We start from the raw sequence: 115,343 nt of genomic DNA, 5'->3' as shown, positions 1-115,343 counted from the left end.
GTAATCTTTTTCATGCGATACTCCCCCATTTTTGTGCTGGCATCAAGTGTCGCATAACCCGTTCAAGCACCTCATCCGTTTTATTGTTCATCTCTGCCATCTGATCCATTACCTTTTTAGCTGTTTTCTCCATCTCATATCCATTCCTTTCGCTGTTCAGTTCAACGCAAATTGGATTTGCTTGACTACATGGTCCAGTATACGAAATAATAGTGACAACTAATGGCACTAATTATTTAGATCCCTTAAAATATATACAGGAGCTATAGCCACCTATGAACAAAGCACAACGTCTTATCCAACTCATCATGTTGGTAAATGAACGTAAAACCTTTACCATTCAGGAGCTGGCCGATGAATGCGGCGTATCCCGTCGGACGATGATCCGCGATCTTATGGGGTTAAGCGAGCTCGGTGTCCCCTTATATTCGCAACCCGGACCCGGTGGAGGTTACCGGGTGCTGCGTGACAAGGTGCTTCCGCCCATACTATTCACAGAGCACGAAGCAACAGCATTATTTCTTGCAGGTCAATCCTTGATGAACTATCGACAGCTCCCTTTTGATAATGAGGTAAACAGCGCTTTGCACAAGTTCTATCATTACCTTCCGAAAGAGCTGAAACAGAAGATTGATTATATGCAGCAAAAAATTGTATTTTGGGTTCCTCCACATCAATTGGAGCTGCCACACCTGAAAGGATTACTGGATGCCGCATTGGAGCCGCATCCGGTTCAAATTATTTATGAAGCGTCCCAACGCAAAGAAAGAATCATTCATCCCATTGGACTTTATACGATGAACGGGTTGTGGTATTGTCAAGCATACTGTGAACTGGCACAGGACCATCGGGTGTTTAGGGTAGACAGGGTTCAAGAGCTGGTTGATCTCCCGCAAAAGGATGATGTTGAGACTACTAAATTAACGGAGAATGAGAATATACGACCGTGGATTATGAGGATGGATGAGACAGATACGCTTAAGCTTGAAGTCCATCTGACTGCTGAAGGCGTAAGACGTTGCCAATCGGAATTATGGTTATCTTCTTCTATTCAAACTTTCGAGGATGGTTCAGGGCTTATAAGGCGCTCCATCAGTCCTTCTTATCAGTCATGGGCCGTTCACTTCTTCTTGGGGCTTGGTGCCGAAGCCAACGTTTGCCAGCCTGCCGGGTTAAGAAGCCTTATTCAGGAGAAGCTCCAACAAATGCTCAAATTCTATCAGAACTGACGATGAAACTTGCCTATAAAGACCGTTTTATGGCCGCAGCGACGGACCTGGACTTATTTGCTAAAGCCTGGGTCCGATGCTACCAGATGTTATCGTTTATCCTAAACGTCTTTCCTCACAGAACGCCCCGTTCAGGCCGCTCCCCTTGAAAAGCGCTTTTCATATCGTACCCCGTCGGGTTCTGGAAAACCCTTAAACCAAACTCCGGCGCAACCGCCAATATATGATCGAAAATATCGGATTGCACGCCTTCATAGACAGCCCAGGCGGTATCATTGGTAAACGCATAAATTTCAATCGGAAGTCCCGTCTCCTCCGGCTGGAGCTGGCGAACCATGCAGGTCATGCCTTTATGGATTTTGGGATGCTGCTCCAGATAACGCTGAATGTAGGCACGAAACACGCCGATATTCGTCAGCGCCCGCCCGTTTACCCGATTGGTGCGATCTATCTGGTTTTCATTATTGTATTGTTCGATTTCCGCCTCTTTTTGCTGAATATAATCCTTAAGATATTGAATTTGCTTGAATTTCAGAATCATATCCGGCGTACAGATGGAGATGCTGCTTGTATCCATAAAAACGGAGCGTTTAATGCGACGCCCGCCGGACGCCTGCATGCCTCTCCAGTTTTTGAAGGAATCCGAAATAAGCGCATACGTGGGGACGGTTGTAATCGTTTTGTCCCAGTTCTGCACCTTGACGGTGTTTAGGGAAATATCAATAATGTCCCCGTCTGCTCCATACTTCGGCATTTCGATCCAATCGCCGACGCGCACCATATCGTTGGAGGTTAATTGAACGCCCGCCACGAGACCCAAGATGGAATCTTTAAAAATGAGCATAATAACCGCCGACAAGGCGCCAATGCCGCTTAGCAGAATAACCGGACTTTGCCCGATCAAATTAGCGATGAGCAAAATTCCGCCAACAATATAAATGAAAATTTTGACGACCTGAATGTAGCCTCGAATCGGCCGCGCCTTGGAAATTTCAAATGTCACGTAAATATCATTGATCGCATTCAAAAAGGCATTGATAACCAGCAATACCACAACAATCATATACAGCGTAACGCCTTTTACAATAAGCGTCTGATAGTCTGGAAACAGATACGAAGTATAAGAAATGATGAGAGCCGGCACGATATGCGAAAGCTTGTGGAACACCTTGCGGTCCAGCAGGTAGTTATCCCATTGGTAACGATTGCGGTGAACCAGATGGGTAATGACCTTTAACACCACTTTTTTGGTGATAAAGTTGGCGAGTACGCACAAAAGCAAAATGCCTATAAAAAGAATAATATCCGCCAAATGCCCCGCCCATTTTGAATCCGCTCCTAAATCCTCAATCCATTGTTGAATAAAATCCATAATTCCCTCCATGCTGTTCCTGGACGTGTCTGAAATTCCGCAGTTGCGAGTTTTAAGACATGCCTTATCATCTGATTTATTCCCTGCGCTCTTCCCGCACAGGCTTTACATGCTCCGGTATTCCCTTCTCGCCAAGAGGCACATAGCTCACATCAAAGCTGCCGCTATACCCAAAAATAGGGCCAAACACAGGATTGCGGACCGTAACGTCAATCCGGAATTTACCGGTATCTTCGTCATAGGCTTCAACGACATCCGCATAACCTGACAGAAGCATCGGAAACGCAAATGCAATGGGCCCTTCATAGAAGTATTGCGCTCCGGAGCGTAGCTTCATAGCCCCGGACGGGGTCGGCTCCATCTGTATGTCAACGGCCAAATGCTGATGAGTGCCTAAATAATCAATAATTTTGCCCTTCTGCTCGCTGTAGATCATAGTAGCGTCAAACCGCCTTGTTTTATTCGGAAAATGATAGGTTCGCACCCAAGTGACCGTTTCCCTCCCGAATGAATCCTTGTAGGCGTAATTTTCAATGGTAAACGGAATCTGCCCGCCCCGCTGCGGAAATAAAATGTTGCGCCATGTCCCGATATACAGGAAAGGCAGCGTATACCACTTGCTATACCAAACCTTCTCCATCACCCCCGTGCCGATTGAAGCGATGCCGTCCTTGCTGCTAAAGCCAAATCTCCTCTGGATTTTCGGATGCAGCTTGGCAAAATCCTTTCCCAATGCGCGCGTATAAATGGATTGCAAGGCGATCACCTCAGTTCTTTGGTTTTCGGATACAATGTTTAGCGCTTGGCGTCGGCTCCCGCTCCAATACATAAAGAGCCGATAAAGCCATCATGGCGAGATTAAGCGTAACGGGGTTAAACGGCGCAACATAAATGGCGGGGGAGGCCAGCCCGCTTAACAGCAGCCCTGCCAGCAAGGCAAGGTTGAGATAATGGAGCTTGCGGCCTCTGCAGCAAAGGAGCCACAATCCAAAAACGATTTCGGCAATGCCCATACCGGTCAGCATAGCCCTCTCGTAACCGGCTAAAAATGAAAATTGCGAAATCAGCTCCATTTCCCCGGAATCGGGAACCAGCAGCTTGGGGACCAGGCCTTGATACATCCAGAGCAGGGCGAGAACAACCCGGATCAAAAGCATACGGATAAAACGATAGAGAGAGGAGGCCGGATGAATGCCCTTCTCCAGCCACAGCTTCAAGGCGTCAAAGCTCCAGGCAGTCGCCCAGCCCATCAACGGACGAAACACCAGCCGGTCAAGCAGCCTACCCGCCCCGCCAAATCGCGTGTGATAATCGTATTGGGTCAGAAAAACAACGCCTTCCCCGTCAGGCACATATCTCCAGAAGCCGCTCCCCTCACGTATTAAAGAAAGACGCTGGTCCGTGCCGAATTTGAGGGTAGAGGTTCGGATGCCGTCCCGCTCGCGCGTACCATAAGACTCTCCTTCGCCCGCGATGCTGATGCCAAAACCAATAACGGTCCGGTATAGAAACCTTTGCCGGTCCTCTTCCTTTTCCTTTGGCAAATACGAAATTTCGGAAAAACGAAGATCCCATTGCTGATGCAAATGGGGCGATTGCGTATATTCCCACAATGTTTCTATTGGAGCTTCGATCCTGGTCTCCACATATACTTTTTCACCCATGCATGTCCCCCCCTGCATGTCCTCCCTCTCGCAAAAGAGGATTCGTTTGATCGTTATCCAACTCTTTTATTAACCTTTATTTTTTATAGACTATACACGATGACCTTGCCTATCGCAATTTTTTCAACATAATCTTATAAAAATCTCATCCTACCTCTCGCGGCTGGCATGGTAAGATGAATAATAGCTTATCCTACCAAAAGTATAGCCTATGCGGAGGTGCATATTATGAAAGCGCTTTTTATTGGTGGAACAGGGATTATCAGCTCAGCTATTACGAAACAACTCGCGGAGCAAGGCTGCGAGCTATATCTCCTTAACAGAGGAAGCCGAAATGCTGCTTTGCCCCAAGGCGTTCATGTTATTCAAGCAGATATTAACGACGAGGACCAAGTTGCTTCGCTGCTGGAAGGACATCAGTTTGACGTTGTAGCGGATTTCATCGCTTTTCGCCCGGAACAGCTGGAACGGGACTTCCGCCTTTTTCAGGGAAGGACCAAGCAGTTTTTGTTCATCAGCTCCGCTTCCGCCTATCAAACGCCGTTGTCCGACTATCGCATAACAGAAGGCACGCCTCTGTCCAATCCTTATTGGGAGTACTCCCGCAATAAAATAGCCTGCGAGCAATATTTGATCGACCGTTACCGCGAGGACGGTTTCCCGATTACGATTGTTCGCCCAAGCCACACCTATGACGAGCGCTCCATTCCGCTAGGCGTGCATGGCAACAAGGGATCATGGCAGGTGGCCAAACGAATGCTGGAGGGCAAACCCGTCATTATACATGGAGACGGCACCTCCTTGTGGACCATGACGCATAATAGTGATTTTGCAAAAGGCTTTATTGGACTGATGGGCAATATTCATGCTATCGGTGAATCCGTCCATATTACGTCGGACGAAACCGTCACCTGGAATCAAATCTATGAAATCATCGCCGATGCGCTCGGCGTCAAGCTCAATGCCGTACATGTCTCTTCCCACTTTCTTGCTGCAGCGGGCCCTTATGACTTCCGGGGAGGATTGCTGGGCGACAAAGCCAACTCCGTCGTGTTCGACAACAGCAAGCTAAAGCGGCTGGTACCGCAATTTGTCGCTACAACTCGCCTAGATCAAGGCATTAAGGAAACGGTCCGGCATATATTGGCCAATCCCGCTCTCCAGACCGAGGACCCGGAATTTGATCTGTGGTGCGATCGGATTGTCGAGACAATGGACAACGCCGCAAAGTCACTAACCTGAAACGTTTAACCCTAAGAGCTTTATCCCGAAGCGTTTAACACGTAGTTTTTAACCCTAAAAGTGTAAGCCCGAAGCATTTAACACGTAGCGCTTAACCTTAAAAGTTTTAACTCGAAACGCTTAACACGCAGCATTTAACATGAAGCATCCAATCCTTTAAGTGCTTTGGCTTAAAGCTCTTTTATCCAAGCTCCAAAAAAAGATCTTATTACGTTGTACAGTAAAAGGGATGGAGGGAACATTTTACGTTTCCACTCCACCCCCTTTACGTTTCCGCCCCAACTCTTTTGTTATGTTCTTAGGGATTTGTACGATATTTCACTCAAAATTTCGCTGCGTCCACGATAATGAATACATATTGTACGAAGAATCATACAAATATTAAGCCCCATTGCTTGGCAGCCGCCATTTTGTATGACGAATCGTACAAATGACCGAAATAACACTCGAAAACTCTTCCTTTTATACGAAGCATCGTACAAAAGACGCTTTCGAACATACCTCACTCTTATTTAAAGGCGGGCATTACGCTATCGCTGTAGTTCTCTTCAAAAAAGGTCTTTACCTCTTCGCTTGTCATCAGCTCAGCCAATCTTTGAATTGCAGCAGAGTCTTTGTTGTCCTCGCGCGCAACCAGCGTAATGGCGAAAGGCGATTCCTCGCCCTCTACGATTAGAGCGTCCTTAGGAGTCAAATTCAACGGTTTAGCGTAAGCGGGGTACATGGCAACCAAGTCCAAGTCGTCAATAACGCGGGCAAGCATCAGCAAATCGACCTCCTGAAATTTAAACCCTCGGGCATTGTCTACGATATCCTCCATTGTGCCGTTGTAACCAACGCCATCCGCAAGCTTGATCAAGCCGGCCTTGTCCAGCAGAGCCAGCGTACGTCCCGTGTTCGCCGGATCATTGGCAATTCCGATGCTCGCTCCGTCAGGAAGCTCTTCAATACTGGCGTAACGCTTGGAGTAAGCTCCGTAAATGGCATGGTAAATTTCCCGCACTGGCGCCAGCGTAGCATCGTTATTTTCATTAAAGCTTTTCATGTAAGGCGTATGTTGGAAGAAGTTAGCGTCCACTTCTTTATTTTTCAGCGCTGTATTGGGCTGTGTATTGTCGGAGAGCACCACGATTTCCATATGGATTCCCTCTTCCTCCAGCTTGGGCTTTACCAGCTCCAAAACCTCTGTCATTGGAGGAATAAGCGAAGCTACCTTGATATGCGTTTCCTCTTGTTTAGGCGCATCCGTTACTGCTCCGCCTTGCGCCCCTTCTTGCTTGCCGTTTCCTTGACCGCAGCCAGCCGCTATAAGCAATATGGCAAGCAGCAAAACGCTCGTCCTCAGGTATTGACTCATTGATTGCTTCATTGATGGCTTCAGCGATTTGTTCAGTGAGCTCTGCTGTATTTTTTTCATTGTTTCATTCACAGCTGGTTGCATTGAAGTTTTCATTACGTTGATTGCCCCCGTATCCATTTATTTATCTTTTCTGATTTTACCGATCACATATTACCTCTTGTCGATTAAGCGAGATATCCAATTTCCCGTAAGCTGAATGCTTTGCACCAAAATAATCATAATCACAATCGTTACAACCATAATGACGGTTTCATACCGCTGATAGCCGTAGCGGATCGCAAAATCCCCGATTCCGCCTCCGCCCACAATCCCCATAACCGTCGAATAGGAAATAAAGCTGATAATAGAGGTCGTCATTCCCACCACAAGTCCGGAACGGGCTTCAACAAGCAAAAATTTGTAAATGAGTTGAAGCTTGGTCGCCCCCATCGAAACGGCCGATTCGATTATCCCCCTTGGAATATCGAGCAAAGCTTGCTCCACCAGACGGGAGTAATAGACTACAGCAACAAAGGCAAGCGGAACCGACGCTGCCAGCGTTCCCAGCGACGTGCCGACAATCCAGCGGGTAACCGGGATCATAAACACAACAAACAACAGAAACGGAAACGATCGAATGACATTGACAAGACCGTTCAACAGCGCAAAAAACCAGCGATTCTGGAATCGTTGTCCTGGGCGGCACAAATAAAGCAGCGTGCCCAGCGGCAAACCCAACAGCAGCGCCGCCAGCGTAGCAATTCCGACCATAACAAAGGTTTCTCCGATGGCTTCCCACATTTGAACGTGATATTTCTCGACGGCCGCGACTACATCAGCCAGCATGCCGCGCAATGGCTCAAGCAAAAGGCTCATCTCCTTTGTTTCGGACGAAGGCCCCGCTAAAAAGCTCCGCCGCTTGCGCCAGCCCTGCGGAATCAACCTCCAGCGTGCGAAGAAGCTTTCCGTTCTCCATCATGGATACCCGGTGGCAAATGGATCTGATTACCTCCAGCTCATGGGTAACGATAATAATCGTTAATCCAAATGTCTGGTTGATGGTCCGAAGCACCTCCAGCACTTCGTTAGTTGTGTGCGGGTCAAGCGCGGAGGTTGGTTCGTCGCAGAGCAGCACCTTCGGCCGATTCGCCAAAGCTCTTGCGATGGCTACGCGCTGCTTCTGCCCGCCGCTTAATTGCGCGGGGTATTGCTCCGCCTTATCCAGCAGCCCCACCATGCCAAGGCATTCCAGCACACGGTTGCTGCGCTCACGCTTGTCCAGCTTTGCCAGCTCAAGCGGAATAGCGATATTTTTGGCAACCGTTTTATTGCCTAGCAGGTGAAAATGCTGGAAGATCATGCCGATGCTTCGGCGAGCCTCCCTCAGTTCAGGCTCCTTCATTTGCATCAGATCAACGCCATCCAGCAGAACTGCGCCTTCGTCCGGGTCCTCCAGTCGATTCATCAGCCGCAGCAGCGTCGATTTGCCTGCGCCGCTAGCGCCAATAATGCCGTGTATATCTCCCTGCCTGATGTTCAGCGATAAAGGATGTACGGCTTGCACCCGCTGCCTGGAAGGACCATACCCCTTGCTAACCCCATGCAACGTTAAAATGGAGCACCCCTCCCTTTCATGTAGCATTTGCATCCTAGAGACAAGTCGCATTTGCATTCTACAAATAGCTTTTACATCCTATAGGATCATATCATGGAAAAGGAATATTCGTTAGTCCGCCAATCGGTACCCCGCCCCGCGAACCGTTACAATATATTGCGGATTCGAGGCGCTGTCGCGCAGCTTTTTGCGCAAGCTTTTGATGTGGACGTCAACCAGATTGCTGCCCCCGTAATACTGGACTCCCCATACGGTATCCAGCAGCGTTTCGCGGGAAAATACGGAGCCGTCCGAAGCCAGGAAGGTTAGCAGCAAATCGTATTCCGTTTTGGTCAGATCAATTCGTGTTCCGCTTTGCAAAACGGTCATTTTACGGGAATCCAGCACAATATCCTTAAAGGTATAAACCCCCTCCGAGGATGCACCCGAAGCGGCTCGGCCCTCCAGCATACCGTTAATAAGACGCAGCGCCTCCCTGGCATCGGAAGGCCACGCCAGCAGCTCAACGCCGGCGGGCGCGTTGCCGCTTCTATCCTGATAAGCCTGTTCATCCAGCAGAACCAGCACCGGAATGTCGGCTTGAACGGCAAAATCAAGCAGCTCGCTGCCGCCCTCCAGCGTATGCCCGACCGAAGGCAGCGGAAGAGGAAGCGCGTCATAAACGAGAAGCTCCGGCTGAAGCGCGCCTAACATTTCTTTTTTGAACTCATGCAGCGAAAAGACATCAAAGCACTGGCCCGACAGCGTGACCAGCAGCGACCGCACCCGCTCCGGGAGAGGACTAATCAGCATAACCCGCTTGGTCAGCGTACATAGAACCCCTTCCGTAAAGTCCGTTACTGTACCTTCTTCGCGCATTCGCTGCACACTCCTTCCAATACGACCCCGGCATGACTGACGCTATATCCCGTCCGAGCGGCTACCTCGGCAATCCACTCCTCGGGAAGCTCCAGGAAAACCTCGTCAACAGCGCCGCATTTCGTGCATACAATATGATAATGCTCATCGGTGGTGGAATCGTAGCGGCTAACCGCCTCCCCCAGCTTAAGCTCTCTGATTAACCCCGCATCGCTCAAGTAGCGCAACGAATTATACACCGTGCCATAGGCAAAGTGAAACCCCCGCTCCCTCAGACGCTCGATAATATCGGCCGCTGAAGGATGGTCGCTGCTCTCCGTCACAATGTCGTACACCGCCTTGCGCTGTACCGTCAAATTGATTTTGCTCATTGGCTTTCGCCTTCTTCCTGTATATCATGACTTTAGACTAAGTATAAATTTAAATAAAGGTAACGTCAATATCGTCATTACTGCATCTATTATGTTGCGATAATGAGTGTTAACGCAGAGCTTGCCCGTGCTTTTACGAAAAGTTATCTGAATATTTACAATATTAAAATAATGATGTATAATGAAGCTATCCAATAAGAGAGGGGATAGTCCATTGAAGCATGTTAGCGATGCATGTCCCACTACACAAGGAAAGGAGTCCTGACGAGGGCTATCGGGCATGCGGGAATCCGGCGGAAAGACGAAATGTTCTGCAGTGGGGATACTTATCGGAAGGATGGATTAAGAATCACAAAGAAGATGAGGAATGGAGCGTTTAAATAAATTGAATAGTCGTTTGCCAGAAAAATAAGGGATTCCGGTTATCATGGTGGATAAGCGGAATCCCTTTTGCATGTTCATTTAGGGTGAGCGCACAGCCTTTTATAAGATCGGGCTGAGCAGGCGGGAGATGGACTCCCTGAAGCGATTGAACAGCGGCCTGCCGTCATACGCTTCTGCAGTGAGCAGGCGGGAGTCATCAATGTCGCGCTGGAAAATATCCATCAGCTTCACCGCCGTGGCGGAATCATAAATAAAAGCATTCATTTCAAAATTCAGCTTGAAGCTGCGAATATCCAGATTCGCGGTGCCAACCGAAGCCACCTTGCTGTCAACAACAAGCGTTTTGGCATGCAGAAAGCCTTTTTCATATAAATAAACCTTGATGCCGCTGGCCAGCAGCTCGCCCAAATAAGATTGCGTCGCCCAATACACAAAAAAGTGATCCGGCTTGCTAGGCAGCATAATGCTGACCTCAACGCCAGACAACGCAGCCACCTTAAGTGCGGAGAGCAAGCTGTCATCCGGCACAAAATAAGGCGTCTGCAGGCACACGCTGCTCCGGGCTCCGTAGATCATTTTGATGTAGGCGTTTTTGATTTCCTGATACTCCGTATCGGGACCGCTTGCCACAAGCTGCATGCCGATATGTCCGGGTACGCAGCGAGGGTCGGGAAAATAAATTTCGCTTAGCTCTATCTTGCCGGAGGCGGCAAGATTCCAATCCAGCAAAAACTGCGCCTGCATCTGAAGCACCGCGCTGCCCTGAACCTTGAGATGGGTATCCCGCCATTGTCCAAAATGCTCGCTCAGCCCCAAATATTCGTCCCCGATGTTGAAGCCGCCGATATACCCCGTTTTGCCGTCAATAATGGCCAGCTTACGGTGATTGCGATAATTGATTTTCAAGTTCAGATACGGAATACGCGACGGGAAAAACGCCGCCTCCCTGCCGCCTGCTGCCCGCAGCTCCTTAAAGAAACGTCCTGGCAGGCGCGAGCTTCCGATATGGTCGTAAAGGAAACGCACCTCCACTCCGTCAGCCGCTTTGGCTGTCAGCGCGCGCATTAACCGCCGTCCCAATTCATCGTCCCTTACAATGTAATAGACCAGATGAATATGATGCTCCGCGGCCTCTATATCGGCAATAAGCGCGTCGAATTTTTGCTTGCCGTCCGTATAGATATCTACTATATTGTTTGTGGTGTAAAGCGCCAGCCCCGTGGTCAGATTCAGGTAGATCATATCCTGATATTCCGCAAGCTCGCTATCCAGCGCCACAAGCCGCTTCTCCTTTAGCTCCTGCCGCTGGGTTTCCAGCGCATGCTGAATGACGCGCTCATTATCCCCAAGCAGCTTGCTAAGCTGCCGCTTGCGCACCTTCTGCCCCAGAATAAGATACATAATGAAGCCCAGCACGGGGATAAAATAGAGCACCATCAGCCAGGCCCAGGTTGCCGAGGCGTTGCGCCGCTCCAGAAAAATGACCGCTGTCGCCAAAAAGATATTGAGTACAATGATGACCCATGATAAATTCTGGAGCACATCCATTCTGTTTAGTTAACCCCCATTATGGTTTTTACTCACTGCCGTCGCATCAAAATATTCCTCCAGCGTCAAGCCGTCGCTGTACAGCTTGCCAGCCAGCTCCTTGCCGACATAGCGCAAATGCCAAGGCTCGTACTGATAGCCCGTTATATCCTGCTTGCCCTTCGGATATCGAATGACAAACCCGTATTCAGCGGCATTTTCAGCAAGCCACTTCGCCTCTTCGGTATCCCCGAAGCAATCCGCGGCCGCGCATTTGCCGTCGCTCCCGGAAACGTCGATCGCAAGGCCCGTTTCATGCTCGCTTGTGCCTGGAAGGGCGCTATAGGTTCGAGCCTTCTCATATCCGTCCCGTTTGACATATCGTTCAAACAGCTTGATTTGTGTTCCGTGCGACCGGTAACCCGAAACGCCGGCCAAATAGATTTTGTCCTGCTCAGCAGCCTCAAACATCACTTCAAGCGCTTCGGCCGCTTCCTTTCTTAACATGCGCTTCTCCAGCTTTTCGGAGAAGGTAAACCGGACATCGGGATAAACCAGATCATTGGGAGAATAATCCTCCGGCAGCTTGTTTGCGGGATTGACCAGTACCGTAAGACTGGCCGGCTCCGCCACAACCGGTATATCCTCGGGCTTGATGCCGCTATTTGAGCTATTCTGCGAGCCGTTATTTGCCGTTGGAGACGGCTCGGGAGTAGAAGTCGGCTGCTCGCTTGGAGCTTCCTGCTCGTCGTCGGTCGGATCAGGCGCAGCATCCGTTGCCGACGGAGCCGGAGATGGGCTTGCGGCAGGAGAGTTGACGGAATCGCCGCCGTTTGGGACTCCGTTATTTTGTCCGGTTTGGCTGCCGGCACCCGATTGTTTAAACCATGCGGAGCTGTCCGCCAAGTAATAAACCCCGATTAATAAAGCGATTATAAATGCTACGGAGATTAGTGGCTTTAATTTCCTCATTTCAGATCCTCCTGCCCGTTTAGGGCCTTTTTGCCTTTTGACAATTACCTGTAAAAAGGAGCATAATGATAAGACATTTGAAATAGATATAGAAGCACTTTACAAAAGATTAAAAACAAGCAGAACGGCTTGCTCCCCGAGAAAGCCTGTTTCTGCGTTGAAAGGCAGGGTCAGTCGTGTCTATCGCAACAATAAAAACATGGTTTAGCACTCGTCCGATTTTGTTTTTCTCTATCGTTATGCTTCTCAAAAGCTATCTGGCATGGATGGTTATTTTTGAAGGCGGCGCTTCCTGGACGACTTTATTGAAGGAAGTTCCATTTGTGCTGATTGTGTATTGCCTCATTGAATTTTTCGCTACCAAACGCAAAATGCTATATTATTTGATCGCCAACCTCGCCATGACTTCTATTCTATTTGCAGTCATCATGTATTACAAGTATTATGGCGTAATTGTTACCTATTTCGCCTTGGCTCAGGTTAATCAGGTTACGGCGGTCAAAAATAGCGTATTTTCATTAATGGATCCTTATTTCCTGTTTATTTACACAGACGTTGTCATTATGATGGCATTGATGATGCGCCGCAAAAAAGGCGCCGAATGGAAGCAGGCCTTTGCCAAACGAGAAAACAAGCGGCTTGTGCTGTCTGTGTTGTCCGTTTCGCTAATTATTTGCCTGTTCAACATTTTGCCTAACCGGGCCAGCATGAATGAAATTGTAAAAGCAGAGCAAATGGGCATTTTGAACTATGAGGCCTACACAATCCTTGCCAAAAAAGAAATCAACTATGCAGCGCCCGATGAAATCAGCCAAAAAGGCGTAATGGAGCTGAAAAGCGTTCAGGAGCCGGCCAATCCCTTTCTTTTTGGCACAGCCAAGGGGAAAAACCTTATCATTCTGCAAATGGAATCCATGCAAAACTTCCTGGTCAATTTATCCATCGACGGTCAGGAAATCATGCCTAACCTGAACAAGCTGGTCAAGGAAAACAGCTATTTTAAACATTTCTATCAGCAAGTCGGCCAGGGCAACACATCAGATGCGGAGTTTGTCGTTAATACATCGCTGTATATACCGCCCCGCGGCGCAGCGACTCAAATGTACGCCGATAAAGAGCTGCCGAGCTTGCCCAAGCTGCTGAAGGCGAGCGGCTACGATACCTCCACTTTCCATACAAATGTGGTGGAGTTCTGGAATCGCGGCGAGCTTTACAAGGCTATCGGCTTTGATCGTTATTATGACGCTGAATTTTTCGGCACGGAGGATACTGTCTTTTTTGGGGCATCCGATGAGATGCTTTACAAAAAAACAGCCGCGGAGTTGGATCGCATGAACAATAATGGCAAGCCGTTTTATGCTCAAGTGATCTCTATGACCGCCCATCATCCTTACTCCATACCGGATGACAAACGTTTGATCCAGTTGCCGGAGCGCTTCAACAATACGCTTGTGGGCGACTACATTGTATCGCAAAATTATGCGGACCATGCGCTTGGGGAATTCATTCAGGACCTGAAGGATCGCGGAATCTGGGATGACAGCCTTATTGTTTTGTATGGCGATCACCTGGGTTTACCAATCTATTCGCTGGATCGAAATGAGAAATCGCTGATGGAGGAAATTTACGGCAGGGAATATACCTACACGGATATGATAAATATTCCGCTGGTTGTTATCAATCCCGGCAGCAGCTCCGAACCAGCCATCTATGACCAATTGGGCGGCCAGGTTGATGTTTTGCCTACTGTAGCCAATCTGCTTGGACTTCCGCTTGACGGACAAATGCATTTTGGACAGGATTTGCTTAATCAAACCTACAATTTACTGCCTCAGCGTTATTATTTGCCTTCCGGCTCCTTTTTAAGCAGCCAGGAGTTGTTCCTGTCAGGAAGCGGCTTTGAAGACGGCAAGCATTTGCCGCTGGCTGGAGACGGAAATACTGAGCAGGTGGCAACGGAGGACGAATACGAACGAGCTCTTGAATTGTTAAGACTGTCCGACAGCTTCGTTAATTCCTTGCCAAGCTGGAAGCAGCCTGCCGAATAACGCTAACCGGTCTTTTATGAAAATATGTTTTTAAAAAACCCCGCGCCTTTCCGGCACGGGGATTTTTTTGACTTATTATGATACAGGGCAAGCTTGATGTTCACGGTAAGCTTTTAACGGCATTCAGCACTTCCTGTACATGTCCCTCTACTTTGACCTGACGCCATTCCTGCAGCAAAACGCCATCTTCGCCAATCAGGAAGGTGGATCGGCTCACGCCCATAAACGTATTGCCTCCCCAGCTTTGCTCCTTCCAGACATCAAACAGCTCGCTTACGGCATGGTCGGTATCTGACAAAAGCAGGAATGGCAAACGATGCGCTTCAATAAATTGCTCGTGTGAAGCCAGATCGTCGGGACTGATGCCTACAACCTCCGCATTGTAATGAGCAAACTCGCCCGTATAATCGCGGAAATCGCATGATTCAGCAGTGCAGCCCGGAGTCATATCCTTGGGGTAAAAATAGATGACCAGTTTTTTGCCCCGGTAATCCTCAAGCGACACGGTTGCGCCACCCGACGCCTGCAGTGAAAATGGGGGAACCTGCTTTCCTACAGAAACCACATGTTTCGTCATAATAAAGTTCCTCCTTTATTGTAGCAATCCTAAAGGCTCTGCTATTCCTGCAACGGAAGTTTTTCGTAGAACAATATCTCGTTTAGGACCAGCGATTTTGCCGCCTGTCGATTCTGGCTGGAGCCATAAGCACCATAAGCAAGCATCATTTTGGTTAATGTGGCCTCTATGGACATATTTTCGACCCAAATGCCCCCCGCCTCCGTAAGCTTGTGCGATGAGGCATAAAGCGTATCGCCGGCATCCTTGATTGGACATAAGTATACATCAATTTGCTGCTCCCGGCATCTCCGAATAAAGGCGGGCAGCGAATAGGGCCCTTCCTCCAACGCGCAGGCCGTGCCGGAATGATGCAAATCATGCAAAATAGCCGCAGGCTTGTACCCATTTTCAGCCCACTGATAGAGGTCGTATCTTAAGCCCGGATATGGCTTTATGTACATAACAGCGTCCTCCAGCTTCAAACGGTTGCCGTCCTCAAGCAGCTTATGAAGGCTGGAAGGGGTATGCAGATTGCCTGTTGCCTGTTTCAATACTTTTGAATCCACGCGGCTTCGTAAAAGTTCAGGAGCAGGATTCCGCCAGTGATTATTCCATTTGAACTTACGGTCGCCGACTTCTCCATAAACCAGATCATAAGGCGCTCTGAATTGATCGGTAAACGATTCGTTTTGCCCTATGCGGGTCCCGAGAAAAACCTGAACCTCGCTGCGGTTATTTTCGTAAACGGCAAACACGCCGGGGATATCGGCATCCGCAATAAAATCAATTGCCCCGGACAGATTTCGCAAGCCGTTGCTGCGTTTGTCGCCAATGGGGTAATTTCCCGCCGTAAAGACGATTGGAATACCCGTATCGGAGAACAAGTAGCTGAATAACGCCGCCGTATAAGCAAATGTGTCGGAGCCATGCGTTATAATGACGCCGCTGTACGGCTTCAAATCCGTTTGTCTGATAGCGGACGCAAGGGTCAGCCAGTCGGCTGGCGTTATGTTTTCGCTGAGCAGATTAAGGGGCTGAAGAGTTTCCAGGGAAACATCATCCCTTGCGCCTCCCGACTCGCTGTATGCCTGCAGCAAATAATAAGAGCCCGTTCCCTCTACATTAATGGAGTTGCCTTCAGCCTTGCTGCCGATTGTACCGCCCGTAAATACAACTAATACAGATTTCATGCCATGCAGCTTCCTTTCCTTATATACCCGCTTCTTTGTTATCTGCATAAAGGGACTGTCCGAAAAGGTTGTTACGGAGAATAATGATTCAGCAAACCGGTACCTACAGGAAAAGGGTGTCTTGGAAGCTCAAACATTTTTGTCCGCTTTATTTTGATCCTATTCTTTAGTGGATATAAAGCGGGCAAAAAAACTCGCCCTCAAGACACCCTTTCCCCTCCGGTACTCTCTGCTAAATCATTATTACTTCCGCTTGACTTTTCGGACAGCCCCTAATTGTTACATGCCTATTCCGCTTTGGTCTTCATTTCGTTTCATAAACGGCCACCAGTTGGCTTCCCCGAAGGTACGCACCATAACCGGGATAAACAACGGCAGGATGACCAGTGCATACAGGAACAAGCCGCACAGAACAAGCGTAGCAATTTGCAGCAGCGACATGACGCCGGAAGGCAGCATCGCCGCAAAGGTTCCGCCCAGGATGACGGCTGCGGACATAATAACTCCGCCCATGCTCTTCATTGCTTCCAGTATAGCCTGCTTTGGACCGAGATGACGATATTCTTTGAAGCGGTCCATCAGGAAGATACTATAGTCAACGCCAAGCGCCACTAGCATTACGAAGCCAAAAAACGGTACGGCCCAGCTAATGCCCGATAGTCCCATTATACGGACAAACACCACTTCCGTCATCGCCACCGATGTATAGAAGGTAACAACCAGCGATAATACGATGTAAGCCGGAATAATCAGCGATCGGAACAACACAATCAGAATGATCGTTATGCCGATTAACATCAGAATAACCGTGCGCGAGTAGTCTCCTTGAGATATGGTATCCAGATCATGGTTCATACTGGTGACCCCGCCGATTGCCACCTCTCCGCCGTTATACGGCGTTCCTTGCAGCGCACGGGCAACCGCCGCTTCAAGCCCGTCTATTTCCTTCATTGTTTCCTGCGCATATGGATTGCTTTCAAAAATAACATCAAATTGCGCCGTTTCACGGTCAACTGACATATAAACATCCAGCGCTTTTTGGAAATCCTCATTTTCTATTGCTTCCTGCGGAATGTACCAGCCGGTCATCTCTTTGGATGGCGCCGCAGACAAGCCCTGCAAATATTCTCCTGCCGAATTCAGCCCGCTGCTCACCTGAGACAGCCCGTCAACGCTCTCATCCAAGCCGCTGGTCAGCTGACCCAGCTGATCTCCAAGACTCGCAAAACCGCTCGTCAGCTGCTCTTGACCGCTCGCAAGCTCATTCAAGCCTTGCTCGACCGCAGGCAGCTGGCCTACGATTTTCCCTTGACCGTCAGCAGCCTGCTGAATGCCAGTTTGCAGCTTGGCAATTCCTTTAGCCAATTCATCCAGGCCGGCGGCAAGCGCCGCAGTACCACCGGATGCCTGCTCCAGGCCCGCATTGGCTTGAGTAAGTCCCGCTGAAGCGCCGGACAAGCCGGCATTCAGCTTCTCAAGCTCTCCACCCAGCGCTGACGCTCCCTGCTGCAAGCCGCCCAGCATTGTTAACGCTTGTTGGTAGGAAGGATCCTCCTTCAGCTCGGGATAGCTTTCCTGCATGCCCGTAAACATTGCAGTAATGCCGGTCAAACCTTCTGCCAGCTTGGCATGCTCCGCTGCAATAGCAGCATAACCACCCGACAAGCCGGCTATTCCGGTACCCAGCTCTTTATAGCCCGCAAGGAGCTCGTTGCTGGCCGCCGCCAGCTGCTCGGCGCTGGCTTGGGCCTGCTGGAGTCCCGCCGTAAGCTCTTTTGCTCCCATTGATCCGTCATTCAGACCTTTCTGGATAGCCTTCAACCCAGTCGATAGCTGCCCAATGCCGTTTTTCAGCTGATTGGTGCCGGCAGTCAGCTTTTCTCCGCCTTGCACGGCTTCCTCCAGCTTGGGAGCGTTGCCGGCAAGCGAGGAGCTTGCTTCGGACAAGCCGTCCTTAATTTTATTAAGGCCCTCTCCGCCTTGGCCTAAGCCATCATCCAGCGTCGTTACTTGATCCGATACCAGGAAATCGGTCAGCACCTCGCCGGTTGGGCGGGTTGCGCTGCGCACGGATTGTACGCCCTCCACCTTGGCCAGCTCACGGCTGATATTTTCTACAGCGGCAAGTCCCTCCGAGGTATCCATCGGAACAGGCGATTTCACAATAACGTTTGTAGGCAGTGACTGCCCGGGCCCAAATTCATCCGAAATCATGTTAAAGCCTTTAACGGAATTGTAGCGGTCGCCGATTTCATCCAACGAGTTAAAGGATACGCTACCTTTGTAGGCTGTCAGAAAAGGCACAATAATAACCGCTAGCAAGACCAGCGCCCACAATGGCCGCTTAAGCGAGAAGCTGCCCACCGAGCCCCACAGCTTGCTTTGCTTATGCTCAAGCTTGCCCTTCGACGGCCAGAACATGGCGTTTCCAAGCAGCGACAGCATAGCCGGCACCAATGTAAAAATAGCAAGCAGCATAATAACAATGCCTACCGCAACCGCAACTGCGGAGCGATAGAGAACAAATGTGGAAAAGCCGATAGACGCAAAACCAACCAGCACCGCCAGGCCGGAAAACAGAACGGTGCGACCGGCCGTACGGTAAGTCTGGACAATGGCTTCCGCCTTATCCCCCCGATGCGCCAGCTCTTCCTTGTAGCGGCTAATAAGCAGGATGCAATAATCGGTGCCTATTCCGAACAATACGGCAACCATAAAAATTTGGGTGAAGTTAGACAATGGGAAGTCAAAATATTCAACAAGATAAGACACGATGGATTGTGAAACCAGATAGCTGAAGCCTACCGCCAATAAAGGCACAAAGGGCGCAGCCGCGGAACGGAACACAATAAACAAAATAAGAAGAATAAAAATAACAGTGATGTATTCCGTTTTCTTGAGGCCTTCCTGTGCGCTTTGGATGACATCTTCGCCAATGAGCCAGCCGCCCGTCAGATAATGATCAGACGACACGGCGGACAATTCTTCGTACAGACCGTCTCTCACTTCCGCGGCCTCGCGGTCGCCAAGATCAACATACAGCAGCGCCAGCACGGTTTTCCCGCTCTTCGCAACCATCTGCTTTTCCAGCTCGGGAACATCGAAATGGGTCATAACTGAAGCGATGCCCAGTGATTTCCCGCCATCCTTCAAACGGTTAAGCCCGTCACGGATTTCTTGCAAATCCGTTTCGTTCAGTCCGCTGTCCTTATGGAAAACGGCGACTGTCGTTAACCCTTTGGAGCCGGATTCCCCGTCTCCGATTTCTTTGGCCAAATCATTGGCTACCGATGAGGAATATCCCTCCGGCACTGTAATTTGTCCTTTCTCTCTGACCAGGTCAGCCATGTTCGGAGCCGTCAGCATCAAACCTGCTGCAGCAGCGATCCATAAAACGATAACCAGCCACCTAAGCTTCAATATTACTTTCATTCCAAGTCCCTCTCCTCTTCTTTTCTCTATGCCTATTAAAAAGACTTACTCAATACTTTTTGTTAATTCCTCTGCAAGCTTTTCATAGGTTTCGATAAATACAGTGGCTTCTTCCATCTCAAAATGATTAATAATGCCCAGCAAAATCTGTTGAACCTGCTCCTCCATGATTTGGCACATACGGCCGCCCTCTTCCGTCAGCTCCAGATTAATGACACGCCGATCGGAGCGTTCCGGCAAACGCTGAATAAGCCCTTTGTCGGACAGCTTGGACACGATGGCCGTAATGGAGCTTTTGGCTACACAAAATGTTTCAGCCAGCTCCGTAGAGGTACAGCTCCCCGTATGCCGCAAATAACGGAGCATCTTGAACTGATCTACCGTCAGCTCTTGCGGCATCAAGTCCCTCAGCATACTGCTCATTCTTCGCTCAACTACAAAATTTGCCAATTCATACCGCTGGAGCCATTCCAGCAACACTTCCCGCCTGACATCCATTACTGTGATCCTCCGGCATTTATTCTATTATGAAACTGTTCGATAGTAGAACTATATCAGATAAAAAGCACTATGACAACATCATAAATGTATTGCACAAAGGAGGATTTTCGCGCTTTCCTGTCGAATATCATGTCGAATAATAGGAAAAAAGATCGATTGTCATTTGCGCAACCTACATCTTCTGATAAAGCACAGGGAGGATCATTTGTGAGCAACCCGCTTCAGCATCGTCGTCACACATGGACAACTGCAGGCGCATTTGGAGCCTGCATTATGCTCGCAATAACAGCCGAATGGAATGAGTTTCATTTTGTTTTTGGCGTATCCTTTTCTCTAGTCAGCTTATTTGCCTATTTGGCGCTAACCCTCTTTGGCTTCTGGAGGGGCCTTGCGGCTGCTGTTATCCCTCTCTTCGTCGGCGTATTGTTTCTGCAGCATCCCTACACTCATTTTATTGGCATTCTGGAGATTGCCGTCGTCGGATTATTGCTGCGGCGCTATAAAGCAAGATTGTTTGGCTCCGCTGTTATCTTCTGGTTATTGATCGGCATACCATTATCATATCTGATTGCGGCGCATTCATTTGCAGGAAGCGGCGCCGATCCCAGACTGTTTGTTTTGATTGCAGCCATAAACGGCTTGTTCAATGCATTGTTTGCGGAAATCCTTCAGCAATACCTTCCGCTGCGTAAATGGCTCAGGCTGGGCCATCTATCTCGGCCTCCCGTCTCCATCAGCCGTGTGCTGATGCATCTGACGCTAGGTATCGTGTTTGGTTCTTTTTTGCTTAATATGGCCATTAATAATATGAGCTCCGTTCGGGAAATAAGTCTTTATGCAAACGAAATTTCCAAGCAGGCTATTTCGACGGTCGCCAGAGAATGGAATAACGGGCAAAATTCACTGAGGATGCCTGTGGACAAAACCGATATTGAGCAGCTCCAAGACATTATTGATCGTTTTTCTTTTGATTTTTATACGATAAACGTACTTGACCACAACGATATTATTTTAGCTTCTAACGCCGATAGCTTAATCGGCACATCTCTCCACAATTCCGGATACAGGGTTTGCAAGGATTTATTTGGCTCATTGTCCCTCATCGCTCCTAATGGCAACGAGCAGCCCTTCTATCTGCATGCCATGCAGCCGGAAAAATTCAGATATACCGCCTCGCTCCCCGATGAATCGGGAAGCTTTGTTGTTGAAGTTCCCGTCAGCAACTACGTCAATTACCTTTTCAACAAATATATCGTCAATTTTCTTTATTTAATCGCCTTTGGTTTATTGGCGGCTGGCATCTCCTTGCTTACAAACCGCTATTTTGTAAGAAGCCTGCAGCATCTTGCCGTTTCCTCCACCAATATGACCGTCAAGCTGAGACAGCATACGGAATGGAAAATGCCGCAAAGCAACATTATCGAAATTCACTCCCTGATGTCTAACTTTAGACATATGGCAAGCAGCCTCCTCCACTTGTTTAACGAATCGCAGCGCAGTCATACCCAATTGCAAGCTCAAGCTCAGCTGCTCAAGCAATCGGAAGAACAGCTCCAACTGCTGGCCTTCTACGACAATTTGACGGGGCTGCCCAACCGTCTCAAGCTGACGCGGCGCATGCAGGAGCTTATTGCACTGCAGAAGGAGCAGGATGTGCAGCAGTCAATCGCTATAATGGCTATAGATATCAACCGTTTTAAACTGGTCAACGATACTTTGGGACATTCAAAAGGAGACGAGCTGCTGAAGCTGATTGCTGACAGACTCCGGCTCCTGGAAAATACCGGCTGCGAGCTGTTCCGGCTTGGCAGCGACGAATTTGTTTTTACGGCTCCCTCCATAAATAAGGAACAATTGCAGACAAGGGCGCATGCTATCTGTGATATGCTGATTGAGCCTTTTGTATTGGAAGGCTGCATGCCGATCTATTTGACGGCAAGCGTCGGAATTAGCGTTTATCCGGAGGACAGCAATGATGTGGAAAGCATTATCCAAAACGCGGATATCGCCATGTATCATGCAAAGCAAGATGGCGACGGGCTTTTCCAGTTTTACGTGCCTCAGCTCGCCACCGATCTGGAAGAAAAAATGCGTTTGGAAAACGGCCTGCACAAAGCGCTGCGCGACGTACAATTCTCCTTGCACTATCAGCCTAAGATGAGTGCAGAAACAGGGGAGCTGTGCGGGATTGAAGCATTGATTCGCTGGCAGCATCCCGAGCTTGGCATGATTCCGCCCGACAAATTTATCCCGCTTGCGGAGAAATCCGGTTTTATTCTGGAAATCGACCGTTGGGTTTTTCATGAGGCCTGCCGCCAGAATAAAGCCTGGCAGGATGCCGGATTGAAGAAAATACCGGTCTCCGTCAACATATCGGCCCGCCATTTTTATCAAGGAAGCTTGAAGGAAATGATCCTGGCAGGCCTGAACGAAACAGGAATTGAGCCGCAATATATCAGCATCGAAATTACAGAAGGCGTCTTTATGCAAAATATTGACCGGGTCATCGAAACCATCCTGTTCCTTCGTTCTCTGGGTATTCAAATATCCATTGATGATTTTGGCACTGGTTATTCATCCTTGAACAAGCTGCAGCTGCTTCCTATTTCCGATGTCAAGCTGGATCGCTCCTTCATTCAGGGCATATCCAGAGATGAAAAAAAGTCGTCTATCGTTAAAGCCATTATCGAGCTGGTACATAGCATGAATATGAAGGTGGTTGCGGAGGGGGTGGAAACGGCGGATGAATCCCGTTACTGTAAGGATCTCCGCTGCGACGAGCTGCAGGGGTATCTGTTCAGCCGTCCGCTTCCTGCCGGGCAATTCGAGGATATGCTTCGCTCCCAATCAAGTGAACATGTAAGTTGACCAAAAAAAGTAACGTCAGAATGAAGCACGAGGGGTGCTGGAGAAAGCAAAAGCCGCTATATAGGACCGGGGTATTGTCATGATCGACAACATCCGGCCCCTGTGGCGGCTTTGTTTTTATGCCAATGCAATTGTACTGATGGTTTTTTACGTCAATGCTTCTCAGCTATGCTATTCGCCTTGCTTTCAGGATCAAGCGGTTTGCGGCGCACCTTGCTGCAGCTGGTACATGGCGAAATACTTGCCGCGATGCTCCATCAGCTCTTCATGGTTGCCGCGTTCTACTATGACGCCGCGATCCAATACCAGAATCTGATCTGCTTGGCGTATCGTAGACAGCCTGTGCGCAATAACAAACGTCGTTCTGCCCTTTTTCAACACATCCAGCGCCGCTTGAATGATGGACTCCGTTTCGGTATCGATGCTGGCCGTCGCTTCGTCCAGTATAAGAATTGCCGGATCAAAGGCCAGCGCCCGTGCAAACGAGATCAGTTGGCGTTGGCCAGCGGATAATGTGCTGCCTTTTTCGATGACCGGGGCATCAATGCCGCCGGGCAGCGCATTAAACATGTCATAGGCGCCTACATCGCGCAAAGCCTTCTCCACCTTTTCCCTGCTGATGGAGGGATCGTCCAGGCTGACATTGGATGCAATTGTACCCGTAAACAGGAAGGGGTCCTGAAGCACAATCCCCATATGCTGCCGCAGCATTTGCTTTGGAATATCCTTAACATCGGTGCCATCCACCGTGATGCGCCCTTTGTTCGTATCATAAAAGCGGAACAGCAGATTAAGAATCGAGCTTTTGCCTGAGCCCGTATGGCCTACGAGAGCTACCGTTTCGCCTTGGCGAGCATGGAAGGATACATTTTTCAGCACATATTCATCGCCCTTGTACGCAAAGGTAATGCCTTCAAACTGCACATCGCCTTTGTAACGCTCCATGCGACCTTGGGCAACGTCCACGCCTTCTTCATCCATCAGCTTGAAAACCCGTTCCGCAGATACGCGCGCCGTTTCCAGGTTGGACAATTGATTCACAATGCCCACAATGGGAGCAAACATCCGGTTCATATAGTCGATATACGCATAAAGCACGCCAACTGAAATCATAGTGCCAAGCGAACCGCCCCAGAACAGCCAGATGACCACCAGAAACAACACGTTGCGGACAACGTTAACGAGGTTATGGGAGGTAATGGAATTCAAATTAAGCAGCTTGTTTTGATATTTAAAATAATAATCGTTCAGCTCGTCAAACTCTTTTTTCGTTTCCTTCTGACGGCGGAAGGCTTGAATAATGGCCATCCCCTGAATCGATTCGTTGATCATCGCATTGATTTCACTCAGCTTCGTGCGAATAATCCGGTTATATTTTGCAGCGAATTTCCGGTAAACCTTAATCCAGACGATCAGAATGGGCACAATCGGCAAGCTGATTAAAGCCAGACGATAATCCAGCAGGAATAACGCGCCAAATATACCCGCCATATAAATCGTTCCAGTAAAAAAGTTTGCCAATACGCCAACATAAAGCTCGCGGATCGCTTCCGTGTCGTTGGTAATACGGGAAACGACCTGCCCAGCAGCCAAATTGTCATAATACTGTACGGGCAATCGCTGCGTATGCGCAAACACATCGCCGCGCATTTTGCGAACAATGCGGTTGGCGGAGGTTTGCAGCAGCAGCCGTTGACCATAAGCAAAGATAGCTACCAGAATCAAAAGGCCAAAATACATAGCGGCCAGCTTTAGCAAACCTGGAAGCTCCGGCCGATAGAAGGCGTACAGCTGGCTCTTCGACAGCTTTTTAACCTCATACGTCGCCGCTTCTCCGGTCTGGCTGTTGGAAATCGTCATTTGCTCGCCCGTTACTTCGCGCTTGCCCTCTGCGAAGCGTAACGAGCCATCCAGAAAATAATAGCTCCGGCCGACCTGCAGAACCCGAACCTCGCCGGACTTGTCATAGGTTTCTCCTTCGGCGAACCGATCCTCCCGTTTATACCACTTATCATTGTAATGAACGGCGAAAGGCTGCTCGCCCTTTACCTCGTACCATGCCTTTTCAATACCCAAAATATTCTGGTCGATCATCCGTTTGGCAATCAGCGGCCCCGTCAGCTCCGCGCCAACCGCCAGCACCAGCAGCAGCATCGCCAGCAAAATTTGCTTTTTATACAGCATGGCGTATTGAAACAATCGTTTTCCTGTTGATCCCATTGTTCTCACGCCCTCTCTATTCGTTTTCAATGGCCGCTTCCAGCTGCTGGCGGTCATACTGCTCGCGATACCAGCCTCCCGATGCGATCAAGCTTTCATGCGTGCCCTCCTGAACGATTCGTCCATCCTCCAGCACAATAATCCAGTCGGCATGCTGCACGGCGGAAAGCCTGTGTGTTGTAATCAACGTCGTTTTGCCGGCGCGTTCCGTCCGGATGCCGTCAATAATTTCAGCCTCCGTCTTGGCATCTACAGCCGACAAGGCATCATCCAGCATCAAAATTTCCGGATTGGCAATCAATGCCCGGGCAATGCTGACCCGCTGCTTCTGTCCGCCGGACAGCGCCACCCCTTTTTCGCCAACCATAGTATCCAGCCCGTCGGGCAAAAAGGCGATATCCTTCGCGAAGGAGGCCCGCTCCAGCGCTCTCTGCAAATCGTCCTCCGATGCATCCGCCGCCCCGAACAAAATGTTCTGCCGGATCGTCCTGGAGAACAGGATTGGCTGCTGCGGCACGTAGCCGATCCAGCCCAGCAAATCATCCATTCCCAGACGCTGGATTGGCGTGCCGGATACCGTAATTTCACCTTGCCCAAGCGGATATTCCCTTAGGAATTGCTTCAGCAGGGTTGTTTTACCGCTGCCCGTACGGCCGACGATGCCTAATGTCTGGCCTTGCAACAGCTTAAGGGAAACCTGATCCAGATTGTTGGTTTGCGAGCTTGGATACCGGAAAGCCGTCTTATTCAAATGAAGCACATCCGGCTCGTCGACCTTAACCGGGTTGGGATCGTCCTGAACATCCGGCTTGTAGGCCAGCGTTTCGTTGACGCGATCCAGCGAGGCGCTGCCCCTCTGCATAATGTTGACCAGCTCGCCAATCGCAAACATCGGCCATATCAGCATGCCGAGAAAAATATTAAAGGATACCAGCTCGCCCAGCGTAATTTCATTATGAAAAACAAGGTAGCCCCCATAGCAAAGGCCAATCAAATAACTGGTTCCCACCAAAATTTTCATCGTTGGCTCAAAAAGAGCTTCGATTTTTGCAACAGCGATATTTTTGCCCAATACTTCATCGGTTTTAGCCTCAAATCTGGCCTGGCTGGCATGCTCCTGCACAAAAGCGCGGATGACGCGGACGCCCGCCACCGATTCCAGTACTCCGTCGTTTAACTCGCCAAAAGCGTCTTGAGCCTTTGTAAAACGTTCATGGATCCGTTTGCCGTAATACGACATGGCGATCGCCATCAAGGGAAGAGGCAATAAGGAAGCAAGCGTCAGCTTCAGGCTGATGGTGCCCGCCATAACGATTAGAATCGTGATCATAAACAACGTGGAGTCCACCAGAGTCAATATGCCAAAGCCGGCGGTTGTTGCAACCGCGCCCAGATCATTGGTGGAACGGGCCATCAAATCACCGGTCCTGTTGCGTTCATAAAAGGTTGGTTTCATACGGAGAAAATGCCCCATCAGGTTGGAGCGCAGCAGCCGTTCCAGTACAAAGGCGCCGCCAAACAGCTTGTAATGCCATACATAGGTTATGCCGTAGCCTACCACCGTTAACACAATCCAGAGATACATGGTCCGATTAAAATCGGCATTTCCCAATGTGCCCTGGCTAATGCCGTCAACCAGATAACCCGTTAAATAGGGCGGAATAACATCAATAAATCCCGTCAGTACCAGCAGCGTAATCGCAAGCGTATACCTTTTCCAATTCATTTTGAAAAACCAGCTCAATTTTTTTAATACACTGAACATTCTCTACTCACACCTTCCATTGCATATCGCTGCCGAAAAACAGAAAAGAGCATGCCGCCGCAAGCGTCACGCTCTACTGTCACAGGGTAGATGAACAGGCGTAAAAGCCTGTTTAGCCTCACTGAAGACACAGAAGGGGCGCAAGATTACGACAACGTAACCCTGCGCCCCGATATCGGTTATACCCGTATATATCAAGGATTGTAAACGCAGGGACCGATTGCGTGCATGTCGTTGTTGCCTTTAAACATGATGTTGTTGTTGCCCATGCCCACCAAGTTATCCATACGATACAATCCCCCTTTTCATTAATTGCTCCGACCTACCTAGCCACTTTACCACCGGCAGCCGAAAAATGTCAATCCCAATCATTCACTATAGTTATTCTTTCCCGGGAGGAGGACGAGCCTTTCCCGGGAACAAAGCATGCTCCCCGACAAGGGGACAATGAAGAAAAAGAAGCCCTTAAGCGGGCTTTGTACCAAGCCGTTTAGGGCGAAAAGGCGGTAATAAATGCCGCTATGCGGTTTGCATACACGCCCTAAGCCTTCAGCTCCGCAGTTGTGTTCACAAGCGCCGGAAGCAGCTTCTCCCCGCTAATCATCGGCGCGTTGCAAATTACGCAGTTAGGCACTTCCTGAAAAGAGAAATTATCGCGCATCCAGCTATTGCAGCCTTCCGTTTCGCATGTCCATATCTTCGTGTTTTCCTGAGGAATTTCTTCCAACGGTTTTTTACGATTATACATGGCCATCCTCCTTATACGCTTATTGGCATTATGCTTCTCCCATTGAATTAACGACTACTATACCATGTTCATCCAGATAAGGCAAACGATGTTTAGGCATGTCCAACAGTAGTTAGACTACCCCTGATTTGCCGCCTGCAGTAAGGTATAAGCGCGTCAAAACCGGGTCAAAGCACAACAAATAAACATTGAGAAAACGCTTTCTTCCATTAATATGCAAAAGATCATTATCCCGCTAAAACGGCCGAAAAATTAACACTGCCAGCAGCACGACAGCAAGCAAATGCGTCACCATCTCCACCCTGGCCGTCTGTCTGCTGATCCGGCGGTATTCCACTGGAACCCCTTCTCCTTCATGAGCCTCCAAAGCCGCCGATTGGCGCCTCATGGATTTGGGCAATACGCCGATCACAAGCATCTGCGCCGCAAAAAAGAGAAAAAGCGATGCAATAAACCAACCTGTTGCCAACAGTGCAGGCTCCAAAAGCAATAAGGAAACCCCGGTAATCAGCATTCCAACACTTCCCGCGATAGGCAGCAAAGCCAATTTTTCAAAAAGTGCGATCGTATGCCTGGCCTGCTCCGCCGTTTTGGCCGCTCTGGACAACACGGGAAAAACAAATGCAGCGCCCAACCCTATAACGGCTGCCAAAATATGCAGAAACATTATTCCATCAAAGAGGAACATCGACATCCTCGTTCATCTCCCGGACAAGTTATATATATGCGGGTTTGGAGTTAGACATGTAGGCCGTTAGCCTCATATTTCTTATGATAAGGGAGGCGGGTTGCTCCTGCAATTGTTTTTTGACCCAAAAGAAAACGTTTTCTTAATAGACAAAAATAAAACAGGGAATGTCCGAAAAGTCTGTTACTGGTGAATAATGATTCAGCAAAACCGGAACCTACTGGAAAAGGGTGTCTTGGAAGCTCAAACATTTTTGTCCGCTTTATTTTGATCCAACTTTTTAGTGGATAAAAGCGGACAAAAAAACTCGCCCTCAAGACACCCTTTTCCCTCCGGTCCTCTCTGCTGAATAATTAGTCGCTCCGCTTGACTTTTAGGACAGCCCCTGCTTTAAAGGGATTAAGCTGACAGGTTTACCAAGGAATATCCTTGATTACCGCCGACACGCTGTCAATCTCCCGCAGCTCTTCTTCGCTCAGCGGGCCTTGCTCCAGACATTTTACATTCTCTTCAATCTGGCTTACACGGCTCGCGCCGATCAGAGCGGAAGTTACGCCGCCTTCTCTCAGCGTCCAGGCCAGCGCCAGCTGAGCCAGCGATTGGCCGCGGCGTTTTGCAATATCCTCCAGCTTTCGGAAAGCCGCTATACGGGCAGGCTCAATCGCCTCCGGCTTCATCGAGGAATTGCCGGACTTGCTTTCAGCCTCTATTTTGTCGATGTATTTGCCCGTCAGCTGTCCACGGCCAAGCGGACAAAAGGCGATAGAGCCTACGCCTTGCTCCCGGAGCACATCATGCAGCCCGTTTTCGATCCAGCGATTGATCATGGAGTAGCTTGGCTGGTGAATAACCATCGGCGTACCCAGTGATTTCAATATATCATAAGCGCGCAGCGTATCCTCCGGGCCGTAATTGGACAAGCCTGCATATAACGCTTTGCCGGAACGGACCGCTTGATCCAGCGCGCCCATGGTTTCTTCAAGCGGCGTATCGGGGTCCGGGCGGTGGTGGTAGAAAATATCGACATAATCCAGTCCCATCCGGTTCAGGCTGCGGTCCAGACTGGACAGCAAGTATTTGCGGGAGCCCCATTCGCCGTAAGGGCCGGGAAACATGTAATAACCCGCTTTGGTGGAGATAAGAAGCTCGTCCCGGTATGGAGAGAGGTCGCTCCGGTATACGCTGCCAAACGTCTCTTCCGCCGATCCGGCAGGAGGGCCGTAATTGTTGGCCAGGTCAAAATGGGTGATGCCGAGATCAAAGGCGCGAAGCAGCATGTCGCGTGAATCCTGCAACGGCTTGTTCGCCCCGAAATTTTGCCACAAGCCAAGTGAAATGGCAGGCAGCTTCAGCCCGCTGTTGCCGCAGCGCCGGTACGGCATGTCGCTGTAACGATTTTCCTCCGCGATATAAACCAATTGTCCCACTCCTTCGCAAGCATGGTATGATATAATCAGCTTTTCAACATGCAAAGTTATTATAGCTCATAAAAGCTGAATGATTGAATGAGTCGTTGTAAGATAAACATGTCATAATGTAATTTGATTGCAGGTGCATATGTATAAGAAAGGACTTCATCCATGAATATCCGATATTGCTATCACGGCATCATGAATTGCGAGCCCGGCTACTTCTGGGGTCCCGGACTTAAGGAGCAATACAAAATTATGTTTGTGCATGAAGGCCGGGGAATCTACCAGTTTAACGGAAACACCTTTTATCTGGAAAAGGGACAAGGATATATCGTGTTTGCTGGAACCGTCTGCTACATGAAGGCGGATGAGCGTGAGCCCTGGGTTTACTCCTGGATTGCCTTCGACGGCGATCAGGCTGGACCGTTGCTGGAGGATGCCGGCTTGTCGCCTTCAAGCCCTATTTTCAGCTTTTCGTCGGGCAGCTGGTTCCAGCTTTACCTGGATAAATGGGATGCGGCAGCGACTTGCGACAACAGGGGAGAGCTGCGGGTGCATAGCGTCTTGTACCAGTTTCTTGCCGACTGGCTGGAGATGATGATGGTAACCAAGCAGCTTCCGGCCGGCTATCAGGCCAAGGAGGGATATATCCGCAAAGCGCTCGATTTCATTCATATCAATTATGCCGAACGAATCAGCATTTCCGGGCTGGCGGAGATGATCGGCATCGACCGCGTCTATCTGTCCAACATCTTCAAGGAAAGCATGAGGGTATCGCCGCAGCAATATTTGCTGCAATATCGCATGGACAAGGCTTGTGAGCTGCTGCTGGATTCCGAGCTGACCGTGTCCGAAATTGCCCGTTCTGTAGGCTACGGGGACCCGCTTCTTTTTTCCAAAATGTTCAAAAAGCTAACCGGCGCAGCCCCCACCTATTACCGTGCGTCGCATCTGCCTGCCCGTGTCTGATTGGTTAAAAACGACCGGGAGCCCTTTCAACCGTTCCGTTAGGTTGTTCTGTTTGGAATGAATACTGCTATACGTAAAAAAGACGCTTGAACCTCCCTGCCTGGGAGCATGCAAGCGTCTTTTTCATTTATTTGCTATTGGGAATATTCATGCGGATAATACGGAATGCTGGATTGAGCCGATATCAACAGCTTGCCGGCCTGATCATCGTAAACGACCGGACCGTCCTTGATGTAATACCACGTTTTCAATACCGGCTCATCCTCCGGCTCCCTAAAAATAAAAACATTCAGCTCTTCGCGGAATTCCAACAAAGCTTCCACGTTTTCGTCGCGCTTCGTCTCAATACTAAACAACCAGCCTTCGTTGCTGGGTTCAACCTGGTACGGAATCGCCTTAAGGCGCGTATCAAAAAATGTCCTTCCACTTACGGCATGCTTCACAAGCAGCGTTTCCTTCATAAGCGACCCTCCTTAAGGCATATCGATCAGCATAAAAAACGTTTCGCTGACGGCAGACAAGACAAGCGCTTCCTGGCGCTGTATTTCCGCCACGTCGTCCGCTCCCAATGCTGTGCCGCTTGCGTTCAAGCTGCCCTCTATAACATAAAGGAACTGCTTGCGATCCGCGGCGGATTGATGAACCAGTTCGCCCCCCGCATCCAGACGGGATAAAAAGATCGTCATATCCTGGCCAATTGGCAAAGTACCATCGCCGGCTTTGCTGCTCACCACCGGCAGCAGTGTATTACGCAAACCCTCCACCGAAAAGGCGCCCGCCTTGTAATCAGGCGCTTTGCCGCGTACGTCTGGCATAAACCATAGCTGAAGCAAGCGCAATTCCGTTTCGCTGGAAGCATTAAACTCGGTATGAATAACCCCGCTGCCCGCCGACATGACCTGAACCTCGCCAAATGAAGTCGTTACGTTATTGCCCAGGCTGTCCTCATGGCGGATTTCACCCTCCAGCACAATCGACACGATTTCCATGTCGCTATGGGGATGAGCGCCAAAGCCCTTGCCCGGCGCCAGCCGATCGTCATTGCACACGCGCATCGCGCCGAAGCCGCTTCGCGAAGGGTCCTGATAACCTCCAAAGGAATAAACCGGGCGGCTTTGAAGCCAGCCCATATCGGTTTCATGCCGCTCTGCCGCGGGAAGCACTTTAATCATACCCATCCCCCTCTAATATCATTGTATCGTTTCGTTAACCTGCTGCCTTGCTGCCTTCCGGCAAACTATCTTTTTTAACAGCAGGATAAATTCTGGACAGCAAAAATGCCTGTGCGATCATAAACAAACCGCCTGTTACCCAATAAAGTGAAATGGCCGCCGGGGCAAACAGGGCAAACGCGCCCATCATAATCGGCGACAAATACCCCATAAACGCAAGCTGCTTGTTCTGCGGCGAGTCGTTCCCGATCTGGGAAACCTTAAACTGGATAAAATAAATGACTGCCGCAATAATAGGCAGAAGCATATCCGTCTCGCCCAGCTTGAACCACAAAAAGGAATGCGACGCAATATCGGGAGTTAGCCGGATCGCAGAATACAGCCCGGTCAGAATTGGAAGCTGAATCAGCATTGGCAAACATCCGATCGCAAGCGGGTTTACCTTGTGCTTGCTATATAGCGCCATCATTTCCTGCTGCTTCTCTTTTGCGTCCTCCGGTTTTGTTTTACCTTTATATTTGTCCTCCAGCGCTTTGAGCTCAGGCTGAAGAACAGCCATTTTCTGTTTCATATCGCGCTGCGAACGGTATTGACGCAGCATAAGCGGAAACAGCACGACTCTGATCATAATCGTAATGGCCATAATGGCAAAGCCGTAGTTGTCATGAAACTGGGAAGCCAGCCATTGAATGACTTCGGATAACGGATAGATCACATAATGGTTAAACATGCCAGGTGTCGCTTCATCAATCGTTCCTGTCGCACTGCCGCAGCCCGTTAAGGTCAGCAGGCCAATGCCAAGCAGGGCAAAGGCATAGAATCGACTCCGTACCGATCGGCGCGGGAATTGTTTTGTATTGGGCATAATAAGCCTCCTCGTTGGTTGTTGTTTCTTTTGGCCAACGAGTTCACGCAGTCATTGTCATCATCATCCGGCGCATCCTTGCGCTTGACCCTTCGGACAAGACGGGTACTGGAAGTTCCGCTTGCTGTAGCCACAATCGGCATGATAACCGTTTGGACCACGCCGGACTGCCTGTACTCCTTTTGCGCGTCCACAAACGCCAAAAGATGCACGGTGCCGATGCAGGTTAAGGTACAAAGCAAGCTGATGGACAACAAATAGGGCAACCAATCGTGAAGCATGATATCGATCAAAGCAATTCCCTCCTTTCGGCTATAGTGGAATCAAAGATATACCTGATTCATGTAGCAATGGAAACAAGGCGAGCAGATTCATTTTGCGTAAATTCCTGAAGCACTCGCAGCATCGCCCGCTGGGCTCTGCAGGCCATTTCCTGCGTCGATATGCTGCGACCGCCCTTGTTCCAGGCAACGGAAACGCCGTAAATGCTCCAGCTCATCATAACGGATACCGTATAAGCAAGCTCAGGGTCCCCGTTCATATCCTCGTAAGCCGGGCTTTTCTGAATCAGGGTCAGCAGGAACTTCTGAAGCTCTTCCTTGATCCTCTCCTCTGCATATGGCAGAGAGGTCTGACTGGTCTTGGGGCATTGACTGTTAAAATAGGTTTGAAACTCACACATAATCACAATAATTTTAACCATGGTGTCCTCGCTGAACAGCTCATGGCATTGCAGCTTTTGCCTCAGCGTATCCTTAAGCATACTGGACAAGGTTTCATCCAGCAGCTCATATTTATCACTAAAATGGGCGTAAAAGGTCGCCCGGTTAATGGTAGCTTTTTCGGTAATATCCCGTACCGTTATTTCCTGAATATCCTTATGTTGAATGAGTGTCAAGAAGGCATCCTGAATCAATTGTCTGGTGCGCAAAACACGCGGATCTTTTTTGGGTTGCTCCAATCTGCTCAGCTCCTCCACATTTCACCCTAGTATAGCACATCTAAGCAACACATGTTGGTTAAAATAATGGGTAAAATCATCGCAAGCAGCTCATAAAACGGCAAAGGCAACAACAATCCAGCCCGCGATAAAGCACAAGCCGCCTAGCGGCGTAATAATACCCAGGCGTTTCACACCTGTGAGCGCAAGCGCATAAAGACTTCCGCTGAACAAAACAATTCCGGCGAACAACAGCCAGCCTGCCGCCTGAATCAGCTCTCCGTTAATCGGAAGCTGCGAAAGGCCGCCTAGCAGCAGCAACCCCAGCGCGTGGGCAATATGATATTGAATTCCGATCAAATAAACATCCAGCTTGTCCGGAGCCAGCTTGCGCTTCAGCGCGTGCCCTCCGAAAGCCCCCAATATAACGGCAATTGCCATGCAGACACTTCCAAGCAGCAGCAACGTTTGCATCAAGCATTCTCCTTTAGCGTTTCTATCATCTTCCTGCGACATTCTGATTATCAAGTCTGGCGCGCCATTTGTCAAAGTCCGCCAGCGAGGCTCCATCAAAACGCGGAAAAACAGCTGCCCTAAGCTTCGGGCAGCTGTCCCTTGCTATATTCCTGCTGAAGAGATAGCGTTGCTCCGCTTCTGCTTCTCTTAAGCTTGCTGCAGAGCTTCGATTTCCAGGGAGATTTTCACTTCATCGCCAATCAGCACGCCGCCGGTTTCCAGTGCAGCGTTGTAGGTCAAGCCGTAATCGCTGCGTTTGATTGCGCCTTTTGCGCTAAAGCCTGCTTTTGTATTGCCCCAAGGATCTTTGCCCGAGCCTTCGAAGGTCACTTCAAATGTTTCCGAGCGCGTTACGCCATGCAGCGATACGTCGCCTGTCACTTCATATTCACCTTCGCCTGATTTGGAGATTGACGTTGCTTTGAAGTCCAGTGTCGGGTGGTTTTCAACGTCGAAGAAATCGGCGCTTTTCAGATGACCGTCGCGGTCGCCATTGCGGGTGTCTACGCTGCTCAGGTTAATTTTGAATGAAATATCCGCTGTTGTCAGGTCTTGAATATCGGCTTCGATTTCAGCTTCGAATTCATGGAATGCACCTTTAACTTTAGCGATCATCATATGTCTTACCGAAAACTCCACTGCACTGTGCGATGCGTCAATTGCCCATTTTGCTTTTGTCATTTTAAATAACCTCCAACGTTTTATTATTTACTTTATTACGTTTATTAGCTTACTTTTATTAAGTTCATGTGTTTATCTTAATCTAAAGATATCCCGATGTCAACTCCTTTTCTCAAAAAAAAATCGCAGCTTGCTACGTAACAAAAAAGTCGTCAGCAATCACCTTTTACGGTGTTTGCGAAACGACTTTGTCATCTATTTTATGAAACTTCAAGATGAAGTGCTTTCCAATCTAAGCTGGCGCTAAAGCAGGGTACTGCCTGACCGCACCTTATTTCCTGCAGGGTGTGACTGCATGAAGGAACCCATCCGCCAAGCCGTTAGTCGACGGCCTGCTCATCATCATCTGCCTCGTCCGCTTCATCAGCTTCATCGGCTTCGTCGGCCTCATCGGCAGCGGCTGCTTCCGCCGCTTCCTCTTCCAGCTCCGCCTCCGCATCAAGGGAGATGCCTTCAACTTCGACGATCTCTTCCGACTCGGCTGCCGCTTCCACCTCAAACGACTCCGCGGCCTCTTCCTCAGCCGCTTCCCCCGCAAGCCATTCTGCGCTTTCCTCAAGCGCTTCTACAGCTTCATGCTCTTCACTCATTTTTGTCACCTCCCTTATTATTCTACATTTATTGTAGCGCTTTCATTTTGCGCCGCAAGAGGTGTATATTGTCGCATTATAGGAACTTTTTCCGTATGCCGTCCTATTGCGTAATAAGGTTCGCCGCATCCCCGACTGAAGTCCAGTATAAGTTTAAGTCCAGCGTCTGTTTCAGGCAGCAATTGCAAAAGCTACTATTAAGGTACGCTCAAAAAGCAAGCTCACAAGGTCCGATTTGAAGCACCAGAAAATAGAGGAAGCTATATCAGTTAAAGAATATTTGGGGTGATAACCAAGATGTACATAATACTTAACCTGCTTGAGCAATCCATGCTGGCTTGTCTGCTGGTTGCCGTCCTGGCCTTGGCCATCTGCGCGCCAAAGCTGATCTTCAGCCCCTCGGAGCTGGAGCTTCATCGCAAGGCCGTACGCATGCAGCGGCTTGCGACAGCCGCGCTTGCGCCCGCTTTTATCGCCATTGCCGCAGAACTTGCCATCATCATCATATCCGAACCCGCGATCTGGGGCGATCGCTTGCTGCTCAGAGCGCCGCTTGCCGCCGGGGCTGTCCTGCTTATTGTAACGAAGATACGGCCAAGGCTTCGCATGCTCATCCGTCGTACGGCAGGGCAGGGAGAACGCGCCCTCGATTTGCCTCGAAGACGCCATGCTACGGAGCCCGCGCTGGTCGCCTCCTCCAAAATAGCCTCCTTCCTTACAGCGGGCGCCTGCTATTTCGTCATCTTCCCTCCGGTTCCGTTCCACTGGCTATCGACCTTTTTGCCTTTAGCCGCATTGCTGCTGCTAGCAATTATTGTTTTGTTAGAACAAACCAGCCAATCCCGCAAGGCCTGTCTGTCGGCCAATTCCACCCTTTATTTTCCGTGGAAACGGCGGCTGCGCATTACCGGCATGATCAGTGCGGCATTTGTTGTTATTAGCGTCCCCGTCCTGCTAGCCATGGAAAACAGCCGGGCTGACAGCGAGAACAGCATCCTTACGGATTTGGCGGCGTCCGGGAACAGCATGGGCTCGCCGCGCTTTCTATCATCGCAGGAGGGCCAGGAATACGGAGAAGCCTTTGACCGGGAATACAAGGTTGTGCTGGATAATCGGCTTGCTTTTTATAACGGGGTGCCATCCTTTTATGATACAGTAAACGGCAAGGTGCTTACTCGCCGTCCATCTCTGATGGTGCGCGAAGGGGAGCTTGTCAAAACAACAATTGTTAACCGAAGCGACTCCGAGCTGCCGCTCCAGCTGGCGGGCCACTCCATGCACGTGGTCTCCCTGAATGGAAAAGAGATAAGCGAAAACGTGGACGGAGGTCACTATCTGGAGCTTGCTCCGGGCGATGTATGCATTGTATCGTTCCGGGCTGACAACCCCGAGGATCTTGCCGATCCCTGCGTGGACCGCCCCTCCGGCGGCTCTGACCGAACCATCGCCCTCCAGCTGCTCTATGAGGATAACTTCTCCTCCGACTGCCAGTCCCATTCCGGTTAAAAGAGCGCGCCTCGCGCGTATGCAACCCCGTCCTTGGAGCATGCAGGCTTGGTTTTCCCTTAAAGTATGACTATAATTTATTAAGGAAGAGAGTGTTCAAGATGAAGATTAAAACAATTGGCGGCGTATTGCTTCTGCTGCTTGGAGTCATCCTGCTCCTGAATCAGGGGGAAAGCTTTGGTCCCGGCAAAATTTTCGCATTGTTCTGGCCGTCCCTTTTTGTCATACCTGTAGGCTTGTTTTTCCACTGGCTTTACTTCGGCATGACAGGCAGGAATGGCTCCGGACTGCTCATACCGGGCGGCATCCTTTTGACAGTCGGTTTTGTCTGCCAGATAGCGATGCTTTTCGACAATTGGGCTTATATGTGGCCCGGATTTGTTCTGGCCCCGGCTATAGGGCTGCTGGAATTTTATTGGTTTGGCAACCGCAATAAATGGCTGCTTATCCCGATCAACATTTTGACCGTGCTTTCCCTGTTGTTTTTTGCCGTCTTTTCACTCGGCAGACTGGTGGGCGACCTGCTCGCCAGCCAGCCGTATATCGCAATTCTGTTTATTTTGGCAGGAGCAGCTGTGCTGTTGCTCCGGAAAAAAACAGACTAATTTCATTATTGGAGGCCTGCTCGCCACATGTTAACTTTCGAACAAAAAATCAATGTGATTTCATCCTTCCCCGAGCTTGAGCGGAAGGATGTTTCGCTTGGCAGGGTAAATTTTCATTACGAGGGCAGCGCCCATGACAAAAAAACGGTTGTGTACCATCTTCACCCCGGCGGAAACGGCTTTGTGTATGCCGGGCTCCTGGATGATGTAAAGGTGGATGCCAAGGGATTGGTGAACATCCGCGATTATTCGGAGGAGGAGCTTCGCGAGCTGATCGCCCGCGCGATTGAAGCGATGTCCGAGCCGCCTGCGGCTCCATTTGCCGTCAAGGAGCGCAAGGCCCCTGCGCGCGAGGAGGACTGGATTGGTTCTGGCGGCGCTGTTCTGACTGTTCGCAAGGAAGAGGATTTATGGTGCATTTACGCCGGATTAAACTTGGATATGGCCTTTGAAAGCTACAATGAAGTTGTGCAATATATGGCAGAAGAAGAGTTTCAACGGAAATAAACAGGATTTTGGCCCTCACTTGTCTAATTGTTATACACGACAACATGACAATGGGAGGAATTTGCATGTCAATTAAGGCAAAGCTATCCGCCTCCATATCCTTGATCGTTGCTTTCATTTTGATGCTGAATATGATTTTTATATATATAAGCGCCAAGCACACGCAATCGGAGGGGATTGAACAGCAGCTGCAAACCATCGCCAAGCAATTGGCGGTGAGCATTGAAAACTTCCAGCATAGCCGGGAAACGATGGAGTACGAGCTGGCAAGAGAATTAAGACTGGCCGCCTTGGTCGCCAAAGACCGGTTAAGCCCGGACATTGCCGATGTGACGAATGAGCAGCTCGAAGCGCTGCGGGATGATCTGAAGCTAAACGACATTACGCTCTGGCAAAGAATAGACGGCAAAAATATTTCGGTCATGTCCACCAATCCCGATGAAATCGGCTTGAAATCGGAAGCCTGGGATTATTGGGATACGGCCTTTCATCAGCTGTTCAACCTGCAGCAGGTGCAGGTTGATTATGGGATAAGCATGGACCATTACTGGTCGGGCCCGATCAATTATGCCGCATCCAATCCGGATCAGATCAATAAGTGGGGCTATTATTACGACGGCACCGCTAATTACATGATTAATACCATCATGGACACCAACAATTTGCAATATGATCTTGTCAACGGCACTAACGCCGTTATTGAAAAAATGTTATCGCTTCATCCAAGCATTTTGGAAATTTCCGGGTTCAGTCCTGAGTTTTTTGGCAAAAAGCGTATTATAAAAATGAAAAAGGGCGTACCTATCTACAATCTGGATGTCAGGGACGTTCCCTTCGGCACCTATACCTACAGCAATACAGCGGAGGATTCCGTCTATATACAAAATGTGCTTGAAAACGAAACGGTTCAAACCATCAAGTTCCAGCATGAAGGCATTGAGGTGCGGCGCAGCTTTATACCAATACCTTCCGACAAGCCTTACGTCATCGGGGTAGCCTTCAGCGAGGAAATATTAGGCCAGCCGCTTCGCCGGGAGCTGCTTACCTATGGCCTCATATCCATCGCGCTGGTGCTTTTGACGATGGCGGCCAGCTATTTCATCGCTGGCTATATGCTTCGTTCGCTCAGACAAATTATGGACAAGGTAACGGCAATCGCTAACGGGAATTTCCGCGAAACCATTATTATTCGAAACAAAGACGAGTTGGGCTCTCTGGCAGACAGGGTAAACGTAATGGGAAGCAATCTGGATCAATATACAACCCGTTTGAAGGATGCGGCTGCGGAGCTGCAAAATACTAAGCAATATCTGGAGTCTTTTGTCGGCCATACCTCGGATGCTATTCATGTCGTCGATCTTGATGGGCATATTACACAGGTTAACAAAGCGTTTGTTTCCATGTTCGGATGGTCCGAGAAAGAAGTGATGGACAAGCCTCCGCCCAATATCCCTGTGGACGAGCTGACAGATTATGAGCAATTGATGGACGAGGTGCTTCAGGGCGGTACAGCCAGCGATTTCGAAACCGTCCGCTTTACAAAGGATGGGCGGCTCATTGATGTCAGCATGACGGTATCCCCAATTCGTGACGAGCAGGAGCATATTGTTGCCGTGGCGACCATAACGCGGAATATTACCTCCCGCAAGCAGGCGGAGGAGATGCTTCGCCGTTCGGAAAAGCTCTCCGTTGTTGGCCAGCTTGCAGCAGGAGTTGCTCACGAGATCCGAAATCCGCTTACGACACTGGTTGGTTTTGTGCAGCTCCAAAAAACAACAGGGCAATTATCAGATGAAAATTTGGATCTGATGCTGGAGGAGCTGGACCGGATTAATATGATCGTCAGCGAATTCCTGGTTTTGGCCAAGCCTCAGGCCAATCGCTACGAATATGTGCTGCCGGGAGAATTAATCAAGGATATTATGCTGCTTCTGGATTCCGAGGCCCGTAAAAACAATGTCTGCATGTCGCTTGCGCTTCCCGAAACGCCGATTGGCCTGAAGGGCGTTGCCAATCAGTTGAAGCAGGTATTCGTCAACGTAATCAAAAATGGCATTGAAGCGATGCAAGACGGAGGACGGCTGCAAATCGAGCTTAAACCACTCGACGATGAAGAGGTCGCCATTATTTTTTCCGATCAAGGCTCCGGTATAGCGGAAGATGATTTGGCACGTCTGGGAGAGCCTTTTTTCTCCACAAAAGAGGGCGGAAATGGCCTGGGTATAATGGTGAGCCAGCAAATTATCGCCAATCATCGGGGCGTTATCCGCTTTAAGAGCAGTCCGGGCGAGGGTACCCGTGTAGAGATTGTCCTTCCGATTCAAAACGAATCTTGATTCCACATCAAGAAGATGGGATGGGTTGTAAACCAATGACGATTGACCATCAATCAAAAAAAGAGGATACTCCTGTTTTGATCGTTACGGCAGTAGAAGCCGAGAAGGAGGCTGTACTTCGCGGCTTGGAGCGGGCCGGCGCTAAAGACGCTGCTGTTGTCATCGCGGCCGGAGCAGGCCCTGCCTCTGCGGCGGCCGCTACAGCGGAGGCGTTGGCTGCCGGAAAGTATGGGCTTGTCATCAGCGCCGGAATTGGCGGCGGCTTTCCGCAGGTCGCGCCTATCGGCTCCCTTGTTCTGGCGGATGCCATCATTGCCGCTGATCTGGGCGCAGAATCGCCGGAGGGCTTCCTGAGCATTGACGAGCTTGGCTTCGGCTCCTCCTCGGCTCCCGTCGATGCAAAGTGGCATGCAAGGCTTCTGAGCGCATTGCTGGAGACACGCCGGCAGGTGCGCTCCGCTCCTGTTCTGACCGTCACAACCGCCACAGGAACAGCGGAGACGGCAGAGCTGCTGCTGCATCGCTTTCCAGCTGCTGCCGCTGAAGCTATGGAGGGATTTGGCGTAGCGCTGGCCGCACAGCGCCGAGGAACGGCAGCGCTTGAGCTTCGCTCAATCTCCAATGCCATTGGCCCCCGCGATCGCGGCGCTTGGCGTATTGGGGAAGCTCTTCAAGCGCTGGAGGATGCCGCTGCAGCCATTGCTCCGGCAATTACGGCTATCCAAAACTAGCCTGTCCGTCCTCTAGGCCTGATTGTCTTTTAGCATAATTGTCCTTTAGCTTGACTGAGCTCAATACTTGAAAGCGCCGCCTGCCTAATTGAAAGGAGAGTTGCTTCATGATGGATATCGCTTATTCACCGTGTCCCAACGACACATTTATTTTCCACGCTTGGGCGCATGGCCTTATAGACGCTCCCAAGCTGAATGTCACTTATGCTGATATTGATATTACCAATAACTGGGCCGCCGACTTGCAGGGACCGGAAGTGATGAAAATATCCTACGCTGCTTTGCCTTGGGTGCTGGATCACTACCGCCTTATTCCTTGCGGCGGGGCGCTTGGTCGAGGCTGCGGCCCGCTCGTGCTCACTCGCGAGGAAATAGCCGGCAAACGAGGCGGAGCCAGGCTGACGGGCAAAACCGTCGCCGTGCCAAGCGAGCGCTCCACCGCCTATCTTCTGTTCCGTCTCTGGGCGGAGCAGCAGGTGCCGGGCGGCGTTGGCAATATAATAGTGATGCCCTTCCACGAAATCATGCCGGCCGTAAAAAATGGCCTTGTTGATGCAGGGCTGGTCATCCATGAAGCCCGCTTTACGTATCAGGAGTATGGCCTGCATATGCTAGCCGATATGGGAAGCTGGTGGGAAGAGGATACCGGCTTGCCGATTCCGCTGGGAGCTATCATCGCGCGCAGAAATGTCGATGCCGAATCGCTCGGCAAATGGATTCGAGAGTCGCTTGATTACGCGTGGAGCCATCCTGAAGCCTCTCGCGGCTATGTTATGGAGCATGCCCAGGAGCTTTCCCCACAGGTGGCCAAATCGCATATCGACCTGTACGTCAGCGCCTTCAGCCGGGACCTCGGCGAAAAAGGCTTCGGCGCTGTCGAGGCACTGCTTGGACGGGCGGCGGAGCATAAGCTTGTTCCCGCATTTGACCTTGCATTGCTGCGCAATTAACTTTGCTTTGCCTGCCGCAAAGCTATATGCTGTTGCCACGTAGCAGCCACTGCTGCGTAAAAGCCACTGGCGCATAGCAGCCACTACCATGTAGCAGCTACTGCCACGTAGCGAAAAACAAGCATCCTGCCGGATCAAAGCGGCGGGATGCTTGTTCGTTTGTACTTTTCTGTACTTCTATTCTTTTGTGGCTCAACCTAATAATCAATGCTTGACAGGATGAAAAAGCGGTACTTTACAAAGCATCATGTAAGCAACAAGAAGGCTTTGTTCTTTGTACGATAATTCACTCAAACTGCCATTTCATGCGCCGCAATGCATACAACTTGTACGAAATATCGTACAAAATAAAGACTCGTGCCCTCTAAACGAGTAATGTTGTACGATTATTCATACAAAAATAAAGGCTCGTGCCCTCCGAATGGGTCATATTGTACGATTTTCCGTACAAAACGACCTTAATGGCATTCAAAAACGCAACTTTTATATGCATATTCACACAAAAGGCAACAGCGGTTTGCAAATGCTGCAGCCCTACCCTTACATTATGTGCTTATAGTCCCTTGGCAGCGCTTGAAGGCAGCCTTGGCAATATGGGCATTGCGAGCCCCCGCTGTCCGCTCTTGCATGCTTGTCAATCTGCGTTATGGCTGCCCGATACGCGTGCCTCCAACAACCACAGTATAATGCTTAAAGCGCTTGACCTGGTAGCCGTTTTGCTCCATTTGCTCCGCATTCACCTCACCGCTTGCATAAATATATGCCGCTGTTTCTCCGAGTTGCGGCTCTCCATGCTGGAACCGATAACGCCCAAAGGAGCTGACCTGCTGAAACGCGCCGCCGGGATTGCCATACACGACGCTGTCCGCAAAATCGCGCGGATCAATCCGTTCATAAAACAAAACATAGATATAGGGCATATTGACGGATGGCGTCACATACACCGTCCCATCTGTTTGATCCGATGCATACGAAACCGCGTCCCCAAACGACTCAAAAAAGACCATGCTTAATTTTTCGCTATACGTTGTGAAATAATAAGCAGCGAAAGCAGCGAAAAAAAGCCCGAACGAAATGATAGCCGTCATCGCCGCAAGACGCCAACGCTGCCACAGCGGGACGATTCCCCCGGACGCAAACAAAAGCAAGGGGTAAAAAATGATATTGATCCGATTGATGTTGATCTCTGTCACCAGCGCAACCATAATGGCAGCGGCAAGCCATGACAAAAGCAAGGCATGTCCAATCGACTTGGAGCGCCAAACAAGCTGAAAGCTATAGGCAATGCCGAACAGGATAAACGGAACAGCAATGGGATAAAGATACCCGTAAGGCGGTACCGCGTTCCATAACAATCCGTCGTCCCCGGTAAGAAAAAGCTTAAGAAAGCTTTTGGCATGATTCCATAACGGGGTCAGTCCTTGTCCTGAAAAAACAGAAGATATTTCCTCCACTCTTGGCACCGTCAGCTTCGGAATGGAAAACAAAGGCGTAACTATGCTGGCCCCGTCAAACCGGTTAATCCAGACAAATGCGGCAATCGGCAAAGCCAATACCGTTAGGATTCCGCCATACAGGAGCAAGGAGACAGGCTTAATCATCTTGTAATAAAGCAGTAAAACGGCGGCGAGGCCGCAAAAAACTGGAACAAACAAATAGGCTGTGCCATACGAATAGAGACAGAGAGCCATCACAGCCGCAAATGCGGCAAACCAGCGCCAGCTGTTTTTCTCCAAGCCTTTGAGAAGGAAATAAAAGGCCAGCAGCGCAAGCGCCGGAAAAAGATTGGATTCCAGCGCCCATCTCGACATCATCAAGTGCCATGGGCTAACCACTCCCAGAAACAGCGCTATCAGCGCTCCGCGCTCCCCTTCAAAAAGCCTTTTTCCGATTGCATACAGCAGAACAAGGCTAAGCAGTCCAAGCAGCATGCTTGCAGCCCGCACAGACCAAACCGTCAAACCGAACACATAAATAAAAGGCATCGACAGGTAGGCATAGAGAGCATTTTGACCGCTGCCCCAAGCTATAAGATGGACCGGCATAAACATGCCATTCCGATCAACGCCATAATGAAGAATAGAGAAAGCATCGTAGCCGATGGAGGCCTCGTCCTGATTTAAGCCCGGCGGAAGCATTCCCGACTGGTACACAATAGAGATGATCCCGATTACGAATAAAGCTGCCGCTAAACGATGCATTTTAAGCCAGTTAAATCCGCGCTTCAGCATGCTGTGCCATCCTCCGACCCTGGTCTTCTACCTTTGGAAACGACTGCTTTTTCAAACCAAATAATGGATGGTGCAAATGAAAGTATACTTGATATTCTAATCTTTCACCACCATTTTTCAATTGACGAATGAGAGCAATGTATGAATAATAAAAAACAAGCCATTGCTGACACCTGGCTTAAGCATTTGTATGAAGGAGGAAGTCTTTTGTCAATCGTCCCCCAAATCCTGGAATTCAACAAGCAATTTGTTGAAGAAAAGCAATACGAGGCGTATCTTACCAATAAATTCCCGGATAAAAAAATTGCAATTTTAACCTGCATGGATACGCGTCTGATGGAGCTGCTGCCAAAAGCGCTGAACCTTCGCAATGGTGATGCCAAATTTATTAAAAACGCCGGCGCCATTTTGACCCAGCCGTTCGGGAGCGCCATGCGCAGCATCCTGGTTGCCGTCTACGAGCTAGGCGCCAAAGAAGTGCTTGTTATCGGCCACCATGGCTGCGGCATGACCAATCTTGACGCCAAAGGCATGATTAGCAAGTTCAGCGAGCATGGCATTGATCCGCTGACCATTGAAACGCTGGAAAACTCGGGTATTCGCATGGAGAAGTTTTTGCGCGGCTTCAGCGCGCCTGAAGAAGGCGTTATGCACAGCGTCAAAATGATCCGCAAGCACCCGCTGTTTCCAAAAGCGATACCCGTTCATGGCTTTATTATGCACCCCGATACGGGGCATCTGGAAGTTATCGTTCAGGATTACCGCGAGGAATAGTGAACGGTCTTTTATGAAGGCTGCTGCTGGCCATTGGCCCAATGATCTGACTCATTAACCCTGCTGGGTAATGCGGCGCCTTGCAGCACACTGCCCTGATTCCGTCATCTGGCGGTCTCAGGGCCATTTTTTTCAGCATCGAACCCTGTGAGGAGTGGTACAATGCTTCTTAGGAAGGCATTAAGTTCCTACCTGTCTTGTTGGGCCGTTATTTTATATTTTTGGCAGCTGTTCGCGATTTCACCGGGTGGTTCGACTTACGTTGTTCGCGAGTTGCTGTCATGGCTGACTTTGATAAGTCTTTATGCCGTTCCGGTTGTTTTTGTATACGGAACGCTGGTTTCGTTGACATTGGACTTTCTGCTATCAAAACTGGCTTTGAGCCGCTGGTTCACACTGTTGCTATCTGCTGCCCTGCACATGCTGATGGGCGCTGTCTTCGGCTTGTTCTTTCAGCTTGTGCCGCTTGCCATAGCCGGTTCATTAACAGCCCTGCTTTATTGGGGGACCGATCTGCTTTTGAAAAACACAAATTGGACCAGACACCGTAACAAGTGGCTGGCCGTCTTTCTGCTCCTGCCCGTCGCAGCAGGCATTGTCCTTTCTACTGTATATCTTCGCTAATCAAGTCGGAATTGATGGCTATCGCGGCTTTGCTGCCTTCGCCTGCTGCAATTATCGCTTGAGCGGGCGACATAACCGTCAAATCCCCGGCGGCATAGACGCCAAAAACACTGCAGCGCCCCTGTCCGTCCGTCTCCAGTCCTCCACGCTCATTCATCGCGCAGCCAAGCACAACGCCAAAAGGCGAGCTCTGCCGCCAATAAGGCGACACGAACCCGCCAATGCATCGAAGCTCTCTTCCGCTTGTAAAACGGATGGCGCTCAATCGGCCTTCGGAGCCCCTGAATCCGGTTATGCTTTCATGGATGATTTCTACCCCATAACGCCGCAGCAGGCTAGACTCGTCATCTGTTAAAGAACGAGACATGCCGTTAGTACATAAGGTTACCTTGCGGCTCCATTGCAGAACCAGCCTGGTCAGACCAAAGCCGCCGCTCCCTTCGGCAATGACCGCAAGAGGTTGCCCGCGCAGCTCCCAGCCGTCGCAATAAGGGCAGCTGAACAGACTTACCCCGTAAAAGCCCCTTATACCGGGAATATCAGGCAGCGTCTCCGACAGCCCGGTCGCTAGCAGCAGCTTTCGCGCATAAAGGGAAGAGCCGTCTCCCGCAGCCAGCTCAAACCCTCTTCCAAGCCGCCTGATTGCCGTTACTCCTTCACCATACAACACGACGCTTTCGTAACGGACCAGCTCATTCCAAGCCAGTTGTCTCATCTCTCGTGGAGATGCCCCGTCTCTTGTAAGAAAACCATGCGTTTGCCGTACAACCGCATTCCGCGGCTTGCCTTCGTCCAGCAGCGCAACATGACGGCCTGCTCTGCCAAGCACCAGCGCCGCGCTCAAGCCGGCCGGTCCGCCGCCCACAATTGCACAATCCAGTTCCATAGCCGTACCCTGCCCTCCGGGTTAAAATGACTCTTCCAAAGCATATGGCATTGGGAAGCGGCGTATGAATAGCGTCAGGTTCCGGGACGAATCAGCGTAAAGATATCGCCTAGCTTGGCGTAATCATTGCCAGCCATTCGCCCTACAGGCTGAAGCTTGGACGCATCGATTCGGCCGTCATGGTAAAGCTCTTCAGCGACATGAAATGCCGTGACGCGGCCTATAAGCAATTCGCATGCCGGCTCTCCGCTTTGGCCGCCAAGCGGGATTGCCTTCTCCAGCACGCACTCCATACGAATGCGGGCCTCCTTTACGCCAGGCACTTCAATCGTCGAGCTGGCAACCGCCGTTAAGCCGGCGAGCTCCACCTCGCTAACCTCGGAGGGCACGGGGGCCGCTGTTTCGTTGATGGCGGCAATACAGCTTTCATCGGCTATATGCACCACGAATTGCCCCCGATTCATTGCATGCTTTGCCGTATCCTTCAGCCCGCCGTCCTTGCGCTGCACGGAAACCGCAACCATGGGCGGGTTGGCCGATACAATATTGAAAAAGCTGAAGGGCGCCGCATTCAGCACCCCTTCATCCGATAAGGTTGTTACGAGCGCAATCGGCCGGGGAAGAATACTGCCGATCAGCAGCTTGTAATTCTCCTGAACCGAGCCGGCCGCCGGGTCGATGTGAATCATGGCTCTCACCCCTCAAAATGTCTTTTGAACCAGCCTGCAGCGGCTTTTGCTTCACTTTCGGTCAAGCTATGTCCAGCCCGCTCCCAATGGATTTCCACTTCGGCTCCCGCTCCCGTCAACAGCTCGTTAAGCTCATTGCTTTCCGCGAGTGAGCAGATGGGGTCATTTTCACCAGCTCCTATAAAAACAGGTATTCCGCTCAAATCGGGCAATGTCGTGCCTCGCAGCGGCACCATGGGATGATGGAGCACAGCCCCCTTCAAGCTGCCCTGGTATTGAAACATCAGGCTTCCTGCAATATTTGCTCCGTTGGAGTAACCAACCGCGACGATATTGCTCCTATCGAAGCCATATTCAGCAGCCGCCTCATCCAGAAATGTATGAAGCTCTTCCGTTCTTTCCAGTAAGTCCGGTATGTCGAATACCCCCTCTGCCAGCCTGCGGAAAAAACGCGGCATGCCGTTTTCCAGCACGCTGCCCCTCGGACTTAACAGGGAGGAGCCGGGGGAGAGCAGTCTCCCCAGCGGCAGCAAATCCCTTTCAGTTCCGCCCGTTCCGTGCAGAAGCAGCAAAACGGGAGCATTTTGATCAGAGCCTTGCTCAAATATATGCTTCATTATTTTACCTCCTCGATTACGCGGACTTCAAAAGGAGTCAGCATAGACTCAATAGCTGTGCGATGACCTTCATACCATTCCGGCAGCATCAGTTTTTCGCCAAGATGCTCCAGCTCCTCGTCTCTGGCAAAGCCTGGAGGATCGGTTGCGATTTCAAACAGGATGCCGCCTTGCTCGCGGAAGTACAGCGCATTAAAATATTGTCTGTCAACAATTGGAGTAGGACTTTGTCCGTTCTCGCTCACCCATTGCCGCCAAGCTGCGTGCTCGACATCGTCTTTGGCCCGCCAGGCGATATGATGGACCGTTCCATGCCCGCCCGAGCCTGGCGCCATAGCAGCTGCGTTCACATCAATAATGTTGCCGATATCGCCGAATGCTTTGAAACGGATAAAACCAACATCCTCTCCTACCCGTTCCATGCCCAGCACGTTTTCCAGCAGTTCTGCGGTATGCGATGGCGACGTGCTGAACAATACCGCTCCTCCGAAACCTTTGATTGCTTTATCTTCCGTAACGCCTCCGAAGGACCAGGTGCTTGCAGCCCCCTCTGCACGGGCAACAATTTCCCCTCTTAAGCCGTCAGGATCGGAAAATTGCAGATACTGCTCGCCAAAGCGTTCTGTCTCCTGAACCTCCACGCCGTAAGCCGACAGCCGGTTTCTCCAGAACTCGTAAGCTCCTTGCGGCACCACGTAAGTCGTAATGCCAACCTGGCCGCCGCCGATTCGGCCTTTCCGCGAATCCTTCCAAGGGAAAAAGGTAATGATTGTTCCAGGGCTTCCCCCCTCATCTCCAAAATACAGATGGTAAACCTCCGGCGCATCAAAGTTGATTGTTTTTTTCACCAATCTAAGTCCCAGAATACCCGCATAAAAATCGCTTGTCACCTGCGGGTCTCTAACAAAAGCCGTAACGTGGTGAATACCTGCTGTTTTAATGGCTGTCATAATAATCTCTCCTCTTTGGTTTAAAGTGTCTTTATTTTAAGATATATGGTCTGCAAAAGCAGTCGTCAAGGCCGTCTACCGGCTACTTGAAGGACTGCTGGGCTGTCTTTCCCAGTTTCTTGAGCAGCTGGCTTGCGATGGTTATCTCTTCCTTGCTGAGCCCCGCTACAGCGGCTTGTATGATTTTAGTATGCTCGGGAAAGACCTGCTCTATAAATGCGCTGCCTTCCTCCGTTACTTCGGCGTAAATCAGCCGGCGATCGCTTTGCGATGCGCGCCTGCGGCATAGTCCCTTCTTCTCCAGCTTATCCACTACATACGTGATGTTTCCGCTGCTCATTAGCACCTTTTCGCCAATTTGCTGCAGAGGCTGCGGCCCTCTGTGGTACAGGAGCTCCAGCACCCCGAACTCGGTACGGTTAAGACCATGCGTCCGGATATCCCGGTCCGCATGAGCATTGACCCACTGGCTCGCCCGGGAAAGGGCGATGTACAGACTAAGCGCCGGATCGGAAGAAGCAGCCGCTTTGCTTTGTTCCTGAATCGGCAACGGTTCGCTTTTCATTTTCAGCGCCTCCCTCTTTTAAAATCAAATATCTTAAATTAAAGATATCGGAATTCAGTTGAAGTGTCAACCCCTGATGTTCCAATATTGATTTGGGAAAGAGAGCTTACTATTTTGCATGGCTGAAAAGCAGTATTCTAACCTAGCCTAACCTGGCAACTTAAAAAAGCAACCCCAACGTTGAATACCAACATTGTTGGGGTTGCCTCCTCATTTGCTACGCGTGACCCGATACGGATGGAGCATCCGTAGGACGAACCAGTGCATGGCGTTCCCATGCCCGGCTGCGCCAGCGGAAATAAAAGATAACAGCGCGAATCCATTCATCCGCTGCAATAGCAAGCCATATGCCCGGCAGACCCATGCCCATATGAAACACGAACAGATACCCAAGCGGCAAGCTCATGCCCACCATTGTAAACATGCCGACATACAGCGGATATTTGGCGTCGCCGGAAGCGCGCAGCGAGTTGACGATAACGATGTTGATGGTACGGCCCGTCTCCAGAATGAGGCTGTACAGCAACACTTGGGCTCCAAGGCGCAGCACCTCGGCATCATCGGTGAAAAGGCCGACCAGCTGGTGCCGGAACAGCATAACAACGACGACAACAACCAGCGTGCCGATGCTGGCGGAGCGGACGCTCATCCACACCCTCGTATAGGCATCGTTGGATCGTCCTGCTCCCACGAGACGGCCAACCATGATGGCTGTACCCATGCCGACGGCAAAGGCAAACAAATAAATCAGCATGGAAATATTGGAGGCATATTGCTTGGCCGCCAGCGCCGCTTCTCCCAGATACGTCGTGTAGAACACGAACACCAGCTGGCAGCATTGGTACATGACCTGCTCAAGAGCGGAGGGGATGCCGATTTTCAATATTTTACCGATATATTCCTTGGACAACGTGAAATAATAGCGAATAGCGATTTTGACCGCCATAATCCGATACATCATCCAGAAAAAGACGAATACGGCAATCAGACGGCTGACCACCGTCGATATGGCCGCCCCTTCTACGCCCAGAGCCGGCATTCCAAAATTGCCAAAAATCAATGCGTAGTTGCCGATAATATGAATCACGTTCATGCCAAGCGATACAAGCATCGCTTCTTTAGTAAAGCCATGCACGCGGATAATCGCAGCCAGCGAATTAATGATCGCTTGAAGGAATATAGCACCGCCTACAATCCGGAGATAGCTCTTCGCAAACTCCAGCACTTCGCCCTGCAGGTTCAACGATTGCAGCAGGTAACCGTTAAACATCACAAATCCGATGCTCAGCACGATACCAACCATGAGGTTTAGCGTTACTGCCAGCGCGGATATTTTGGCCGCTTCAAAAAACTTTTTCGAGCCAATGTATTGAGCCACCACGATGGACGCCCCGTTGCCGATTACTTCCAGCAGCAGCAGCACGATGTGCAGATACTGGTTGGATGCGCCAACTCCCGATACGGCATTATCGGAAATCGCGCTTAACATAAACGTATCCGCTATGCCCATCATCATAAACAGCGATATTTCCAGAAATATCGGCCATGTCAAATAAAACAGCTTGAGGTCCTTGCCCTGGCCCTTTCCAGGGGCCGTTTGCTCTTGCACTCCTGTCACCTTCATCCTGTGTCTTCAATCTTGCTTTCTCTATGTGTGCAACACGTATCGTAGCATATAATGGGGCCTTTCGCATCAGTCAATTTCAGCTAAAATACACACCCGCTATCCGCAAACGCTTTCTTCACCTCTGAACGGATTTTCATCGCAAAAAGAGTATAATCCACAATTGTTTGCTAAGTATGAAGTATTGTGCAATCAAGCTAAATATAGAAAGCTTCCATTAAAATCTGATTATTTACAGATTTTTCTTGCCCCCTTGCAATCTGTGATCTCAAATGCTAAGATAACAACAAATAGGAACGTATGTTCTCTTTTTGGTTTATTATGAACACCGATTAAACCTGGCTTGGCTTACGAATTGGGGAGAAGGGGTGAGGTACATGTCTTAATATTCACGATTAAGCGTTTGTTTTAGCTATTTATCAACTCTCTGTTCAATCCATAGAAGGAACGAACGTTAGAATGGCTATTTTTTGTAACGCTTATTGCTGCGGCATGCATTATGCATGTTTCTCCACCAACTGGCATCACGGTTGACTGGATCGGACGCCACATCCAGGCCCATTTACGTTTACTGAACATAATTCACTTGAATTCCATTTAGTTATATATATTTTTCTTGAGAACCCTGCCAGATTACATGTTTCATGTGTAATCTGGCAGGGTTTTTTTATCCGTATTTTTATTATCAGAATTTTCAGATTATTTAACCGTTATAAGTAACAGCCTCCAAAAAATCAGCGATAGCACCCTGAAAAAGCGGGGTCTATCAGAACCCAAGAGACCGTTAGGCGAGCCTAGCAGGTCTCTTTTTTTGCACACTGCCCCCTCACCCAGAAGTGGCGAACCGCCTCTTGAGATTCGCGAAAGTCTTTCACACCTTTTCACACCCCTGGAACGACCACTGATAGCACAAGCCATCCCTGTTTTTATTTAACAAATATTCCCACTGGAGGAACTGATAATGAATAATAACGTAGCAACTGTATCCAACTTCTCTATCGAAACTCTTGCGCCTATCTTCAACTATGTTCTAAGAGGCGTTCGCTATGAAGACCGTGAAGAAGTCAAATCCGAGGCCGTTCTGCGAATCCTCACGGCTATCGATCAAAACAAGGTCAAAAAAGATGTATTTTCATTTTCTCATACCGTAGTCCAGCGAACCGTCTACGACTACTATCGCAAAAACAATCGCATGATTACAAAGCGAAGCACTTTGGTCAATTATTGCGATGGAGCTGATGAAGATCGGGGCTCAACTATCGATTACTTCTCTTACGCCACCGAGGAACCAGGCTATGGCCTGTCCGATGTGCGAATTGATTATCTCAACCATATTGATATATTTACTCCGCAGCAACGTAAAATTCTAAATTTTATGCTCTTTACTGAAGAGGGAATCGCTATGAAGCCGACCGAAATTTCAAATCATCTCGGATTGGATAAATCACATGCATCTCGAGCCATGGGCAAGCTGAAACAAATTTGTCAAGGTTAAAGCTCTAAAGCACAAACAAGATGATCTCGTATTAGGAGGGCATTATGATTGATCCCCATAAAATGTATCTGATTTTTCATGCTCAAATACAGCTTCAGGCGGTGGTCTAAATGATAGGAAGGCACGCAGTAGGCGGGCGGATTGACCCTCCTTACTTTCCGACAAAGACGGAACCTCACTTCGTCGGCAGGGCAATCGAAATTCCTGCCAAAGCTAATGGAAATCGCGTCATTACAGACGCCTTTACAATGTCCGGCGAATTGGAATTTTATGCAATCTCCATTCGGAGCTGCAGTCAAGATGCCACAGATTATTGGAATCTGTCTGTTGGCGGGAGAACAATTGCCAAAACGATTTTCTGCAAAAGTTACGAGGAAGGCCTCTACTTCCAAGTTGCTCACCCCGTAAAGCCAGATCATGAAATCCTGTTTGAATATCACACATCTAATGGTACTGGAAAAACGGTTGAGTTGTTGTTTCACTTCCTGACTGACCCCGGCCTCGACTTGATTCTGACGGGAGAGACTAACCTGGGAGTCTACCCGGATCCGCCGCCTGAACTCCCCGAAACCGAGCAGCCGCCGGGCTTGCCCCCAGGCGGAGCATTACAGCTGCCTGTTGCATGGGAACCGTTCTCTTCTGTTGCCGAAGCCGTTATTTGGACTTCAGCGTTGGGCATTCGTGCAAACTTTGCCGGAAAGATTTCTGCGGCCAATTATGTTACGGAGGCTTTGGCCTTGCTCCTGAACACATGCGGAGGGTTCGCAGAGATGATCCAGAAACATAAGCTAACTATCTCTATCCAGAACGCCAAAGGAGCTAACGGGTACTTTAACCCAGGTACAGGCGAGGTCGTGATTAGCAATCGATACGATTTTAGTAACGCTGAGGTGATCACGCAAGCCGAATATGATGCAGGCCAGAAATCCTCTCCGCATAAGCTGAGGACCATCATCCATGAACTGGGTCACTGGCTGCACTACCATAATGTAGGGGCAAAGACATTTTATCAATATTCAAGCCTCGACCCCGACAACTATGGAGCAAAAACGATTCTATCAAATGCCGAAGCATCATATATCGCCAATAATCTGAGCAACTATGCAACAAAGTGGTTTCCCATCGAGTTGATGCCAGAAGCCTTTACGGCAAAAATCACGGGTATTCCTATCGACGCCAAGATATGGGAATGGTATCAGCAATACGGAGGTTTCGAATGTGAGGGGTGGTAAAGATGGACATTACAGTACCATGCGTTTTTTGTAAATATTTCAATCGAAACGAACGCGAAAGAATGACCTGTATGGCATTTCCCGGAGGTATACCTAAGGAAATTCAAGAGCTAAACGTGATTCATACCGAGCCTTACCCTGCCGACAATGGCATTCAATACGAGCCCTTAAGCGAGAAGCAAGATTACTTCAACTATTTTGAAGGAGAAAGGAGAAAATGAATGATTGGATTTATGAATAAGTGTCCGCATTGCGGGCAACAGTCATCATTCGTGCCTGAAGAAATGGAATGCGATAAAGCTTTGGTTCTTTGGTGCAACCACTGCGGGAACTTTATCAACCAAACCCTTACAATCGAAACAATCCGCCGCTGGTGGCTAAGAATAGACGAGGGAAATGAGAGCATTAAGCCGCCAATTAGCAAAAATCAGTGTTTCCAGTTGGAAACCATTGAAGAGCTCCTTAACAAAGAACAGGCCAACAGCTCCTTTCCCAAAATAGAAATTCATATTAAGGATTTTGGCGACTATGCTTACTCCGAGATGGGGACCAATGAAACAACCGATCTCATTCATCAGGAGGGGAATGAGCTTGAAAGAGGCTAAAAATCTGAGGAAAATGTACGAAAAGCATTATTATACCGGACAAGGAACCTTTTTCGCCGAAATATCCTCCTATCCTTTGCATTACCTTGCAAAGCCAGGAAGATGGGAAGAAATAAAAACTGATGTTGAAGACTTTAACCGGTGGGAATTTTCCAAAGGGGTGCAATCGAATACATTCAAGGCTTACTTTGGCGATAGTACTTCAGATAACAATCACCTGGTAGGCATAGAAAGAACAGATGGAGAGAAGGAGCAGTGGATCACCTTTAAACTGAAAGACGCCACTCCCTCCGATATGAAATGTGAAGGCTCCTCATGTACGTTCAAGAATTGTTACACGGATGTGGACGTTGAATATATTGTTTTGGAAGGAATGCTGAAGGAGAACATAATCCTCCACCAAAAAAATGATAAAAGAAGGTACTGTTTTACCGTAAAAACCGGAAATGTTTCATTACAAAAAGAAGGCGACTCTATTGTAATTTACGATCTGGACGGTCATGTGATTTGGGACATGGGGAAGCCGTACCTAATCGATTCAGAAGGAGCGGTCAGCTACGGTGTCCATTATGATTTGGTTTACGGGGCGCCGTTTGATGAGCTGACATTGATTGTGACCGACGAGGATTTTCTGCGGAAAGCCGCATATCCCGTAACGATTGATCCTACAGTGGAACTACAAGGTGACTCTGCGATTATACAGGACTCCTACATCACATCTGGATCGGGTGAAAGCATCAACACCAACTACGGGAACTCTCCCAATCTGGTCACCGGAGGGACAGGCAGAGACATCCTGGACAAGACCCTAATCCAGTTCAAAACAAACTTTGGGCATACTGTGGTAAATGAAGCAGCCCTGGAGCTTTATTGCACGGGAATGTCCCTCATCAATACTTCAATTCTTACTGATTCCCACAGAGCATATCATATCCTTTCACCCTGGAATAAATCTACAGTAAAAACTTCAAATGCACCTAATTTCGGGGTTAACCTGTTAAGGGGCAATCCTTCGGGCGTAGCAGTCAATAGCTGGTGGAAGTACGACATTACTAATTACTTCTTTCATGCAGATGTTAAACTAAAAATAATGGATTGGCCCTTTCGTTCGCAGGTGCGAGTTACGGCTGGAAAGCTCTCGCCACATTTGCAAGCACAAGGCATACCAATACTAGCATTAGACCAAAATTAACGCTCAAATACCTCAAAAAACCAGTTATAGGATTCCATAACGGAACCGGGCAAGGCGGTACTTATTACTCTGATGGATACAACGATGTATTTAAGCTGCTCGACTTCGGAACTCTGACTGCTGGTCAACTTTCGTCCCCCCGGCAAGTATACGTCCAAAACTTGGCGGGTTATGAGGTCAACAACCTTAGAGTGTACGTCGATCCTGCACAATATCCCAACAAAATATCTATCGAACTCAGCCATTTCAACAGCCCATTTATTCCCGAAACTGTTCTCACCTTTAATGGCACATTTTCAGATGGAGAATCGGCATTATTTTATGTCAGAATTGTAACCCAGGAAGATACTATGGCAGGCGGCGATTTTAATATTTGCGCAAAAGCCGATCCTGTCAGTGAGTAAAAAAACTCTGACCATGTCATTTGAAAATATTCCACTTCTCACAGGAGGCCTTCTGGCCTCTTTTTTTGCAACTTTTTTCGTGGTCACTCCCACTATTGATAACGAAGGAGAGTGATAGAGATGCTTGCTGAAAATATTCATGTAGACCCCCGTACCGCCTCGGCCCTGACCCTCGTGGACAATCCCCGGCTAAACACCAAGGAATTGCGATTTATTTCCTCCAACAAATCCCTTTTCCTAAGCTCTATAAGCAAAAAACAGCTAGCTGACAAACAATTTGACAATCTCCAGCACTGGCTTGAGATATCTATTATTAATCTCCCGGCCTACGAAAAGCTGATTGAGCTTCTCGACTGTGAAGGGAATGAACTCTGATGCGTGCTTGCATGAAGAAATTAATAATGATAGCGGCCGCAGCAGCCCTATCTCTTGCTGTAAGTTTCCTTAAAACGGGTTTTGTTTATGTTCAACCCGACGTGTTTCAGGACATGATCCAAAAACAAAAGCCGCTTACGGTTATCGAGAGCACAAATCTCAAGTCAATAGAATTCACCTTGTCCTCCCCTAAGGCGGCATTCGTTGCCGAAACGCCAGCTCCTATAAAAAGCTCTGTACCTGCTGACAATAACCAATCGGACCAAGACAAGATTGCCAAGGTCGAGCAGGACCTCATTGACCACATGCTGAGCAAGGGAGTTGCCGAAAAAAACGCCAGCCTGTACGCCTCTCTTATCGTCAAGCATTGTGAGACTTATGACGTCGACCCTTATACAGTCCTCGCAATGATTCAGGTTGAGAGTTACTTCTCCCCTGATTCCGTCGGCAAATACAATGATGTTGGGCTTATGCAGATTCGCCCTTCCGCACAGAAAGCCACAGGCATTAAAGGCGATCGAACGGAGCCGTCAGTCAATATCGAAATAGGCGTCAGCTATTTGGCCTACAATCAAGATCGCTTTGGGGAGGAACTGGGAATCATTGCTTACAATCAGGGTGAAGGAAACGTTTCAAGAGGTACGTATCGTTCTACCTATTTTCAAAAAGTCAGCACTGTTCTTAAAACCATCAAAAAGAATGCCTGACTCCATACAAAAGCTGTGGCCTTGGAAACAAGGCCTTTTTTTGTTTGCACCTGTTAACGGGGATGGAGCGACCACTAGAGTATGGGCAACCAAATTTCAGCAAGAACCAAGAGGAGTTGGGTTATATGAATATTTTTAATACAACGGAATGGGCTGGCATGATGTCAAACAAGGATAATACCGCCCGCTATATTTACGATTTGATCGAAACTCGAAAGAACATTTCAGAAATTCACCATGCCGCGGATGCAGAGGTTAGCCGATTGCAAGCCCGGATTGATGCGGTTAACGCATGGCGCGATTCTACTGTCGAACCGCTTCAGAGCAAGATTGCTCTTTGCGAAAAGCTGTTGCTGATACTTACTGCTGAAGGCCTCAAAAATTCAAGCGAGAAAGGCACCGAAGAATTACATTTTGCTAACTCTGCGGATGAAACGGTGGACTTTCTGAATTTTATCCGGAATCGCGGAAAGTTTGAGGTGGAGTAAGCCATGTTAAGTGCAAATTATTTAAAGCTAAGACAAAGCGAAACCAGGGACATGCACAACATTGAACTCCTAAAAGCCTGCAAGATGGATAATCAGCTTATGGGTGACTTCCTAAAAGCAAACCGAGACTTTATTTTCTCCATTATTATGCACTTTAAAGGGGGCATAGAGGAGCTTATCGCAAAGTTTCGCGTCTCCGAGGAAGAGCTCTATCAACATGCATGCATCGGTATTTTGACCGCAATCAAAGACTTCAATTTTGATAGAGGCATAAAATTCACTACGTATGTCGTTCGCCCCATTCTATGGGAGATCAACCATTTGCTCTATAGCGACTCCCAGTCCGTGCGTCTTAGCCGCGGCGCCGTCGAATTGATCAAGAGAATGGCCGAAATTGAAGATACACTGGGTTATCGGCCTGCGGAGCGGGAGATGGCTGGGCTGCTCAACGTTTCCGTTGAACGTTATCGGGAGATCGCTATGTTCAGCGACGAACTTGAACATTACGATGCACTGGAAAGCTTCGAGATAGCAGATAAGGAACGGCGCAATATTGAGGAGGAGGTCACCAATCGCATTTACGTCCAGCAATTGCTTAACGACCCGATTTTTACTGACTTTGAAAAAAGGGTCATGCGCCTAGTCCTGGAAGATGACAAATACACTAACTCACAAATTGCTGAACGCCTTCATGTTTACCCAATGACAATAAACAGGACATTCCATAAAATTCGGGCAAAAATCGAAAATCAGCAAGCCAGCTTGCGCGGCGAGAGAGACGCGACAACTTCCAAATACGAACAGGAAATATCTATTATCGCCCAGGAAACCAAAGAGCGGAACAAGCTACTTTGTATCGACGATATTACAGAGCTTCTTGAAATATGCGGTTATGATCCTAAGAAGTATACAACCAGGATTTTGTACTACATTCGCCAAAAAGCGAATCAAAAAGGGGCATAAATCTATGCATCCCTTATCTCTTAAATTCTACTTCGGCGACTCTTGCGGACATTGCCGGCGGTTCGCGAAAACCCTTGAAAAGATCGAACAAGAAAGAGCCAACATCAGTGTGTCCAAGATCGCCTACAATCCATCCCAGCATCCCGATATCAAGTTTATCCCGACTGTGATCGTGTTCCTTGGCAACAAGGAGCTGGGGCGTTTCAGCAGCGCTTTGGCCAAGAAGGACATTGACAATTGGCTACACCAAATAAATGAATACATCAGCGACTATTTGGTAAAATCATAAGGGAATACCCAACATGCAAAAAGGAGCCTCCAATTACGGACGCCCCTTTTTGTTATTCCGGCTTGGCAATGCCCAGCTTTTTAGCAGTACGTTACCTATTAAACCGTTGTTAATTGAGATACCAGCTGCTCTACCTTATCATTCAATAATCGATTTTCGTTAATCAGCTTCAGGTTCTCGTTACGCAGAGTGACAATCTCATTGCTAAGCTTATCAATTTTATCTTCATAGGCGGCAAGCCGTTCCAGCAAACCGGCCCTGAATGTCTGCTCGTCCTTGGACAGAAGTTCTCTATCTGTCATTTTGTTGTTGCTCTTACCACTTGCGTAGCCAATTACGCCCGTGATAACAGAAACAACTCCGCCAATAATCGCCGTGATTGCTCCCGTGTCCATTTTTATCACTTCCTATGACTATTTGCTGCATCCTATACAATAACAATATAAGCATGTTGGGTTAAAAAATAACCCCTGCCGAATAGCAGGGGCCGCCGTCACATAATAAACGCATACATTCCATCCTCATAGATCTCCACAGTAATAAAACAAGGGAGGCCCGAACCTTGAATGACCTCCAGCATCGAATTCAAGTCTCCGGCAAACCTCTCGTTGACCCTTATCGAAGTCCGCAAATCTCTGTCGCCTTTAAACGGGACAATGAGACTTGAAGCAATATAGCCGGATTTGATCGTAATGCTGCTCTCTAACAGACTGCCAGCCCATACATCTATCATTCCGGTTACATCTTTGCTGTTCGTTCGCCTTGCGGTAATGGTACTCGACAAATCACTCCGCTCTTCCCCAACAACAGTGATGGATGACGGAATAACAGAATTGGCTACGATCATGATAGTTCCAACACAATGAAATCTGCTGACGCCGATGTCGGAAGGCACGTCCGATACTTCCGAACGACGTATCGTTATGGAAGAAGTTAGTATATAATCCCCATTCCGCCGTATCGTAAGGCCGCCGCCCATAAAATCCCTGGACACGGAGATCGCGGAAGCCAAAACATCCTCACGCCGTGTCCTTATGGTAATGCCGGAAGGAAGTCTGTGCTCATCCTTGCGTTTAACAGTCATATAGGAATGCATGTTTTCACGACGTACCGTCACAAACGACTCCAGCATCATTGGGTTCAACACGCGAAGGTTGGTCTGAAGATCCTCTTTGTCCCATGTGCTTTTGATTGTAATGGCTGTTCTAACATCCCTCGACTTGTTTTGCCGGGAGACCATGGTTCCCTTTAAGTCAGAGTAACCCGCGCTGGCTACTTTAGGATCATCGTATCGCACAATCAGCCGTGGTCTGTAGCTGGCCCCCCGTTCGCGAGTGCCAAAACGGGCATAAACATCGGAGGTTTGCTGCTCCGGCCTTAACAACATTCCATTGTTGACTGCCGCACCATTGTACCACCCCTGAACCATCCCTAACACATCAACTTCTACGTACGTTTTGGCTTTGTCAACGCCAAGTTCGGCAAACTTTACACCATGAGCAGGCATACTTGCCCAAGTAACGCCCACTTCTGCCCAGTCTGTCTCTACTTCATAGAGTCCTATCGGCGTTCCGGCCATGCTTGTCTGTTCAACATACAATTGAAGCTTTGCGCTTTTCAATCGCTGTCCCGCAGGAATTGTAGCGATATCAAACTGGATCAGAGCATTGAAGTCCTCGCCATCCATCATACGGCCAACGATTATCTCTTGCTCTTCCCCATAGTTTAAACGCGGAACGTTAGATCGGACAAAAGCGTCCTTAACGGGAGTCAGGCTTAATTCAACGATAGGCGGCGGCATAACCGAAAACGTACCCAGCATTCTGCCATAGACAGGTACGGCAATATGACTCGTCAAGTCCGATGTCCACTTCACCTGGATATCCGATGGAAGATGTTCGACATAAACCGGCGCGACTGCCACCCGCGCTTTCATTCTGCCGTGAGGTTTCACGGTAATAGCGGAGAATACATCATCTCTAAATGGAACGTCAATAAAGCTTTTCCGCTGCTCCACGGAATCTCGGTATCCTTCATACAACTCGAATTCCTGAATGGCAAGCTGGCTTCCAGTTAGCGAATTGCCAAACTCCATCTTAAAATATCTGAACATCTGGCCATTGGCATCGCCGTACAATTCAAACTTCCGCAATTCGCCGCTTCCCCATACTGCCAGGTTTGAGACCGTATCCAGCAATGTCCAATTCCGCTTGTCATTGCTTCCATAAAATGTCCAGTCGCGCGGGGTTTGCGCCTGGTAAGTCACTCTTGCGCCGATCCCGTAGCCTGCAATACAAAGAGGTTGGCCATAGTCAAAAATAAACCAGCCTGTCCTATCCCCTGAGCCTAGCGCCCACCCGTAGCCAGCGGTAGTGTTATTTACCATATTCCATGGAGGATGATCTGCATTAAAAACACTTGAAACCTCTAATGCATAACCCTTCCAATCGGATGCAGTTACTGGTAATGTAACGTCTGTATAGTTAGATTTATAATACGTGTCTAACGTATCATTGCGGTAAACGTGCAGTCTGGATGCAAGATCTCTCCGCGGTCTTACGAATAGCTCACATAGGAGGGCGTTATTTCCCTTTTCACTGGCTGCCACTAGAAAAACAGGGCGAAAACCTGTATTTACGGCAGCTAAATCTGTTGTTGATATAGCACCTAAACCTGTTGCCCCCGTGTAACCTCGCACAGTCCGGTTTCCTATCGCACTATGCGTATTAAGAGTTTGCGACCACCAATTGCTCCAATTCCACACTTTGTTGTCGCCGGGATTGGAGGTGCCATCCAAGCCTGACCTGACGACGTAATTCTCCCAGTCGTTGTCCTTATCAGCAACCCCTACTCCGCCTGTGGGCAGACGAACATAAGCTGTTACGTTTGAAGTCGCTTCCTCATATAGCTGCATCGCATCAACACTGGAAAAATACCACCCCGTATAACCATTGTTAGCCGTAATAATCCACCGGTAAAATAAAAACGGCGTATGATTGGATAGTTCGAACATCCTCATCTCCGTCAGTCCGGTTACATTGGTTTGGGAGTCAAGCACTTGCCATTCGGCGCCGTTGTGGCTTCCTTGTATCTCCCATGCTGTAGGCGCCCCCTCGTTGTATATGCGCGATAATACTGAATAGGCTTTAATAATCCTGGGTCGGTTATAGGACAGAATCATCCAGCAGGGCGCCGGGTGGGGAGCAATCCACCTATTGCTCTCGCTGGTGGAATCATCGCCATTAAACATTTTCCATGCTTCGTACTGACTCTGAAGGACACCACTGCGAGTAAGCGTAACCCCGCTGCCTTCACTGGACGTCATAGGCGTAACCGTCGGTACTAATGTTTTTCCCGGCACACCCTCCAGCATTTTTCCTGTTACCAATCCGGCATCATTCAGCGCTCTCCATGTAATGCCCCCTTGAATATTACGATCGGCAATTAACTTGACTCGCCCCAAACGGTCCTCTTCAACGGCGATTAAATAGAAATCCCCATTGGGCAATAGAGCTGTTCCGGCCTTGGGAAGAAAATCGCTTGTCTCTTCGCCCATATTAGAGAACGAACCCACCGTATTGGGGTACGTACATTCGTAGTGGCAACGGATTCTGTCGCCCACCCTCATCCCGGATTCGCTCAAAACCTCTCTAACGTGCATCAGCCGGCCATTTTCGTCAATATCAACGGCTTCCAGGCTCAAATATTTATTCTCTGCCTTGGTTATTTCAACAGTATGCTCTTTATCCTCCAGGCCTGTAATCTCAAACTGGAGGACAGTATAACGCAATTGTCCAATCTCGGTGTAGGTATGGGGGACCCCGTCCACAGTGATAATGTTATTGCCCCTGGTGGCAGACGTGTTGCAAGCGGATAGGATTCGAAGTTTCGTTCCTTTGAATTTAAAGGAAATTTTGGCGTTTGGCGTTGCTGTATCATAGGAGATGACCCCCTTGTATGCATTAGCATTAACCTCCCATCCATTGGAGAAATGTAGGTAGGAAAAAGACGGATGATCATTCCTGTAACGCTTCCATCCAGGCTCTGGCACAGGCATGAATTGCCCAACCTCGCTCAGGATGTATCCATCATCATCAATATCGATGGCATCTATAAAAAATTGCCCCCCGCTTGTGGGGGCGGGATCTCCAAAATCTATAACCGCTTGGTGAACTCCTTTTTCCAGTGACCATTTTTCATACACGATTACTTGACCGGTATTGGCTGTTGAGTAGTTGCTTCTGAAAAACTCTTCATCGCCCTTGTCGATTCTAATTCTTAGACGATCACTACGACCGGGAAACGTACAAGCAAGAATGCGAAGTCTGGTGCCGAAAAACGAAAACTCAATCCTGTTATGTCCGAGAGCGGGAGTCAAAACGCTGGATTGACCGCCATACATGTTTGATACAATCGAAGTCGTATTGTATACAATATATCCATTTGGAAAAGAGAGCCTGTCATCGTTCACCCTTTGCCATCCCGGTTCAGGCGCCAGCATTTGCGCGCCTAGCGCAGCAGGCAGAAATCCCCTGGCATCCAGTTCGAGCGCATCGAACCTAGAATACTTCTCATTGCCTGCATACGTTTTGATAACAACGTTATGCTCCCCGTAGGTGAGACCTGTGATACTAAAAGCGAGTGATGGCGATCCGGCATTGATTTTTGTCGTCTGGTACGGTGTACCATCTATATAAACTATATCACCGTTATTTCCCCAATTGTACTGATACACCAGCCTAAGCCTTTCTCCGACAAAAGAGAAGCTGATTTCTTCCGCATTGTAGTGAATGCTTCCCTCCTGGTTCTTGACCTTGTAGTTAATGGCAGGTGACGTATCTTCAATACGTCTCCAGCCATTATCGGGCTTGGAATAGGCTTTTCCCAGATCAGTGTCGGTATAATCATCAGTTACATCCGCCACTATCCGGATACCGTTCATGGTCACGCCCCATTCGCCTTTCTGATACAGTTGAATTCGGATATAGCGGAATTTTCGGTTTAACTCATGTTCCCTTGCAGTGCCATACGGAGTATCTGCGTAGGTATTGATTACCCGCGGTACTAATTCAGTCCAAAGCATTTTGTTGTCGGAGCCCATAATACGGTAATCGGATATGGTGTCATCCCTTGTACGCGGGTAAAGGATCATTTTATGAATATGGTTTAATCTCGGTAGAATGCTGTTAAAATCGAAGTCAAGCGTTACGCTGCTCCCGCCTGCCGTCAACCAGTAATTAGTTGCCCACCAGTTATCGTCTACTCCATCAAACAAGTAGCCCATATAGTAGTAGTTTGCGTTTGCGTAGACTCCAACACTGCTTGTTACAACGATTCCGTTTCTTGCGGTGTATACGGTTTGGCCCGTTGTTCCTCCTGTACCGTCCCTTAATGTTAGTTCGTAAAGCATTCAGACACCTGCTCTCATTGTATTGAGCCTAATCAAATTCATACTCCACGATGGGTCTAAACCCGATTTTCCCTTGTGTCGTGTAGGTTCCCGCTACACTCCAGTAAACATTGTCGTACGCGCCCTTCCCCCTGATTGTGCGCCCGTTTCCGGAAGTATCAAGACCCGTGCCAAGAGAGGTAACCCCTGAACGCACCGTGTCTTGCGTCCACTCTGCATCTACGCCGGAAAATCGCCATACTGTCTCCCCGTCAGAATACTCTGGCTTGGAAAAGGCGCCTTTGCCAAGGTACAGGTCCCACTCATTATGAACAGGATAAATACCAAATCCCCTGTCGGAGCTTGATGGATTTCCTTGGCTGTCCGCAAATGCAGTGCCTCCATTCAACATTCTGATCCTTGTTCTGGCGGGCTCTTTATACAATCGCAGTTCTCCAATGCCTGAAAAGTTTGCATGGCCATCATTCGCTTCTATATAAATGCGATATTTTTTGTAAGCAGTGATGTTGCCAAACACATAGTCGCACTCTTCATAGGAAAGCCAGCCTCGCTTGGCCCTGGCATCCAGCACAGTCCACTTGGCGCCATCCCACGCCTCTAACGTCCACTGGCGTGGCATGATGGTCGTATTTGTAGTGGGCGCTTTAAGCGAATACTTCTGAATAATGACAGGAAGCGGAAATTCATATTCCAGCCAACCTGATTTTTCGCCTGATTTTGTCAGCCAGCCGTAAGCAGCATCCTTACCGTCAAATGCCATATACGGTTCATAGTCCTTGCTATATGTCGAGCTTGCTGAAGCCACTCCATAGGGATGGATATTGGAAGTCATAATTGGATTATCCGCCGCCGTCAGCTTGGTTCCATGAGTATAGAGGGAGTTGTTAAGCATCAGCCATGACACTCCATGCTGAATAGGACGGTCAGCGATCAAAACTCCCTCTTTCACCTTAATAAAGTAGAAAAAACCATAAGGGACCGTTGCTGAATCGAGAGGCAGTTCTGCTTCCTTGTCCTGCGATCCCAGCCGATAAAACATACCGGCTGTATTGGGAGCCGCAGTCCGATAGCCGCAAGGAATAAAGTCGCCTATCTTCATTTCGGCAATGGAGTAGCGCAATTCGCCGCCAGTCGCGGGATAGTTGACCGGCGAAACCAAATAACCTGGTTCATCGATATCGATGGCATCTACGTTAATCTGCTTTCCCGAAATAGCGGTGCTTATGGTTACAACATGTTCGCCCAGTTCAAGTCCCATGATTTCAAAGGAGTTGTTAAACGCGGAGACGCTCCCCCAGTTGCTGTACCGGTATTCTTGATTATCAATCGTGATGACGACATCGTTTGATGCGGAAAGCTCTCTGTAGGCTATAACGCGAAGTTGTGATCCATAAAATGTAAAGCTAAGCGCAGCGTCAGGATTTGTGCTGTATCTAAAGGTACCCCCATACCTGTTGGAGGCATCAACAGCCGAAGTTGTCCACGGTCCGGAATAGGTCAGTCCGGGATCCGTGTCGTCAAACCTGCGCCATCCATTCTCCGGAACAATAAGCTGGGAGCCCTGAATACACCTGATATAGCCTTCTTCATCGATATCGACTGCATCAAACGTAAAGTCCGGATTGGAGCCTCCATTGGCCAGTTTTTTTATCTCTACCATGTGCTCCGTATCTGCCAATCCTCTTTTTTCGTAAACCATGACCCTATTTGCGTTAGCATAGGAAAGACTAAATGGCTCCACATGACCATCGATGGACATTTCAAGCTGGCTGGAAGAGCCGGGAGAATAAGATGAAATAAGCCTCAGCTTGCTGCCCTTGAATACAAACCTTAAAGTACACTCCAGCGTATTGTTGGCAGATTGATGACGGGAACCTCCGTAGTAAGCGGCATTAGTGCCAACCGACCAACCCGTGCCAAGATAGGCATAGTAGGGATGCTCGCTGTCCACCCTTAGCCATCCGCGCTGCGGCTCGCTGAGAATATCTCCGATAAGCACCGGGACGGGAAGCATCTCGCCTTCGACTCCAAGATCAATGGCATCGACGTGCATAAACGTTCCGCTCGTCATCTTAATCGTTACAGTATGCACGGTATCCTCAAGCTCCGTTTTTTCATAAGCCAGACTAAAGGGCTGATAGGTTTTGTTGTCGTTAATAGAGAAGTATTCGGCTGGCCCTGCATCGATCATAAGCTCCACATTTGAGTCATATTGCGAATGGAATTCGGAGATCAGCCTGAAGCGGCTGCCTCGAAAATGAAAAACCAAATAGCTTCCAATGACGGTTGTAAAGTAAACGGAACCGCCAGTAAACAAGCGGGAATTGGTGGTTTGCCACCCCGCTCCTCTTCTGGACGTGTTATCGTCTGCACCGAACCTTGTCCATCCCCTCTCCGGTTCTGTCAAAATATCTCCGATATTAGCCATGCTGCATCTCCTTCTCAGTACGGATCGGCTTTAGCGTAAATATAAAAATCGCCGCCAAGCATGGTATCTTCCTTTGTGACAATCCGGACATAAAATGGCGCTTCATCTCCGTCCGCAAAAACGCCGTTAAATCTTAGCGTATCTTCCGGAATAAATGGACTATTGAATTGGCTGATCTCGATGGCCGTTTTTTCAGGAAAATCCGCCGGTGAAACAAGAACCCTAAGATTGGTGACTTCAAATCCGGCTAAATTTTTAATGTATACCTTTACAGGCAGAGAAACCTGACCCGCCACCAGCGTCCCGAAATCCAGGAGCTTGAAGCTATTATCATATCCGTCCGAGTAATAGTGGGTCCCGATTCCGGTACCGTCGTGAAACCCCAACACGGGACTCAACAAATATTGTAGGACTAGTTTGGGTCTTAGAGCTGCATTGGAATGGGCAGGGGAAGCAAATATGGCTCGGGTATAGTTATCACCTGCCACCATCCTCAGACCATGAAAGCTGGTGTCGATAAAATTCAAAAGGTTAATTCTATGCCATTTCCCCGTTGCTCCCGGAGTGGTAACCTGGGTCACACGCTTTGCATTCGATTCGGGTGGAGCAGTTCCATGAGCCCAAGGTTGTGCAATTGTATAAAAAACGGCTCCCCCATTCCCGAAGCGGACATCGTTAGGAGGAGTCGTACTGGTACAATACAAATCGAGATAAGCATTCACTAAAGTAACGCCCTTTGCTAGATCCGCCTTAAGCTGATCAAAAGCCGAATAATAGATGGACGAGCTAAGCCGATACGTCTGTGCGCTCGCCCCCATCATTCCCGCCCCTTGTGTAGAGTTATTCTGGTAATACCGGAACCCCTCACCATCCTCGATAGTTATGGAAGGATCTATGCCTACCGGATACACGGCATTCTTCAAAAAGGCTTCATCCGTCACTACAACAGCTAACGTAGGATAGCTCCCGTCATGCCCAATCCTGTACTCTACTCCATGGCTAACGGAACCTGCCGAATCTTCCATATACGGCTTATCAATTCTCCATAGATAACATCCGTCTTCCGATTGAATGGAAAAGCCTCCCGAATCTACGGCAAGCCGCATCCCCCCTGCTTTGACCGTAAAAACAAACTCCTTTAGCGGCGTCTGTTTTTTGAGCCATATGGTCTCTTTTACGGAATCGGAGAAAACGTCATAAGCAACATCTACGCTGTCGAAACATTCCACAAATCGGCAGGAGCTGCCAGATGCCTCTGAATATGCCGGCTGCGCCCCCTTCAGCTTAAAGTTGATCCAATGCTCCTCCCCCCCATTTTTGAATGCTACGCCGTATAGATGGGTGTTTTCCGAGGTTCGATCACCAAAGTAAGTATTGAACCGATTCGCTGTTACGCCATTAGTAAACTCCCAATCGTTGCTCTTTACGATGTTTGTATCTATCTCTTCCCAGCGCTTCCCGTCCGGACATAAATAATGGACAGGATACGAAAAATATTCGGTCCGGAACTGTCCGCCGCCCATACTGAAGGTTTTGGAAGCCGCTGTACGCTGTTTAATAGCTTCCCGCATGTCTGCACCTCCTTATCTCAGTTCCCAGGCAATATTCCCGCTTGTATTTTTCTTAAGAGGCGCTTCAATGGTATCCACGCTTCTTCCGTTACGTTTAATCTCCAGACGACCGTTCAAATCCCTACTGGCTGTAACCGTCAGATCGAGCCGTGCCATACGATTCAGGGGAATCTGGCAGATGGCTTTAAAGCGAAAATCCACCCCGTCGATCGTAAACTGTGTTTTATAGCCAAAATTGAATTGAGTGACCGCCGATTGCCCAGAACCTTGGACTCTTGGATTAAAAAGAAACTCGGCATCCTTGTAAGTGATAATATCGTTGTACATCATCGCCCTTCCGGTAAGCTGGTATGACTTTTCGTTTGTCACGTAAGACACTTCAAGCATCTGTCCAAGAATTTTGAAAATGCCGCCGTAAACCTCGAAGTACATCGATGAGCCATTACCCACCAGCCCAAACCTAAGCAGGTTTTTACGATCAATCCTGTAGTAATCGTTTTCCTCTAATGTCTTGTAATCGAATTCTGGCAAGCAGCTGCCGTTTAAATATTCGGCCGCCCAAATGAATGGCTGGCTAACCGGAGAAACAATATCCTGATTTCCAAACAACTAACATCCCCCCATTGTATTGGTGAAGTATTGGTGAGAAATGCCCCACTATATAGTGGGGCATGACTGGTTACGTAAATTGATAGGCAATACGAGTAAGAAACGTAAAGTTGCCTGCCGTTGCGGTTGCCGGCACGTTGGCATGAAGCGATATTTTTGCATAGTTCACAACGGCTGTTAAAGAGCCATTATTCGCCGTTCCTTTAATACGGGCTGCGCCAGCCGCCCCGCCTGCTTGAACGAGCTTGGTCGTTGTTCCGCCAATTGGCGTATAAACGGTTTCATTCAGTGAGTCCACTCGGGCTTCAATCCACTTATTGACCACAACCTCCCCCGTATTGCTGCCTAGAACGTCTTTCGTCGTAATCGTGCAGTTGGTCATATCAGAAACATCACTATTAACACCCCTGTTGTTCCAGATAAGAAACGTGTGCTCATTGGAGACGCTGCCGGCGTCAACCACGCCAATTTGCCACTCCGTTTTTTGAGTAGCGTTTGTTATGTCGTACCATTGCACTAATGGCGATGCCATATAATCCCCTCCTATTTCGAACGTTGCTTCCAATATAAGCAGGCCTGCACATACCTTAACGAACAAGCGTAAAAATAAAACAGACCCCTATCGAGGTCTGTCCATGAACTGCTTTTACAGCACTTTTTTGTAGCTGATATCCAGAACATCCGGTATTCCTTGTGTCACCTGCAACGTGTCCGGCGCAAAATTAATGCCCGTATAGTTTCCGTTGCTATCCTGAATATTTTCATAATGGATCGCCGGAGTCTGGAGCTGTCCGTTGATGTAAACATACATCGTATTTTGGCGTGCCGCTCCTTTGGTTAATGTATATCCCGTTTCACCGCCGATAGCTTCATAAACCTCACGGGTTGATTCGTTCTCCAGAATATTCAGCGAGCTTTCAGCAGATTCCAGCCGTGCGGCAAGCTCTAACAGAACTGCCTGTACGGTAAGGCCAGCATAAGCCGGATCGGCGATAACGCCGACAAGTTCTGCCCCTTTGCCTATAGCTGTACTGGCGAAATCATTGCGAATGGCTGTGTCCGCTCCAGCGCGATTTTGTGCTTCGTTGGCGATTTGCTGCAGAACGGAAACGCCCAGATTTGCGTTGCCGTCATTGTCCAGCGTTCCTGCTGCCCCATACAAATCCTTCATTAGCTGAATAAGATTCATGTAGGCCTTGGCATCCGTTGCACCCTCCACGAATCCGGCGCCGCCATTGATGATTGCATCAACCGGAATAACGGAGAGGCTTGTACGAATCACAAAACGGTAATCAATGCCTTTTGCGTCTGCCGGGAATGTATACGGCTGCTCCACGCCGTCCTCCAGGCTGTAAAATTTCAGCAAGTAAGCTCCCGCGTTCTCTTCCAATCGTCCATAGACCACATCAGAATCGCTATCCCCAATTGGCGAATCCGTCCCCGTCAGGCGGATTTGAACCTTTTCGGTCAGTACAACCCCTTCTGTATCAATCGCTGCAGCTACTGGTCTGGCTCCAACATCAGCCGTAACATCCAACTGGTCGAGCCCTGACACCTCTTTATCATTTACCTGAACAAATACGTCGATTTTTGTATTCTCCAGGATTTCACGATGAGCTGCAAAGTCGATATCGATGTAGTTTTCGCTGATTTTGTTGGCTTCGTCAAAATGTTGGTTTCTCATGATTTTGCTGTTAAACTGCTCTCCACGAAATCTCGCTATGCCTCTTGTTCCTGCCATTGCTGTCACTTCTCCTTTTAATTCTGGTATCTGTCTCATTATAGGAATGCGGTTGTTTCCGCTCACAAAGATGCGTAATTATAGTACTTTCACTACTAATTGAACGGTGAGTCCTTCGATTCCATCACCCGCCGAATCAATACTCAATCGGTAGTGGTCATTTTTTTGGACGTTCGCGACAGAAATAACAGATGGGGTTTGGCTTGTATCGCTGGACCTCTGCCCTCCTTCAATAACGAGGCTGTTAGCCAACATGTTTGTCCAGACCGGAACGGACGTAAAATCCTGATGGGAGCATTTTTCAATCGCTATTACCGTTTCCGTTGCACCTGGAGCCTCGCAGTCGGCGTGGACGGCTGTCACGATCCCTTGATAGGGAAAGCGCAAACCCATTTTCACCTTGCCTTGTTTGACCTTGCCCAGAACAAACACCATTGTTTTGCTTTCTGCACGCTGTTCGATATAGTCAAGTCTGGCATCAAGGTCAATATGCGGTGCGTCATTATCCCTATATTTTCGAGCCTTGATTATTTCCACTTCAAGTCGCTTCAGCAATTCAAGATCGAGACCGCTTGATCCGCCAGGGGGCTGCTGTTCAATGTATTGGAGTCTCCAAATCCGAATGTGAATTTCATCGCCCGCATTCAGCCGTACCGCCTGTCCGGCCAGCGCAGGGTCACTGTAGTTGCCCGGATATCTGCCCAGATCAAGTAAAATCGACCGCTCATCAATTTCTTCGTAGCCGCCGCCCGACAGCAAATGCTGTCCATTGAAATGAACCTCTAGTTGGCCAATATCCGGGACATAAGTGTACGGATCAAGGTCAATAAGCAAACCATTGCCACTGTCCAGGTATTGCCGATCGACTATGATTTCGACATCGTCCCAATAAATTGACTTATGATTTGCCCCGTATGTCCTAAGCGTCATTTTTGTTCCTGCCACGATCCCACCTCCTTACACATGATTGATGTCCAATATGAAGCTGATCGGTTTAATGCCAAAATGATCAAACTTCCGTTCTACCTTCATCCAAAACTTCACACTGCCCAGCGGAGGCACTTCCTGAAATTCAAGTAGAGGAGAAACATGATCCAAAGGAGCATCAAGTCCGTCATCATGACATAAATCAACCCATTCATATCCAAACTCGTCAAGATGTTGGAGGATTCCCATCCTGATTTGACGAGCCGGTTTATCTGCGGAGGGATTTATTAATTCCATTTGAATCATGATTTGGTTATCGTACATTGTCCCGAGGTGGGTATCTCCTGTAACATTAAGCTCCTTGCCCTTCCATTGAACTTTCAGCTCCGTACCGTACAGATAGGAGTCCCCGCCATATAAATCAAAAGCCCCCAAGCTGGAAACCAAGTTTCCAGCAACGTCATAAACTCTTAAAATGCCGTGATAAGGCATTTCGGGGACATTCAGTTCTACTCCAGTCCAGTTTTTTTCTACGGTCGAGGAAGCAATTGCATGTCCGCCAGGATCGCACAAATAAACCGTGTATCCTTCCGGCAGGTTGCCAACAGAAAGTTTGTCGCTTCTGCACAGGACCATTTTATCAATGCGCATTGAATCATAGCCATTTATTGCTCTACCCTTCAAGGCTACCCCCAGCTTGCTGGCCACCATGGAAGCTGTATCGAACAGCTCCCATCCGCTGCCGCGATCGGCAAAAAATGTCCATCGGTTGCCTCTGCGGAGCGCCCGCCATTTGCTGTACTCCCGGGTTGCGGTGTCCATGCTTTCCAGAAACTCGATACGCGATTCTCCATCCTTCCAAACAACGATCCCGCCTTCATCCCCATATTCGGTTGGCACATAATCTGCTGTTACTTCAAAGAGCAGACTGAATTCGTTATCCGGTATATCAAACAAAATCAGATTGTCATCTTCGGTATGCTGAAGGACAAATTGCCCCTTGCCCGCATCCAAATCTCCCGTATTGGCAGGAGAGAGAACATAACGCGCATGAATACTCCCGCTATCAAACCCGTCGTCAAACAAAAGCCCGCTTGAATTTTTGTATAAACCCAATTAGCTCACCTACCTCGTCTTCTTCCAGTTCCAGATGTTCCACGAAGCGATCTTGCCCATAATCAGCCAGAGACGAGACTTTTTACTCTCGGGATGCGACTTCAGCACGCCTTCTTCCGCTCCCGCAATATCGGTCTCGACGACTTTGTAACGACTGCCTCCTTGCCCCTCCCCGATTGTGGTTTCAATCGTTTCTTTGATACGTTTAGATTGACTTGAATGAGACAACACTGTCTCATGCACACTTCGTCTACGATAAGCAGGATGACCAGTGTCTTGTATATCTGTCTCCATCGCAGCACGGCTCCTGCCGGAGGGGGTAACCTCTTGAATGTCCGTCTCCAGTCTCTTTCTCTGGCGGGCAGCAGATGATAGGCCATCGTCATCCGCGCCGCTAGTCAGCATCAGGCTTTCAGCTTCAATGGTTGATGCCGCCTCTCCTCCGCCCGTCGATACCACGCTCTCCGAATTTTCGGCATGTTGGGTAACCGCGGCATGAAGCGTTTCTCTCCCTCCATTGTCCAATTCCTCCAGGGCTGCAGGCATTATTGCATCGCCAAAATGGGTGCTGCCTTCCCCATGTTTAACTGCGTCGAGTACGCTATCGCCTTGACTTTTATCCATATGGTGGAGAACAGCTTCGCCCGATTCAGCCCAATTAGCAGCATGATGTCTTTGCAGGAAGCTTTCGTCTTCAGGGAAGGCTCCTTCACTTCTTTCCGTTTCGTGAAGGATGGCGTCCCAGGAGAACTTCGAACCATTAGCAGATGGAATAAACTCCCTGATCGCTTCGTAGTTCGATGACTTGGAAGCCCGTGTATCCTTTGAGACTGCTGACTCCAGCTCACGGTCTCTATCCAATGCCATTTCGTATTCCTGCCTAGCTGCATCAAACTCCGTCATATATCCCGCCTTGGCCATGTCATTTTCATTTTGATACGTAAAATAGTCCCTATACTGCGCTACTTCTGTCTGCTGTACAACATAATTCCCAAATCTGTCCCGGTAATCGCCAAATTCGGGGTTCTCCATCGTTCCAATCCAGTCCGCCTTGCTTTCTGCAAGCTCAGGCCTATGGCGTTTCGCCAATTTGCTATTTGCATCAGCAATTGCCTTGCCCATATCATGAACAAACAGTTCTTTTCCCGATCCTGATATGTTTCCGAATGCAGGAGTTGTCATAATTCCGGCAAAAGGGGATTGCGAATAGCCATGCTCCGCCACATGCCCAATCGCTTCGTTTCTAGCACCAATCTGACTTTGCTGAAGGGAGTGCCGTACGAATTGAACGCCGCCCCCCGATTCCGCCGTTTCCGTATTGAACCTATCTGCCTCTGTTTTGTTTCCGCCTGCAGACTCTCCTATTTGATCCAGCACAGAATCACGTATCATAGTGACCGCCGCCTCGGACAAGCCTCCTTGAGTCGCGCTGTGAACAATATCTTCAATACCTGCCTCGATGTGCTGAAATATCTCAGATCCATACATAATTTCCAATAACCTTGCCACCTTGGTCACATCCGAATCCCCAGCTACCAAATACTTGATATTCTGGGCAAACTCATCCCCGTTCATGCGCCCGTCCGCGCCGGAACGGCTGTCTGCTCCCGTAAGGTATGAATATTGGGATTTATCCCCGCTTCCGGCTTCCGAGCTCGTGTATCGGGATATTTCAGCAAGTCCGGCGGTATTAGTATGGGTGTCTGTAAAATGTTGTGCCGGGCTGGCTTCAATCTCTTTTTCACCAGCAGGATGCAGCCATTCAAAAATAGCCTCGCTCGGTGGAGCAGTAAACTCGCCTCCAGCAAGGCCTTGCGCCTTTGCACCCATTGCCTGTTCCCTCTTGCTGCCTTTGCTCATGAAATCAGCTGCGGCCCCGTCTGCTATTTCATTTAGCCGCTTGGCATGACAGTGCTTAATGATTTCTACCCCGCCTTGAAAAAAATCATCCCTTTTTCCATCAATCCATTTTTCAATCCTGGCCCCGTCTTCGTAATCCTTGCTTTTATTGACCGCACTCCTCACGGCCCCTGGACCATACGCTAGTTTCTGACGATCATCTGCCAATATCTCGCCAGCAGGCTCCCATGACTCGGCAATGACCTTATCGGCATCGGCATAACGAACAACCCGCTGCATATCCAATACATCGGTGACTAATCTCCCGGCGGAAAAGGCTTCTTCGTCTATTTCTTTGATTTTAGCTCTCGCCCGTTCAACACCGCCCGAAGCAGCATGGAGATGCCTATCGCGGGCATTCACATAGCTTTCGGTTTCTGCATCAACCCTCTTCCTCAGCCAGCTATCGGTTTTTGCATCCCTTTCGGCCACCAAATGATCCTTTAAATGCATGGTTACAGGAACGCCTTGATTCGCGATCGGGGAACGCTGAGTGCTGTAATCTGCGGACAAAAAACCATGAACATCGTTAAGGTAGCTAACAACGGTCGCCTTAACGGTTTCTAGGCCGATGCCCTCAGGCTCTAGCGCAAAGCTGGCGGCAATGCTTTTGCCGAAAGCTCCGGTTGCACTATCGGGGGTTTTCCTTGCGCTTTTGGAGTTTTCTTCGATAAACGCCTTGTACGTTCCGTTAACCGGAGCAGTCAGCAGGTACTGATTATTTATGTCAACCAAATGGTTCAAATCAAGCATCAGTCCATAACCCTTTTTAGAAAAAAGGGCGGTGATACTGAGCAGGTAAGATTTATTACCGTTCAGCATGTCACCGCCTCCCCCCTATCGTATTAAATTCGCCCCGTTTTTACTGATTTTTGAGCAACGTTTCTTTGAGGATGCCCAATCCGATTGGCGCAAACGGTGACATATTAGCTAATGTCAGCGGGCTGACAGGCGTGTCGGCCAGCGTATAACGATAGAGCTGTTTGTAGTCATAGGTGGCGATAACTTCATCGCCCTCCGCCGGAATTTTGCCGGCTGCAAACGTTATGGCTTTTGTTTCAAGGTCGATGGTATAGTCGGCGCCATACTCCATCTGAATGCAGCTCACCATTACCCTCAGACTAAATGGGGTGCCGTCATCCATGTTTGAAGGCCGGTGGGATAGATGGAAAATGCCTTTTACTCCGTCGCCTTTGCCCAGATCCTCGTACTCGGAAGTCTCGACCACCTCCAGCTCGTCGAGCTGGGAAATATTTTTGGGATGTACGGCATAACACTCATCCAGCTTCCCTACAAAGCCGTCATTGGGATGCACAATGTACATCGGTGAAATATGGTACTTGCCACTGTATACGGAAGGGTTAAATCTGGCTTCGCCAGCGTCAACCTGCTTGTCATGCGAAATAAACGCAAGGTAATGGCTTTGGTAATAGGTGCCGCCAATGGATTGCTGAAGCTGCACCGAGCTATTGCCGTTTGAGGTATTGTTGCCGTAGTCGACATAGGTAGCCCCAAGCTTCATATCGGCTTTCCACTTAATCTCATCCTTTACCCGGCAACCCGACATGATGAGATTGTTTTTACGCGGCTCTTTGCCCAGCGTCGTCAGTCGACCGATATAGAGCGGCGCGTAGTAGGTATTCTCCGGGCCCGGCGTTGGGTCCGGACGCAGGAAAAGCACAATCCGATCTTTTGTAATGTTCCCCCAAAAATACATGGTGGAATCTCGCTGCCAACCGCGGGAAAAATCATCAAGCGGAGTAAAGGAAATGGCCGTTGGCAGGGAAGGATACAGATAATAAAGCGATGTATATGCTGCATTTAACAACGCCGTGCCATCATCGGGATCAAAGGATTTCACAGAAATATCGCCATAATCCAGCGTCCCCGCGCCTGTCGCGTTCAGCACTTTAATATACGAAACGTTTAATTCCGAGCCGGCCAGTGGAGCGTTCCCAGTAACTGTTATGGTGTTCGTCGAATAGTCCACCGTGTAGGTGCCTTCCGCTGCCTGTACCTTGTTAATATACAAGCTTAATGTGCCTTCCTTAATGGTAGCAGTGGTTGGAATCGGGAACGTTTTCCTCGTTCCGTCGCCGTCCGGCATAATGGAGTCCGGATCTCCAATGTATACCGCACCGCTCATACCCTGTACAATTTTTTCGCCCCTTACATCATCAAACGTAAAGAAATACATTCTTTTGGGAGGACGCGGAGCGATTTGAGAAGGCTCATAAGAAGCCGTGCATTTATCTGCAGGCCCAATCGTCGCCCCCATGAGAATTTGGCCTTTAAGCTCATCGATTGTGTAGTCCGATTCAGGCACGATTGTGCCGTTTTTATACAAAATAACGCTATCCGCTTTGACAGGAAACACCTTGAACTGCAAGCGCGTATTGGACCCTTCGACCGCTACAAGCTGGCCAAGAACGGAGTTCTGGGAAATGAAATCGGCTTCGCCCAGATTTGCGCTGGCTTTAGTGCCGTATCCATAAACCATGCCAAAGTTTCTAACCTGCCCGTCGCTCCCCGTTGAACGGAAAAGGCGGACATCCGCAAATTTTGTGTTTTTGAATACGGAACGGTATTTAATGAATGTATTCCAGCCATTCTGGTTGAACAATTTTTCAAGTTCCAGCGGCAGCTCTTGAATATTGGAGTCTTTATCAAACCACATTTACAAATCACCTCTTGTTTAGATTAACCGCCACCCCGCAGGCGGCACGGTTTTACGGCGTAATTTCAATACCTTCCTCATCCACAGTATTTACGTACAATCCGATTCCCGCCGGCCGGTATTGAGTGCCTGGCTTTTTGGTGAATGGCGAAATACCCTCAACCAAGAAATAACGAAATACATCATATTCATTCGGACACAGCTCCTTGCGAACCCGCAGTTTATTGGCGTTGAACGACAACGCGGAAAGCGCAATGGTATCCTTAAGCGATCCGCGCACGCCCTCCTCCGGATGGATTAAATAAACCTTGGAGGTGTGCACCTTTTGGCTGTATCGGGAAGGGTTGAAGGAATATTTGTACAAGGGATTTTCAGCCCCGTTCCAAGCTCTCGGATAGTCCTTTCCGTTTTTACTGCGCTCCGGCGGAATGGCATTGGCAGGGGCATTCCACGACAAGTAATACGCCTGGTAACGGGAGCCGAGCTTGGAACGGCTCATCATGACGCTATCCAATCCATTTGCGGGATATTTGGGATAACTCTTCAATAATGGAAGGATGCTTGGAAGCCTGGTTGTATTATCGAAATCGTAGTTTTCGATAGATGAAAGAGATGTCCCCGGCGGAACAGAGCCAACAAACATCGCATAGGCTTCATCGCCTTCCTCAATGGGATCAATTTTGCCAAAATAAAGAGGGATCGAAGGAACCAGATTGCCTTCGGGCGCCGGCACATTATCTGCCTGAATGATGAGGAACAGGTTAGTTGGAGTCATATGCCCTTTGATAGACAACTCCGAGTCGTACCACCAGTTGGTAAACTGAGCCGGGGCGGACAAACCTGACGAATAGTAGTTATCCAGCAGCTTTGTCCGCAGTCCTGCCGTCATGATTGGAGACTGCATGCGATCTAGGTGGGCAAGTGTAACGGTATATACGCCAGTAGTTTGCGCGTCGGTTTTCCACTCGGCCTTTTCAACCTCAATATCCAAAGCCGCCCTAAGCTGAGCATCCGCTTCACTGCCTTCCCACATGAGTACGATATCAGGGTTATTTTCCACTAAGCCGGAGGTCTGCTCAATCATGTACATATAGAGAGTGTGCGGCGCGCGATAGCTTCTGAACTCGTTGGTCGCCCAATCCGCAAACTCCTGCGCAGTAATAACTTTAGGATCTTTATTGATAGCCCGCATCGCGCCAATTGTCATTTCCCATGTGCCCGCGATGGCAACGCCGAACATTTTGCCTTCAGCATTTTTGTAAATAAAGTGTTCTGCCACTGTGTTGCGGACAACCGATGTATTTACGTTTACCGCGCTTGGCTTAGTCCACCTGGCGTCATAAACAACTTTTTTGACATTGGCGGCTACAGTCCAATTCTGCGTTGCCAGCAATTGACCTAATCTTCCTTGCAGATCCGCTTCATTCACCTTCGGGCTGAATGAAGCGGGTGTCGTATCGATAAATGCCATTTTTTCGTGCACCCCTTTTAGGATTATTTTCGGGCTTCCCCGCCCTAGACGGGACAGTTAACCAAGTATTGCCACGACGTACCGGCTCCCGCGCTGGAAGACATAATTACTTTAATCTGGGTCACGCCGCCGACGGGGCTATAATGAAACCTTAGAGAACCCTTGTTCTGAACCTCTCCGTTTGTACTCGCCAGAAGCTGTCCCTGATAATAAACATCCATTTGATCAGCAACGCCGTACATATCGTAGGTAATCACAACATTCCCCGCCTTATTCCCCATTTCATGATCTTTTTCGGTACGGGCGCCGCCCCCTGAATTATTGGCCAAGCCGCATTGCAGCGTATTGGGTGGCGGTGGCGGTGGAGGTGGCGGTGGAGGTACGGGCTTGGCCGTAACCGTCACGATGGCAGTGGCGGCTCCTGTCTGTCCGAGCTCATTCCAAACCGTAAACTTCACCCTATACGTCCCCGTGTTTTTGAACGTATAAGCGGCTTTGTCTACATCGTAGCTGCCCTTGTTGACGCTGTTTTCAACCTCCCACTTGTAATTGGTGATAGGTGAATGCCGGCTGTACGTTGAGGTGAATAAGATGGTGTTATCCTCCTCGATTACAGAGCCTGCCGGATGAATGTACACAACCAGCGGCGGCGGCTCGGGAGGAGCCGGCGGAATTGCCGGGAGCGTGTAACCAGCTTTTAGGATGGCGATTGCTGCCGGACGATATGCCGTAGACGGCCTCTTCGTAAGCGGAGATATCCCTTCCACCAAATAGTAGGAATAAACTTCATACTTGTTTTCAGCATCGCAGTAGTTTTTGACTGCTTTTAGCTCGTCGCCATTCATTATAGTTAAAGGGGAGGTCAAAATAACGTTGCGGAGCGTACCGAAGGTGCCGTCTTCAGGATGGATCACCAGAGCTCGGGAGGAATGAGCCTTGCCGCTGTATCGCGATGGATTAAATTGATAGTTATGCTGCTTGTTCAAGAAATTTTTCCAAGCCCGCGGATGCTTGCGGCCTCCAGAATCCTCCCTGTCCGGCGGCATGGCATTGGGCGGGGTATTCCAGGACAAATAATGCGCCTGATACCTCGAGCCGTACTTATTTCGCTTAACCATAACAGAGTCTACCCCATTGCTCGGATAATGCGGGTAGTCCTTCATAATCGGAAACAGCGTCTCCTGTCGAATAGACGCATCGTCATAGTCAAACTCTGCCGATCTTTTTAAGGCTTGAACTAGATCCGCTCCATTTCTATTGAATGCAGTGCCAGCGAATAAAGCTGCGGGTTCGCCAGCGGTATCCTTGTTCGTCTGAATGTGGACTTCCACCCACATTCGCGCTGCAACCGGCGCGTACCCGTTAACAGAATCCCCGCTGACGGCTTCGATAGTAACCGAGTTTTTGCCTTGTATATCCGTCAAGGGAAATTGACCAAAATATTGCGCGTCATCCTTGCTGCCTGTTGGCTTCGCGGATGATGCAGTGCTGAATCTGCCAATCTCCTGACCTGCGATTTTTAATACAATTTGATTCTCCGGTGAGCTGCCTGCCGTGTCGCCCATCAGCCATACGTTAAGAAAAGATCCCTCATTAATCATTGGCTTATTTGAAATGATTGTAGAAGCTTTTGTAGTCCTTCCCGTAAAGTCAAAAGTGACATCCCTTCTGACGGTTTCATCCGGTGCAGAGACGGCATCAAAATCTCCCATGTACAGAGGAATAGCTGGAACGGCATTGGAGTCCCATATGGGAGCAGTATCAGCGCAGATAATCAACATCGCCGATTTGCCGTCGATAAACCCTTTGACCAGCACCTTACTGTCATTCCACCAGTTGCTATACTTCACGTCGATTCCGGCAAACTTCTCAATATGCTCCAGCTGCGGAATGCGCGTACACGCAGAAACGATGGGAGATTGAAAGATTTGCGGGAACTTGTCTGTCAGTCTTGATTGCAGGGCACTGGTGTATTCGTCCAACTCCCACATACTTGTCTGTACTTCCACATCCAGCGATAGACGTTTTAACTCGGCTGTATTATCCCAGCCTACGAGTTGAATGCCATTTCCTATCCATTTCTCAAGCTGGTAAAAATAAATGGTATGACGCTCGTACAAGTTCTCAGCCGCGGCTTTCTGAATCGCCCACGAGAACATTCCGCTATCCTGCGGGGCCATATTAGTCCCGTACTGGGAATCTTCGCTATAGATTGCAAAAGGGACTTTGCATCCCGTAGCCCCTACTCTTTCTGATACTTTGGCCGCCATCGCCATACCGAAGATATGACCTGAAATATTTTTTACAATGATGTGCTTGGCCACATAAAAGTCAAATGTCTCGTCAGCCTGAATTGCGCTATAATAGATAGCAACTTGGCCGGACACGCCGGATTCAAAAGTGATTGTGGTTGTGCCATCCGAATTCCTGACTTGCGTGTAATAGGAAGTTGGCGCAATTTTACCGTCCAAATAGATGTAGAAATCATCGTTCAACGCTTTTGGTATGTCGATCTCCGAATTGGCCAGCGGCAGATAGAACCTCCTTACGGCCGGTTTTGTCAGCTTGTTATGATAAGTCACCTTGGTAAACTCGGCGACTTTCGTCCAACCATTATGGATAAAAAATCCGGCCAGCCCCTCCAGCAAATGCTCCTCGTTAAGCATGGTTTCCAGCCAAGGCGTCGGTTGATAGGAGTTATCCTCCATAGTTTCACCCCCTTCTATTTAAGAGTCTGATAGTTGGCCCATACATACTTCGGTTTTCCGCCTTCATTGAAAAACTCAAAATGAAGCTGCGTCCCTTTTTTGCACGGGATAATGGCCGTCAGGTACATGCCTTCCGGCAAATCCTTCGTGTAGATGTTTTTGCATACAAGCTTGTCCCCTACATACAAATTCCAATAGTCTCGCGCCTCATAGAAAGAAACCCCGACTGCCACAGATATAAGCTCGCAATCTTCTTCAATGTTTAACCTGTGTTCAGCTTTACCGGCCGTTAAGGATTCTATCATTATCCCTTCAATAAAAGGCGCGGTTTTGGTGGGCATAAAGGGCGGGTCCAGCCTGCCCCCCACCAAGTAGCTTGCAAAGTTAGCCGCATTCGACATCATTACACCGTCCTAACATAGTCGAGCACCAAATTTTTGAATAATCCATTCTCTCTGATGATAGTCCCTCTTACCGATCTAAAAGATGCGATATCCGTCTCCTCCGCCATCTCGGTATTAATCCGCGGCGGAGGGGTCAATTCAATCAGAAAACCGTCGACGAGGTTCTGCTCATCACGGTTTAACGTCAATACCTCCAACATTCCATTGTCGTAGGTATAGATAAAAGAGGTGACCAGCGTTTCATGGCCGGCCAGTTCTCTACGGACCTCGACATTGATCACATTTGCCTCTGCTGATGTATTGGCCAGACTAATGGTATCCTGGCTGCCGGTGTACAAACCCGCTTTTTGCATCTCTCTGCGTACCAAATCCAGGATGGGGTATATTTCATTGGAGTTGACAAAATTTCGGTTGTCCATGCAATTCACCTCGCCTTCTAAAGCATTATAAGAAAAGGCAGGAAACAATTAGCGTCATTGACGTAACTGTTCCTGCCTTTTCCATTCCCCAGCACGCCCTACCCTGCAGTCGATAGGGTTTGCCAAGTTAATTCCAGATAATTAAGGATACCTTGATGGTTGCCGACGATTCTGTTCCCTTTGACAAGATAATAATTGGCCGTAAAGGTTTTTGCGTCAAACACATAGACGGAATCGAGCAGCTCAATTAAAGGATTGCCCTTTACCACAACATTTTTAGTTCTAGCCTGACGCTTGTAATCGAAGAAAATTTTGTTGGCAATATCCTGCTTCAGGCCGCGCATCGAAGAACCGTCCTTTTCTTCGATCCAGTTTAGCTGGGCGCCCGCCGTCCGTATATTCCCTTTCGTGGCCATAATCAGCGATCTGTCAAAAAAGTGCTCTGCCAAACCTGAATTCCCTGATATAACCAAATGATTTCTGACTCTTGAATAATCGGTTGAAGAAGTTACCTCCATCACATTTTCGCTGTCCATGAACTCCCATTTCATACCTGTCACCATGGACCAGTCGGGAGCATTCAAAAAATTCATTTTTTCCATTCGGAAAGTGCCGTACCTGTCACAATACACTCTGTATGGAATATCGTTAATCAACGACTGGATGGCGTCCGATGCGCGCGTTCCCAGCGGGAAAGTTACATTGGCGACAAACGGATTCTGCCAGCCGCCTACCTCCATAATGCTCTCCTCACTGACGGCTTCCAGCTCACCAGTCTCTTCGTTGAACTTCATAAACGTGTTTTGCCCCTTATTAACATCCGTATACACGGTATCCTCGATCACATAGTCGGGATTGGCAAAATCCTCCGCATGCACCTTCCATGTTGACAGACCCGAAGCCACCACAATATCCTCCACAATACTGGATTTAATCCACGAAAATGCACCGGCGTCACCGGCATACGAATCAGCGGGAGGATAATGCATAGGCTTGTAAAAAACAAATTCCTCGAGCATGTCAAACCTGTCCACGCAGCTGAAGGAGATCGTTCCCTCGCTGGAATTTTCCGTGATTTCCCCTTTTATCATTCCGGTAAAAATACGGACAACCTCCTCTCCGTACCCTGCATAAATCCGGATTGGCGTATATTCGCTAATCACGTGGCGCAGTTCGCCCTCCTCGTAGTAGGACAGCGGAGATCGATCGCCCCCGAAAGAGTCGGGAAACTCCGGCTTTCGCTCCCAAGTCGGAGAATAGATGCCGGACGAATTATCAAGGGTAATACGCGCCGTTGCGGATGACGAGTCTAGATGGTTGCTGACCTCCCAGTTCAGCACGTCCCTATCAATGGTATACATATCCTCATACACAAACTCCCCAACCTCATACCACTTTTCTTTGTAATTGTCAGCGATATGAGTGGCGAACTGTTCCACGGCGTAATCCCTGCTTGCATAGTTAACGCTATCCAGGAAAATCGTCCCAGCCGTCACCGCGAACAAAATACGGCTTGTATAAGGGTAGTGAAAGCTCGCTCCGCGAATACCCGTATTTACCCACGCCCCGCCAACCTTTGCATATACGTCAATGTCGGTTTCATCATGGCAAACAACTGTGTATTCCACAAAATCATCATTGTTGCGGATCTGATAGCTGCCGCCGCCGGATGTGTAGACCTCGTCATCCTTGATATTGAGCAGAAATCCTCTCTTCCCGTCGCCAATGACCAGTTTGCCGTTTGTTCCCTCAGAGACCTTTAAACTGAAGTTGATCGTAAAAGGGAACTTTTTTATTTTTCCCAGACGCTCTATGCCCGCTTCGCCGCCAACAGTAGAAATTTCTTGGTAGTCCCCCTTATCCTTTTGAACCACGGTCCCATAGGGAGTCCATCTGTTTGCGCTGCTCATATTGTCTTCAAAGTCCCATAGCTGCCTGGTTTCAACGGTCTCAACATCAAATTCCTTTGCCTTCAGCCATAGAAGGCCAAACTTGCCGACGGAAGAATTAGAGGAGTTGGCAAAGGTAATTTCCACTTTGTTGCGGCCTTTCGGCATAGGGAGTGAGGGGGGATACGCCAAACCATGTTTTGCGTCGAGGCCGCTGATTCTGGTCAGTTCATAATCATTGACCTTCACAATAACAACATCGTCCATTCCAAGATCCGCATAATAGGCCCAGCCCAGATTTCCAGGCTTAAACCAGTCATGCTCAAATACCAAAGACTTGACTTGGCCCGCTCCTGGTGTCCCGTTAAACCCAAAAACGTTGACCTGCTTCTTGTCATCGATAACAAGGTATTGCTCGACACCCGTCTGAGCCGTAAACTTCGTAGTGTCAATCGTTGTTTTTTTCGAGGAAAAATCCTTAAAGTAGGTTTGCTTGGCCGTCGTTTTGTTGTACTTGTATGTTATGATTTCCTTATCAATTGCGATGTCTCCTGAAGAGTCCTCTGTACGCGTCTTACCGTCGCCCCAAGACTTAACCCGTATTTCAACCTGACGTCTGCCAAACTCAAGCGCTTTTGCATTAGTTTCCATTAAAATATCAATTCGTCGGCCCTTAATGTCCCCGCCCTTATCATCGGCCAAATATTCTCCCCAGCTAATACCGTCCACAATGAGCTCAACCTTGCTTTTAAGGGGGATAATGGAAGGGTCTACCGCAATGATCCTCCAGTCATTCCATGTCTTCACATTTGTTCCTCCGGCCGTAATACCGCTGCATCCCGGACATCCAGCGATGTAAGCCGTAGCTTCCATGTTATAGGAAACATAACCGCCTGCAGCGTCCAGCGCTATCCCGCCGCCATCACTGACTATACTCCCGTCAGTTGTTTTACTGGGCGCCTGAATGCTTTTTCGGCCTCGCAAAAACGGCTCCGGGTTCAGATCACTGCCATTCAACCTGACCTCAAAGTGGAGATGCGTGCCATCCCCGCCGCCTCGGGAAATCGACCTACCGCTATTGCCTCCGGCCCCAAGCAGCCCCCCCGCAACGATCCGCTCTCCTTTGCTGACTGCAATCCGGTTAAGATGTGCATAACGAGTCTGCCAGCCGTTTCCGTGATCTACATATACCACCTTCCCGTAACTTCCGTTGGACTGCGCATAGGTCACCGTCCCGGCCCATATCGCGTATACCGGGTCGTTCATGGCAAGATCCAGATCAATGCCGGCATGCTTCTTGCGGGAGCATCTGGGATCCGAATCATGCCAATCCGTAATTCTCATGCCTTCGATATGAAGCTGATCATTCTTTCTACCGTTCATTGTAGAACTGGATCTGATCGGCATCGACATCTCCGCATTGCGAAGACCGGTAGGCGCAGCAATATACGATCCATCCACATAATCCGTCAGCTTCTCGACATCGTCGATAGACAAGAGGTCGCTCACTACACTATCGTAGACGTACTGAACAGCGTCGTATTTTTTACGAAAGCCCCTTACGTACGACATTTTATCTAGTTCAACTATCACTTTGGGCTCATTGCCCAACGCATTCACACGTTCCATTATTCCTTGAAGGAGCCGACCCGAGGGATCGTTTGCGTTTGATACATAAGCCATATCAGATCACCTGCCTTATCTGTATTTCTCCGTAATCCACTCAATGAATCTGTTCAGGAATACAACGCACTCCGCCCGCGTGATACAGGACTCCGGCTCGAACGAATCATTCGCGTAAAGGGGAAACACATAGTTACCGTCGCCATATTTCTCCTCGAGCAGCGTAAGAACATCATTCTTGTACCATTGCGCTTCTATCGCCGCCTTATCCTTAATATAGCGGCTTGCGGTTGTCTTATAGGCAAAGGGTTTATCCGTATAACGGTTATGAAGATTCATCCATATTCGGCTAAGCAGGCCAAAGAAATCGCCGCGGCGAATTCGAACATCCCCAAAAAAACGGTCGTTATAAGTTACGCTGCCGGACTCAACGATGACGGTTTCGGTTGTGTGCCGATTTCTTCCTCCGATAATCGCGTTATAACCGATTACAGCGGGAAATCCGTTATATAGATAGGGAAGATAAATCTCTCCGTTATGAATGACAAATTTGTCTCTTTTAAAACCAACAGCATCCCTAATGACAATCGCCGCATCCGCTCCCGCCTTGACGTCGACGATCATGCGCTTTAGCTTTACGCCAAGAACTGTGCAGGTCTCCGGAGGGTTGCCCAGACTAAATTTATAGGCCGTTTTGTGCTTCAGAGTGGCATGCGGCAGCCTGTAGTTTCCTGTTCCGTTATAGGGCGCATTCACGCATCCGATATCCTTTCGGTCTGGAATGCCATAGGATACGCATACAACCTCTATGCCTTCCGACAACGGGTTAGTCATTGTCACCTTGCCATCTTCAACTTTTTCAGGCAAAACCTCTATCCCGTTCACCATAACAAACAGCGGATTGCTGCTATGATAAGTATAATCGGGGACCAAAAACTCCTTTTGCCCGCTCACGGTGACGAATCTCTTAACCACTCTTCCATATCCTGGCTTGAACACATTGTAGGTCATCCCGTTAATAACATCGAAGTCTGCGCTCCCATCGGTTTTCAGGCGCGTCGCTTCAAGCGTATCCCGGTAATACCAATCCAGAGGATCAACATCAATCCATCGTTTCACATTCAGTACCCCCTCAGCAGTTTATCTGCAAACCTGTAGGTTCTCATTAAAAAAGTAATCGTCTCCGCACGGGTTGCAGCCTCATCCGGTCGAAAATAAGCCACACTCTCCCCGTCTCCCTCCCAATTTGTGGCGACAAGGCCTCTTTTCTGCATATCTTCAATATGCGTTTTTGCCCAATGAGCGTCCGTGTCAATAAACTCCGTCTTATACCGGTACTCGAATTCTTGTTTTCTGACGAGGTTCATGCCAATCGTGACAAGATATTTTGTTTCCATCTCCGCCGTCTGGACATCGGGTTCGCCGGATACAATCCCCGTATAAATTGTGCCTTTTTCATCGTAATATTTGTGCTGAGAGCCAATGTATTGCAGCCATTCGGCATACTCTTTTTTGGAGTAAAACAAGAGGGTCAGCGTAGCCATATAATGAGAAGTGCCGTTCTGAACAAGCCCTGCAGATGCAGCCAAGGTTTGGTTAACCTGGGTTTTGAGAACAGGCGTAGGCGGTTTGTACTCCCGAATCAGCCTTGCCTTAACCTCTGTGAACCGAATGCCGTTATCGTAGAATAATTTTTTCTTATAGACCGAGTCCTCCGACAAAAGCGGATTTTGTTGTGTCATTATCCTGCCTCCCTATAGAAATACTCCCCGTCTCATTATAAGGCGGGGAGCCGAATCCCTAACTCCGGTAGTTGTGAGGGTTCATGGCTTGTTGGCTGCGCAGCCCTCCTACACGGCCCACCGATAAACCCTGTCCTATGGATTGTCCGACCTGCTGTAGCTGACTGGCTGTCATGCCGTTGGTGACATTAGGCAGCGTGATATTCACCGTAACATCGCCCGTTCCTATTGTGGTTGTATTATGCGTGTTCCCTTGCGTCAGGTACTCGTATCGGCTCATCGCTTTAACCCCTTCAGGCAAATTGAACGTCCCGGACGAATTCTTCATTTCATCCAGTATTCCTAACTGGGCTTGCAGCGATTGCTTTTGCAAATTTCGAATTTCCGAATTAATTCTGGTGGTTTCTTCTGCCCCGGCCGTAGGCAGTGTTGCCTGCAGTTCCTTGATGACTTGCGCAATTTCGGATACTTCAGCTTTGGCGTTTGCAATCCTTCTATTGCGCATAATAGGCGATGAACCATCTGGATTTCCGGATCGAAGTCTAAGAGCCAGGAGATCATTTTCTCTGTCAGAGCTATTCTCTTGAATTCTTGTGGACCCTAATCCGATGGCGGCAAGATTGTACTCCTTCACTTTGGCCTGCTCGCTGGCAATACTGTTCTGCAGCTGCAAAACTTGCAGGGCCTGATCCTCCGAGAGATCTCCGATCGCTTCAATGGCCTTTAAATTGTTTAGTTCAACCTTCATAGAAGCAACTTTGCCAAGAGCAATTTTTTTCATGGTTTCGAGGAAGCCTCTGGACTCTGTGTCCATCCGGTAGGCCGCCGCCAGTTCCTTCGCTTGAGCCATCAGGTCTAGCTTGAACAAGTTTTTGTCCACTCTTTTCACCTGATTCTGGTAGGATTCCTGAAGGCTACTCCACTCCTCCTGGAGAATGCTTGCTTCTCCCTGCGCAACGACATTTTCCCGATTCGAGGTCAGATTATTTACCGTGTTTTGCGCATTGACATATTCTTGCGACCCCGGGGTTGCCCCCAGCATCATTTCTTTTGCATTGGCAATGTATCTGTCGATAATCGCAAGTTCGTCATCCATTACCTGACGAATGGAGGCTGCTTGTTTTTTACGCATTTCAATATACTCACTGGAATCCGTTCTCATCCCCCCTAGAAGGGCACGAAGCGTTGAAAGCTGATTATTGTCCCTAGCCTCTTTCACTTTATCTGCAACTCGAGCCGTGAGAGTATCGGAACTAAACGAAGGATAATTGATTTCGCCTTCCTGATACTTCTTCTCGTATTTTTCCTTGGCCATTTTTTTGAGTTTTTCTTCATCCGCGTAATTAAATTGGGCATCTTCGTATTGCTTGTTCATGGCCTCTTGCCGTATATTGAGAGTTTGCTGATGGCGACCTGATTCTCTTGACCATTCAAATACAGCTTGTTCGTATGGGATGTTGTTGTTGTTAAGATACTCAACAAGCTCTCTTCCTGATGATAGATTTGCTCCCCGGGCATTATACATTTTGATCATGCCATGAAAGGCCTCTTTTATATCATCATACCCTGTTTGTGTCGCATCGCTTCCAAGTGACTTGTTAATCCAGCTTATTGTATTGTCATAAAGCAGACTAAAAGCACTTCCATAGGCGGGAATACTATTAAGACCATTCTCTCCTACAACTTTAAGTGTATTGGCAATAGACAGCTTATCCTTATCAAGCTTATCAGCCACTGCCCATTGGCGTTGAGACTCTGTAGAATCGGCCTCCCAAGACATTGTTTTTTCTACTTCAGCAATCAATGGAGCAGCAATACGCTCCATGACCATTAGTCCGAGTTCTAAGGCCATACCTTGAAACGACCCCTTTGCCCCTTTGCCTAACTCTGCAATACTTTTAAAAATGTCGCTAACTCCACTTTTTGTATTGTCTGTTTGTGATGCCTGAGCTTTCATGCTGCTCACCGTTCCAGATAACTCTTTTAATACAGAAGAAGCATTTTGAGACGACTCTGTGACTTGACCTTGGCTGTTTTCATTCATTGAGCCGTAAAGTGACAGAGCATAGTTGCCAAGAGGTAAGCCACTAACCGTGCTCCTATTGGATCGGATATCATTCCCGGCTTTTCCGGCCCCCCACTTAATCCTCTCCATCATCATCATGCCAATCATAGTGTTAGATAAGATATCGCCCAGTAATACAAATAAACGGCCATTTTTGTAAACATTATCAGCCATGTTCATAAGCGCGTAGGTCACTTTATTAATGGCAGGAGTTAATTCTTGCAGAAGCGAATCAAAAGAAATTGTAACGCTTTGTTTTGCACGATTGGAACTTACCAGAGGACCCTGAAGAGATGCTTGATTCATTTGACCATATTCTTGTTTTCCAGAATTGGCGTTTGCTTTGCCAGCTTTGACTAATGTGTTTATAGCTTCGTGCATAGCGGCAGCGCTTGCTGAGCTACCTGTTTGGATGGACATTCCGGCCATCACAATAGCTTTTTCAGGAGCACCTTTAAAATCCGTCACTGAAGCGTCTGACTGACTAATAGCATTGATCAACTGCTCTATGCTGATATTGGTCAGCTTGGATACGGCTGCAAGCGGTTTGACAATCTTTTCATCGATGTCTGCCATTTCCAGATCAAACAGCCCCTGTGTACTTTCAAGGTCTTTGGCAATCGTAAGTAAGCTGCTTCCGGGATCAATTGCTTGCAGTTGAGCTGTCAGTTGGAGCAACTTCTTTATTTCTGCCACATCGCCCAGGAACCCGGAGCCGATACCGCCTACCTGATAAAGCTCGTTGTAATCTGTCCCGTAGAATAATGCCTGCTGTCTGATAAACGACTGGATTTCCGATATCGCACTCGACACTTTTGTCATGTCAGGAGCTGCTAGCGGGTTGCCGCTAGAATCCTTATTGTAGGAATCCTTCTTCATCAGATTTTGGGTCATTTTTAATTGCTCAGTCTGAACATTCTTAAAGGTTTTTATCGCTTCTTGTATCATCATGGGTATATCAATCGGACTCCCGGTCAATACGCGCCTGAAGGTATTGATCATTGCACCCGACAAATCCACTCCGCCCCTCTGGGCCGAAGAAGACGATTGAATGTCATTACTGCCTCCTTCGGGTACAGCGTAACTGTTGCCCCTCCCTTGACGATAAGATTTATGATCAAGGAATTGAAGCTCAGCACCTTCGAGCTCTCGAAGAATAGATTGAATTTGAATATCGACCCCATCACGAAGTTTATTAATTAGTGCATAATTAATCCTGTCTATTTGGTTGATGAGATGCTGTTTCAGCTTAGGATCGGCTGCTCCATTGCTTGAAACGGAGTTGACTCGATTGACAAGAGATCCCGTCTCCTGCCCGAGGCGCATCATATTCTCTATTGATCTTTTAAACTCTGAAATGATATCAGCGCGGATGTTATCCACGATGTTCACCACCTTATAAAATAAACTCCCGCCCCTCCGAGCGGAGCAGACAGGAGTCGTTATAATAGTTGAGCCAGGAAATTCATATCGTCGGCATCGGCTACCTTGTATCCGTCCACGTGCGAATCAGGAGATTCAACTTCTTTGCCAGGAGCTCCTTCCGAAGAATTGGTTTCTCCAAGAAGGCCGCCAAGCGACAGGGTTGAAACCTTAATCGAAAATTGGATATGTTCGTTGCATTGTTCCAGATAGTAACCCAGCTGAGGGAGGGTCAACTTCCACACGTCATATTTGTCTAGGTGGCAATAGTGTGAAAGCTTAAAGAAGATATTCGCCCAATCCACCGGCGGCTTATTGTCATATTCTTCTTCCTCTTGCTCAGTCGTTACATGGACTTTTTTAATCCGTTCAGTCCGATCATGCTGTCGATTATTATTTTTGCAGTCTCAAGGTCAATATACTCCCCAAGATAATCGGCAGTCATATGCTTGTAGTAGGGTTTGAACGCCATAAGCAAAACGTCCATTAATGCATTGAATCTGTCATTTTCATCCTCATCATCAGGGATAAGGTTGGCAATGATTACTCCCGAGTCAATCGAATTTAATTGCTTCATAAGCTTACGGGCATCCAAAAGTCCCAGCGGCGGAATACAGTAGGTTTTCCCATCCCGCAGCCGCACCTTCTCGTCATCTTCAAAAAAGACTTTTTCCCGCATTTCCGCATCCTCCTGTGTCAACAGGTTTGGTTTTTCCTCAGTCGCCCCTTTAGTCACCTGTTCCGCAGACTTATAAGCTCCCGCTGCTGTAAGACCATCCGTTTTTGGAATCGATGTTAATCTATCACTCATCGCGATACCCCCTTTTATTTTCCCCCGTCGTCTCCGAATAACCCATGCCGCAAGGCGAGGGCTTCCCTGTGGACGACTCATAGAACATTCTAAGTAGCAGGCTTAACAGTTTAACAACTGCCATGTAAAAGACTCCCCTGATTGGGGAGTCTCGATAATGGTGTAGATCAACAAACCAGGGTGTTGCTTACACCCGCTTCATAACGTTTGATCGAGCCGAGCTTGCCGTCAGCGCGTTCCGGATCAATGACGGACAATGTCACGCTATGCGTAGATGCTTGTTGACGCTGCGCGTCCAGTGTGAAGTTCGATTTGACGCGGCATTGGTACAATTCCGTCTGATAGCCTTGGATGGTGCCGTCTTTTTGCTCAAATTGGCCATCATGAACAACATGCACGGTCAGTGGCACGTCTTTGGTCGTAATATCCAAAATATCAACAACCTCGTTACGCTTGTAGTTGACAACAACGTCCACGTCCTTCAGCGCGGAGTTGAATTTCAGCGTTCCGCCGCTTACGGTGTATTGATCTTCTGTCGGAACTGGATTTGCCGTTTTCTTTAACAACTTGTTGCCTTTGAGGGTGCGGACGGAGATTTGAGGATCACTGTTCAGAGACGCTCCGTAGGCCAGATCTGCCGTGAATTCCGCACCGCTTTGTTTAACGGTATGCCGTTCCTCCAGAACCCAAACAAAACCATCGGGATCATGTGCAACGCCTTCAAGCGATACGCCATATACAATGGCAACCGTTTTGCCGGCAAGTGCCATATCAAACACGGCAACATCGTTGGTAAACGTTACATCAGCCGACAAATCAGCGCCTCCGATCGTTCCTTCGTATACTTTTGGCGCCGGGGCATTAACTGGCTTTTGATTCAAAGTGGCTTGGTACGGGGATGTGGAAGGAACCGTGATTGTTTCAGTAACCATACTGTATGTCGAGCCGGATACGCCTTCGCGCAGCTTGGAGCCCAACACGAGGCGTACCATATTCAGATCAAATTTTGCGGCTTCCGCCGTAATATCGATCGTTTTTTTGCGAAGCAGTGTGTCCAGAGGGACACTGCTATCGCCGCCTTCAATATCCTGAACATCCAATTGAATATCCAGCCGCATGTTGTTCAGTGTGCCAATGGTAATAAGCTCGTCGCAATTTGGGATTTTGGCCATAAACTTGCCTGCACCCTTAATAATCATCTTTTTATTTTTGTTAGCTGCCATTCCAAAAAGCCTCCTTCTTCATTCTCTTCTTTCCCAATGACAGATGACATTGGGTTAACCGCTTGCTTATCGGTTCTTAATCAATATAAGGTGTTGCGTGACGCTTCTAACAACACTTGCGAATAGTTGAGAATAAAATCGAGGCTAGGTTTGCAATTGATAGATTTCATCGGCATTGGCTATAACTTCTTCCATAAGGCTATATGCGTTGCCTACCGGTTCCACATTTAATCCGAACACATAAACGTCCGTCCCTTGGCCCATAAGTTCCTCAAGGACTTTGTAGCCATTGCTCTCTGTATCAAAAAAGTGGATATCCTTTATCAAAATCGCTTTCAAGCACTGAACTTCCTCCATAAATAAAATTTCATCAAGATAATCGACGGAAATCGCTGACACTTTCCTTCCATCTTCAACCTCTACAAACTCATCGTTCTTCCCCTTCTCAAACGGCTGAAATATCGCTGTCTGATTACCGAGCGAAACCATTCTTTCGTAAAGGTCAATTAGTTTCTCACTTTCACGATTGCCGTCCGCACCTAAATATACAACCAATCGGCCGATGTTTGTTTTCATCATAGTCATCCTCTCGATAAAGATTATTGCTTAATTCCACATAGCGGCCCCATCGTGTTCAACGTTCCGTTTGATTGAATCTTTCATGAGAGCGTCCCTTTCTTCATGCAAGGCCTGCAATTCGTTATGGTTCGGGGTAAAATCTGCAGGCGTCGGCTTGTACTGCCCAGTTCTTCCGGCCTGACCAAAAAACCGTATTCATTCATCACTTTGCCCGTTAGGTCACCAATACAATGCAGACACAGCAAGTCCTCTCCCGCAAGGCGCTCTGCTTTAAAGTTGGCTTTTGCCTTTTCTGTCACGTATCTGATTTCGCACTTGATACATTTGTACATAAAATCCAAAACACGCACCTCCTACTCCCTGGGTTTAAATACCCACTTCCCCCAACAAACTCCTCCAAATAGCTAACTCGATTCATATATAGTTGCTATCGCTTTTACCTGCGTGCAATGAACCGGCCACATGAGCATTTCACCTCATGTTTCAATCTAAGGCAATTGATACATGTCCGAACTTATACATGTACTACGACACCCCATTAGAGAGAAGAAATAAATAAAAATTGAGATGATTAAAAAGTCCTTCTTCACTTGACTTCCACTCCGATTATCGCTATGCTAATTTTCAATTAAAGCATTTATACAGTAGAGGCTGTGAAGAAAACAAGTAACCCGGGGAAAACGCAATGCCCCAGCGAGCCGGCGATTGGTGCAAGGTCCGGCGCATGCGTCCATGGTGAATGGCTTTCTGAGCTTCAATCCGAACCCCCTTGTTGAATGGAACCACTTTTTAGGGGCAGTAGGCGTTGACGGACTCTCCCCCCGTTATCTTTAGGGAGACATGATAACAAACCTCTAACCAGCCAGCATTAAAGATGGCCCCGGTTAGGGAAGGGTTTAGCCGCCTTCGTTTGCGTCATGGATAAGTGCGGCCGAACGGCCGAATAGTGGTGGTACCGCGGAGTTAACGCTTCGTCCCTGTAATAGAGGGGGGCGAGGCGTTTTTTTATTTTTTCAGAGCGATAGTCTCTGCCATTTGCTTGCTCCGCCCTTTTTAAAAATCCAATAGAGACGAGGGAATAAAAATGACCAAACGATTATTATCGGGCATCAAACCAAGCGGCGATTTGAACATCGGCGGTTATATCGGCGCGCTGCGCCAGTATGTGCAGATGCAGAATGAAGGCGAGTGTTACTTTTTTGTGCCGGATCTGCACGCGATAACAGTTCCTCAAGATCCTAAGGAGCTGCGCGAGCGCTCACGCCAAATTGCCGCATTTTATATCGCAGCTGGCGTCGATCCTGTTAAAAATGCGATTTTTATGCAATCCCACGTATCCGCACACGCCGAGCTGGGATGGATTATGGAAACCCAGGCTCACTTCGGCGAGCTGAGCCGCATGACCCAGTTCAAGGACAAATCAGACGGCAAGGACACGGTAAGCTCCGCTTTGTTCACTTATCCCGCGCTGATGGCTTCCGATATTCTCCTTTACCAAACGACTCACGTTCCGGTCGGAGACGATCAGAAGCAGCATCTGGAGCTGACCCGCGATCTTGCGACACGCTTCAATAATCGCTTCGGGGAAGTCTTTACGGTGCCGGAGCCGATCATTCAGGACGTGGGAGCGCGCGTGATGGGGCTTGACGATCCTTCCAGCAAAATGAGTAAAAGCAATCCCAACAAAAGCAGCTACGTTTTGCTGCTGGATGAGCCATCGGTCATTCGCAAGAAGTTCTCCCGGGCGGTGACGGACTCCGACATGAGCGTACGGTACGACTGGGATGCCAAACCGGCCGTCAGCAACTTAATCGAAATTTTCTCCGTATTCGGGGATTTGAGCATTGCTGATGTTGAGAAACGGTTCGAGGGACAAGGTTATGGCGCCTTCAAAAAAGAGCTGGCGGAGGTCGTTGTCGCCAAGCTGGAGCCGATTCAGCAGCGCTACAACGAAATTATCCATTCGGAGGAGCTCGACAACATCCTCAAGGACGGCGCGCGCCGCGCTGCGGAAACTGCGGACAAAACACTGCGGGCAGCAAAAGAAGCGATGGGATTGCTGGTGTTTTAAATAAACCCACTCACCTTGTAAATCATATCGAAAAGAAAAACAGCAAGTACGGGAACCAAGAATTCCCGTCGCTTGCTGTTTTCTTTTGCATGGAACATAAATAGAAGTTTAACTTGGAGCTATTTGCGCTGCCGATTTGCAAACTCCGCCATCGCATCCTTCATGAAAGCGGCAAGCCCTTCGCCGAAGCCGTCGATGTTTTTGGTAAACCGTTCGTCAGCGACATACATTTCGCCCAAGCCCTTGAACATCTCCGGCGTGTAGCTGCCCACCCGGTTCAGCAGACGGTACCACCTCGCAATTCCCTCTTGCGCTTCCGGGGAAGCCGGATCGCTGTGCCTCATTTCCGCCAGAGTTCGGTAAAGCTCATTCATTTCCTCCTGAAATCCGGCCATCTCGCCGCTTTGCTCCATCCCTTTCAGCTTGGCGGCATAAGCGTCAACCGCTTCAGAGCCCCAGCGGTCGCGGGCTTCTTTTTCGTACGGATTTTGGCTGAAATCAAAGCCGGAAAACTTCTCTTTATTTGTCATATCACTCTCTCCTTTAGCGTGTTGAATGCTTTTGTCCACGGTGACCAGAAGCCGGTCCAGCCGATCCCTCTTTTCCATTAGCATCAGACGATGCTGCCGGAGCGCCGCCAGCCGGTCAAAGCCGGGACTATAAATAATGTCTTTAATGGTTTGCAAGGGAAAACCCAGCTCCCGGAAAAACAGAATCTGCTGCAGCAGCTCCAGGTTTTTGCCGGAATAAATGCGATAGCCGGCTTCTGTCGTCCCCTCGGGCACAAGCAGCCCGATTTCGTCATAATGATGCAGCGTGCGCACGCTGATCCCGACCAGGTCCGCAACCTCCTTTACTTTCATCGCATAACCGCCTCCCTTGGTTTTTACTTTAAAATATAACGCTGCGTGAGAGTCAATAGCTTCCCTGCTCTTTTTCCCGGCTCCTGTCTCCGATCCTTCAGAAAAGCTGCGTTTAACCACCTTCATCCACCCACGCCAATCCGTAAATCTCCCTATACAATATAGTAGCTCTAAAGCAAGGAAAGAAAAAACACACAATACTGGAGGGACGACCATTGTCATTGTTAAAGCAGGTTAAAAGCGTGTTGAAAACGAAGGATGTATCGGAATTGATCATTGAATTTGAGGACGGCAGCACTAAGGAGTATTCCATGGAGGCGGGGGGCAAATCCAAGCTGAAGGACTTTCTTCGTTCCATTGATTGGGAGGAAGTAGCCGAAGTGCAGTTTGTTGTCGATGAAGAGGAAGAAGACGAGGACGACGATGATGATGATGACGAGGATGAAGACTAAAGCTTTTTTTTAACGGAATTCTCTTTCCATTGTCATTGCCTGCTCCTGAGACAAAGCGGTCATCCTGCATCAGCGACTATAAATCAACGTCATGCCTCGATCAAAGGCATGGCGTTGCTTTGCTGTATTGCCAAAAAGCGCACTTCAGCCACGAGAATTGAAAAAAAGCAAACCAGCGGGCATGGATGTTCCACCTCGCTGGTTTGCTTTTGATTCATTAATTATGAAAGCCTCTATTGCTCGTCAGCTTGCGCCGCTGTCCTCCGCTTCGCCTGAGGCCGCCGGCTTATCCTTCAACGCCGCCCTCCGTCCCTTCACCGCCGCCAGTTGAGTCGGAGACTGCCTCAATCGGCCTGTTGGAGGCTTCGCTCCATACCTCCTGAACATTTCCTGCAACATGGCTCCAGGTAAAGTGGTCCTCTACGAGCTTGCGTCCGTGTAGCCCCATCTGGCGGGCATTGCCCGCATCGCCGAGCAATCGGTTCAGAGCGCCCGCATATTCTTCCGGGTCCTCGGGATTGCTAATAATGACGCCATTATTATTGCGGATAATTTCAGGGTTGCCCCCTCGCGCCGTCGTTACCAGCGGCAGGCCCGCCGCCATTGCCTCATAATGCACGCGCGCAAGCGGCTCCTCCCAGATGGAGGTGCACACAAACACATCGGCAGCGCAAAACCACTGATGCACTTCGTTTGCTTGCACATATCCCGTTGTCAGGACGGGTATGGGCGATTTTTCGGCAAGTGCCTTCAAGTAAGCGATATAATCGCTGATCCGGTTGTCGCTGTACCAAGCCGCGCCTACGATAACCAGCACTGCATCGGAATGGCGAAGGCTGGACATGGCCCGAATCAGTACATGTGGCCCCTTGTTGCGAGACAGCCGTCCTACAAACAGGATGACTTTTTTGTTCCCAAGCTGATGCTTGGAGCGAATCGCTTCCCGGTCCCTCTGAGCGGATGCAGATTGCTTCCAGGGCGCAAACTTGCCCAAATCGACACCCGAATAGATCGTTCTTATTTTGGGTTCCGCTTGGGGATAATCCCGGCAAATGACGGCTCCGATATAATTGCTGATCGTAATTATGGTGTCCACCCGCTCGACGACCGCCTCCCCTTCCTCCCTGCTTAGTTTCATGGAGTTGAACATGTCGTTATGCATGCTCAGCACGATACGGGTACTCGGCCGTACGGACGCAACAGGCAGCACAAGGCGGGGTCTGTTGAAAATATGAATGACATCGTACGTCTCCTCGTTTTGAGCCAGGTAAGGAATGACATGATCCATGTAAACGTCCAGAAGGCCGTCGGAAGGAAACCTCAAATAGCGTACGCCGCCCCTCGTTTCCTCCTGAGGCAGCTCGGGATCGCTCCGCCCGATGACGGTAATGCTATGCTGCCGGCTTAGCAGCTCGGCAACCCCGCCAATATAAGTCTGGATGGCTCCGCCTCGTATATTGGGAACCGGGAGCTTTTCCGTGCATATCATCAAAATCCTCAAAACACGCCCTCCTCCGCCTGCAATTGGCTATCGGTTTGTGTTGGTTCCGCTGAAAATGCCGACCGGATATACGCCTTTATATAAAGCCCCTTTTTTTGCTTCAAAAGAGGGCCTTTGCGAGAGACGCCGGTCTTCTTCCCGCTTTCGGGTGAACGTTTGACTTTGCGTTTACCCGGAGACATTGCAGCGGGGCTCGCTGCAGACGGCGTTTCCTTCAAGCGTTTACCGGATTTGATGGACTTGCTGGACTTACCGGATTTACCGGACCCGGACTTGCCGTCTTGCTTCCGCTTGCCGTCCCTTGCCTTTTTGTCCGCTTCCCGTCTTGCTTTCTCCTTGCGGCCTTTGCTATCCTGACCCTTGCGTCTCGCCTCGTCCGTTCTCTCCTCCGCTTTAAGCGGCTTTCTGTTTAGGCCGCGGCTTCCGCGTTTTTGGCTTGCGCGCTCCTCTTTGCGCGGCTTGCGCTTGCCGTTTTTCGAGCCGGCTCCTTCGCCGGTGCCCGGCAGAAGCACGGCCTTCCCATCGGGATTGACAACCAGCCGAATGACATTGCGTCCTTCCCGCTTCTCCGTGACTGGCTCCTCCTGCGGAAGCACCCTCCGGCCTCCTTTGGCATAATTGCGGTATGCGTAAGGCGCGCGGATATTCTCCTCTTCGGCGCTGTAGTCTCCGGCAGCATATTTGCTTTTGTCCTTTTCAAGCTCCTTCAGCACTTCCCATTTGTTGGCTTCCGTCGCCAATACGCGGTCGAGAATGGCTCCAAGCTCAGTATCCATAAACTCCACCGGACGAAATACTACTTCCTTGACATGTTTGTAGAACTCATTAGGAAATGCCATATCAATCCACAGCAGCTCGAACGTCTCCTGATCCAGAGGATTGGCGCGATGATAAGCCTCAATAACGCCTCTAATCCAGTTCAGGTCCCAGCTGCCCATATCGTCCATGGTACTTGTAATAATTTTGCGCAAATCACGAATGGCAAGATCGTAGGCGACGCCATCCAGATCGATAACCCAGATGCCGCCTGGTCCCATCTGCCCGTTCGACCAGCCGTAATCCTGGTGGGCAAGCCCCCAATGCGCCTCTCCCTTGGCCACCATTCTTCTGTAAGCCGAGGCCCTGAACCGGACCAGCATTTCCTTGGCCTGACCCTCGAACATGTCCAGCACGCCCAGCAGCTTTTCGCTTGCCGCCGTCTCCCGGTACAGCTGGGCGATATGGCGGAACCATCCGATCTTGGTCAAAATCTTCTCATATTGGCTTTCCCATTTAAAAATACGGGATGAATGGCCTGCCTCCGACGGAGGCACATATCCCTTGGACCAATGGTGAAACTCCCCCAGCCCGTGACAAAGCGTCATGGCGCCCTCCAGATCGATCTTCGCGACCGGAGTCAGCTCCTCGATCCAGTCCGTCACAATCCACAGCTTGCCTCCGGCCACAACCGAATTCGATCCGTCCTTAGTTAATATAATGCCGGGAACCCTGCCTCCGTTCCTCAAAACATATTGTTGGGCGCAGACGCTGAACAAGCTGCGTTGAGGCGTCCGGTGAAGCACCTTCAGGCTTCGCGGCCCCCGATTGGTATCGATACGCCAGATTGCGCCGCCTTTATCCGGCTTTGACGTAATCAGAATCATTGATGATACGCTGATGTCATAGGCTCTGCATACCTCTTGGGCAAGCTTTTCCAATTCAGGCGGTACATATTGCTCCAGATTCAGGCCCGAATTTTCTTCCTCCAGCATGTCGTCCCATGGTTTGATTATATACGGCTCCAACAAGCCAACCTCCATTTCCGTAGTGCAGTAGTCCTATTATGTATATGTTGTAAAAAGAGGGCCCGATATGTATAAAAGTGGAGATTCGCGGATGGGGAGTTGTCCTTGCTCCTATATGGCATAAACAAAAAAACTCCTATTTTCGCCTATCAGACGAAAACAGGAGTAATGCGTTAAACAAATTCCATTCAGCAAAGACGGCCGGATTGCAGTGCGAGGACAGCTTGAAGGATTCGGATGAAGCGAGCAGGCTCTAGCCGCTTCCTATGGCATAAACATCCATCGCGGCCTGCAGCGCCTCTCCCGGGGGAAGAGATACGCCATGACGAAGCAGCGCCGCCTCCAGCGCCCCCAGCGCAAGCAGCACATTGCGCTTGCTGCAGCTATAGCCCATCGTACCGATTCTCCAGATCCGGCCTTTAAGCGGACCGAAGGAGCTGGCGATTTCCAGGCCAAAATGCTCCAGCAGCATCGTCCGGACCGATTCGCCGTCCACTCCGGGCGGAATCCTGACGCAAGTAACCATCGGCATTTTACAGGAAGGGTCGCCGAATAGCTCCAGCCCCATCCCGAGAAGACCCGCTACAAGAGCCGATTCATGCAGGGCATGCCGGGCAAAACGATTCACCAGCCCCTCCTCCAGCGTCAGCCGCAGTCCTTCCCGAAGGGCGTACAGCATCGTGGTTGCTTCGGTATGGTGATTAAGCCTCGCCGGACCCCAATAATCCTGGAGCTGGCTAAGATCGAGATAATTGCTTCTAATCGCCACGAAGCCTTTTATATCCTCCGCATCCTCCATAAGCAGCCCGCGCTCAATCCGCTTGCGCTTCAGAAGAATGGTCTCCACTCGGCTGTTATACGTAACAGGCGCAAGGCCCGCAGGGATCGACAAGCATTTTTGTGTGCCGCCGATCACGGCATCCACCTCCCACGCGTCCACTGCAACCTCCACTCCGCCTATCGTCGCCACGGCATCAACCACCAGCAAAACATCTTGCTCCCGGCATGCCCGTCCGATGCCCTCAAGCGGCTGCAGCCTGCCTGTCGACGTCTCCCCGTGCACTAAAGCAACCAGCTTGGGCCGATGGCGCATTATTCCTTCAATAATTTCCTCCTGTGGAAATACGCCTCCCCATTCCCGCTCCATAACGATTACTTGGGCGCCGCAGCGCCGGGCAATTTCCGCAAGCAAATACCCGAAGCGTCCATAAATCGGCACCAGCACACTATCGCCGGGCTCAATAAGGCTGACCAGCACTGCTTCGATGCCGGAGCGGGATGTGCCGTCAACGGGGTACGCCCACTTATTGGCGGTTTGAAAAACCCCGCGCAGCATCTCCATCGTTTCATTCATAAGCCCGGTGAATTCCGGGTCGAATTGACCCAGAACGGGGTAAGACATGGCGCGCAGAACCCTTGGATCAACCTCCACAGGTCCCGGCGTCATAATGATACGCGGCGATGGAGCCAAATCGCGGTATGCTTTCATCGCCGTTCCTCCTCGTAGCCTAATTGGTACAGCAATGCAGTTAAAGCCAATACTCCTATAGCCAGCTCGCGGGGGGAGGTGTATTCCTGCGGAGCGTGGGAGACGCCGCCCCGGCTTGGAACAAAAAGCATGGCGGAAGGACAAAGCCTCGCCAGCATTTGTGCATCATGGCCCGCACCGCTGCTCATTTCCTTTACCTCAATATTCAAGTCCTCGCAAATGCTCCTCAGCTTCGCGCCAAGCTCCTTGTCCATCGGCACGGGGTCCTCGCGAAACCATTCCCGGCAGCGATAGCCCAGCCCCCTCTCTCCCGCAAGGCTGCTCGCAGCCTCATGAAATCCGGCGCAAAAGCTCTCCAGGGCCGTCCGGTCGGCATGGCGGATATCCACAGTGAAGGCCGCATAACCCGGGACTACGTTAGGAGCATTGGGAGATATCCGTATGGTGCCGGCTGTCGCCACTAGAGGGGGGCCGAAGACCATTGCCTCATGCCTCAGCCTGCTGATGATAGCCGCCGCCCCCTCTAGCGCATCCTTTCTCCTGTTCATCGGCGTTGTTCCGGCATGGCTGGCCTCGCCCGCCACTTCCACTTGAAAACGGCGCTGCCCAACAATGGCATTTACGATGCCAACCTGCTTCCGTTCACTCTCCAGCACAATCCCCTGCTCGATATGAAGCTCGATAAAAGCATCAATATCCCGTCGCTTTGCAGTTAACCCGCTGCCTTCCCCAAATCCGCAGTCTGCCATGGCCTTTGCAAAGAAAATGCCCTCTTTATCTGTTAGTTCAGCCGTCTGACTGAAGGAGCGTTCTCCCGTAATGGCGCCGGACCCCCAATAAGCCATCGGGAAGCGGCTTCCTTCCTCCTCGCACAGCGAAACAACCTCCAGCGCCCTGAGCGGCATGCCGTATTGATCCTTCAAATAACCCAAGGCAACAATACCTGCCGCAATGCCGTACGCCCCATCGTATTTGCCTCCGTTAACTACGGTATCAATATGGGAGCCTGTCATAATGGAGCCTCTTTCCGTCGCTCCCTTCAGCTTGCCGAACAAATTTCCTACTTCGTCGAAGCTTGCCTCCAATCCGGCTTGCTCCATGATCTCTTTTACCGTTTGCTGGCCGGAAAGCCACTCCGGGGTGTACAACAGACGGGTCACACCTTCCCCGTCTGCGGAGCAAGATGCAAGCCGCTCCAGAATCTCCTCCAGCCGCTGCTCAAACTGCACAAGCAAACGCTGCATTTCCGCTTCCTTTAAAGCGCCAAGCCTCATGCCCATCAGCCCCCTCGCTCTTCCACGCCGCCAGGCTTAACCCATCTCCCGCTTCGCTCCGCAGCAACTCCGCCAGCTTTGTCGTATACCCGCTTTCCCCGCACGTATACAGCGGCAACCCGGCATTTCAGCTCTTCGCCGACATACGGGCTATGCTTATGCCTGTGAAGCAGGTGCTCCTTCCCCAGCACATAGCTATCTGCCAAATCGATAATGGCAAGGTCAGCGTCAAAGCCGGGAGCAATTGCTCCTTTTTGACTTAAACCAAAGCGGGCGGCCGGAGCCAGAGACACCATTCCGCTAATGGCGTGCAGCGGCAGCCCCCGTTTGAGATGCCCCTCTCCCACTATCAGCTCAAGAGAGCTCTGCGCGCCTGCAATGCCGCCCCAAGCCTCAAAAAAGCTATCCCTTTCTTTCATGGCGGAAGGGCATGGCGAATGATCGGATGCGATGAGGTTCACCCAGCCTTTTTTCACCGTCTCCCACAGCTTTTCCCGTTCCTCGCCGCTTCGCAGCGGCGGCGCGCATTTGGCAACCGCTCCTTTTGCGGCCAGATCATCCGTTGTCAGCTTCAAATAGTGGGGACAGGTTTCGGCTGTAACATCCAGCCCGCGAAGAGAGGCCTCCCGTATTAGTCCGATGCCCTCGGCGCTGCTGATATGGACAAAATGGACCCGGCACCCCGTCAGCCCGGCATAAATCAAAGCCCGATGAACAGCCTCAAGCTCGGCCTGAATCGGACGCGACGCTGCATAATCAGCCCCCGATGTGCGCCCGCTTCGTTTCATCTCCTGAGCCAGCATGCTTACAATCGGTTCGCTTTCCGCATGCAAGGCTAACACCTTTCCCGTAGCGGCGATTCTTTTCATGCCTTCAAGCAGCGTATAATCATCCGCCTCGCAAAAGGCATCCTCACCCGGGCTCCCAGCAGCCGACATAAAGGCCTTATAGCCGATAACGCCTGCTTCATGCAGCGGAACGATAGACTCCAGCCGGCCAGGCACCAGGCCGCCCCACAAGCCATAATCCACGCTTGAGCGCCCTTCCGCCGCCGCCAGCTTCAGTTGAAGCGCCTCTATCGTAACGGTTGGCGGGACTCCGTTAAGCGGCATATCCAGATATGTGGTTACGCCTCCGGCGGCAAGCGCTGCAGAACCCGTCTCGAAGCCTTCCCAATGACCGAAGCCTGGCTCGTTAAGATGGACATGCGCGTCAATCATGCCCGGCATTACCGTCAATCCTTCTGCGTCCACATAGTCCAGGGCAGGCTGGCCCTTTAATTGTCCCAATCCCGTAATGACGCCGCCGGTAATGCCGATATCCATAACGGCTGTACGGTCCTTCAATACCACGCTGCCGCCCCGAATAACCATATCGAATGATTCCGTTGTCATGGACATCCCACCTCTCCGGCTCCCATATGCTTCATCTTAAGGTTTGGAGATTTCCTTGTCATTGTGCAGGACAACTCAATTTCCGCCCCTCCTTTGAGCGGCTTGCACAACAAAAAAAGCCGTTATTCTTGCCCGGAGCTTCTTCCGGCGCAGGAAAACGGCGTTTTGGTTTAACAACTAAGTCAGGGCTCCCAGATGAGGAATGACCAGCCCTCCATAAGCAAAGGCGGCTACAATAACGAGGGCGGGATGAATTTTGCGAATTTGCATTGCCCAGAAGGCAACCGCCGCGATGAGCAGGCTTTGAATCCAGCCGATCGCCTCAAGCGAGCTTTCTCCCATCTGCCATGTGAGCACCAGCATCATGATGGCTATGACGGGCTGAACCAGCAAGGTCATCCCCTTAACCACCGGCGATTGCCTTCGTTTCTGCAGCGCCTTCAGCATAATAACTAGCGCAACCGCTGAAGGAACGATGGTAGCGATAAGCGCCGCCAACACTCCTACCCAGCCTGCCGCCTGGTAACCGGCGTAGGTCGCCAGCTTGGTTGCTATAGGCCCCGGAAGCGCATTGCCAAGCGCCAGTACATTGGAAAACTCAGCCGGCTCCACCCAGTGGTAGTTCGTGACCATTTCCCGGTACATCAGCGGAATCGAAGCCGGACCGCCGCCATACCCCAGGACGTTGGCTATAAAAAATCCTACTATAAGCCGGTATAGCTCAATCCATTCCATGGGTTGCGCCCTCCTTCTCCCCGGCCGCCGGACTATTCAAGCCCTTTGACCGCGCGCTTCCCGACGCCTCATTTTCATCTTTTTTACGCTGCTTGCGGACTTCCCTTCGCTTCTTCCAGGTATCCGCCATTCGCATATGGAAAGCGCCATAAATCAGAAAGACCATAATAACAATGGCGGGATGGATAGACAGCAGCTGCAGCATGCCAAAAGCAACGGCAAACAAGGCTGCGCCCATATATACGCCAAGCCCCTTCACGGCCTTCTCCCCGAATTCGTACGCCATAACGCCCAGCATAACGGCTATAACGGGGATTACCGCGCCTATCATGCCCTGAACATAAGGCGAATCCTTCAATGATTGTACAGCGGACAAAAGACCTACCATCGCCAGCGTCGAGGGCAGAATATGAGCTATAACAGCTAAAACCGCTCCCGCTGCCCCTTTGACCCGGTAGCCCAGATAAGCCGCCATTTTCGTCGCGATAGGTCCGGGAAGCGCATTGGCAAGCGCCAATATTTCGCCAAATTCATCATCGTCGATCCATTTGTAGTATACAACCGCCTCATAACGGATGATCGGAATAACAGAGGGCCCGCCCCCGTATCCCAAAATGCCTGTCTTGAACATGGCCCATGCCAATTGGGCATGCGGGCTCGTCAGCTTCAGCATACCAGTCAAATTTCTAAGCTTGCTTATTCTCATTCCGCTATAGCCTCATTCCCATCCGGCTTTTGTACCGGTTGATCAGCACCTGGCAATCGACGCCCATAATACCCGGCAGCATGTACAGCTTTTCCTTAAGGAAGGACTCCATCTCGGCGTTGCTGCGGAACAAGCCGTGCATATGCAGCTTGCTAGGGCCCGTCATATGGTACAGGCTGGTGACAAACGGCTCCGTCGACAGACGATCGGCAACCTCGTGCAAATATTTGGGCTCCACCTCGACGTTAAAAAAAGCCGATACGGCAATGCCTATCCGTTCCGGGTTGATCACGGCCGTAAACCGTTCGATAACGCCGCTTTCCTGAAGAGCATTCACCCTCGCCTGCACCGCTACGCGCGACAGTCCGACTTTTTTGGCCAGCTCCGTGTAGGATATTCTGCCGTTTGCGTTCAATTCCTTTATAATTTGACGATCCGTTTCGTCCAGATCCACTGTGCTGCCGTCTCTATGCTCCGTCTCACTCATTCCTTTCCATTCCAAACGGAATCAAAAATCCTATTTTAATTGCAATATGTACTAATATAAAGCTGAAAACATACATTATCAATGATTTTTTTCATTTTCCCTTACTTATGTATTGCACCCGTTCAGGGATGATGCTATGGTAGGAAAAAGTTTGACGGTAGATAATATCTCAACCTACACTTAAACAACAAGAAAGATTGTACGATAGTTCACTCAAAATACTATTTGCTGCACCGCAATGCCTACAACTTGTATGGAATATCGTACAAAAATAAAGGATCACCCCCTCTGAATAAGTAATGTTGTACGATTTATCGTACAACACGAGCCTAATGGCATTCAGAAGCACACTTTTTATACGTATATTCACACAAAATGCAAAAGCAATGAAGATTCAGCAGGCAGGACCCGCACGAGGCTGTGTGATGCAGGGCGTAATGCAGTAAATTAAAAAGTACATGCAGTACATGCAGTAGTACGTAATAATCTTTCATTATTTCTTGGGGAGTGTGGACAGAATGAGCTCTTCGGTTATCGGAAAGGACGCCATGGTAGTCAGCCCGCATCATTTGGCGACCGAGGCGGGAGCAAGAATTCTGGAGCAAGGCGGCAATGCCTTTGATGCCGCTGTAGCCGTCAGCGCAGCTCTTGCTGTTGTATATCCCCATATGACGGGCCTTGGCGGAGATTCCTTCTGGCTGACCTATCATGCAGGGGAAGGCCGGATACGCGGCTACAATGCCAGCGGCAGATCGGGCTATCGCGCTACGCTTCAAGCCTATGGGGGGCAAAGCTCAATTCCCAGCAGAGGCATTCCCTCCATTGTCACTGTCCCCGGAATGGTGGATGGCTGGGATGCTGTACACAGCGCCTATGGAAGCCTGCCATGGGGCGAGGTGTTGTCTCCCTCCATCGTCTATGCGGAGGGAGGTTTTCCCATGACTGTCGATCAGCATCGCAATGCCGCCGAGCATCTGGATATGCTGCTGCTTACTGCGGAGACGGCAGCAACCTACGCCCCCTCCGGCCAAGCCCCGGCCCCCGGCACATCTTTCCGCCAGCCCATGATGGCGGCTGTACTGCGCCGGATCGCGGAAAAAGGCAAGGAGGATTTTTACAGAGGCGAAACAGCAACAGAAATCACGCGTTTTTTGCAGCGGAACGGCGGCTTGCTGGGAATGGATGATTTCGCCGACCATCACGGCGATTGGGTGGAGCCGCTAACCGGTTCCTATCGGGGCTATAACGTATGCCAGATGCCGCCTAATTCGCAAGGGTTTGCCGGCATTATGGCGCTGAATATACTGGAGCCATTTGATTTGGCGGCGCTTGGACACGGCACCTATGAGTATTATCATCTGTGCGTGGAGGCCCTTAAGCTAAGCTTCCGCGACCGCGATGCTTACCTGACCGATCCCGCTTTTTATACGGTGCCCCTGGCACGGCTGCTGGACAAAGGATATGCGGCGCAGCTGGCGGCTTCCATCGAGCTATCTCGTGCAAGCGTTCAAGCTGAGTCGAAGCCAACGGGCTCGGATACGGCCTATGCGGCTGTCGTGGACCGGGACGGCAATGCCGTCTCTTTTATTCAAAGTCTGTATTTTGAATTTGGATCAGGTGTTGTAGCGGGCAATACGGGGATTTTGCTGCAAAACCGGGGTTCCTATTTTTCGCTGAACCCTCACCATGTCAATGCTCTGGAACCCGCCAAACGAACCTTCCATACGCTTATGCCGGCAATGGCTCTGCGCGACGGAAAACCATCCATTCTATACGGCACGCAAGGCGGCGAAGGACAGCCGCAGACGCAAACGGCCCTGTTGACTCGTATTGTAGATTTTGGGATGGACCCCCAAAAGGCCATCGACGAGCCGCGCTGGGTGTGGGGACGAACATGGGGGGAAGCCACGCGGGAATTGAAGGTGGAAAGCCGCATAGCGCCTCAGGTGCGGCAGCGGCTTGAGGAGGCTGGTCATATCGTCCGGACTGTCAAGGAGTGGGACGGCGTCATGGGCCATGCACACGCCATCGTGAGGGATGAGCAAGGATGTCTCCAGGGCGGAGCAGACCGCCGAAGCGACGGAAGCGCCATCGGCTGGTAGAAAACCAGCCAATGGCGCTTGAAGAGTCGAAGAATAATTAAGTCGTCAGTGTCAGCCAGCGACAGTCGGATATCGACTGCTGTTTTAGTGTATCAGGTTCAGCCAACTGCGCCGCCCGGATACCAGCTCCCATTTTCGCCTACATGCCTGGAGCGCGGGGCTGCTCCCGCTTGCGTCCATGGCCTAGCCAGGTCACCGAACGGATAAGCTTTTCCGCCGGCCCCATCTTGAAGCGGCGCAAATACAAGCCGCTGGCCCAGGCTTGCAGGCCAAAAAACGCAATCGCCAGCAAACAGCCGATGGCCGTGCCGAGCTTGCCGAACAGGCCAAGGCCGTAGCCGTAAAAGATCAAGACGCCAAACACCGTTTGCAGCAAATAGTTGGACATAGACAGCTTGCCAACGCTGATCAGCCCCGTCCGCCATGCGGCAGGCTTTTCATTTTGCCGGATAAACAACAACGCAAAAGCAAATACATACCCCAGCGCCAAAACGGTGCCTCCCAAAGTATGCAGGCTGCCCCCAATGCCCAGCTGAGGCCAAACCACCTTAACCGCCTTTAAGGCAATGCCCGCCGGAATCAGAATAGCCGCAATTCTGACATACAACCTTTTTTCCTCCGCAGGCTGATGGAACAGCCTCGCCTTTGCCGCCGCCATGCCAAACATAAACATTGAGGAAATTAAAATCGGAATGAACAGCCAGTTGAAGATAAAGATAATCCGGCTAAACGGCCCCGCTCCAAGCTCCAGCCGGAAGCTTTGAATAGCGGAATATCCCCCATTCTGGTACACATTCATGGAGTCTCGGGCAAAATCCTCCCAGTTAACGCCCGGAAGAGCAGTGCTGCCCGCGCTTCCGTAGGTCATCAGGCTGAATAGCGACAGTACGCTAATGCCAACGATGATTAATGCCTTAGGCTTAACCTTCAGGAAAGCAAGCAGCAAAAAGCCGGACAGACCGTAGGTAGCCAAAACATCGCCTTCCCATAACAAAAGGAAATGAAGGAGTCCCGCTGCCAGCAGGAACAAAAAACGCCTGATCAAAAAGGGATACGGCGATAAACCCCGCTGCTCCAGATTTTGCGACATTTTGATTGTTCCAAAGCCGTACAGAAAAGCAAAAATAGGCGCAAAGCTGCCCTTTACCAATATAAGAACCGCCGAATAAACGGCCTCATCGAAGGACGAAAGCTCAAAAAAAGAAATGATTTCGGATTCCCATATGCCGTATTGGAAAGCCAGCGTATTGGCAAGCAGGATGCCCAGCAGGCTGAGCCCCCGAATGCCGTCGATTCCGATTAGACGATTGGTTTGATTACTGATGTTCAACACCCCGTTAGTTAATGATTTTAGGGGACCTTTGAACGTGCAAATGATGTGCCCCTGCATGATTATACCAGAATTGGGGCTTCGCTGCTTTACCGTTGCTCCGGGGGAGCTAGAGCGGCTCTTCAAGCTCGATCAACTACATGCGACTGGTCTTAATCGTTTGTTATTCGATAGGATTCCACTATTCCGTCCTCTGAAAAATAAAGCCTTAACAGGCTGTCATCCACGCCCAGAGAGGCTCTGCCCAAATAGTAGACGAATTGCCGCTCTTCTTCCTCTTCCTGCTTGCTGCTCGGCTCGCCAAGAAGCTCTACAATTTCGTCCTCGGTCATGCCCTTCAGCTCATGCTTTTTCTGCAAGCTGCCCATCATGCTGCCGCGCTCTTCGGGATTTTCGCTCCACTTCTCTCCGTCAAAGGCTTTATCGCAAGCCGTCAGAGAGAAAACCAGAACTAATGTAAACAGAAGCTTTACCCATGCTTTCATGCCTTCTTTCCTCCTTTTCAACAATGCTCTAGCCTCAAACGTCTCTGTACAGGGCAAGCACTCGGCGTATCGCGCCTGCACTAAATATCTCTGCGCAAAGCGCTGAGCACATCAATGGCGGTTGCGCGTTTGGCCGGCCGATAACCCGACAGCATGGCTACAACCAACGAAATCGAGCAGGCTAGCAGCGCCAGATAAGCCGGAATGATGGAGAAGCGGAAGCCCTCCGGCAGCTTCTCTCCCATTGCCATGGAGACCAGGGCGGGCAATCCGGCGTTTACCGCTACGGATATGCCATAAGCAACAACTGTGCCGAACACCGCGCCGATGATGCCAATCATGGCGCTTTCCAGCAGAAATACCCTTTTGATGACGGAGGGATGTGCGCCAATGGCCTTCATAATGCCGATATCCTGAGCGCGCTCGGTTACGGCCATCGTCATCGTGTTAAAAATGCCGATTGATGCAATCAGTACTGCAATTGCTCCAACAAATATCAGCCCTATTTTCAAAATCAGGAAAAATACATTAATCTGCGACACCTCGTCAGCCACCGAATAGACATAATAGCTTTTTTCGCGAAGAGTGTCCGAAATCCCTTTTACATCAGAGGCTTTGTCCGCAACGACGGTAACTCCGCCAAATTGCCGCGGCTCTCCGGCTTTAGGAATTTCCGATAGCCTCTGCTCCAGCTGTTTCGGGTCGGGCGTTTCGTCAAAATAAGGTATTTCTCCGGCCAAGGTACCTGTTACAGCTTCAATTTGCCCAATCAGCCCTTCACCGATATAAATGGCCTTATCCTCAATCCATTCCCGCTTCGGCTCATTCCAAACGCCCACAATGACAGCATCCAGCTCTTTGGTCGCAAGCTTCCCTCCATCATAGTGGTCCACATGCAGCTTGACCACCTGCTCCAGCCTATCCGCTGCTTTGGAGACACCCTCATCATTGACGCCAAAAACATTGTAGCCAACAACAATTTCGTTGTCCTTTTCCGGCCATCTGCCCGCGCTAAGCGTTGTTCCCGACTGCTGCTCGGCGTTAAAATCGACCATAAGCATCCGGTCGTTGTCGATAACGGCGCCATTAGCCTTTATAACTATAGGCTGGTTGACCCAATACTTGAATGTAACGGCTTTAACCTTGGGAATTGAATGAAAATACTGGATATCCTCGCTGTGAATACCCTGGTTATCATTAACATCCCTATCCTTGCCCGGCACCTCGATCGACGTAACCAGACGATCTCCCACGATCCGGTCCACGATGCTTTTTTGCACGCCAAAGCCAACGGAGGCCAATACGATCAGAAAGGCGCAGCCCATTGCCGTAGCCAGAATCGTCATAAACAGTCTTGTTTTATTGCGCTTCATATTTTGCCGGACAAATTGGAGCTGATCTCCAAGCTTCATATCCCTACCCCTCCCTGAACGGAACCCGAAACCGGCACCGGATGCTGTACGGCCCCATCCCTCAGGCGCAACGTCCGGTTGGCTATGGCAGCCACCTGTTCATCGTGCGTAATAATGACAAAGGTAATGCCGAGCTCATGGTTCAATTGACGGATCATGGTTAACAGGCTTTTTTCGTTTTCGCTGTCGAGGCTGCCTGTGGGTTCGTCCGCCAATACGATTGGCGGCTCCATGACCAACGCTCGGGCAACCGACACCCGCTGCTGCTGGCCGCCGGACAGCTCGCCGGGGTAATGGGTCATATATTCCGCCATGCCCACCTGCTCCAGCAGCTCCTCTGTACGCCGTTTTCGAAGCGCCTTGTCAACCCCCTTCAGTACCAGCGGCAATTCTACATTTTCGGCAGCGGTCAGTCCCGGGATCAATTGAAAGCTCTGAAAAATAAAGCCGTAATTCGCCAGCCGAAAATCCGCCCATTGCCCCTCCGTCAAGCCAGTGACATCCTGACCGGCAACCACAATTCGACCTTCCGTTGGACGAATATAGCCCGACATCAGGTTGAGCAGCGTGGACTTTCCCGAACCGCTTCGCCCAACAATCGCCATAATCTCTCCTTTTTCAACCTGAAGATGAATATTCTTCAGGACAGGCACTACCTTTTCCTTGGCTCGTTTGCCGATCGTAAATTGATGACTGATTCCCGACATTTGTATCATCATGACAAAAGCCTCCCGTGTTTTTTTTACATATCCACATGCTATCATCCAGTGTATAAGTTGATCTAAAGAAAACCTTAAGATAAGCTGTAGAAAACCGGAATTTACATAAATACTTTAAAAAGTAAAAATGAAAGTTCAAAAAGTCCGGTTTTCAGTGCCGAGAAGATGGGATGAAGCTAGAAATCGAGAACCGGAGCGTAGTGGGAGCTACGTGAGGCTCGGAGATTTCGGCTGAATGCCATATTCGAAGCTGACCATGCCGCTAGGCATGTCTCGCAATGGAAAGCGGACTTTTTGAACCACATCATACAATCAAGTTCAAAAAGTCCGGTTTTCAGTGCCGAGAAGATGGGATGAAGCTAGAAATCGAGAACCGGAGCGTAGTGGAAGCTACGTGAGGCTCGGAGATTTCGGCTGAATGCCATATTCGACGCTGACCATGCCGCTAGGCATGTCTCGCAATGGAAAGCGGACTTTTTGAACCACATCTACAAAGGGGGAATTGGCGGTGAAGCTGGATAGACTACTCGCCATTGTCATATTGCTGCTTAACCGCCGGATGGTGCAGGCCAAGGAGCTGGCAGAGCGATTCGAGGTTTCTGTACGGACTATCTACCGGGATATCGAAGCTATTAACCAAGCTGGCATCCCTATTGTTACCTACCAGGGAAGCGGCGGCGGGATTGGATTAATTGAGGGCTTCAGACTGGATCACAATGTGTTGACGGGGGATGAGCTGGCTTCAATCCTGACAGCGCTGCACAGCATATCCACCTCCTATCCCGATCCCAAAAGCAGGGAGCTGGTGGAGAAGCTGAATAGCATTGTGCCTCCAGAGCAGGAGGCAGCGCTCAGGCAAAAAGCAAGCCAGGTTTTATTCGACTTCTCCCATTGGGGCGAAAACAGTGTACTGGAAAAGCAATTGTCCCTCCTGAAGGACGCAATCGGACAAAATCAGATCGTTAAATTCCACTACCGCAACAGCCGCGGCGATTCCACAAGCCGCTGTGCGGAGCCGCATACTTTGGTCTGGAAGGGACGAGAATGGTACCTGCAAGCCTTTTGCCGTTCCCGGAACCAATTCCGCCTATTTAAGCTGCAACGAATAAAAAATTTGGAAGCAGCTCCGGAATACTTTGTCCGTAAGGAACTGCCGCAGCAAGAACACGGCGGCATTGGGCGCGATTGGATCAACGACAGCAACCGGATCGATTTGACGCTGCGGATTTACGACAGTCTGGGGGGACAAGCTGAGGAATGGTTTCACGCAGAAGAGCTGGAATCCCATCCGGATGGCGGATGGATTGTACGCAAGTCCTATCCCGAGAATGATTGGCTTTACGGCTTTATTCTGAGCTTTGGACCGCAGATGGAGGTACTTGAGCCGGAGCGGCTGCGGATTCTTATCCGGGATCGCGCAGAGCGCATTGCCGGTTTATACAGAGGACGTTCGCAATGAACAAGACGGATCGCATGTTAGCCATCGTGCTGGAGCTCCAGCGCCACAAGATATTGCGCGCGGAAGACCTGGCGGCAACCTTTGAAACAAGCGTCAGAACGATTTATCGGGATATTCAGGCTTTAAGCGAAGCAGGAGTAGCCATTATCGGCTCTCCGGGTCAGGGATATTCATTGATTGAGGGGTATTTCCTGCCTCCTGTCAGCTTCACTGCCGAAGAAGCGGTTGCGCTGCTTCTGGGAACCGATTTTATTGAGCAGTGGTTTGATTCCCGTTATGCTGGCCATGCCCAAACGTCAAGAAGAAAGCTTGAAGCTATTTTGCCAGAGGCTGTTGCCAATGAATCCTCTCAAATTCGCAAGAACTTTCGGATGTTTACTTCACCCAGGAATCAATTGCAAACTCATGAAAGAGCCAATCTGGAAGTGATTCACAATGCGATGCTGGAGACACGGAAAATTAGCTTTCATTACAACAAAAGAGTTGCGGAAGCTGACGGAAATACCCGAAGCGTCCGTACGGCAGCCCCGTATGGCCTCGTATTCATGCAAGGGTGGGTGCTTGTTGCCTGGTGCGAGCTGCGCCAAAGCATCCGGCATTTTCGGCTATTGCGAATGACTGAACTTGCTGCGTTGGAGGCTGAATACAAGCTGCCCGAGGATTTTAGACTGGCCCAATACAAACCGCCGGATGACCGCCATCTTCTTGTAAAAGTCCTCATTCGGCATGAAATAGCCGACCAAGCGCGGGAAACAGGCAGTTATTATTTGGAGACGATGGAGGAAAAGGAAGACGGCTGGCTGGCGACCCTTCGCGTGCGTCAACCCGAGGAGCTTCTTCAGTGGCTGCTTGGGTTCGGAAGCGGGATGGTTGTGCTGGAGCCGGAGGTTTTACGGGAGCGGGTTAAAAACGAGCTTCAAAATATGCTTAAGCGCTACTGACATAATGGTGTCAGTAGCGCTTTTGTATAGTTGGATATAGGAATGTTTTTAGCATCCAACTACAAGGAGTGAGTTAGCCGTGACTGCAACAGAAAAAGCGATGCACAGCCTGCAGGAAACTATAGCCTTTTACATCAGGGAGGTTGAGCCGTTCAGCTTGGGAGAGTTACACAAAAAGTCTAGCGAAGACGTATGGTCAATCGGGCAGATGATTCAGCATCTCATTCAATCCGCACAGATGCCTATGCTTGACCCACAATGCTTCCAAAAAACTGGATGTTGAAAACATAGCTACCCAACGAAGGTTCTCTCCGTTATGATGG

General features: G+C 49.5%; 101 protein-coding genes (1 of these 101 running past the window's edge). 29 read left to right on the top strand and 72 right to left on the bottom strand.

Annotation, left to right across the window (positions count from 1 at the left end):
• On the bottom strand, positions 1-29 hold the beginning of the coding sequence (locus tag A7K91_RS04785) for an NAD(P)-dependent oxidoreductase (RefSeq protein ID WP_082967234.1). The gene continues 850 nt to the left of window position 1, outside the view; only the first 29 of its 879 coding nucleotides appear in the window; it begins with the start codon at positions 27-29; the stop codon falls past the left edge of the window.
• Positions 30-275: 246 nt separating this feature from the next.
• On the opposite strand from A7K91_RS04785, the gene A7K91_RS04780 reads away from it, so the two are divergent.
• On the top strand, positions 276-1,229 hold the full coding sequence (locus A7K91_RS04780) for a helix-turn-helix transcriptional regulator (protein WP_068680199.1): 954 nt from the start codon (positions 276-278) through the stop codon (positions 1,227-1,229).
• Positions 1,230-1,344: 115 nt separating this feature from the next.
• Here A7K91_RS04780 and A7K91_RS04775 read toward each other — a convergent pair whose 3' ends face one another.
• From A7K91_RS04775 to A7K91_RS04765, 3 genes are all read right to left on the bottom strand, one after another.
• On the bottom strand, positions 1,345-2,601 hold the full coding sequence (locus A7K91_RS04775; protein WP_068680197.1) for a mechanosensitive ion channel family protein: 1,257 nt from the start codon (positions 2,599-2,601) through the stop codon (positions 1,345-1,347).
• Between the two features lie 76 nt (positions 2,602-2,677).
• Positions 2,678-3,358: a DUF4166 domain-containing protein gene (locus tag A7K91_RS04770; RefSeq protein ID WP_068680195.1), complete on the bottom strand. Its 681-nt coding sequence runs from the start codon at positions 3,356-3,358 to the stop codon at positions 2,678-2,680.
• Between the two features lie 10 nt (positions 3,359-3,368).
• On the bottom strand, positions 3,369-4,265 hold the full coding sequence (locus A7K91_RS04765; RefSeq protein WP_068680193.1) for a DoxX-like family protein: 897 nt from the start codon (positions 4,263-4,265) through the stop codon (positions 3,369-3,371).
• Between the two features lie 228 nt (positions 4,266-4,493).
• Here A7K91_RS04765 and A7K91_RS04760 point away from each other — a divergent pair, with 228 nt between their 5' ends.
• Entirely contained in the window at positions 4,494-5,507 is a 1,014-nt protein-coding gene (locus tag A7K91_RS04760) for an SDR family oxidoreductase (RefSeq protein WP_068680191.1), read from the top strand.
• A gap of 508 nt (positions 5,508-6,015) precedes the next feature.
• Here A7K91_RS04760 and A7K91_RS04755 read toward each other — a convergent pair.
• The 7 genes from A7K91_RS04755 to A7K91_RS04725 form a co-directional block, all read right to left on the bottom strand.
• Positions 6,016-6,864, bottom strand: a complete 849-nt coding sequence (locus A7K91_RS04755) for a MetQ/NlpA family ABC transporter substrate-binding protein (protein WP_068680322.1) — start codon at positions 6,862-6,864, stop codon at positions 6,016-6,018.
• Positions 6,865-7,017: 153 nt separating this feature from the next.
• Positions 7,018-7,692, bottom strand: a complete 675-nt coding sequence (locus A7K91_RS04750) for a methionine ABC transporter permease (protein ID WP_068680320.1) — start codon at positions 7,690-7,692, stop codon at positions 7,018-7,020.
• Between the two features lie 13 nt (positions 7,693-7,705).
• A complete protein-coding gene (locus A7K91_RS04745) occupies positions 7,706-8,461 on the bottom strand; it encodes a methionine ABC transporter ATP-binding protein (RefSeq protein ID WP_082967244.1) in 756 nt (251 codons plus the stop codon).
• Positions 8,462-8,572: 111 nt separating this feature from the next.
• Positions 8,573-9,319: a response regulator transcription factor gene (locus tag A7K91_RS04740; RefSeq protein ID WP_082967233.1), complete on the bottom strand. Its 747-nt coding sequence runs from the start codon at positions 9,317-9,319 to the stop codon at positions 8,573-8,575.
• Positions 9,298-9,690, bottom strand: coding sequence for a Fur family transcriptional regulator (locus A7K91_RS04735; RefSeq protein WP_068680185.1), 393 nt, complete (start codon positions 9,688-9,690; stop codon positions 9,298-9,300). The genes A7K91_RS04740 and A7K91_RS04735 overlap by 22 nt, the downstream gene beginning before the upstream one ends.
• 483 nt (positions 9,691-10,173) lie before the next feature.
• Positions 10,174-11,622, bottom strand: coding sequence for a cardiolipin synthase (gene cls / locus A7K91_RS04730; protein WP_068680183.1), 1,449 nt, complete (start codon positions 11,620-11,622; stop codon positions 10,174-10,176).
• 9 nt (positions 11,623-11,631) lie between these two features.
• A complete protein-coding gene (locus tag A7K91_RS04725) occupies positions 11,632-12,573 on the bottom strand; it encodes a M15 family metallopeptidase (protein ID WP_068680181.1) in 942 nt (313 codons plus the stop codon).
• 176 nt (positions 12,574-12,749) lie between these two features.
• Here A7K91_RS04725 and A7K91_RS04720 point away from each other — a divergent pair, with 176 nt between their 5' ends.
• Positions 12,750-14,621, top strand: a complete 1,872-nt coding sequence (locus tag A7K91_RS04720; protein WP_068680180.1) for an LTA synthase family protein — start codon at positions 12,750-12,752, stop codon at positions 14,619-14,621.
• A 100-nt stretch (positions 14,622-14,721) separates the two neighbouring features.
• Here the strand turns inward: A7K91_RS04720 and bcp are convergent, their stop codons facing one another.
• From bcp to A7K91_RS04700, 4 genes are all read right to left on the bottom strand, one after another.
• Complete coding sequence (gene bcp, locus A7K91_RS04715) at positions 14,722-15,198, bottom strand: thioredoxin-dependent thiol peroxidase (protein ID WP_068680178.1); 477 nt, start codon at positions 15,196-15,198, stop codon at positions 14,722-14,724.
• A gap of 41 nt (positions 15,199-15,239) precedes the next feature.
• Positions 15,240-16,370 carry an asparaginase gene (locus A7K91_RS04710; RefSeq protein WP_068680176.1) on the bottom strand — a complete coding sequence of 377 codons (1,131 nt, stop codon included), beginning with the start codon at positions 16,368-16,370 and terminating at the stop codon, positions 15,240-15,242.
• A 279-nt stretch (positions 16,371-16,649) separates the two neighbouring features.
• The gene (locus A7K91_RS04705; RefSeq protein WP_068680174.1) at positions 16,650-19,802 is read right to left on the bottom strand and encodes an MMPL family transporter; all 3,153 of its coding nucleotides are present in this window, start codon (positions 19,800-19,802) and stop codon (positions 16,650-16,652) included.
• Positions 19,803-19,847: 45 nt separating this feature from the next.
• Positions 19,848-20,300 carry a MarR family winged helix-turn-helix transcriptional regulator gene (locus A7K91_RS04700; protein WP_068680172.1) on the bottom strand — a complete coding sequence of 151 codons (453 nt, stop codon included), beginning with the start codon at positions 20,298-20,300 and terminating at the stop codon, positions 19,848-19,850.
• A 210-nt stretch (positions 20,301-20,510) separates the two neighbouring features.
• Between A7K91_RS04700 and A7K91_RS04695 the strand changes: the two genes are divergently transcribed.
• Positions 20,511-23,171 (top strand): EAL domain-containing protein, encoded by a 2,661-nt coding sequence (locus tag A7K91_RS04695; RefSeq protein WP_068680170.1) that lies wholly within the window; start codon positions 20,511-20,513, stop codon positions 23,169-23,171.
• 192 nt (positions 23,172-23,363) lie between these two features.
• On the opposite strand, the gene A7K91_RS04690 is transcribed toward A7K91_RS04695, so the two are convergent.
• From A7K91_RS04690 to A7K91_RS04670, 5 genes are all read right to left on the bottom strand, one after another.
• The gene (locus tag A7K91_RS04690) at positions 23,364-25,391 is read right to left on the bottom strand and encodes an ABC transporter ATP-binding protein (RefSeq protein WP_068680318.1); all 2,028 of its coding nucleotides are present in this window, start codon (positions 25,389-25,391) and stop codon (positions 23,364-23,366) included.
• Between the two features lie 16 nt (positions 25,392-25,407).
• Positions 25,408-27,156 carry an ABC transporter ATP-binding protein gene (locus A7K91_RS04685; RefSeq protein ID WP_068680169.1) on the bottom strand — a complete coding sequence of 583 codons (1,749 nt, stop codon included), beginning with the start codon at positions 27,154-27,156 and terminating at the stop codon, positions 25,408-25,410.
• Between the two features lie 541 nt (positions 27,157-27,697).
• Positions 27,698-27,904, bottom strand: a complete 207-nt coding sequence (locus tag A7K91_RS04680; protein WP_068680167.1) for a cold-shock protein — start codon at positions 27,902-27,904, stop codon at positions 27,698-27,700.
• 235 nt (positions 27,905-28,139) lie between these two features.
• Positions 28,140-28,598 carry a DUF2269 family protein gene (locus A7K91_RS04675; protein WP_082967230.1) on the bottom strand — a complete coding sequence of 153 codons (459 nt, stop codon included), beginning with the start codon at positions 28,596-28,598 and terminating at the stop codon, positions 28,140-28,142.
• Positions 28,599-29,005: 407 nt separating this feature from the next.
• Positions 29,006-30,010 carry an aldo/keto reductase gene (locus A7K91_RS04670; RefSeq protein ID WP_068680314.1) on the bottom strand — a complete coding sequence of 335 codons (1,005 nt, stop codon included), beginning with the start codon at positions 30,008-30,010 and terminating at the stop codon, positions 29,006-29,008.
• Between the two features lie 162 nt (positions 30,011-30,172).
• On the opposite strand from A7K91_RS04670, the gene A7K91_RS04665 reads away from it, so the two are divergent.
• Positions 30,173-30,973 carry an AraC family transcriptional regulator gene (locus tag A7K91_RS04665; RefSeq protein WP_068680165.1) on the top strand — a complete coding sequence of 267 codons (801 nt, stop codon included), beginning with the start codon at positions 30,173-30,175 and terminating at the stop codon, positions 30,971-30,973.
• 134 nt (positions 30,974-31,107) lie between these two features.
• Here A7K91_RS04665 and A7K91_RS04660 read toward each other — a convergent pair whose 3' ends face one another.
• The 8 genes from A7K91_RS04660 to A7K91_RS04630 form a co-directional block, all read right to left on the bottom strand.
• Positions 31,108-31,434 carry a hypothetical protein gene (locus A7K91_RS04660; protein WP_068680163.1) on the bottom strand — a complete coding sequence of 109 codons (327 nt, stop codon included), beginning with the start codon at positions 31,432-31,434 and terminating at the stop codon, positions 31,108-31,110.
• 12 nt (positions 31,435-31,446) lie between these two features.
• Positions 31,447-32,145, bottom strand: coding sequence for a pirin family protein (locus A7K91_RS04655; RefSeq protein WP_068680161.1), 699 nt, complete (start codon positions 32,143-32,145; stop codon positions 31,447-31,449).
• A 34-nt stretch (positions 32,146-32,179) separates the two neighbouring features.
• Positions 32,180-33,010, bottom strand: coding sequence for a membrane protein insertase YidC (gene yidC, locus A7K91_RS04650; protein ID WP_068680159.1), 831 nt, complete (start codon positions 33,008-33,010; stop codon positions 32,180-32,182).
• Positions 32,929-33,303 (bottom strand): hypothetical protein, encoded by a 375-nt coding sequence (locus A7K91_RS26350; protein ID WP_156739325.1) that lies wholly within the window; start codon positions 33,301-33,303, stop codon positions 32,929-32,931. The genes yidC and A7K91_RS26350 overlap by 82 nt, the downstream gene beginning before the upstream one ends.
• 47 nt (positions 33,304-33,350) lie before the next feature.
• Positions 33,351-33,971 carry a TetR/AcrR family transcriptional regulator gene (locus A7K91_RS04645; RefSeq protein WP_068680157.1) on the bottom strand — a complete coding sequence of 207 codons (621 nt, stop codon included), beginning with the start codon at positions 33,969-33,971 and terminating at the stop codon, positions 33,351-33,353.
• Between the two features lie 90 nt (positions 33,972-34,061).
• The gene (locus A7K91_RS04640; RefSeq protein ID WP_068680155.1) at positions 34,062-34,424 is read right to left on the bottom strand and encodes a DUF423 domain-containing protein; all 363 of its coding nucleotides are present in this window, start codon (positions 34,422-34,424) and stop codon (positions 34,062-34,064) included.
• A 189-nt stretch (positions 34,425-34,613) separates the two neighbouring features.
• On the bottom strand, positions 34,614-35,147 hold the full coding sequence (locus tag A7K91_RS04635) for a YceI family protein (RefSeq protein WP_068680153.1): 534 nt from the start codon (positions 35,145-35,147) through the stop codon (positions 34,614-34,616).
• A 320-nt stretch (positions 35,148-35,467) separates the two neighbouring features.
• Positions 35,468-35,737: a hypothetical protein gene (locus tag A7K91_RS04630; RefSeq protein ID WP_068680151.1), complete on the bottom strand. Its 270-nt coding sequence runs from the start codon at positions 35,735-35,737 to the stop codon at positions 35,468-35,470.
• A gap of 297 nt (positions 35,738-36,034) precedes the next feature.
• Between A7K91_RS04630 and A7K91_RS04625 the strand changes: the two genes are divergently transcribed.
• The 6 genes from A7K91_RS04625 to A7K91_RS04600 all read left to right on the top strand — a co-directional run bounded on the left by A7K91_RS04625 (position 36,035) and on the right by A7K91_RS04600 (position 42,372).
• Positions 36,035-37,243 carry a cupredoxin domain-containing protein gene (locus A7K91_RS04625; protein WP_068680149.1) on the top strand — a complete coding sequence of 403 codons (1,209 nt, stop codon included), beginning with the start codon at positions 36,035-36,037 and terminating at the stop codon, positions 37,241-37,243.
• 101 nt (positions 37,244-37,344) lie between these two features.
• Positions 37,345-37,848, top strand: coding sequence for a hypothetical protein (locus A7K91_RS04620; protein WP_068680147.1), 504 nt, complete (start codon positions 37,345-37,347; stop codon positions 37,846-37,848).
• Between the two features lie 27 nt (positions 37,849-37,875).
• Positions 37,876-38,355, top strand: coding sequence for a hypothetical protein (locus A7K91_RS04615; protein ID WP_068680145.1), 480 nt, complete (start codon positions 37,876-37,878; stop codon positions 38,353-38,355).
• Positions 38,356-38,420: 65 nt separating this feature from the next.
• Positions 38,421-40,691, top strand: coding sequence for a PAS domain S-box protein (locus A7K91_RS04610; RefSeq protein WP_068680143.1), 2,271 nt, complete (start codon positions 38,421-38,423; stop codon positions 40,689-40,691).
• A gap of 35 nt (positions 40,692-40,726) precedes the next feature.
• Complete coding sequence (locus A7K91_RS04605) at positions 40,727-41,422, top strand: futalosine hydrolase (RefSeq protein WP_068680142.1); 696 nt, start codon at positions 40,727-40,729, stop codon at positions 41,420-41,422.
• 110 nt (positions 41,423-41,532) lie between these two features.
• Entirely contained in the window at positions 41,533-42,372 is an 840-nt protein-coding gene (locus tag A7K91_RS04600; RefSeq protein ID WP_068680312.1) for a 1,4-dihydroxy-6-naphtoate synthase, read from the top strand.
• 644 nt (positions 42,373-43,016) lie between these two features.
• Here the strand turns inward: A7K91_RS04600 and A7K91_RS04595 are convergent.
• Positions 43,017-44,603 carry an ArnT family glycosyltransferase gene (locus A7K91_RS04595; protein ID WP_068680140.1) on the bottom strand — a complete coding sequence of 529 codons (1,587 nt, stop codon included), beginning with the start codon at positions 44,601-44,603 and terminating at the stop codon, positions 43,017-43,019.
• Between the two features lie 207 nt (positions 44,604-44,810).
• Here A7K91_RS04595 and A7K91_RS04590 point away from each other — a divergent pair, with 207 nt between their 5' ends.
• On the top strand, positions 44,811-45,377 hold the full coding sequence (locus tag A7K91_RS04590) for a beta-class carbonic anhydrase (protein ID WP_068680310.1): 567 nt from the start codon (positions 44,811-44,813) through the stop codon (positions 45,375-45,377).
• Positions 45,378-45,539: 162 nt separating this feature from the next.
• Positions 45,540-46,001, top strand: coding sequence for a hypothetical protein (locus tag A7K91_RS04585; RefSeq protein ID WP_068680138.1), 462 nt, complete (start codon positions 45,540-45,542; stop codon positions 45,999-46,001).
• Here the strand turns inward: A7K91_RS04585 and A7K91_RS04580 are convergent.
• The 6 genes from A7K91_RS04580 to A7K91_RS04555 all read right to left on the bottom strand — a co-directional run bounded on the left by A7K91_RS04580 (position 45,982) and on the right by A7K91_RS04555 (position 51,326).
• Positions 45,982-46,887 carry an NAD(P)/FAD-dependent oxidoreductase gene (locus A7K91_RS04580; RefSeq protein ID WP_068680136.1) on the bottom strand — a complete coding sequence of 302 codons (906 nt, stop codon included), beginning with the start codon at positions 46,885-46,887 and terminating at the stop codon, positions 45,982-45,984. The genes A7K91_RS04585 and A7K91_RS04580 overlap by 20 nt on opposite strands.
• Before the next feature lie 74 nt (positions 46,888-46,961).
• The gene (locus A7K91_RS04575) at positions 46,962-47,576 is read right to left on the bottom strand and encodes a flavin reductase family protein (RefSeq protein WP_068680133.1); all 615 of its coding nucleotides are present in this window, start codon (positions 47,574-47,576) and stop codon (positions 46,962-46,964) included.
• 5 nt (positions 47,577-47,581) lie between these two features.
• The gene (locus A7K91_RS04570; RefSeq protein WP_068680132.1) at positions 47,582-48,193 is read right to left on the bottom strand and encodes an alpha/beta hydrolase; all 612 of its coding nucleotides are present in this window, start codon (positions 48,191-48,193) and stop codon (positions 47,582-47,584) included.
• A complete protein-coding gene (locus A7K91_RS04565) occupies positions 48,193-49,143 on the bottom strand; it encodes a ring-cleaving dioxygenase (protein WP_068680130.1) in 951 nt (316 codons plus the stop codon). The genes A7K91_RS04570 and A7K91_RS04565 overlap by 1 nt, the downstream gene beginning before the upstream one ends.
• Positions 49,144-49,225: 82 nt before the next feature.
• Entirely contained in the window at positions 49,226-49,708 is a 483-nt protein-coding gene (locus A7K91_RS04560; protein WP_068680128.1) for a MarR family winged helix-turn-helix transcriptional regulator, read from the bottom strand.
• Positions 49,709-49,925: 217 nt separating this feature from the next.
• Complete coding sequence (locus tag A7K91_RS04555) at positions 49,926-51,326, bottom strand: MATE family efflux transporter (RefSeq protein ID WP_068680308.1); 1,401 nt, start codon at positions 51,324-51,326, stop codon at positions 49,926-49,928.
• A 967-nt stretch (positions 51,327-52,293) separates the two neighbouring features.
• Here A7K91_RS04555 and A7K91_RS04550 point away from each other — a divergent pair.
• The 5 genes from A7K91_RS04550 to A7K91_RS04530 all read left to right on the top strand — a co-directional run bounded on the left by A7K91_RS04550 (position 52,294) and on the right by A7K91_RS04530 (position 55,856).
• Positions 52,294-52,827 (top strand): sigma-70 family RNA polymerase sigma factor, encoded by a 534-nt coding sequence (locus tag A7K91_RS04550; protein WP_068680126.1) that lies wholly within the window; start codon positions 52,294-52,296, stop codon positions 52,825-52,827.
• 110 nt (positions 52,828-52,937) lie between these two features.
• Positions 52,938-54,059 (top strand): hypothetical protein, encoded by a 1,122-nt coding sequence (locus A7K91_RS04545; RefSeq protein ID WP_068680124.1) that lies wholly within the window; start codon positions 52,938-52,940, stop codon positions 54,057-54,059.
• Positions 54,060-54,130: 71 nt separating this feature from the next.
• Positions 54,131-54,280, top strand: a complete 150-nt coding sequence (locus tag A7K91_RS04540; RefSeq protein WP_245697243.1) for a hypothetical protein — start codon at positions 54,131-54,133, stop codon at positions 54,278-54,280.
• Positions 54,281-54,664: a hypothetical protein gene (locus tag A7K91_RS04535; protein ID WP_068680120.1), complete on the top strand. Its 384-nt coding sequence runs from the start codon at positions 54,281-54,283 to the stop codon at positions 54,662-54,664.
• Positions 54,651-55,856 (top strand): CBM96 family carbohydrate-binding protein, encoded by a 1,206-nt coding sequence (locus A7K91_RS04530; RefSeq protein WP_068680118.1) that lies wholly within the window; start codon positions 54,651-54,653, stop codon positions 55,854-55,856. Before A7K91_RS04535 ends, A7K91_RS04530 begins: the two co-directional genes overlap by 14 nt.
• Here A7K91_RS04530 and A7K91_RS27260 read toward each other — a convergent pair.
• Positions 55,853-55,984: a hypothetical protein gene (locus A7K91_RS27260; protein ID WP_281198612.1), complete on the bottom strand. Its 132-nt coding sequence runs from the start codon at positions 55,982-55,984 to the stop codon at positions 55,853-55,855. The genes A7K91_RS04530 and A7K91_RS27260 overlap by 4 nt on opposite strands.
• 63 nt (positions 55,985-56,047) lie before the next feature.
• On the opposite strand from A7K91_RS27260, the gene A7K91_RS04525 reads away from it, so the two are divergent.
• From A7K91_RS04525 to A7K91_RS04500, 6 genes are all read left to right on the top strand, one after another.
• A complete protein-coding gene (locus tag A7K91_RS04525) occupies positions 56,048-56,260 on the top strand; it encodes a hypothetical protein (protein WP_068680116.1) in 213 nt (70 codons plus the stop codon).
• A 120-nt stretch (positions 56,261-56,380) separates the two neighbouring features.
• Complete coding sequence (locus A7K91_RS04520) at positions 56,381-56,635, top strand: hypothetical protein (RefSeq protein WP_068680115.1); 255 nt, start codon at positions 56,381-56,383, stop codon at positions 56,633-56,635.
• Between the two features lie 11 nt (positions 56,636-56,646).
• Positions 56,647-57,342 (top strand): transglycosylase SLT domain-containing protein, encoded by a 696-nt coding sequence (locus A7K91_RS04515; protein ID WP_169833373.1) that lies wholly within the window; start codon positions 56,647-56,649, stop codon positions 57,340-57,342.
• Between the two features lie 125 nt (positions 57,343-57,467).
• Positions 57,468-57,830: a hypothetical protein gene (locus A7K91_RS04510; protein WP_068680110.1), complete on the top strand. Its 363-nt coding sequence runs from the start codon at positions 57,468-57,470 to the stop codon at positions 57,828-57,830.
• 3 nt (positions 57,831-57,833) lie between these two features.
• A complete protein-coding gene (locus A7K91_RS04505) occupies positions 57,834-58,793 on the top strand; it encodes a sigma-70 family RNA polymerase sigma factor (RefSeq protein WP_068680108.1) in 960 nt (319 codons plus the stop codon).
• On the top strand, positions 58,723-59,082 hold the full coding sequence (locus tag A7K91_RS04500; RefSeq protein WP_082967228.1) for a thioredoxin domain-containing protein: 360 nt from the start codon (positions 58,723-58,725) through the stop codon (positions 59,080-59,082). Before A7K91_RS04505 ends, A7K91_RS04500 begins: the two co-directional genes overlap by 71 nt.
• Before the next feature lie 98 nt (positions 59,083-59,180).
• On the opposite strand, the gene A7K91_RS04495 is transcribed toward A7K91_RS04500, so the two are convergent.
• The 23 genes from A7K91_RS04495 to A7K91_RS04385 all read right to left on the bottom strand — a co-directional run bounded on the left by A7K91_RS04495 (position 59,181) and on the right by A7K91_RS04385 (position 93,816).
• Positions 59,181-59,477, bottom strand: a complete 297-nt coding sequence (locus tag A7K91_RS04495; RefSeq protein WP_068680105.1) for a short coiled-coil protein — start codon at positions 59,475-59,477, stop codon at positions 59,181-59,183.
• Positions 59,478-59,575: 98 nt separating this feature from the next.
• The gene (locus A7K91_RS04490; RefSeq protein WP_068680103.1) at positions 59,576-64,492 is read right to left on the bottom strand and encodes a DNRLRE domain-containing protein; all 4,917 of its coding nucleotides are present in this window, start codon (positions 64,490-64,492) and stop codon (positions 59,576-59,578) included.
• A gap of 28 nt (positions 64,493-64,520) precedes the next feature.
• Positions 64,521-66,920: a discoidin domain-containing protein gene (locus A7K91_RS04485; protein ID WP_068680095.1), complete on the bottom strand. Its 2,400-nt coding sequence runs from the start codon at positions 66,918-66,920 to the stop codon at positions 64,521-64,523.
• A gap of 14 nt (positions 66,921-66,934) precedes the next feature.
• Positions 66,935-68,491: a hypothetical protein gene (locus tag A7K91_RS04480; RefSeq protein WP_068680093.1), complete on the bottom strand. Its 1,557-nt coding sequence runs from the start codon at positions 68,489-68,491 to the stop codon at positions 66,935-66,937.
• A gap of 12 nt (positions 68,492-68,503) precedes the next feature.
• Positions 68,504-69,100, bottom strand: coding sequence for a hypothetical protein (locus tag A7K91_RS04475; protein WP_068680091.1), 597 nt, complete (start codon positions 69,098-69,100; stop codon positions 68,504-68,506).
• Positions 69,101-69,170: 70 nt separating this feature from the next.
• Positions 69,171-69,632: a hypothetical protein gene (locus tag A7K91_RS04470; RefSeq protein WP_068680089.1), complete on the bottom strand. Its 462-nt coding sequence runs from the start codon at positions 69,630-69,632 to the stop codon at positions 69,171-69,173.
• 114 nt (positions 69,633-69,746) lie between these two features.
• Complete coding sequence (locus tag A7K91_RS04465) at positions 69,747-70,841, bottom strand: hypothetical protein (RefSeq protein WP_068680087.1); 1,095 nt, start codon at positions 70,839-70,841, stop codon at positions 69,747-69,749.
• A gap of 78 nt (positions 70,842-70,919) precedes the next feature.
• Positions 70,920-71,786 (bottom strand): hypothetical protein, encoded by an 867-nt coding sequence (locus A7K91_RS04460; RefSeq protein WP_068680085.1) that lies wholly within the window; start codon positions 71,784-71,786, stop codon positions 70,920-70,922.
• Positions 71,787-71,798: 12 nt separating this feature from the next.
• Entirely contained in the window at positions 71,799-72,884 is a 1,086-nt protein-coding gene (locus A7K91_RS04455; RefSeq protein ID WP_068680083.1) for a cell adhesion protein, read from the bottom strand.
• Between the two features lie 9 nt (positions 72,885-72,893).
• On the bottom strand, positions 72,894-75,605 hold the full coding sequence (locus tag A7K91_RS04450; RefSeq protein ID WP_068680081.1) for a hypothetical protein: 2,712 nt from the start codon (positions 75,603-75,605) through the stop codon (positions 72,894-72,896).
• 40 nt (positions 75,606-75,645) lie between these two features.
• A complete protein-coding gene (locus tag A7K91_RS04445) occupies positions 75,646-77,460 on the bottom strand; it encodes a hypothetical protein (protein WP_068680079.1) in 1,815 nt (604 codons plus the stop codon).
• 52 nt (positions 77,461-77,512) lie between these two features.
• A complete protein-coding gene (locus tag A7K91_RS04440) occupies positions 77,513-78,931 on the bottom strand; it encodes a hypothetical protein (RefSeq protein WP_068680078.1) in 1,419 nt (472 codons plus the stop codon).
• Between the two features lie 44 nt (positions 78,932-78,975).
• Entirely contained in the window at positions 78,976-81,639 is a 2,664-nt protein-coding gene (locus A7K91_RS04435) for a PKD domain-containing protein (protein ID WP_068680076.1), read from the bottom strand.
• 14 nt (positions 81,640-81,653) lie between these two features.
• Positions 81,654-82,040, bottom strand: a complete 387-nt coding sequence (locus A7K91_RS04430; protein WP_068680074.1) for a Low copy number virion structural protein — start codon at positions 82,038-82,040, stop codon at positions 81,654-81,656.
• Between the two features lie 2 nt (positions 82,041-82,042).
• Entirely contained in the window at positions 82,043-82,462 is a 420-nt protein-coding gene (locus A7K91_RS04425) for a hypothetical protein (RefSeq protein WP_068680072.1), read from the bottom strand.
• 98 nt (positions 82,463-82,560) lie between these two features.
• The gene (locus tag A7K91_RS04420; RefSeq protein ID WP_068680070.1) at positions 82,561-86,034 is read right to left on the bottom strand and encodes a peptidoglycan DD-metalloendopeptidase family protein; all 3,474 of its coding nucleotides are present in this window, start codon (positions 86,032-86,034) and stop codon (positions 82,561-82,563) included.
• A 15-nt stretch (positions 86,035-86,049) separates the two neighbouring features.
• On the bottom strand, positions 86,050-87,093 hold the full coding sequence (locus A7K91_RS04415) for a hypothetical protein (RefSeq protein ID WP_068680068.1): 1,044 nt from the start codon (positions 87,091-87,093) through the stop codon (positions 86,050-86,052).
• Positions 87,094-87,095: 2 nt separating this feature from the next.
• Positions 87,096-87,716, bottom strand: a complete 621-nt coding sequence (locus A7K91_RS04410) for an S-layer homology domain-containing protein (RefSeq protein ID WP_068680065.1) — start codon at positions 87,714-87,716, stop codon at positions 87,096-87,098.
• Positions 87,717-87,774: 58 nt separating this feature from the next.
• Complete coding sequence (locus tag A7K91_RS04405) at positions 87,775-91,164, bottom strand: hypothetical protein (protein ID WP_156739319.1); 3,390 nt, start codon at positions 91,162-91,164, stop codon at positions 87,775-87,777.
• 385 nt (positions 91,165-91,549) lie between these two features.
• Complete coding sequence (locus A7K91_RS04395) at positions 91,550-92,014, bottom strand: DNA polymerase III subunit gamma/tau (RefSeq protein WP_068680061.1); 465 nt, start codon at positions 92,012-92,014, stop codon at positions 91,550-91,552.
• Positions 92,007-92,138 (bottom strand): hypothetical protein, encoded by a 132-nt coding sequence (locus A7K91_RS27255; RefSeq protein WP_281198611.1) that lies wholly within the window; start codon positions 92,136-92,138, stop codon positions 92,007-92,009. Before A7K91_RS27255 ends, A7K91_RS04395 begins: the two co-directional genes overlap by 8 nt.
• 43 nt (positions 92,139-92,181) lie before the next feature.
• Positions 92,182-93,237, bottom strand: coding sequence for a hypothetical protein (locus A7K91_RS04390; protein WP_068680059.1), 1,056 nt, complete (start codon positions 93,235-93,237; stop codon positions 92,182-92,184).
• Between the two features lie 144 nt (positions 93,238-93,381).
• Complete coding sequence (locus tag A7K91_RS04385) at positions 93,382-93,816, bottom strand: hypothetical protein (protein ID WP_068680057.1); 435 nt, start codon at positions 93,814-93,816, stop codon at positions 93,382-93,384.
• A gap of 1,084 nt (positions 93,817-94,900) precedes the next feature.
• On the opposite strand from A7K91_RS04385, the gene trpS reads away from it, so the two are divergent.
• The gene (gene trpS / locus A7K91_RS04375; RefSeq protein ID WP_068680056.1) at positions 94,901-95,887 is read left to right on the top strand and encodes a tryptophan--tRNA ligase; all 987 of its coding nucleotides are present in this window, start codon (positions 94,901-94,903) and stop codon (positions 95,885-95,887) included.
• A gap of 119 nt (positions 95,888-96,006) precedes the next feature.
• Here trpS and A7K91_RS04370 read toward each other — a convergent pair whose 3' ends face one another.
• A complete protein-coding gene (locus tag A7K91_RS04370) occupies positions 96,007-96,750 on the bottom strand; it encodes a MerR family transcriptional regulator (protein WP_068680301.1) in 744 nt (247 codons plus the stop codon).
• 215 nt (positions 96,751-96,965) lie between these two features.
• Here A7K91_RS04370 and A7K91_RS04365 point away from each other — a divergent pair, with 215 nt between their 5' ends.
• The gene (locus tag A7K91_RS04365; protein ID WP_068680053.1) at positions 96,966-97,202 is read left to right on the top strand and encodes a hypothetical protein; all 237 of its coding nucleotides are present in this window, start codon (positions 96,966-96,968) and stop codon (positions 97,200-97,202) included.
• A gap of 286 nt (positions 97,203-97,488) precedes the next feature.
• Here A7K91_RS04365 and A7K91_RS04360 read toward each other — a convergent pair whose 3' ends face one another.
• From A7K91_RS04360 to chrS, 8 genes are all read right to left on the bottom strand, one after another.
• Positions 97,489-98,703: a glycosyltransferase family 4 protein gene (locus tag A7K91_RS04360; protein ID WP_068680051.1), complete on the bottom strand. Its 1,215-nt coding sequence runs from the start codon at positions 98,701-98,703 to the stop codon at positions 97,489-97,491.
• Positions 98,700-100,487, bottom strand: a complete 1,788-nt coding sequence (locus A7K91_RS04355; RefSeq protein WP_068680049.1) for a CotS family spore coat protein — start codon at positions 100,485-100,487, stop codon at positions 98,700-98,702. Before A7K91_RS04355 ends, A7K91_RS04360 begins: the two co-directional genes overlap by 4 nt.
• 253 nt (positions 100,488-100,740) lie before the next feature.
• A complete protein-coding gene (locus A7K91_RS04350) occupies positions 100,741-101,976 on the bottom strand; it encodes a pyridoxal-phosphate-dependent aminotransferase family protein (RefSeq protein ID WP_068680047.1) in 1,236 nt (411 codons plus the stop codon).
• The gene (locus A7K91_RS04345; RefSeq protein ID WP_245697241.1) at positions 101,973-103,250 is read right to left on the bottom strand and encodes a Zn-dependent hydrolase; all 1,278 of its coding nucleotides are present in this window, start codon (positions 103,248-103,250) and stop codon (positions 101,973-101,975) included. The genes A7K91_RS04350 and A7K91_RS04345 overlap by 4 nt, the downstream gene beginning before the upstream one ends.
• Before the next feature lie 5 nt (positions 103,251-103,255).
• Positions 103,256-104,644 carry an allantoinase AllB gene (gene allB / locus A7K91_RS04340; protein ID WP_068680298.1) on the bottom strand — a complete coding sequence of 463 codons (1,389 nt, stop codon included), beginning with the start codon at positions 104,642-104,644 and terminating at the stop codon, positions 103,256-103,258.
• A gap of 177 nt (positions 104,645-104,821) precedes the next feature.
• Positions 104,822-105,379: a chromate efflux transporter ChrA gene (gene chrA / locus A7K91_RS04335; RefSeq protein ID WP_068680045.1), complete on the bottom strand. Its 558-nt coding sequence runs from the start codon at positions 105,377-105,379 to the stop codon at positions 104,822-104,824.
• The gene (gene chrB, locus A7K91_RS04330; protein WP_068680296.1) at positions 105,366-106,052 is read right to left on the bottom strand and encodes a chromate efflux transporter ChrB; all 687 of its coding nucleotides are present in this window, start codon (positions 106,050-106,052) and stop codon (positions 105,366-105,368) included. The genes chrA and chrB overlap by 14 nt, the downstream gene beginning before the upstream one ends.
• Positions 106,053-106,089: 37 nt before the next feature.
• Complete coding sequence (chrS, locus tag A7K91_RS04325) at positions 106,090-106,572, bottom strand: chromate efflux transcriptional regulator ChrS (RefSeq protein ID WP_068680043.1); 483 nt, start codon at positions 106,570-106,572, stop codon at positions 106,090-106,092.
• 518 nt (positions 106,573-107,090) lie between these two features.
• Here chrS and ggt point away from each other — a divergent pair.
• Positions 107,091-108,674, top strand: coding sequence for a gamma-glutamyltransferase (ggt, locus tag A7K91_RS04320; RefSeq protein WP_068680041.1), 1,584 nt, complete (start codon positions 107,091-107,093; stop codon positions 108,672-108,674).
• A 139-nt stretch (positions 108,675-108,813) separates the two neighbouring features.
• Here the strand turns inward: ggt and A7K91_RS04315 are convergent, their stop codons facing one another.
• The 4 genes from A7K91_RS04315 to A7K91_RS04300 form a co-directional block, all read right to left on the bottom strand.
• A complete protein-coding gene (locus A7K91_RS04315; RefSeq protein WP_169833371.1) occupies positions 108,814-110,004 on the bottom strand; it encodes a DUF418 domain-containing protein in 1,191 nt (396 codons plus the stop codon).
• Between the two features lie 152 nt (positions 110,005-110,156).
• The gene (locus A7K91_RS04310) at positions 110,157-110,489 is read right to left on the bottom strand and encodes a hypothetical protein (RefSeq protein ID WP_068680039.1); all 333 of its coding nucleotides are present in this window, start codon (positions 110,487-110,489) and stop codon (positions 110,157-110,159) included.
• Positions 110,490-110,569: 80 nt separating this feature from the next.
• Complete coding sequence (locus A7K91_RS04305; RefSeq protein WP_068680036.1) at positions 110,570-111,901, bottom strand: ABC transporter permease; 1,332 nt, start codon at positions 111,899-111,901, stop codon at positions 110,570-110,572.
• Positions 111,898-112,617 carry an ABC transporter ATP-binding protein gene (locus tag A7K91_RS04300; RefSeq protein ID WP_068680293.1) on the bottom strand — a complete coding sequence of 240 codons (720 nt, stop codon included), beginning with the start codon at positions 112,615-112,617 and terminating at the stop codon, positions 111,898-111,900. The genes A7K91_RS04305 and A7K91_RS04300 overlap by 4 nt, the downstream gene beginning before the upstream one ends.
• 511 nt (positions 112,618-113,128) lie before the next feature.
• Between A7K91_RS04300 and A7K91_RS04295 the strand changes: the two genes are divergently transcribed.
• Together A7K91_RS04295 and A7K91_RS04290 are read left to right on the top strand one after the other, a co-directional pair.
• Positions 113,129-114,079 (top strand): helix-turn-helix transcriptional regulator, encoded by a 951-nt coding sequence (locus A7K91_RS04295; RefSeq protein ID WP_068680034.1) that lies wholly within the window; start codon positions 113,129-113,131, stop codon positions 114,077-114,079.
• A complete protein-coding gene (locus A7K91_RS04290; RefSeq protein WP_068680032.1) occupies positions 114,076-115,020 on the top strand; it encodes a helix-turn-helix transcriptional regulator in 945 nt (314 codons plus the stop codon). Before A7K91_RS04295 ends, A7K91_RS04290 begins: the two co-directional genes overlap by 4 nt.
• Positions 115,021-115,343: the final 323 nt, after the last annotated feature.

The organism is Paenibacillus oryzae (genome assembly GCF_001675045.1).
In the GTDB taxonomy this organism is placed as follows: Bacteria; Bacillota; Bacilli; order Paenibacillales; family Paenibacillaceae; genus Pristimantibacillus; species Pristimantibacillus oryzae.
Note: the sequence above shows the minus strand (reverse complement) of the source record. Positions and strands in the feature narration are given on the sequence as shown.

Bases quoted from the DNA above. Each gene is read 5' to 3' on its own strand.
- A7K91_RS04780 (WP_068680199.1), top strand. From the start codon at position 276: ATGAACAAAGCACAACGTCTTATCCAACTCATCATGTTGGTAAATGAA.
- A7K91_RS04775 (WP_068680197.1), bottom strand. From the start codon at position 2,601: ATGGATTTTATTCAACAATGGATTGAGGATTTAGGAGCGGATTCAAAA.
- A7K91_RS04765 (WP_068680193.1), bottom strand. From the start codon at position 4,265: ATGGGTGAAAAAGTATATGTGGAGACCAGGATCGAAGCTCCAATAGAA.
- A7K91_RS04760 (WP_068680191.1), top strand. From the start codon at position 4,494: ATGAAAGCGCTTTTTATTGGTGGAACAGGGATTATCAGCTCAGCTATT.
- A7K91_RS04755 (WP_068680322.1), bottom strand. From the start codon at position 6,864: ATGAGTCAATACCTGAGGACGAGCGTTTTGCTGCTTGCCATATTGCTT.
- A7K91_RS04750 (WP_068680320.1), bottom strand. From the start codon at position 7,692: ATGCTGGCTGATGTAGTCGCGGCCGTCGAGAAATATCACGTTCAAATG.
- A7K91_RS04740 (WP_082967233.1), bottom strand. From the start codon at position 9,319: ATGCGCGAAGAAGGTACAGTAACGGACTTTACGGAAGGGGTTCTATGT.
- A7K91_RS04735 (WP_068680185.1), bottom strand. From the start codon at position 9,690: ATGAGCAAAATCAATTTGACGGTACAGCGCAAGGCGGTGTACGACATT.
- cls (WP_068680183.1), bottom strand. From the start codon at position 11,622: ATGGATGTGCTCCAGAATTTATCATGGGTCATCATTGTACTCAATATC.
- A7K91_RS04725 (WP_068680181.1), bottom strand. From the start codon at position 12,573: ATGAGGAAATTAAAGCCACTAATCTCCGTAGCATTTATAATCGCTTTA.
- bcp (WP_068680178.1), bottom strand. From the start codon at position 15,198: ATGACGAAACATGTGGTTTCTGTAGGAAAGCAGGTTCCCCCATTTTCA.
- A7K91_RS04710 (WP_068680176.1), bottom strand. From the start codon at position 16,370: ATGAAATCTGTATTAGTTGTATTTACGGGCGGTACAATCGGCAGCAAG.
- A7K91_RS04705 (WP_068680174.1), bottom strand. From the start codon at position 19,802: ATGAAAGTAATATTGAAGCTTAGGTGGCTGGTTATCGTTTTATGGATC.
- A7K91_RS04700 (WP_068680172.1), bottom strand. From the start codon at position 20,300: ATGGATGTCAGGCGGGAAGTGTTGCTGGAATGGCTCCAGCGGTATGAA.
- A7K91_RS04690 (WP_068680318.1), bottom strand. From the start codon at position 25,391: ATGGGATCAACAGGAAAACGATTGTTTCAATACGCCATGCTGTATAAA.
- A7K91_RS04685 (WP_068680169.1), bottom strand. From the start codon at position 27,156: ATGTTCAGTGTATTAAAAAAATTGAGCTGGTTTTTCAAAATGAATTGG.
- A7K91_RS04680 (WP_068680167.1), bottom strand. From the start codon at position 27,904: ATGTATAATCGTAAAAAACCGTTGGAAGAAATTCCTCAGGAAAACACG.
- A7K91_RS04675 (WP_082967230.1), bottom strand. From the start codon at position 28,598: ATGTCGATGTTCCTCTTTGATGGAATAATGTTTCTGCATATTTTGGCA.
- A7K91_RS04665 (WP_068680165.1), top strand. From the start codon at position 30,173: ATGAATATCCGATATTGCTATCACGGCATCATGAATTGCGAGCCCGGC.
- A7K91_RS04660 (WP_068680163.1), bottom strand. From the start codon at position 31,434: ATGAAGGAAACGCTGCTTGTGAAGCATGCCGTAAGTGGAAGGACATTT.
- A7K91_RS04655 (WP_068680161.1), bottom strand. From the start codon at position 32,145: ATGATTAAAGTGCTTCCCGCGGCAGAGCGGCATGAAACCGATATGGGC.
- yidC (WP_068680159.1), bottom strand. From the start codon at position 33,010: ATGCCCAATACAAAACAATTCCCGCGCCGATCGGTACGGAGTCGATTC.
- A7K91_RS04640 (WP_068680155.1), bottom strand. From the start codon at position 34,424: ATGCAAACGTTGCTGCTGCTTGGAAGTGTCTGCATGGCAATTGCCGTT.
- A7K91_RS04635 (WP_068680153.1), bottom strand. From the start codon at position 35,147: ATGACAAAAGCAAAATGGGCAATTGACGCATCGCACAGTGCAGTGGAG.
- A7K91_RS04630 (WP_068680151.1), bottom strand. From the start codon at position 35,737: ATGAGTGAAGAGCATGAAGCTGTAGAAGCGCTTGAGGAAAGCGCAGAA.
- A7K91_RS04625 (WP_068680149.1), top strand. From the start codon at position 36,035: ATGTACATAATACTTAACCTGCTTGAGCAATCCATGCTGGCTTGTCTG.
- A7K91_RS04620 (WP_068680147.1), top strand. From the start codon at position 37,345: ATGAAGATTAAAACAATTGGCGGCGTATTGCTTCTGCTGCTTGGAGTC.
- A7K91_RS04615 (WP_068680145.1), top strand. From the start codon at position 37,876: ATGTTAACTTTCGAACAAAAAATCAATGTGATTTCATCCTTCCCCGAG.
- A7K91_RS04610 (WP_068680143.1), top strand. From the start codon at position 38,421: ATGTCAATTAAGGCAAAGCTATCCGCCTCCATATCCTTGATCGTTGCT.
- A7K91_RS04605 (WP_068680142.1), top strand. From the start codon at position 40,727: ATGACGATTGACCATCAATCAAAAAAAGAGGATACTCCTGTTTTGATC.
- A7K91_RS04600 (WP_068680312.1), top strand. From the start codon at position 41,533: ATGGATATCGCTTATTCACCGTGTCCCAACGACACATTTATTTTCCAC.
- A7K91_RS04595 (WP_068680140.1), bottom strand. From the start codon at position 44,603: ATGCTGAAGCGCGGATTTAACTGGCTTAAAATGCATCGTTTAGCGGCA.
- A7K91_RS04585 (WP_068680138.1), top strand. From the start codon at position 45,540: ATGCTTCTTAGGAAGGCATTAAGTTCCTACCTGTCTTGTTGGGCCGTT.
- A7K91_RS04580 (WP_068680136.1), bottom strand. From the start codon at position 46,887: ATGGAACTGGATTGTGCAATTGTGGGCGGCGGACCGGCCGGCTTGAGC.
- A7K91_RS04575 (WP_068680133.1), bottom strand. From the start codon at position 47,576: ATGATTCACATCGACCCGGCGGCCGGCTCGGTTCAGGAGAATTACAAG.
- A7K91_RS04570 (WP_068680132.1), bottom strand. From the start codon at position 48,193: ATGAAGCATATATTTGAGCAAGGCTCTGATCAAAATGCTCCCGTTTTG.
- A7K91_RS04565 (WP_068680130.1), bottom strand. From the start codon at position 49,143: ATGACAGCCATTAAAACAGCAGGTATTCACCACGTTACGGCTTTTGTT.
- A7K91_RS04560 (WP_068680128.1), bottom strand. From the start codon at position 49,708: ATGAAAAGCGAACCGTTGCCGATTCAGGAACAAAGCAAAGCGGCTGCT.
- A7K91_RS04550 (WP_068680126.1), top strand. From the start codon at position 52,294: ATGAATAATAACGTAGCAACTGTATCCAACTTCTCTATCGAAACTCTT.
- A7K91_RS04545 (WP_068680124.1), top strand. From the start codon at position 52,938: ATGATAGGAAGGCACGCAGTAGGCGGGCGGATTGACCCTCCTTACTTT.
- A7K91_RS04540 (WP_245697243.1), top strand. From the start codon at position 54,131: ATGGCATTTCCCGGAGGTATACCTAAGGAAATTCAAGAGCTAAACGTG.
- A7K91_RS04535 (WP_068680120.1), top strand. From the start codon at position 54,281: ATGATTGGATTTATGAATAAGTGTCCGCATTGCGGGCAACAGTCATCA.
- A7K91_RS04520 (WP_068680115.1), top strand. From the start codon at position 56,381: ATGCTTGCTGAAAATATTCATGTAGACCCCCGTACCGCCTCGGCCCTG.
- A7K91_RS04515 (WP_169833373.1), top strand. From the start codon at position 56,647: ATGAAGAAATTAATAATGATAGCGGCCGCAGCAGCCCTATCTCTTGCT.
- A7K91_RS04510 (WP_068680110.1), top strand. From the start codon at position 57,468: ATGAATATTTTTAATACAACGGAATGGGCTGGCATGATGTCAAACAAG.
- A7K91_RS04505 (WP_068680108.1), top strand. From the start codon at position 57,834: ATGTTAAGTGCAAATTATTTAAAGCTAAGACAAAGCGAAACCAGGGAC.
- A7K91_RS04500 (WP_082967228.1), top strand. From the start codon at position 58,723: ATGATCCTAAGAAGTATACAACCAGGATTTTGTACTACATTCGCCAAA.
- A7K91_RS04495 (WP_068680105.1), bottom strand. From the start codon at position 59,477: ATGGACACGGGAGCAATCACGGCGATTATTGGCGGAGTTGTTTCTGTT.
- A7K91_RS04490 (WP_068680103.1), bottom strand. From the start codon at position 64,492: ATGCTTTACGAACTAACATTAAGGGACGGTACAGGAGGAACAACGGGC.
- A7K91_RS04485 (WP_068680095.1), bottom strand. From the start codon at position 66,920: ATGGCTAATATCGGAGATATTTTGACAGAACCGGAGAGGGGATGGACA.
- A7K91_RS04480 (WP_068680093.1), bottom strand. From the start codon at position 68,491: ATGCGGGAAGCTATTAAACAGCGTACAGCGGCTTCCAAAACCTTCAGT.
- A7K91_RS04470 (WP_068680089.1), bottom strand. From the start codon at position 69,632: ATGGCATCGCCATTAGTGCAATGGTACGACATAACAAACGCTACTCAA.
- A7K91_RS04465 (WP_068680087.1), bottom strand. From the start codon at position 70,841: ATGGCAGGAACAAGAGGCATAGCGAGATTTCGTGGAGAGCAGTTTAAC.
- A7K91_RS04450 (WP_068680081.1), bottom strand. From the start codon at position 75,605: ATGCTGAACGGTAATAAATCTTACCTGCTCAGTATCACCGCCCTTTTT.
- A7K91_RS04445 (WP_068680079.1), bottom strand. From the start codon at position 77,460: ATGTGGTTTGATAAAGACTCCAATATTCAAGAGCTGCCGCTGGAACTT.
- A7K91_RS04440 (WP_068680078.1), bottom strand. From the start codon at position 78,931: ATGGCATTTATCGATACGACACCCGCTTCATTCAGCCCGAAGGTGAAT.
- A7K91_RS04435 (WP_068680076.1), bottom strand. From the start codon at position 81,639: ATGGAGGATAACTCCTATCAACCGACGCCTTGGCTGGAAACCATGCTT.
- A7K91_RS04430 (WP_068680074.1), bottom strand. From the start codon at position 82,040: ATGTCGAATGCGGCTAACTTTGCAAGCTACTTGGTGGGGGGCAGGCTG.
- A7K91_RS04425 (WP_068680072.1), bottom strand. From the start codon at position 82,462: ATGGACAACCGAAATTTTGTCAACTCCAATGAAATATACCCCATCCTG.
- A7K91_RS04420 (WP_068680070.1), bottom strand. From the start codon at position 86,034: ATGGCTTATGTATCAAACGCAAACGATCCCTCGGGTCGGCTCCTTCAA.
- A7K91_RS04410 (WP_068680065.1), bottom strand. From the start codon at position 87,716: ATGACACAACAAAATCCGCTTTTGTCGGAGGACTCGGTCTATAAGAAA.
- A7K91_RS04395 (WP_068680061.1), bottom strand. From the start codon at position 92,014: ATGAGTGATAGATTAACATCGATTCCAAAAACGGATGGTCTTACAGCA.
- A7K91_RS27255 (WP_281198611.1), bottom strand. From the start codon at position 92,138: ATGGCAGTTGTTAAACTGTTAAGCCTGCTACTTAGAATGTTCTATGAG.
- A7K91_RS04390 (WP_068680059.1), bottom strand. From the start codon at position 93,237: ATGGCAGCTAACAAAAATAAAAAGATGATTATTAAGGGTGCAGGCAAG.
- A7K91_RS04385 (WP_068680057.1), bottom strand. From the start codon at position 93,816: ATGATGAAAACAAACATCGGCCGATTGGTTGTATATTTAGGTGCGGAC.
- trpS (WP_068680056.1), top strand. From the start codon at position 94,901: ATGACCAAACGATTATTATCGGGCATCAAACCAAGCGGCGATTTGAAC.
- A7K91_RS04370 (WP_068680301.1), bottom strand. From the start codon at position 96,750: ATGAAAGTAAAGGAGGTTGCGGACCTGGTCGGGATCAGCGTGCGCACG.
- A7K91_RS04350 (WP_068680047.1), bottom strand. From the start codon at position 101,976: ATGAAAGCATACCGCGATTTGGCTCCATCGCCGCGTATCATTATGACG.
- A7K91_RS04345 (WP_245697241.1), bottom strand. From the start codon at position 103,250: ATGAGGCTTGGCGCTTTAAAGGAAGCGGAAATGCAGCGTTTGCTTGTG.
- allB (WP_068680298.1), bottom strand. From the start codon at position 104,644: ATGACAACGGAATCATTCGATATGGTTATTCGGGGCGGCAGCGTGGTA.
- chrA (WP_068680045.1), bottom strand. From the start codon at position 105,379: ATGGAATGGATTGAGCTATACCGGCTTATAGTAGGATTTTTTATAGCC.
- chrB (WP_068680296.1), bottom strand. From the start codon at position 106,052: ATGCTGAAGCTGACGAGCCCGCATGCCCAATTGGCATGGGCCATGTTC.
- chrS (WP_068680043.1), bottom strand. From the start codon at position 106,572: ATGAGTGAGACGGAGCATAGAGACGGCAGCACAGTGGATCTGGACGAA.
- ggt (WP_068680041.1), top strand. From the start codon at position 107,091: ATGAGCTCTTCGGTTATCGGAAAGGACGCCATGGTAGTCAGCCCGCAT.
- A7K91_RS04310 (WP_068680039.1), bottom strand. From the start codon at position 110,489: ATGAAAGCATGGGTAAAGCTTCTGTTTACATTAGTTCTGGTTTTCTCT.
- A7K91_RS04305 (WP_068680036.1), bottom strand. From the start codon at position 111,901: ATGAAGCTTGGAGATCAGCTCCAATTTGTCCGGCAAAATATGAAGCGC.
- A7K91_RS04300 (WP_068680293.1), bottom strand. From the start codon at position 112,617: ATGATACAAATGTCGGGAATCAGTCATCAATTTACGATCGGCAAACGA.
- A7K91_RS04290 (WP_068680032.1), top strand. From the start codon at position 114,076: ATGAACAAGACGGATCGCATGTTAGCCATCGTGCTGGAGCTCCAGCGC.